The sequence below is a fragment of the Thermodesulfobacteriota bacterium genome (genome assembly GCA_040754335.1).
Taxonomy (GTDB): Bacteria; Desulfobacterota_D; UBA1144; order Nemesobacterales; family UBA2774; genus 2-12-FULL-53-21.
On the sequence record JBFMCV010000003.1, the window covers coordinates 57,672 to 173,014 of the forward strand.

Here is a 115,343-nt window from a genome sequence, read left to right on the forward strand (position 1 = left end):
GAGGGAGGTCCCCCGTCCTCCCCAGTACCCCTTTACCCTTTTTATAGTCGTCCACGAAACCGTTAACCTGGAAACCCCAGAGATAATTGTCTTCCAGGGTCCGAGCGAGCTTCCGGCCCACCCTCCCGGCGCCGACGATGAGGACCCTCCTGAGCCCGTTTCCCTGCTTTATACGCTTTTCAATGACTTTGTATTTCGTATACCTCCATCCTGCAACTGCGATTATGTTGAGACCCCAGCTCGATAACACAACAAAGCGGGATATCTGCTGCTTCGACAAATACATAACCACCATGATCATTAACGTCGCTATCGATACACCCTTAAAAACCAAGATCGCTTCGTCGAGCCATGTCCTCCCTAAACGAGTATGATAAAGCTCGTAGTTTTTAAAGAGGAGGACTATAAGCGCAATGTACAGAACTAGGAATCCCGTGTAATGGGGGAAATATTTATAACCGGTTATCGAAGTCAAGCCTCCTTTCAGGAGTCCCATGTCGTACAGTTCCGAGCCAAAACGTATGGTAAAAACGAGCGACGTGCTAATCAATATGCAAATTACATCGATGAAGAGACAGGCGGTCTCAGCCCACCTCCACTTTTCCTCAGCAGGACCGTAAAAGACCAACTTCGAATATTGCTCATTCGCTTTCAAGTTCAGCAAATTCATGATGCACCATGGGACCGTTTCGACGTCCGGCATAACCGTCCACAATGAACTGCCGGAATGGAGAACAGAACGCGTGAACACCGCCTTTTCGGGAATTCAGACCGCCTGTCCAGGGGTTCCGTTGACGCATTCGGCACAAACATTACTCACTGGCTTCCGACCACGATCGATATACTGATAAAATCGATTTTTAAGAGAGACATCAGGACTGGGCGAATTTGAAACTTCCCTTTCCGCTGTCCTCCGATACATCATAATAGTCATAGACGCTCCCGCTCTTCTTCCCGAATTCGAGCCTGTTTACAACCACGCCTATGATTCTGGCCCCGACTTTGATGAGGTCTTCCATGCTGTTTCTGAGCCCTTCCCTGTCCACTATCCCGACGCTTGCGACAAGGAGGACGCTGTCAACCTGCCGGGACAGGAGCCGTGCGTCTGCAAGCTCCATGACAGGAATACCGTCGAGGATGACATTGTCATACTTCTTCACAAGATGGTCTATCAACTCCTTCATCCTCTTCGAATCAATCAGGTCCGCTGGGTTCGGCATGATCGGTCCCGCCGGGATGATATCGAGGCCGTTTATGCCCGCGTTATAAATAATACTATCCATTCCCGAGCTGCCGTTCAGATATGAGCTTAATCCCGGTCCGCCGTTTAAGTCCTTGAGGAAGACTTTATGAATGCTTGGTCTCCTCAAGTCCGCGTCTACGAGTATTACCTTGAGTCCCGACTGGACCATTGTAAGCGCCAGGTTGGAGGATATGGTCGTTTTGCCCTCAAGAGGTTGAGTGCTCGTCACCATCAATGCTTTTGGCGGCCTGTGGTCGCGGAGGGAGTAAAGCACGGACGTTTTGAGAACTCTGAAGGCCTCCGATATTTTGGACTGGGGACTCGTATAAACTATCATTTCGAGCTGATCGAGATCACTCCGCCTCGCTCTTGGTATTTTGCCCATGAACGGTATGGACAGTCTCTTTTTGAGATCTTCCTCATCACGAATTGTCCTGTCGAAGTGCTCGAACCCGAATGCTACAAGAACACCCCCTACGAATCCCAAAATAGCGGCGACCAGTATGTTCAACAAAATGTTTGGCTTATACGGCTTGAGAGGGGGGAAAGCATAATCGATCACATGGACGTTGGTCGCCCTTATGCCAGAGGTGACTTCGGTTTCCTTCTGCCTCTGGAGGAGGTTCTGATAGATGGTCTTGTTGGTTTCGACTTCCTTCTCAAGCGCCTGATACTTGGCCCCTATCTCGTTCAATTCAGCTGCGCGCGTTTTCTGGATATCGGCTCTCTGCCTCAGCAGGTCTTCCTTCTTCTTCGCAGAGTCGTAGCCCCTCTCTATACTCCGCACGATTCCGCTGAGGAGCGCTCCCATTTCGTGCCGGAGACTCGCGACCTGAGCGCCCGCCTGCTTCATTTCAGGGTAGTTCGCCCCATACCTCGCATCCAGATTGTCATACTGCGTCTTTACCCTCACATAATCCTCCTTCATCTGCTGATACGCCGGATCTTTAACCACTTCGGGCAGGTACTCGGAATTTCCCCTCTTGGTCTCTTCGTATAATGCTTCCTGCGCGAGACGGTCGGTTTCCGCCTTTGCAAGTGCATCGTTCAGCTCGGCAAGCTGTTTGTAAGTCAGGTTAAGGTCTTTATCCAGGGAAACTATATCGTGCTCTTTTGCAAACCGGTTGAGCTCATCCTGGGTCTTTTCGAGCTTTTCCTTGACCTTCGCAAGCTGCGTGTTGAGAGATTCTCCGGCCGATTTCGTCAGGCTGAGTTTCTTTTCAAGCACCCATTCGATATATGCGTCCGCAAGGGTATTTACGGCTTTGGCGGAAAGCCCAGGATCGTTGCTGTTGAAACTCACCTCGACCAGTCTGGATTCCCTGTCGGGCGTGACGTTCACACGAGACAAAAATGCGTCCACTAATTTCTCCTGACGGGTAATGGCATTGCCATCACTTTGAAAATCTTGAGAGCCTTTCTCAGAACCGTTCCCCATGTGAATGTAATTCCCAATGTGAATATACTTTTCCGCCAGAACCTCTAATCTCTCTTTTAATGCAGTCGTATACTGCGCCGCATAGCTGATCAAAAAACCCGGCTTATCATAGTCCTGAGAAAATTCCGGATATGACTCCAGGTTCAATTTTTTGATAACGTCCGCGGCAAGGGATCTGCTTTGCAACAATTTATATTGCGTCTCATAAAACTCATCCTGCTGCTGGACGCTAACCTCATTGAGCTCCTCGAATCCGGTAACCTTGGGGTCTTCCGGCGCTATTTCGACCGTAGCCTTTGCTCTATACACTTTGTCCATCGCCAGGGACGTTATACCGACGATGAGCACCGCGATAATCAGACACGCCAGTACGATTTTTTTTCTCCTCCCGATGACGTTCAGATATTCGTTAAGAGTCGACCCTTCCTCCACATAGACTTCGTAATCGGCGTATTCCCCCTGTAACACGGAAGGGGATTGACCCCTCTTGACGTCCTCCAATTCGGCGCCCTCGTGTCTCGTTATTTGCCTGCCCCTTTTATCATGTAGCTGTTCCATGTTAAACCTCCTCTCCGATATCTCTAATTTCTCGGAGGGTTATATCCCACGCCCCCGAGTCCCCATATATTGAACTGAAGACCGTAAAAGAATTTCTTTATCCCGCTCGCCCCTACAATGACTGCGTCTTTTTCGTTAAGAAGCGGGTCCTCCGCTCCACCCTCGTGAATGCTGTTTAAATCGACTTCCACGATCTCTTTTCGACCGCTATCCGTATGATGAATCAGCTTAATGTCGCTCTTGTCGGCATAGCTTGCAACTCCGCCTGCCATAACGATCGCTTCGCTAAGCGTTGTTTTTCCCTGATTGATAGGGTACGCTCCGGGTTTCGTCACAGCGCCCTCCACAAAGACATTAGCCGCTTCGGGAACATAAACTAAATCACCGGGCTGGATATCGAGATCCATGTCGGCCCCGTTTCCCGACACCACTTTGTCGAGGTCCACGAGATAAGAGCTCTTCCCGCCGTTATTATCCGCTCTCGTTACGAGAACAGTCGTACCTGCCTTATCGCTCAATCCCTCAGCCGACGCAAGTACGTCCAAGAGACTCTGCTTACCTAACAACTCGTAATTTCCTGGCTTGTTTACATAACCCATGACAGCCACAACCTTACTCTTGTGCTCCTTCACGAACACGCTGACATGAGGATTGTCGATGTAGTCACCCGACCTCAAAAGGTTCTCGATCTTTACCTCTGCATCCCTCGCTGTGAGTCCGTCGACGTTGACGTTATTGAGAAGAGGGACCGTTATATCACCCCTCGAGCTCACCCGCACGGTGGTAGTCAGCTCCTTTGACTCGAACACATTGATCTCGAGTAGGTCCGCAGGACCGATAAGATAGTCGTCCGGTGACGTCGCTGCGGCAGGAAGCCCCTTGGATAGAAGCTTTGAGTTTACGTTTCCGATTTCTTCAGGAGGTCCTGCTTCTTCTTCGGATATACTCGTGCTTCTGACGCTGCTCCCGCCCCCGCAACCTGCAGCAAAACTCGTGAGAAGAAATAAAATAAAGAGATATCTTTTAACCATGTTACCCTCCCCATGGGCACGAAAGAACGATAATTCACCTTGGGATTAACTGCTTTTACGGCTGTCCGGAACGCGCGAACACGGGATTTGACACAGCTTCGCCACCTGACTCACATCCCTAAACTCACTACGCCGTTATCCGGGAACCGGTTTATTACAAAGCCGGCAAACAATCAAACTAATTCAATATCAGCCGTGTTTATATCAACAGCCACGGACCGCTTAATGATATCGATCGAAATAACGAGTCTTTTGTTCCCTTTCCCGGAAAGTACCTTTCCCGTAATTCCCGCGAGCGGGCCGTTTATGACTCTTACTTCTTTCCCCTCCTCAAAATACGGGTACGGATCGCTCTCCATTTTCGCTTCCAAGAATTTTCTGACAGAATCTATCTGATCATTCGGGACAGGCTGGAGCCTGCCGTTTGCGCTCAGTATTCTGACCACCCCTCGAGTGTTCAGAACTTGAAAAATCGCGAGTGAATCAAGCGGGTGGATTCGCACAAAAAGGTAGCCGGGGAAAAGCGGGAGCTGAATCCGTTTCTTCCTGTCTATCCACTGACTGACGACATCCCTCAGAGGGAGAAAAGTCTCGATCCCCCTTTTCTCAATAGAGCGGTTGACCGCCTTTTCATGCCTGACGTTGGTGTAAACCGCATACCATTCTTTGTGCTCATTGTGCGCGCCGATGTCGAAGTTACCGGACGAGAGGGTTCTCTCCTTGTGCACAGATTGCGTGATGTCAGTTTCGACGATTTTATTCATAATATTTCCGTCCCGATGCCGGTCTCAGAGCCCCAGGCGGGCCCTCTTGCGCCGATGAACCATGCTTCTTTGCCAGCCTGTTTATAATTCTTGCAACCTCATCGAATTCCGTGGATTTATCCAGGAAATAATCCGCTCCCTCATCTAAACATTTTTTTCTATACTGAGGGTATGGAAAGTTCGTGAGCATTATTATTTTCTGATCGGAACGACTATTCTTAAACTTTTTAAGAAGTTGTATTCCATTCCACTCATCCATGCGTATGTCGAGTATTATGACGTTCGGTTTGAGGTTATTGTTTGCCAGAATCGCGCTTCGTCCGTCTTCAGCCTGCTCCACGATATCCACTCCGTCAATCGAATCAAGTAAACTTACCAACCTGTCACGCACAATCTTGGAATCATCCACTACTAAAACCTTCATGATATTGTTATCCGAACAGTTTTGTACTGAGCATAACGTATAGGCGTTAAATTAGAAATCAGGAAACTTCCCTAATTTATATAGGACTCTGGATAATAGTTTTGTAGGGATTTTCCTACAATTGCATCAAGCAGAAAGACTGCAAAGGTTGAGCAGAGGAATTCTGCTAATTGATCATTTACTCTGACAAGAAGCGTATTAATTGAATTACATGCCGCAAATGTTTCAGAATGTCGGAGTAAATGCCGGAAGGTTACATTGCAAAATACGCCTGAGCTAAACGAGGGCGTGCCTGATGGAATAATTTATGAGCTCGGCGTTCGTTTTCATGTTCATTTTCTGTAGTATGCGCGTGCGGTATGTGCTCACAGTCTTTTCGCTTAAAAATAGCTCATTCGATATCTCTTTTATCGTCTTACCCATCGCAATCATGCACAACACCTGGAACTCGCGGTTCGAGAGGGCCTCATCTGGCGTCGAAGAGGAATTATCATCCAAATCTTGAGCCAACTTTTCAGCGAGAGACGGACTCACGTACTTGCCCCCGGCGACAACCTTCCTCACAGCTCTCACGAGCTCTTCGGGGGCGCTGTCTTTGGTCATATAACCTGCAGCACCGGCTTTAAGAACTCTTACGGCATACAAGCTTTCCGGGTAAATGCTTATTATAAGCACGTTCATTCCGGCATGTTCCCTCTTTAACTGCTCCAGAAGATCGAGCCCGTTCCTATCGGGAAGCGATATATCGAGCAGTATCACATCAAACTTCGTATTGCGGATTAACTCCAGGGCCTCTCTCGCTGTTCTCGCTTCGTCATAAACAGAGATATCGGATTCGTTCTCAAGAATAAATTTCAGCCCCATCCTTACTACAGGGTGGTCATCAGCAATAAGCACCTTAATCATTCGTTTTCCTCCTACTCGGAATGAAGATTGACACCTTGGTCCCCTTCCCGCTCTTGCCTACTATATCTACGTCTCCTCCGAATAAAAGAGCCCTTTCCCTGATACCTAGAAGTCCCAAGGACTGGGGAGCGGAAATATCCACCGTTGAAATACCCTTTCCGTTATCTATGACTTCAAGCTTGTACTTGTTACGGTATTGTTTTAACTTAACCTTGACCGTCGTCGCCCCAGAATGTCGCGCTACATTCGTCAGAGTTTCCTGAAAAATCCGGAATACGGCGGTAGCGTACTCCCTTTCGAGCTCCATGCATTCAAGCTCGGAGACGAAAATACACTTAATTCCCGTCAGCTTCTCGAAGTCCTGCGCCTGCCATTCGATGGCTCCGATTGTCCCGAGGTCATCGAGTATGCCGGGCCTCAGCTCCATCGCAATCCTGCGGACCGATTGAATGTTCGAGTCTATAAGCGCTGACATTTTCCTGATTATTTCGTTCAGCGGCTCCGTCAGGGTCTTGTCAAATTTCTCATCGAGCCGAGCTTTCAACAAACCCAGGTCTATTTTAAGCGCCGTTAGCGACTGGCCGAGCTCATCATGAACCTCACGCGATATTTTTGTCCTCTCTTCTTCGCGTACGGACTCAAGGTGCTTAGTCAGAGCACGTAGCTGTTTATAAGAATTTTTGAGCTCTCTTTCTTTGAACCTTCTCTTGGTGATCTCTTTTCTCAGAGTTTCGTTAGTCTCTTCGAGCTCCGCATTCCTATTATCGACATGCGTGTCAGACTTTGAATTTATCCCTTTCACCTTGCGGACTCCGCACTTCTATCGGATGGTATCCAATACCGTTCGTTTATTTAGACATATAAATATCCGTGCCACCCTGCAATAATCTCGGATATATATATCTAGAAGTTCTGCGGGTTAACAATCCCTGGCATCGTTCCGCATGTTTCCACATCTCGAAGTGTGGAAAACGAGATTTCAATCCAGGATCCATTTAGTAAAGCGACGGGAGCAAATATCGAGTCTTCTTTCTCCGAAACATTCATTCTTGTAAGCCTAACTTATAAAAAATCACAATCAAGCAAAATTTAAATGAAGGTATAGAAGGTATGAACAATCTTTGCAGTTCATAGCCCTAGGTAAAATTCATGGCAGTGATTCCGGTATGATACGATTGAAATTACCGATCAAAAACTAATTAATTAGAACAGCCATGTCGTAAAAACAGGGACACCAAGAATGTGAAATACAACTCACTGTTGTTGGAAGATAATGAGGTGGCGGAGGGCGAGGGATTCGAACCCCCAAGTCCTTGCGGACGCCGGTTTTCAAGTCCTATTCAGTGCGTATTCATAACTCTCCGGAGTCACCGAAATAATTGTAAACACACTTAAAAAAACGATTTCCATCTATTACATCTGGTTCAATTGGTTCTATATGGTGGCAAGAATTATGGATGGTTCTTAGAAAATGCCTAGAAAGAATTGAGCGCTATAGAATGACACCTATTACTATTGTTCGGAATTAAAAATCTTCGGAGAAATGCGCCATTAAATATTATCTAGTTCGCCACACGGCACATTGAATTGCCCGTGAGTACATTCTCTACTTCAAGTTTAAAACAGGCTTTTATAAAATTAGAACCTCAAATATCAATTTCCATCAAATCTTCAGCTAGAATAACATCCACATCCACATACTTCCTGACCTGGCTGATAATATCTATTTCATCACAATCGGAATAAAGGTGTGTCAGAATAATTTTTTTGGCGCCTGAAGCTCTTCCTATCTTTCCGACTTCAGTAGGGGTAAGATGGGCATGAAATTTAAGTTCGTCCGGAAAAGAACATTCGATAACTAACAAATCCGCTTCCCTAGCGAGCTCAATTAATTTTTCTGTATATCCAGTATCCCCGGAATATACTAATGATTTCCCATTGGACTCTATTCTGTACGCAATGCTGTTCTCGGTATGAAATGTATCGCTCGCTACAAGAACAAAATCTTCGAGCGTTACCGGTTCCTCATTTATTTCTTTTACGGTTAGCAAGTCCGGAGCAATCCAGTCGTGGTAAGCTGACTTTAGAGATGTGTATAAATCAATGAAACCTCTTGGGCCCCATATTTCAAGTGGTTTTTCGCGGAATTTTTTTGGGTGAGGATATTTTGTAGCAAATAAAAATGGGATTAAATCCGCAGTATGATCGGGATGAAAGTGGGTTATGAATATATGGTCCACTTTCAGATAATCCACGCCGACCATGCCTAATTTCCATGTAGTGCCATTTCCGCAATCAAGTAAAACAGTTGATTTTGCAAGCTCCAGTGCGTAGCCTGATGAGCCTCTTCTAATGTTGGGGACACAAGTTCCGGAACCTAATATATGTAGTTTCATCTTACAAATTAAAGGGGTTATGAACTAAATCCAGCTATCGGTATCTGAAGCTAAACACCGCCCAATCCTAGATTACTGCAATTTCTATACCTGTCTAAAAGTCGGGCCGAGGATAACATATATGAATAGAGTTCTATATCAAGGGCATTAGTCTCCAAGACAGCCTCTTTGCAATTAACCTTTGATAAGCCGACAATTACATGCTTCATAAGTATCTACAGATACATCATATTAATCACTACTCCGTCCATGCATATTAAATATCCATACTCTCTACAATGCCATTCATACAGAAGAAATCACATATATAATAATTCTCTGGCTATTATAATTAACAGAAATCGTTAAGCATAAATATTAAGCAATGCTGCTTAGTTCATGTGCATTTCCCGCTACGCATTATTTAGAAAAATCATTATCATCAGACGTGTATTTGACAAGAATCTGTGTCTATGCCTTACAGACTGAATAATTATTCAATCTTAGCAGACACTAAGCGAAATTTCGTAATATTGCTTGTCACTCCTTAAAAGATTACATCTCTAATCCTTTTCAGTGGCATTCATCTTGCCACGATATTTTATAGAAAGGGGGATGTATGCCGACAGAACATACGGCGCAAAGAAAAAGCGCCGAGGATTGTCAACGAGTTAAATCTCCGATACAGGCATATCTAGAGCGGCTTCACGCAAAGTGCTCAAAGCTGCAAGATGGACAGATCGCTACCTATATCCCCGAGCTATCCAAGGCGGACCCGAACTGGTTCGGCATCTGCATTGCAACCACAGACGGTCGGGTCTATGAAGTCGGCGATACGCGTCAGCCATTTACGATACAGTCGATCTCCAAACCGTTCGTATACGGCATAGCTCTTGAGGACAGAGGCATCAATACGGTGCTCGGAAAGATAGGTGTTGAGCCTACAGGCGACGCTTTTAACTCGATCAGCCTGGCTCCCGAATCCGGCTGTCCGTTCAACCCTATGATCAATGCCGGCGCAATCGCCGCGACATCCCTTGTGGTTGGCGATTCCAGCGATGACAAGATGCAGCGCATTTTGAGAGTTTTCTCGACCTACGCTGGACGCGAGCTTTCCATTGATACAACTGTCTACAAATCGGAAAAAGAGACGGGCCATCGCAATCGAGCGATTGGTCATATGCTGCGCAACTTTAATATACTGAACGAGGATCCCGATATAGCCCTCGACCTCTACTTTCAGCAGTGCTCAATTTCAGTCGATGCTCGGGATCTTAGCCTTATGGCGGCCACTCTGGCGAACGGCGGGGTTAATCCGCTGACGAAGGATCGAGCAATAAGTGATGAGTTCCTCGAAAACCTTATGACCATCATGACAACTTGCGGAATGTACGACTACGCCGGCGAGTGGATGTATTGGATCGGCATACCCGCCAAGAGCGGTGTCGCAGGGGGAATTATGGCGGTTATGCCAGGTCAGGCCGGGATCGGAGTATTTTCGCCGCCTCTAGATGCACGGGGGAATAGTGTCCGCGGGATCGAGGTTTGCAAGAACCTTTCGAGGGATTTTAACCTCCACTGCCTTCGCGTTCCGCGCTCCTCACGATCTGCCATCCGGGCTCAGTACGATATCTCCAAGATTAGATCCAAACGGCTCCGCGGTGAGCGTGATTCGGAGATTCTCGATAAATCGGGCACCCGGGCAAAAGTTTATGAGCTGCAGGGGGACCTTGTTTTTTCGACCGTCGAAGTAACTGTCCGCAGGATTGTCGATGCAAGCGATACCCTGGATATCGCCGTCATCGATTTCAAGCGAGTCACAAATATAGAGGACTCGTCCGCCCAGATACTGCTCGAATTAATCAGGACTTTGGGAGTTAACGGAAAATTCCTTTTATTAGCGAGCTTACAGCAGAGACACTCGAAGTTCATAAGATTCCTGCAAGAACAGCTTACGAACGACGATCAAGAGAGAACCTGGCTACGCATATTTCCCGATATGGATATCGCAATAGAATGGTGCGAAAACCGTTTGATTGCAGGTCAACGCCTCGATGACGGCTCTCATGAGGTGAAGCTGGCGGAGCATGACCTCTGCCGCGGACTTACGACGGAAGCCGTAGCGTTCTTGGAAACTATACTTAAGAGAAGGCGTTATGAACCCGGAGAGCTCATAGTTCGAAAGGACGATCCGGCTGATGAAATCTACTTGCTCATGAGCGGTGAAGTGAGCGTCAGGATCGACCTTCCCAACGGCCAAATCAAACGGCTTTCGACCCTTTCTCCCGGTATGGCGTTCGGCGAAATTGCCGTCATAAACCGCTCCGTGCGATCAGCAGACGTCCACGCTGATAAACACGTAGAGTGCTATCTACTGTCAACGGCCGCATTCGAGGAGCTTGGCGAGACAAATCCCATGATCAAAATGACGCTTCTCCAAAATCTGTTACGCAATTTCTCTCGGATGCTTACTATGGTTGAGCGGGAAGTCACTACGCTCGCTTGGTGAGTCACGAGTTTGTACCAGAACAATCATTAGGTTTTATCCGTACAGGTCAGTCGCGGTAAAAATAAGAGAGAGGGGTGGAGAATGAAGAGTAGGCGTTCCCATATCCTGTGTTTTGTTATGGGTACAAGTTTTTTGTACGCATATTTGTATTCCCATGCCACTTTCGCGGAAACATGTGAAAAACCGGTTGCAAAAGTGGTCTCAGTTCAAGGAACCGTAGAGGCACAAAGGGCGGGCGAAACGCAGTGGCAAGAAGTAAAATTAAACGACACATACTGCCCGGGAGACAAGATCCGGGTGCAGGAGAAAAGCCGTGCCGACGTAACGCTCCTCGAGAAGTCGGTAATCCGTCTAAATCAAAATACCACGATAACGCTCGAAAATGTGAAGGAAGAACGGACGAGTGTTATAGACATGATCAAGGGAGCCGCTCATTTCTTCAGCAGTGGTCCAGACAGCCTTGAGGTACATACACCGTATACGACTGCAGGTGTCAGGGGAACGGAATTTCTCGTAAGCATTGAAGACGATAAGACCTTGTTGTCGACATTCGAAGGTACAGTCGTGGCATCGAACGATGCCGGCAGCCTGACGCTTACCGGCGGCCAGTCAGCAATTGCCGAGGCGGGGAAGCCCCCGGTGCTCAGTATCGTGGCGCGTCCTCGAGATGCCGTACAATGGACACTCTACTATCCGCCCGTCCTTTATCTCAGTCCCGATGAATTTCAATCCGGGCCGGGCTGGGAAGGCATGGTTCGTAAATCCATCGAGCTTTACATAAGCGGGGATATTCAGGGAGCCTTCGACAGTATTAAGGATGTGCCTGAGGATGTCCGCGATCCGCGTTTTTTTACCTATCGGGCCTCACTGCTCTTGGCGGTGGGCCAGGTTAATGAAGCAGATGCCGATATCGAGCGCGCGCTGAGGCTCGACCCCAAATATAGCGACGCCTTCGCGCTTGAAACAATTATCTATATTGTAGAGAACGAAAAAGACAAAGCCCTTGATGCCGCAGAAAAAGCCGTGGAAACGAATCCCGACTCCGCCACGGCAGAGATCGCCCTTTCTTATGCACAGCAGGCAATGTTTGACCTGAAAGGCGCTCGAACAAGCCTTGAAAAGGCGGTGCAGCTTGATCCTCAAAACGCGCTTGCGTGGGCACGGTTAGCAGAGATCTGGGCGTCATTCGGCGATCTAGGCAAAGCGCTCAATGCGGCACAGGAGGCCGTAGTCCTTGAGCCGAATCTCTCGAGGACGCAGACAGTTCTCGGCTTCGCATATCTGACCCAGGTCGATACAAAACAGGCAAAGGATGCATTTGAAAAAGCGATCGCCCTTGACCAGGCCGATTATCTCCCGAGGTTGGGCCTTGGTCTGGCGAAGATCCGGGATGGCGATCTGCACGGCGGCGGGAGGGAGATTGAGATTGCAGCAAGCCTGGATCCAAACAACTCAATTGTCCGCAGCTATCTGGGCAAGACCTACTTTGAAGAGAAACGCACCAAGCTGGATGTGCGCGAGTACGAAACCGCTAAACAACTGGACCCCCTGGACCCGACACCATGGTTCTATGACGCGATAGCGAAACAAACGACGAATAGGCCGGTTGAGGCTCTCCAAAACATGCAAAAATCCATTGAGTTAAACAACAACAGAGCTGTTTACAGATCGCGTCTGCTGCTCGACTCGGACCTGGCCGCACGCAGTGCCGGCCTGGCACGTATCTATACAGATCTCAGCTTCCAGCAGCTTGCCCTCGTTGAGGGATGGAAATCCGTTAACATTGACCCCTCGAGCTTTTCCGCACACCGGTTCCTGGCTGACTCATATGCTGTTTTACCCCGACACGAAATCGCCAGGGTGAGCGAGCTGCTGCAGTCACAGCTGCTTCAGCCCATCAACATCACGCCGATTCAGCCCCGGCTCGCGGAGAGTAATCTATTTCTGATCTCCTCCCAAGGACCAGGCTCTGTCTCCTTCGATGAGTTCAACCCGCTTTTCAACCGCAACCAGGTAACCCTTCTGACGAGCGGCCTGGTTGCCGAAAATGAGACATGGGCCGGAGAAGGCGTTGTCTCGGCCATATATAATAAGGCCAGCTTCAGCGGGGGTTACTCATACTTCGGCACGGACGGGTTTAGAGAAAACGACGATCAGAAGGATCAGATCGCAACCGCCTATCTCCAATTGGAGCTCACTTACAAAACAAGCATTCAGGCTGAGTACCGCTATAGAAACACAGAACTGGGAGACCTGGCACTCAGATTCTTTCCGGATGACTTCCTCCCAGGCTTGAGAAACAAGCAGGAAAGAAACTACTTCAGGGTCGGTGGACGGCACGCATTTTCCCCGGGTTCGGTCCTCATCGGCAACTTTACATATCAAAATGCAGATTTTAATTTGACGGACAAGCTTAGTTCCTTTGACGCGAAAAGACCGGAAGACGCCTATAGCGCCGAGGCCCAACACCTGTTCCGTTCTCAATACATAAATCTCGTTAGCGGCGCGGGCTACTTCGATGTAAACGGAAGGATCGATACGACTATAACGATTGATATTCCCCCGCCCGACGGGCCAATAATTGCTCAATCCACAACAAGTACGGACCTCCAGCACCTTAATATGTACATATACTCATACTTGAACCCCATGAACAATGTGACGTTCACCCTTGGGGCAAGTGCCGACTTCCTGAGCGGCGACAGTCCCGATGTCGGGGATAAAGACAAGTTCAATCCGAAATTCGGTATAACCTGGAATCCGATCCCGTCTACGACTTTACGCGCTGCGGCGTTCAGGGTGTTAAAGAGAACGCTGATTACGGACCAGACCCTGGAGCCGACCCAGGTCGCCGGCTTCAACCAATTTTTCGATGACGTCAACGGAACTGAATCATGGGTATTCGGCGGGGCTATCGATCAGAAATTCCCGAAGGATTTCTTCGGTGGCGTACAATTTACAAAGAGGGATCTGGAAGTTCCGTTCCTGGATTTTACAGCCGATCCAGAAAATCCTCCGGTCCGGAATGAGGACGTCGACGAATATCTGGGTCTAGCCTACCTCTTCTGGGCTCCGCATCCATGGCTCGCGTTAAGAGCACAGTATTTATTCGAACGATTTGAGACTCAGGGTTTGACCGACCAGCCGAAAGAGCTGACTACAAATCGTGTCCCCCTCGGGGTCAACTTCTTCCACCCTTCCGGATTGGGCTCTAATGTGACAGTGACTTACCTTAATCAGGACGGGGATTTTCTGTCGCCGGACGGTGACGGATTTGTGTCAGGCGAAGATAACTTCTGGATCGTCGATGCAGCGGTCTATTACCGTCTGCCGAAACGGTACGGTTTCATCACGGTAGGAGCGACGAATCTCTTTGACCAAGAGTTCAATTATTTTGAGGTAGACGTCGATAATCCGCGCATACAGCCTGGAAGGGTGTTCTATGCACGGGTTACACTGGCGCTTCCATAATCGGAACAAATGAGCAAAGGCGGGGCGATTTTGTCAATGAGATGCAGAAAGGTAAAACACATAAGGAGGTTGTAATCATGTTGGAGAGATTAACGCTGATTTGCCTGTTAGGTATGGTTCTCTTCCCGGTATTTGGGACTGTAGCCAGTGCGGCGACATGTCCTTCAGGTTATACGTATAAATGTCCGATCATTGGGGGGACAAAATGCTGCGCGTGCTGGAAGACGGGGAGCGAAATTTGTGACGCTGAAGTCACCGGATTGGGCAACATTAAAAACTGCGTCCCCGGTGTGAATTGCCCGGTCGTGACATGTTCTGTCTACGGTACAGTAGATTTAGGAGACGGATCGTGCGACCCCAATACATTAGACCCTGACTGTGGCATCCAGGGCATCGCATATTGTGTAAACCCGGCAGGTAATTCTTCACAATCCCAGGGAAATCCATTTACTCTAGAGACGGTACTTACTGGTGTAGCTGATATCGAGAAATGCGACAAGAATGGCAAATGTCAGAGGTCAGTCGAGGTCAATCCGGAGGATTGCCCGGACTGCTGCATAAATCCAAATTGGCAATTCAAAACTTTTACGGCCACACAATTCAACGGAGAGGTTTGCGTATGCCCCGGCGGGTACTCAACTGGAGGAGTTTGTTGCGCAGATATTGCACGACAACTTGACGGCAGTTGTGCGACAGCGGGCGATGAAGTCTGCCTCGCACAGCAATGTACTGCTGATTTGACAGGATACAAACCTGGGAGGAGCATACCGTATAATTGCACCGACCTGCCGCAATAAGTCGTGGCAGCGTGACACTGTGAGTCGATGCAGTTTGAGCATATACGGATTCCGTCGAGTATAGTCCGCGTAACAGATTCAGACCGCGGGTAACTTCTCTATCGACGGGTGTGCCTATGAGATTATCTCTTAAACCCCTTTTCTCGATCAATCCTGTTTCTCTGACTCTAGGCACAATCCTGGTTGTTATAGTGCTCTTCCTGGCAAGAATAACGATCCTCGACCTTATCGAATTGAAAACTTACGACCTCCGATTTCTAACTCGCGGGCAGTTACCATCCTCCCCGGCGGTCGTTATAGCAGCCATAGACGAAAAAAGCCTAGATAGCGAAGGGCGCTGGCCCTGGCCCAGGTCCAAGATCGCCGCTCTCGTGGATATCCTTTCTCAAGACGGAGCCAAAGTGATCGGTTTTGACATCGGTTTCCTGGAGGCGGATGAGAACTCACAGCTTGCGTTGATCAATCAATTTAGTCAGAAAGTAGATGCTCAATATGGTAAAAACTCACGGCTGGCCAGCTTCATACAAGAAAGCAAAAAGCGAGCCGACAACGACACGGCCCTGGCCGAAGCCATAAAAAAATCGTCCGCGGAAGTAGTTCTTGGATACTTCTTTCATATGAGTGAAGCCGACCTTGATTATAGTATCGAACAGAGCGAGATGGACAAACAGCTTGAACGCATCAGTGATTCAAAATACCCTTTCGTACTTTACGAAGAACAGGGAACAGATTCCGTGCCCTTTATTAAAGCCTATGCGCCCGAGAGCAATCTCGAAATTATCACCGAAGCGGCAGCCTCTTCGGGCTACTTCACCATGCGAAGTGATCAGGACGGTGTCCTCCGCTGGATGCCGCTCACTATACAGTATGGCGAGGATTTGTTTCCTCCTCTGGCGGTCTTGTGTGCCTGGCAGTACCTGGGCAAACCTCAACTGATGGTTAAGGTCGGGCGATACGGAGTGGAAGAGATACAGATGGGAGATCGTTTCATACCGACTGATGAAAGCGGTCAACTGCTCATTAATTACCTAGGCCCTCCAAAAACCTTTCCTCATCACTCTGCCAGCGATATTCTGAGCGGCAAGTTCACTAAGGGAACTTTTAAAGATAAAATCGTGCTTGTTGGGGCCACAGCCACTGGCATCTATGATCTGAGGAACACACCCTTCAGCCCCTCATATCCCGGTGTGGAGGTTCATGCCAGTGTCATCGACAACATATTGACACAAAATTTCATCTCGAAGCCCAGATGGTCGAGGATTTACGACCTGCTCGCCATAATTATTCTGGGAGTTCTCATCGGGATCGCCATACCGCGTATGAGTGCACTTAAAGGGTTTTTGTTTGTCGCCGGACTGATCATCTTATACATCTCCGTGGTACTGTGGCTCTTCGTCAGAGCCGGAGTGTGGCTCAATATCGTCTATCCCCTGCTGACGCTATCAATGAGTTATATGGTCCTTACCGTTTATTATTATGCTACGGAAGAGCGGGAACGTAAGAAAATAAAAAAGGCATTCACTCATTATGTAGCACCCGTGGTAATCGAAGCCATGCTGAAGGACCCGTCCCAGTTAAAACTGGGGGGAGATGAGAAGGTTCTGACAGTCTTGTTCAGCGACCTTCAGGGATTTACTTCCGCATCTGAGCGTTATGCCCCTCATGAGATGATCGTGATTCTGAGCGAATACTATGCCCGGATGACAGAACAGGTATTCGCACATCAGGGGATGCTGAAAGAATACGTGGGTGACGAGATGATGGCTATTTTTGGCGCCCCTATTGATCAGAACGACCATGCGGAAAGAGCGTGCGCCGCAGCCCTGGCCATGCGGGATAATCGAAATACGCTGAACGAAGAGTGGGCCGAGATTGGACGCCCGCCCCTGATCGCCAGGACAGGGATCAACTCGGGCCGCATGCTTGTAGGGAATCTGGGATCCAAATATCGTTTTGCTTACGGCGTTCTAGGGGACCATGTGAACCTGGGCTCCCGTCTTGAGGGTCTAAACAAGGGTTACGGTACTGAAATCCTCATCGGTGAGAACACAGCACAGCTTGTCGGCGATAAGTTTCTCCTGCGGGAAGTCGACATGGTGCAGGTGGTCGGCAGGGTACAGCCCGTGCGTATATATGAGCTCCTGGCCGCACACGGCACGCCACTGCATCATGAGCAGGAGAAAGCATTCGGTTTCTATGCTGCAGGGCTGGAAGCGTATCGAGAACGGCAATGGAACGAAGCTCTTGGTATATTCAACAAATGCCTGGGGCTATGTCCCGATGACGGTCCATCACGAACAATGGCGGAGCGTTGTCAAATCTACCGGAAGACACCGCCCCCTGAAGAGTGGGACGGTGTTTTTGAAGCGATCCACAAATTCAAGTGATATCGTTCCCGTTAGGACACCGGACTATTATCCGGGAATTCTAAAAGTTTTTATATTTGCGAGAATTCCGAAACTTATAACTTAGAGCATCCTCTATATATTATTATCTTCTTAAGCGCCAGATCTCCCGAAGCTCTAATTCGAACTTAGAAAATACTTAGAAAGGCAAATTTGACGTGACATTTATCCTGTTTGTAAAGCAATTGCTATCGGCTATGATCATTCAACAAATCTGGCGGAGGGCGAGGGATTCGAACCCCCAAGTCCTTGCGGACGCCGGTTTTCAAGACCGGTGCATTAGCCGTTCTGCCAGCCCTCCGGGGGAATGAACGCTACTGGATATTAATATATGGTCTGGACGCCAGAAATACTACCGCGACGAAGCCGCTCAGGCAAGGAATGCGGACCATAGCATGAGACAATCGCGTTAAAACCCGGGGCTATCGAGGTCCTCAAACTTTCCGGGGCGGTAGAGATCAAGGGCTTTGGGATTGTAAGGACCGCCGTATCCATCACTCCTGCAATCACACGTGTTCTTGTCACACGGACTGCAGCCGCTCCCGGCCGGGCCGCTGACGGCAGCCCCGCATGCAGTTATGAACAGGAGAAGCAAACAAGGTATGACTAACCTTAACATGGTCACCTTCTGTTATTGTAAAGGTGCCTGAGATCGATCCGGTTGTCGACGGGATATGGACGAATTCGGGGCAAACAGTCCAGGGATATGACCGAACTGACAGGTTTAAGCCTTCTTTGCATATTCCGACATGCCGCTGATGTCGATCACCACCACAGGCTCGCTGCCGACAACCCATGCGTCGTGCCCCGGCGGGAGGTATGATACGTCACCAGGCCCGAATACCGCCTCCGAGCCGTCGTCCATTTTAACAGCCAGGCGCCCGGAGACATGGTACTGCGTATGCGGAGCCTCGCAGCTTTTCGTATTGGCCAAAGGCTTCACGCTGTCGGACCACTTCCACCCCGGCTCTAGGGTCGCACGGCCGAACGTTATGCCCGCGAGAGTAACGAGCTCGAGCTTACCCTTGGGGAAGGAGCGTAATTCGTCGGGAGCGTCCAGGTTCTTCTTTTCCATCTTCGCCATTTTCGGTCATCTCCTTTAATAAAGAGCGCGATTTAATGACTCTTTGTCAGATTCTCTCATATACGATAAAAATTTGCAAGGGATGCGCTTGCTTGAGGTTTGATGTCTTTCGACAGGCTTCCGGCATCGCGTTGCTACGCCGTGACAAGCAGGACGAAAGGGAATAAAACCCTGCCCCTCCCCTTCATGAAGCTGGAAGGAATTGGAAACGAATCGCGGCTGGAAGCCGCTCCTACCGGTGGTTGAGGGCGTAGCTCGATCCTTCAACTCCGCTCAGAATAGGCTTAAACTCAGGGTGGATGTGTTTATGACAATGCACCCCCTCACCCTCTCCCACGCTGGGGAGAGGGAATCAATGAAATCGCAGCTGGCCTGTCCTGAATACTGAATCAAGTTCAGCACAAGCTTGTTTCAGGAAAGCCGCTCCTAAGGACATGATTCAAGATATACGATGAAGGATTCACGAAACAGGAGAAAATGAGATTCCGAATAGATTCCGGTTTAGGGGCCAGAACGGGTTTTCTCCCCCCTTTATATGAGGAAGGAATTAATGGTTCAAAAAAATTCCATACGATATATTAAGCCGCGCCAGGATATTATCCGGGCGCGGCTGTGAGATCAAGCGGCTTTACTTCCAAACGTAAATTTAAAAGAGATCGAACTCGAACTCTATTAAATCATCGTCGTAATCGTCATCATAGTAGTAGTATCTGACGTCATCGTCGGGATCGACATAATAGTAGTATTTGTCTTCATCATAATCGGCGCGATCAACAAAATTAACGCTGGTATCCGGCTGCTCGTAAACATAACGGTGCTCCACTACGCGTCCGGACTGTATAATATAATAATCGTCAGCAAAACTATTAACAGCGGCGCCAAAAATTAACGAACCCAATAATGTCAATGTCACAATGAGTTTTTTCATTTCATTCACCTCCTGGTAAAAATCGACAACAGCCTCATTCATTCGAGTTCAATCAAACGGGCGTCGCCGGTTTAATCGTCATAATAGTAAAAGTATCTGACATCGCCATCAGGCTCGACGATGTAGCGGTATTCGATGTCGTCGTCAGGGGCAACGTAACGGTAGTATTTGACCTCATAATCATCGGGATCTATATAATAAACGTTCCGCTCCCGTTCTATATATACGGGCGGGTCATTTACGTAACGATGCTGCACGTATCCCGGCGGCACGATGTAATAATAGTCGTCGGCCAAGCTAATGGACGCAGCGCCTATAATAAAAACGCTTAACATCATTAAAGTTACTATGAATTTTCTCATTTCATTCACCTCCTGTGAAAATTCAACGATTTAATGTCAAACAACACATATAGGGGGGCAAAGACCATGCCATGCAGCTAAAAATATTCACAATATGCAGTGATTCCGGGGAATTTGTAATCCTATCGGCTTTACATCAGGATTACGAATGCAGGTTCATTGTCCGATCTCATACACAATTTATTGTAGGCGAAGGTACTGAATGATTTATTTATTTCTCCAACAAAGAGATGAGAAAATTTGCCATTTCCCATCCGCCTTACACCCTATAATGGAAGGCGTAATAATCCTCACGAGACCGAAGCGCACTACTTTAATAACTCCCCGACTTCGAGGAGTATGAATTCGTTGTCGTCGTTTTTCCCTAATGTACGCCCGGACGAGAAGCCGTAGTTGTTATCGTTCAATACCACTATGTGCGTCTCATCGTATACGTCGACGCCTTCGGCCGTTTCAAAAGGGAATGTGAACACGGGCCCCTGAGTTACGAGGCGCGAGACGCCGTTAGGGTCTTTTATGTCGAGCAAATCGACGTAGGCGACCTTCTCGACGAATCCGTATTCATCCACATCATCCATGTCGATCTTGTAGACCCGCTTGAATATTGCAGGGTCGTCGAAGCAGTCCCCCGCCGCGGCTTTAGCCTTGTCTCCGTTACACGCGAGCGCAGCATCGCCCTCTCCGGGGTCACGCTCAATGACGAGCCCCGTCGACACGTTTATGAGATTGAAATCGGTTACGGAATGATTCTTGTCTTCGAGCGCGTATTTGAACGACCGCCCCGTAAAAGCGCCTTTCCCCATATCGAACTCATAGATGCGTACGAAATACTTCCCGCCCAGGTTCTCGAAGGATTTCGTCTCCTCGATCCACAAGGGCGCTTCCACTATCGGGTAGAGATATTTCCCGTCGGGCGAAACCGCCATGCTCTCGAAGCCGCGCGACTTCTTCACGTCGAACGTCACCGGTCCCGGCACGGGAAGTGACTGGAACGTGTAGTGGTCGGGGGACCTGAGCACCCGGCCGTTGACGTCGAGCTCTCGGAAACCGGTCAACTTTCCGTCCATATCCGTGCGTATAACGTAAGGCCCGAACTCGTCTCCGATATATACGGAGCCGCCTGCGACCTGTATCGACTCGGGGTCGATGTCGGCCCCAGTCACATAACGCTTATCGGTCGCTTCGTTCGTAATGCGGAAAGGCAGGATACGGTCAGGGTCGTGGAGATATATCGTTTTTATAAGCTTTACCTCGCCCTTGTCCCAGTCGAACTCGACAATGTGGAACATGAGGACCGCGTCGGGGGAGTTTTTGGCGGTGCCGAAACCGTTGTCGGTGATTATGACCGCAGTCCCGTCTTTCAACATCTTGATGCCGGAGAAACCCTGAAAGGGCTGCCCTTTGACAGGGAGAAGAACGTCTTTCACGCGGGGTTTATTCCGATCCCTCCCCGATATTGACCCGAGATCGTCCCTCCTTTTCGAATCTGGGTGAGTGTATTTCCCACTCGTTTGCAAATGTGCCGGAACGTCATCAGGCGTGGTCAGGATAGAATTTAAGGGAACGATCGCGTGGCCGGAAAGGACAGCTTCGACTTTTTCCTGTCCCGATGCGAAAGGAGCAAGATAGAGAGCGACGATAAATAGAATAAACGAGCAGGCGGATGACCGGTCTTTCATTCCCGGTAAAAATACTTCAATTGGAGTTATTTTTCCAGAATTTCCTGAATCTCGGATTTCGCTTCTAGTAAATTATCAGAAGGCCTTGCAGCTTTGAGGGTCTCAAAGAAGTTTTTTCAAATCCTCGTCCGAAAGCTCGATCGGCTCGACGGCTTCATTGATGTTCTTTTTGAAATTGGAGAGGCTCTCCCCGAGGAGATAGCACGTCAGCAGCGACCGAATGTGCTTGTGCATTATCACGAGCACCTTCTCGCCCGGGTATTTAAGCGCGATCTCGCGTATCGTCCTCTTGATGCGCGCCTGAACCTGCTCAAGAGTCTCCGGCCCGCCTGGTATCGGTATGCTCGTATCCCCGCCTATGAACCACCGGCTGAACTCCCCGTCAGGGTCTCGCAACAAGTCTTCGTATTTCTGTCCGTTCCAGTCCCCGTGGTCGAGCTCTCGCAGGTCCTGGTTGACCTCGAGCGGTATCCCCAGATTGTCCGCATAGTACTTCGAGGTCTCAAGCGCGCGCTTGAGGGGGCTGGATACTATCCTGTCGAATCCGTACCTCTCCACGACCGGAAGCGTGTCCTTCGCCTCCTTCCAGCCGACCTCGCACAGAGGCAGGTCGGTCGTGCCTATGAGTCTCCCCTCGAGATTCCACGCGGTCTTGCAGTGGCGTCCGAGGTATATCTTCGCTGTTTTCACGTCTCCGCTCATGATGAATTTACCGGGTTGCTTTTAAAACGCAGCCTATGGCAAAGGCTCCTTTAAGCAAGGCAACAATATACCAAAGAGAGAGAAATTGGCAATATCGGAATTAATGGGCTGAGCCCGCAGCTTTATCCAGGTCGTGTTCTCTCGCATCCGCTCTCAGGTCGCTTTTCCTGAGATAGGGCAGGTACTTGCCCCCGAGCGATATGTGCCCCTGCCCCACGCCTTCGCTGAGCCTCTTAACGAGATAGTCCCTGTCGAGACCGAGTATATTGACGCCGTGGTCGGATTCCACGAGGCAGAGCATCTTGATGCCTTCCCCGTTCTGGTTAGCGACTTCGTAGATAGCGGAGTAATTAAGGAGAGCCGCTTCGACAGTGCCGCATGGGAGCGACGGGTTCCTCGCGCCCGCGAAGTATTCGCTCTCCGCGAACCACGTCGGATCAGGATAGCCGTGGAAGTGAAGGATCGGAAGCCCGTTCTTTATAAGCTCGGGCATATATAGCGCGGCCGCTATGGCCTGAGCGAGTATCACGTACGTGTCGAAAGACGGCCTTATGTCCCGCCTGTGGAGGTCGACTCCCCTCGGCGTCTCGAGGTTGAGCTTGCCCTTGATGAGGCCTATCCTCACGACGTCGGTGTTGGGATCGAGGTCGGTCTTGTTGCTGCCCGAGCGGGAGGTCACTATCCATATATCGGGCACCTGCTGGTATATCTCCTTCCCCCTTATTACAGTTTTAACGTACCATCTGCCTGCGCTGTTCTCCCTTACCTTGTCGTCGTTAATGCTTTCGACGTTTGTGAACGAGTCCCACTCCTCTTTCGTTACCGTGACCGGGCCTTCGTATCTGGGCGCTTCTGCGATGGCGATAAAGCCGTAGGAAACGCCCGTCCTGCCTTCGAGTATCTTTTCGACGACGTCCCTGTGCGAGAGCCTCGTGATCTTTTCGCTGAACTTCGAGCCCTGCGGGAAGAGCGACGTCGGCTCGACGAGCCTGCCCAGGTCAGCGAGCTGCTTCGCGAATACGGAATGCGAAGGGTCGTACTCCCCCTTTTTAAACCTGTTAAGCACGGGGGGCTTGATGGGGGCGTATATCTTCGGTATGAGCGAATTGAGGACGAACTCGTCGAGCTCCTCGTTCCTGTATATGGAATCCGAAAGGTTCATGTTGACGAGCGAGAACCTGTCGGGCGCTATGCCCATGACTATCTCCGACATAGTGGTTATCAGGTTCTTGAGCCCTAGCGCAATCTTCCTGTCGTACGTCGTGCTGCCGTCCGCGAACTCGGGCTCGAGCGGCATGAGAGTGATTATCTGTGTATTGAACGGGTCCTGCACGTACCTCGCCGTAAAGTCGTCGGCCCAGCCGCTTATCTTGAGAATTTCCATTACCGATCGCTCGGGTTTCCTGGTGCGGATATAAATTTTCTCGGCGAGCGCGCTCAGCAGGTTACGGGTCAGCGAATACTCCCTCTTAACGTCAACCACGGCGTGGATACTGCTCTTGACCTTCCTCGTCCGCAATATCTTTGATACGATCCCCGGCGGAACTTCCGCGGCTTCGTCCCAGGGTATAAGCTGCACGCCGTTCTCTCTCAACTTCTGCTCGAGCTTCTCCCTGAAGCGTATGATGATCTGGTTCCCGAAATCCTTCGGCAGGGGTCTGAACGTCACCCTCACTCTCTTCGCCATCTCTGAGGGCATCCTGGGGTTGACGAGCTCCTTCTGAGGGGGCATTCCCGCAAGACTGATTATAGTGCTGAGCTCAAGGTCAGCTAATTTATGGATATCCATTTTTTCTCCTGCTTCCGATACTCCACTACCCGCGGCATCCCTTTCCATGCGCCTGTCCCCATCTACATCCATCATAAAGTCGCAGATTCAAACCGAGTATTGTATCTTTCTTTTTTATTATTTTAATGAACCCCGCCAGACAGCCCATCAATTATAGACTATCGTCCGTCGTTCCTCAATAAAGGGTACTGACAAGCTTAATTATAGACGAGAATACGCATATGACAATCTTTCGAGGCCGTGAGAAAGCCGGAACAATTTTCACGCATGCTTCTCCTCGCTCTCGAGAACTTCCTCCATTTGCGATCTCACGATGCGCATAAGCTCCTCCCTTCCCTCGCTTCCTGGAGGGAGATTCGCGACGTCTACGGGAGGGAGGATCCTTATCTTCATAGTGCCAGGCCTCAGCACCTTCGAGTCCTTGGGCATGATATCGAGACCGCCCGTGATAACCATCGGCACTACCGGGACTCCCGCGAGCATCGCGATGAAGAACCCCCCCTTCTGGAACGGGAGCAGCTTCCCCTCCTTGCCCCTCGTTCCTTCGGGGGCGATCAGGACAGAAGGCCCTTCTTTTATTCTGCCTGCGATCTTCTTGACTTCTCTCATATCCCTCACGGAGCCGTCCCTGGCCACGATATAATGACCGGCTATCTTGGAAACCCACCCGATGAAGGGCATATCACCCACTTCCTTTTTCATTACGGCTTTCCAGTCTATGGGAAGGGCGGCCATGTAAGCGAATATATCGAATACGCTCTGGTGGTTGAACATTATTATGGAAGGCTCCTCCGGGATGTTCTCGAGACCCCGGACGTCGAGCTTCACTCCGGCGGTAAAGAGTATCATGCGCGCCCAGGGCCTTACGGCGTATTTGACCACGGCAGGGGGCGAGATCACGGCCAGAACGACACCGTATAGCCCGAAGAACACAGTGTAAATTATAAAAGTAATCCAGCAGACAATTGTTCTTAACATAAATGCTCAAGCATTAATGCGGCACGAAGCGTCCCTCTCGAATTATATTTATTCCCGTGCCGGTATCTGTCAAGGACCGGTGGCCGCATGAAGCCGGAATGAGATTTTTCAGAGAAGTCCGCTTACGGTCCCTGAGCCGACATTATCCTTAACGCCCCGGGAACGACTTCTATCCTGTGAGCGCCGGCTTCGAGATAAAAAGGCTCTCCGTCCATGTGGGCCGGCTGCGGGCGTTCGATCGCGATCTCCATAGCAGTCCCTGTCCTCAGCATAACCTCGGCCAGACTCGAGTGCGTCCCTTCCAAGACTTTAGGAATCTTGACGAGCCTCTCAAGCGAGCTCATATCCCTTATGATATGAAAGTCGAGGAGCCCGTCGTCCATCTTCGCGAGAGGCGCGAGCCTGAACTTCCCTCCCTGGTACATCCCGTTCGAGGCACCGGTCAGGAGAAGCTTGCCCGAGTACTTCCAGTCCCCTATCGCGATCTCCGTATGGAAGCCCTCGAATGAAAAAGCCTCCTGGACCGCCCCCAGCACATAGCCGAGCTGTCCGCGGAAGCGCTTTAACTTCTTGAACCGGTGAGAGACGGCCCCGTCGAGGCCTATGCCGAGGCCGTTGATGAAATATACGTCTCCGAGCTTGCCCAGATCGACCGTCCGCTCGCGTCCTGAAAACACCGTTTCTAGTGCGCGGGCGGTCTCGAGCGGGATGCCGGCTGACTTTGGGAAATCGTTGCCGCTGCCGGACGGTATCATGCCGAAAATCACCCGAGACCCGAGGATCCCGTTCACGACCTCGTGGGACGTCCCGTCCCCGCCAACGGCGACGATATGAGAAAAGCCCCCCGTGAGGGCGTCCCTCGCGAACGATTCCGCCTCCCCGGGACCTGAAGTGAGCCTGCATTCAAACGGCGTATTTCTTCTGTCTAGGAGAGGTTTTATGGAATCGAACAGACCGGCTGTCCTGCCCTGTCCTGCAGCCGGGTTGATAATGAACAAGTATCGCGCGTCTTCCAAATTCAGGCCTTTCGAGTAAAATCTAAGAAGTATAAAACATAGCACTTTTCGATATCGTTTACAAAGCCGCCGTCATGTATACTTGAAATCGGCTACATTATATGTTAATAAAATTCGTTTTATCCAAACAAAAATAGGTATAAATCAGGAGGCATTTTAATGGCAGAGGAAATTCAGCCTACCGAACAGGTGAATGAGGTAATCAGCATGAAGCAGCTTCTCGAAGCGGGGGTCCATTTCGGCCATCAGATAAGCCACTGGAACCCGAAAATGAAGGAGTACATCTTCGGGAGCAGGAACGGCATACACATCATCGATCTCCAGCAGACAGTGGGTCTTTTCAGAAGGGCCTACAACTTCGTGAGAGACGTAGCCGCTGAAGGGGGGGAGGTTCTGTTCGTTGGGACGAAGAAGCAGGCCCAGGGCATAATCGCGGAGGAAACTTCGCGCTCGGGGATGCCTTACGTCAACACCAGATGGCTAGGGGGGACGCTTACGAACTTCAACACCATCAGGTCCCGCGTCGATTACCTGCTCGAATTGAAAAAGCTCGAAGAAGAAGGTCAGATGGAGATGCTCCCCAAGAAGGAAGCCAAGGGATTAAAGAGGGAGATCCAGAAACTGGAGCTGCTGCTGGGCGGCGTCGTGAATATGAAAAGAATCCCCCAGGCGCTCTACATAGTCGACACGAGGAAAGAGCACATCGCGGTGCATGAAGCGAGGAGGCTCGGCATACCGATCGTAGCGGTGGTGGACACGAATTCGGACCCGGCGGACGCCGATTTCGTAATCCCGAGCAACGACGACGCAATAAGGGCGATCAAGCTCTTCACGTCCAGGATCGCGGACGCCTGCGTCGAAGGAAGGCACGCGTACGAGCAGAAGCTCCAGGCGGGAGAAGTCGTGAGGAAGCCCGTGGAGGAGCAGGTCGTCGTCGAAAGAAAGGTATTCGTGTTCAAGGAATTCGGGGAAGAAGCGGAGAAAGCGGAAACAACTTCCGTTGCGGTATCCGAGAGCGCCCAGCCGGGCGAGCCTCAGCATACCGAATCGAGAGACAAGCAGCCCTCAAGACCCAAGGGGCCTTCCAAAAGCTCGGACGACGAGGAAGACACATACTCCTACAGTCATACCGAAAAATCCGAATAAATCAGGGCTCTATCCCAGAGACAGCGTTCAGGGAAGAAATCAAGGAGGTATCTAACAGGAAATGGCAGATATTACGGCACAAATGGTAAAGGAAATAAGGGACAGGACCGGCGCGCCATTTATCGACTGCAAAAAGGCGCTTGAGGAGGTCTCGGGAGACTTCGATAAAGCCATCGAGATACTGAAAATAAAGGGAGTGGCGAAAGCGGCGAAAAAAGTCGGCAGGGAGACCCCGGAAGGGACTATCACCTCATACATACACGCAGGCGGCAAGATCGGCGTGCTCGTGGAGATCAACTGCGAGACAGACTTCGTCGCGAGGAACGACGAGTTCCAGGCGTTCGCGAAAGAGGTCGCAATGCAGATAGCAGCCGGCAACCCGAAATACGTAAGCCGAGAGTACATTCCCGAAGACGAGCTCGCGAAAGAAAAGGAGATACTGAAGGCCCAGGTAATCGAGTCGGGGAAGCCCGCCAATATAGCGGACAAGATCGCCGAAGGTAAAATCGAGAAGTTTTACGAGGAAGTCTGCCTGCTCGACCAGGTCTACATCAGAGACAGCAAGCTGAAGATCAATGACCTGCTGCAGGCGCTCATCGCGAAAATCGGCGAGAACATAAAGGTCAGAAGGTTCGTAAGGTTCCAGCTAGGCGAATCCCTTGATTAACGATAGAGAAAATGAATTCTCCGAAAACAAAATCCGAACCCAAATACCGCCGGATTCTGCTGAAGCTGAGCGGTGAGGCCCTTCAGGGACCCGAAGGGTACGGAATCAGCTCGAAGTCGCTCGATGCTATCTCGGACGAGATAGTAGAAGTTCACGGCCTCGGCGTAGAGATCGCCATCGTCATCGGGGGCGGGAATATATTCAGGGGCGTATCCGGAGCGGAAACCGGCATAGACAGGTCGACCGGAGACTATATGGGGATGCTGGCCACGGTCATAAACGCACTCGCGCTGCAGGACCTGCTCGAAAAGAGACAATTGAATACAAGGGTGCAGTCGGCGCTCGAGATAAGGCAGGTGGCGGAGCCCTATATACGAAGGAGGGCCATCAGGCACCTCGAGAAAGGAAGGGTAGTCATATTCGCCGCGGGCACCGGGAACCCCTTCTTCACGACCGACACGGCAGCGACGCTGAGGGCGCTGGAGATAGGAGCAGACCTCATTCTGAAAGCGACCAAGGTCGACGGGGTCTACGACAAGGACCCGCTCAAGCACAAGGACGCTGTCAAGTTCAAAGAGCTCAGCTATATGGACGTTATTCAGAAAGAGCTCAAGATCATGGATGCGACAGCCATGTCGCTGTGCATGCAGGGCAATATACCCATTCTCGTTTTCAATCTGTTCGAGCGGGGCAACATAAAGAAAGCCGTGATGGGTATGGATATCGGCACGAAAGTCAGGAGCGAGAAAAATGAGTGAAGAGATCGGTATCGGGGAGATCATCAGAGAAACCGAAGACAGGATGAACAAGTCTTTACACGTATTCGATTCGGAGCTCTCCAAAATAAGGACCGGAAGGGCCTCGACATCGCTGGTCGAGCACATATCGGTTGATTATTACGGCACGCAGACGCCGATAAACCAGCTGGCCACCATATCTACGCCCGAAGCCAGGACTATTCTTATCCAGCCCTGGGATATCAACGCAATCTCCGGCATCGAAAAAGCTATAATGAAATCCGAGCTCGGCGTGAACCCGGCAAACGACGGGAAGGTGATAAGGATTGCCATACCCGTGCTGACCGAGGAGCGGAGGAAGGACCTCGTAAAGCATGTACACAAGCTCGCCGAGGAATACAGGGTCGCGGTGAGGCAGATCAGAAAAGATATGAATAACAAGCTCAAGGAAGCCGAAAAGGAAAAACACGTGCCGGAAGACGCGCAGAAAAAAAATCTCAATAAGATACAAGAGATTACAGACAAATCCATCCAGAAAATCAACGAGCGGCTCGAGAAGAAGGAAAAGGAAATCCTCGAGGTCTAGAGATTCCGCAGAAGCCGTTTTACCTCCTCTCTCAGCTTTATGACCCCGTCCGGGGGTTTCCGACCCGGCCGCGATTGTAGGTTTCCGGGAATTACTCTATAATTAAAGCAAAGAAAAAAGGATACGGAGAAGCGGGGAAGGCAATGAGAGATTCACTATCCAGTGTTTTTTCTTATCTGTTCATGGCGTCTGTTTTCGTTTCCGTTATCTCACTATTCGCAGTTTTGATCATCTTTATGCGGTCATTCATGAAAGATATAGGCGGCATGGAGAAACAGGCCGGATATGCGTTCTTATACGTCTTTATCATATGCGCTGTCGCCGCTCCGGTCTTTCATTACTTGTCGAACAGGCTGGAAAAGCATTCGAGGGGTATGGATGAAATTTGAGGACGACGAGGTCCGTCAAGGCAGGTGTGATTATCAGTAACAGGTATAATTAGCTGCCCCGGATTCAGCATGCGAGCGGCGATAACGGATAGCGCGCATCAGGGGCCGGTTTAAGGCATCAACCTCAAAAGTCTTGGATGATGGGTTCATGATAAATTGCGGGGGATACATACGAGCTGCCGTATCCGGATTCATTTCCGTCCGGGGGCGGGGGTCTGCACTGTCCGTGAGGTCATGCGATGGATAAAAAACACACGCAGAGCATAATCGCGGGGTTGAGCGAGAAATCGTTTTCCGATCTCGAGCGTATCCTGAGCAGCCGTGAAATTCAGGCGGAGAGGGCCCGGAACGCGGAGGATTTCCTCGGGCACCTGAGAGAGAAGACATACGATGCGGCCGTCCTCGACACAACGTATATCGAATGCTCGATCCCCGAAATAATAACGCGCGTAAAATCGATTTCTCAGAATACTGAAATAATAATGATCACCGAGCCGGGACTCGACGGCGGGCCGGCTTCGTCGAACCCGCTCGACAGCCTCGTGTACGGATATCTGGAAACACCCGCGAACATCAAATACGTCGCGACACTCGCCTTGAAAGCCCTCGAAAAACAGAAGCTCGTGAGATCATCGGCGGCGCAGAAAAAATCCGGGCAGAAAAGCGTCATAGAGACCGCGAAAAGCGGCGACGAGTCCGCACAGAACCTCCTCCTTTCCACTTCGGTCAACAGTCTTAACTCCGCCGTTACGATCACCGACATGAACCGCAGCGTCATCTACATCAACAACGCCCACACGAGGACGTTTGGGTACAAGCCCGGGGAGCTAATAGGGAAGAAGAGCGATATCCTGTACCCGCTCGACGACCCCTCCGGCGTGAGCAGCAAGATTTACGAGGCCCTGGTCATGGTCGGCTGGGAGGGTGAAAGGCTCGCGCTCAGAAAGAACGGGGACGCGTTCCCCGTTTACGAAAAGACTTCCGCAATAAAGGACAAGGACGGTCACCAGATAGGCATCGTGTCGGTGACAGACGACATTACGGCGAGAAAAAGGCTCCAGCAGGCGCTCAAAGAATCGGAGGAGCGCTACAGGAGCTTCGTGGAGACAGCCAAGAGCGCAATTATCGCGGTCGACGGAGAGGGAAAGATAATCCTCTTCAATCCAGCCGCGGAGAAAATATTCGGATATCCCAAAGAGGAGATTGTTAACAAGGACTTCAGGCGTCTCTTCCCGGAGCGGTACAAGGATGTAATACGGGCCGATCTCGGCAAGGGCGGAAGCGGCGGGTTCACGAACCTCAAACAATCCACGTCCGAGATTACGGGCCTAAATAAAAGCGGCGATGAGTTTCCGGCCGAGATCTCTCTGTCGGCGTGCAGGGTCGAAGGGAGACCGATCCTGACTGCGATCATATTCGATATTACGGAGAGGAAAAATTTACAGGAGCAGTTACTCCAGTCAGCGAAGCTCGCTGCGCTCGGCGAGCTGATATCGGGCGTGACCCACGAGGTGAACAACCCGCTTGCGGTCGTGATCGGATACTCCGAAATGCTCCTCTCGGAGCCCGACCTCGGCAGCGAATCGAGGGAAGCCATCAAAGCCGTACACGCCGAGGCGGAAAGGGCCAAGAAAGTGATACAGAATATGCTTTCCTTCGCCCGGAAGCACAATCCCGAAAAAGAGGTCATACAGGTAAACGACGTTCTGGAGAAGACGCTCGGCCTTACGGACTATGAACTTAGAAAACACGCCGTGACGGTGGTAAAGGACCTCGACCCGGACCTCCCCGAAACGGTCGGCGACCCGAACCAGCTTCAGCAGGTGTTCCTCAACCTTATAATTAATTCACAGCAGGCCATGTCGGAGGTAAACGATGCGAGACAGCTCACGATAAGGAGCAGGCTCAAGGAAAACGAGGGCGCCGGGAACGGCACGAGGAACGTCATAGAGATCGCATTCGAGGACAACGGCCCCGGAATATCGGCCGCGAGCATCAATAAGATCTTCGACCCTTTCTATACGACAAAACCGAAGGGCAAAGGCACGGGCCTCGGGCTCTCGGTGTCTTTCGGCATAATTAAAGAGCACGGCGGGGAAATCTTCGTCAGGCCGAACGAGGGGAAAGGGGTCACGTTCTTCGTCGAGCTGCCGGCCTGACCGTTATTCCCGGATCTCTTACAAAATATCTATTTTATAAACCAGACTTTTAGGGAGTAATTCTCTCGACGCCGCCCATGTATGGTATGAGCTCTCTCGGTATCGTCACGGAGCCGTCCTCATCCTGGAAATTCTCGAGTATGGCGATGACCGTCCTTCCGACCGCAAGGCCTGAGCCGTTTAAGGTATGTACGAGTCTCGGTTTGCCCCCTCCCGCCTGACGGTACCTGATGGACGCCCTCCTCGCCTGAAAGTCCTCGAAGTTGCTGCATGAGGAAATCTCCCTGTACGTGTTCTCGCTCGGCACCCATACCTCGATGTCGTAAGTCTTCGCAGAAGAGAACCCCGTGTCCCCCGTGCAGAGCACGACCACGCGGTAAGGCAGCCCGAGGAGCTCGAGTATGCGGCACGCGTTCGCTGTGAGAGACTCGAGCTCGTCGTATGAGCTCCCGGGTTCAGCGAACTTCACGAGCTCGACCTTGTTGAACTGGTGCTGCCTGATTATGCCCCTTACGTCCTTTCCGTATGAGCCCGCCTCGCTCCTGAAGCACGGAGTATAGGCGACGTATTTTACAGGCAGCAGGTCCCCGTCCAGTATCTCGTCCCTGTGTATGTTGGTCACGGGGACTTCGGCGGTAGGCACGAGGTAATAATCCGTACCTTCGACCTTGAAGAGGTCGGCTGCGAACTTGGGGAGGTTCCCGGTGCCGATGAAGCTGTCGCTGTTCGCCATGAAAGGCGGGAGCACTTCTTTATATCCGTGCTCCTTCGTATGTATATCGAGCATGAAATTTATTAGAGCCCTTTCGAGCCTCGCCCCCAGGCCCTTATAAAGCGCGAACCGGGCGCCCGTGATCTTTGCCGCCCTGTCGAGGTCGATTATATCGAGAACCTTGCCGATCTCCACATGGTCCCTGGGCTCAAAGCCGAATACCCTGGGTTCCCCCCACCTTCTCACTTCCCTGTTATCGGACGAGTCCCTGCCTACAGGCACCGATTCGTGGGGCAAGTTAGGTACGCCTAGGAGGAAGTCCCTGAGACCGTTATCCGCCTTCGTCCTCTCGGCTCCGAGCTCCTTTATCCTGTCCGAGAGCGCTTTGAGCTCCGCCTGGAGCTTGTTCGCCGCACCCTGATCCCCCTCACGCTTCAGCTCCGCCACCCTCTTCGAGCCCACGTTCCTTTGATGCTCGAGCTCCTCTACTTTTTTTATTACATTCCGCCGTTCCTGATCGAGAGCCCCGAATCTCGCGGAATCGAAATCGAAGCCGCGGTCTTTCAGCCTGGCCGCTACTTTTTCGAGATTTTCTTCTACGTATTTGGAATCGATCATTATCACTATGTCCTTCAGCTTTGTATTTATTATTAAACCCGCCCTTCCGATAAAACCTCAGTCACACCGGGCAAGGCAACTTATTCTCACCGCACTCTTATGCGGGAAGCCCCTCTTATCTCCATCTCTTCGTTATCAAGGCCGGAACATAACTACTTGCGATTCCGCGGGAATTTCATGCTAAATATCGAATATTATTTCGGCCATAAATCTATCATTCACTCTTTGTATTTTCAAATTGTGATAGGTGGCCGCTTTGATGTCGAGCTGGAGCTCGTGCCTTCCGGGGTCGATCTTCTCTCCCTTGAGCTTCGCTTTCAGCCTGTAACCGTCCGCAAGCTTAATATCCGCTTCGCAGAAAACCATCTTCCGGACCTTGTGGAGATAAAGTATCTCGCTCAGCATTTTTATAAGAAGCTCCTCCCCGGTCTCCGCCTCCGCCTCAAACACCGCCTCCTCGGCGGGTCTTACCGACTCCGGCACAGTAATGAGAGACATGAGGGCGAGAGCGGCATTCTTTAATAGTTCCGCCATATCCCCTCCGGAGACCCGGACCCCGATATCGGCCGTATGCTCGAAAACTTCAAAGCTCATTCTCAACTATTCTATCACGGTTTAACGACCCTGATTAACCCTGTTTGCCATCGGAACCCGGTTGCGGTTACTATTATCTGGAGACATCATAAGGAGGTCGGAGGAAAAACATGGCAAAGCTCAACAAAGGCTTCGAACTTACGTACATGGGTCACTCGACATTCACGCTTAAGACCCCTGGGGGGAAGTCGATACTCATGGACCCGTGGGTGGCGAACAACCCCGCCTGCCCGGAGGGGCTCAAGAAAGTGACTAAACTCGACATCATGGCCGTAACGCATGCCCATTTCGATCATATAGGCGACGGGGCCGCAATAGGAAGGGAGCTTCAGCCGAAGGTAGTGGGAATATACGAGACCTGCGCGTGGCTCAATTCCAAGGGCGTGGAAAGAATAATGCCCATGAACAAAGGCGGCACCCAGGAAGTCGACGGTATCAAATTCACGATGGTTCACGCAGACCACAGCTGCGGCATTCAGGACGAGGACGGCTCCATAATCTACGGCGGCGAAGCTGTCGGATACATAATAGAGCTCGAAAACGGGTTCAGGATATATAACGCGGGTGACACGGCCGTGTTCGGCGACATGAAGCTGATCGCGGAGATATACAAGCCGGACCTGGCGATGCTCCCCATAGGGGATCTTTTCACGATGTCTCCGGTCGAAGCCTCCTATGCGTGCAGGTTCTTATCCGCCAAATACGTCGTGCCGATGCACCACGGGACGTTCCCGGCGCTTACAGGCACGCCCGCCATGCTTAAAGAGCTCACTAAAGACATAAAGGGTATGGAGATCATCGCCCCGAAGCCGGGAGAGACGGTAAGTTAGGTTATTTTCGGGTTATTGCTTCTTAAACTTGTCGGATGGATTGATGGGGAGGGGTTATGCGCAGATTACATCGAATTATTCTCCTGGGTTTTTTCATTCCGGTGCTCATCGCATCGTGCGATTCGGCGGGCACGGGAGACGATGACGGGGGAGGAGGAGGCGGTGGCGGCGGCAGGGACGCGACGTTCGTTCTCGCAGATGCGTTCCCGGGCGTGACGTTCGAGAGCCCCGTCGATCTCCAGAACGCGGGCGACGGGACAGGACGGCTGTTCGTCGTCGAGCAGAGGGGGGTCATAATGGCTGTTACTCCGCTGTCAGCAGCATCTGCTGCCGAATTTCCCGAGGAGAACGGCACGAGGCAGGAAGAGGTCAATGTCTTCCTCGACATACGGAACAGGGTCTTGTTCGACGAAGGGGAAAGGGGTCTCCTGGGTCTGGCCTTCCACCCCGACTTTGAAAGCAACGGATTCTTCTACGTAAACTACAACGCAGACAGCCCGAACAGGACCGTAATATCCCGATTCAGCGTGAGGGAGGACGATCCCGGAAGCGCCGATCCCGACAGCGAGCTGATAATACTCGAATTCAATCAGCCTTCCGCAAACCATAAGGGGGGGCAGCTCGCTTTCGGGCCTGAGGACGGGTTTCTCTACATAGCTGTCGGGGACGGCGGCGCCGGGGGGGAGCCGGCGCAGGACCTGACCAGCCTTCTGGGCTCCATTCTCCGTATAGACGTCGACAACCCCAGTGACGGAAAGAATTACGGCATACCGCCCGGAAACCCGTTCGCGGGAAACGGCTCCGGGTTTAGGGAAGAGATTTTCGCCTATGGTTTCCGCAATCCCTGGAGGTTCGGTTTCGACGAATCGAACGGCAGGCTCTTTGTAGGGGACGTGGGACAGGACAGCCGCGAGGAAATCGACGTGGTCGAGAACGGAAAGAATTACGGTTGGGATATTATGGAAGGGAGTCTCTGTTTCAACCCCCCGTTGGGCTGCGATACGTCCGGGCTCGAGCTTCCGATCCACGAATACGGAAGGGACGAGGGCGGCACGATAATAGGGGGGCCGGTTTACAGGGGCGGCATACCCGAGCTCTTCGGGAAGCTGATATACGGCGACTTCCTCTCGGGCACAATCTGGGCCCTCGTATATAACGGCACGAGCGTAACCGAGAACAGGGAGATAGTCGATACCGATGATTTCACGCTATCCGCATTCGGGCGCGACGAGGAGGGGGAGATATACGCCTGCTCACTCGACGGGATAATTTACAGGCTCGTCAAGGAATGAGTCCGGGCCCGAAGGGCGGTCACCGAATTAATTAATAATTATCCTTCAGACCTGATTTACAGCCTGCGCCTTTCCGCTCCATGCGCCGTAGCCCGTTGTCAAATTGTCCGATACACCAAATATTCAAGTAACTAGGTAAGTTACGAAGACGATAAATTGACAAGGACTCCTAAATATGCTATTAATAATGGCTTCCCCTTTTTAACAGCGGAATTGCGTCTTCCGAAAGGTCAAGTTTGTGAAAGGTCATGTTTGAAGGAATATCTGAAAAATTAAATTCCACTCTTAAGCGGGTAAGGGGCTACGGGAAGCTGAGCGAGAGTAATGTTCAGGACGCTCTCCGGGAGGTGCGTCTCAGCCTCCTCGAAGCCGATGTGAATTTCAAGGTGGTAAGGGAATTCGTCGAGTCCGTCAAGAGCCGCTCCTTGGGCCAGGAAGTGATGGGGAGCCTTTCGCCGGGCCAGCAGTTCGTAAAGATCGTGCACGAGGAGCTTATAAAAGTTCTCGGCGATGAGAGCTCGGAGCTCGATCTCAAGTCATCGCCCCCCGTCGCGATAATGCTCGTGGGGCTTCAGGGGTCGGGAAAAACCACCTCCGCTTCGAAGCTCGCCAAGTACCTCAAGGAAACGCTGAAAAGGAACCCCTATCTCGTACCCGCAGACGTTTACAGGCCTGCGGCCATAGACCAGCTGAAGGTGCTCGCAAAGCAGGTAGGAGCGGGCATATACGATACGAAACCGGGCGAGGAGCCTTTGGAAATTTGCAAAAACGCACTGGGGGAAGCCAAGCTCGGAGGCTACGATACATTAATAATCGACACGGCGGGCAGGCTCCACATCGACGAAGAGCTCATGGATGAGCTCAAGACAATAAAACAAGAGCTTAACCCGCACCAGGTGCTCCTCGTCGCCGACGCGATGACGGGGCAGGATGCGGTGAACGTTTCATCGAGCTTCAACGAGGCGCTCGACATCGACGGCGTCGTGCTCACGAAGATGGACGGTGACGCCAGGGGCGGCGCCGCGCTCTCGATAAAGTCGGTAACCGGAAAGCCCATCAAGTTCTTCGGCACGGGCGAGAAGCTGGAAGCGCTCGAGGTATTCCATCCGGACAGGATAGCGTCGCGCATACTGGGGATGGGTGACGTCCTTACTCTTATAGAAAAAGCCCAGGCTGCATTCGAAGACAAGCAAGCCGAAGAAATGGCGAGAAAGCTGCTGAAAAAACAGTTTTCCCTGGCCGATTTCAGGGACGCCATGCTCGCGATGCGAAAGCTCGGCTCTCTCGACAGCATGACTCAGATGATCCCGGGCATGAAACAGATCGCGAATAACCCACGCGCACTGGACATGGCCGAAAAAGAGATAAAAAAAACGATCGCGATAGTAAACTCGATGACCGAATCGGAAAGGTCCGATCATACCCTTTTAAACAGCAGCAGGCGGAAGAGGATCGCGCTCGGGAGCGGAACCAAGGTCGAAGATATTAACCGGATGATAAAGAATTATATGCAGATGAAAAATATGATGAAGAATATGGGGAAAATGGGCAAAATTGCAAAAAGAATGATGAAATTTACGTAGCTACTTAATATTTTGAGTGAATTTTATTACAATAGAGTATATAAGGAGGTAACAGTATTTTGGTTAAGATCAGGCTTATGAGGATCGGGTCGAAGAAAAACCCTTTCTACAGGATCGTGGCGACGGATTCGCGCTCACCTCGTGATGGTAAATTCCTTGAGATACTGGGTCATTACGATCCGCGAAAGAAACCCCATCATGTAGAGATAAACACGGACAGGGTCAGAGACTGGATAAGTAAAGGGGCGAAGCCGACCGTGAGGGTAGAAAAACTAATATCTGAGCTGAACTAGATTGGAGACGGGAATGATATCGGGATAGAAATCGCTTAACGGGTATCGTCATACAACGCAGGGGAGGTGCATGTTATGGAGAAGCTTAATGAGCTTGTGGCTTTCATTGCGAAATCTCTGGTTGATAGTCCTGAAAGGGTTGAGGTTCGTGAAGTAGCCGGGGAACAGACAGCTGTTCTCGAATTGAAGGTGGCGCCTGAAGATCTCGGGAAAATTATAGGGAAACAGGGCAAGACAGCTAAAGCTATAAGGACGATCCTCGGCGCCGCCGCTGCCAAAATGAAAAAAAGGGCGGTACTGGAAATCCTGGAATAATTTTCACCCGTCAGTAGATATGGGGCTTATCTTATATGGCAAGATTACCAAAGCTCACGGTTTATCAGGGCGATTAAAGCTCTTGCCGTTCAGCCGTCAGATCGAAAGTCTCAATTCGATTGAGAGAATCTTCATAGAGACCGCCGGGGGTGAGGAGCCGGCCGGGTTCGGGCTCAAGGACTGGAGGTTCGACAAAGGCTCCGCGATCATCAGGCTCGAGGGTATAGACACGATCGATGATGCGGAGAAGCTTGCGGGGCGGAGCGTATACATCGACAGGTCGGAGCTGCCGGGGCTCGAGGAAGGCGAGTTCTACTGGTTCGAGCTCATAGGGCTCGAAACCTATACCGAAGACGGACGATATGTGGGAAGGGTCGAGAATTTGATAGACAGGGCCCTCCAGAGCGTCCTCGTCGTCAAAGACGGCCGGAAAGAAGCGCTCATACCGCTTTCTGAACCCATAATCAAGGAAATAAACCTGAAGGAATCGAAAATAATAATCTCCCCTGTAGAAGGATTACTCGCGGGGGAGTGACCGGAACACATCACCCGAGAGTCATAAATCATGAAATTCGACATTCTTACAATATTCCCGGAATTCTTCGAATCCCCTTTTTCCCTGGGACTTTTTCAAAAGGCGAGGGAGAGGAATATAGTCGAGCTCAATGCGCACGACATCAGGGATTATACGGAGGACAAGCACAGGACCGTCGACGACGCGCCATACGGAGGCGGAGGCGGAATGCTCATGAAACCCGGACCTATAGGCCGTGCGATAGAGCGCATAAAGAACGCGGACTCGAATTCTCTCGTTATAATGACGACGCCAGGCGGCGAGATATTCTCCGACGAGACCGCGCGCGAGCTCTCGGGCTACGATCAGCTCGTCATCGTTTGCGGGAGATACGAGGGTATCGATGAAAGGGTAAGGGAGCTGTACGTCGACAGGGAGATTTCGATAGGAGATTACGTCCTTTCAGGCGGGGAGCATGCGGCGGCCGTGATCGTGGACAGCGTTTCGAGATTCATTCCCGGGTTCCTCGGGAACGTACAGTCGCCGGAAAGCGACTCGTTTAAGGAATGGCTCCTTGAATACCCCCAGTACACGAGGCCCGAGGATTATATGGGCCGCAAGGTTCCTGACGTGCTCCTCTCGGGCAACCACCAGGAAATCGGGGAGTGGAGGAGAAAGGAAAGCATAAAGAGGACTTACCTCGGGAGACCCGAGCTCCTCGACAGGGCGAGGCTGACACTCCACGATATAAGTACCATCAACGATTTGAAAAAGACCGAACGCCCCAATTTTAAAGCGTATATTGCATTAGTGCATTATCCCGTATACAATAATCGGCTCGCGATCATAACCACGGCGTTCACGAACCTGGACGTCCACGACATTTCCAGGGCAGGTAAAACTTACGGGATCGAGAAATTTTATCTCGTTCAGCCCAACAGCGAGCAGCAGAAGCTGGTCGAGCGGGTGATCAGGCACTGGACAGAGGGCGAGGGGCCCGGGCTCAACAGGTCGAGGACGGAAGCGCTCGAATTCGTGGCAGTGATGGACACGCTCGCGGACGCGGTAAAGGACATAGAGAAAGTCGAGGGCAGGATGCCTAAACTGGTCGTCACGGACGCACGCCCCCGGGACAATATGATTGGTTACGGCGAGCTCAGGGAAATTATGACTGAAAGCAACGATCCGTTTTTGCTTATATTCGGGACCGGCTGGGGACTCTCGGAGGAGATAATGGAAGCAGCCGATTACACGCTCAAGCCCGTCAGCGGATATACCGGGTATAACCACCTTTCCGTGAGATCGGCCGCGGCAATCATCCTCGACAGGCTATTTTCATGTACAATATGAGACAGGAGAAGTAAGATGAACGTAATAATTGAACTCGAAAAATCCATGATGAGGTCGAACCTCCCGGACTTCCGCTCAGGCGACACAATCGCTGTACACTATAAAATCAAAGAGGGCGACAGAGAAAGGATACAGATATTCGAAGGCGTCGTCATAGCCAAAAAGGGCGGAGGCGTCCGCGAGACCTTCATAGTGAGAAAGGTTTCATACGGGGTCGGAGTAGAGAGGATATTCCCGCTTCATTCGCCGCTCATCGACAAGATAGAGGTCAAGAAGAAGGGCAAGGTAAGGAAGGCCAAGCTCTACTACCTGAGGGGGCGCTCCAAGAAAGCGAGCAGGATCAAGGAAAGATCGAGATACGAGCAGATGATTCAGGGGAACGGCGAGGCGCAGCCGCCTGCCGAAACCGGAGTCATGACCGAGTCCGAAACGGCCGCCGCTGAAAACAATACCCCAGCCGAGTAATTACAAGGCCGAGCGAATACAAAAAAGGGCAGGTCCCGAAAAAGGAAGCGAGTCCGGCCGAGGCTCGAGCCCGGCCGGTCATTCAAAGCTTGTTCACTCAAGGTCTCTGAACTTAACCACTATACCGTCCTTAAAATCGAGCGTGAAGCACGTGTGCCAGTAACCGTCCTCGTCGAAGCAGTCGTAAGACCACCTCTCGACGCCCTTGACGTTTTCTTCCTTGTCCGGCTCGCCCATTGCCTGGAGCGCCTCGTCTTTGGTCATCCCGTAGGCGGGGTAATTATTCTTTATTCCCCACCTTATCCTCTTTAAAGCTTTCTCGTCCCTCACGACCTCGACGGTCTTCTCTTCGGTCACTTCGACTTCGTCCTTGACGGAAGCCGTACCGCCGCTGTCGTCTATCGCGATCTTCTCCGTGACGTTCTCGGACTCGCAGCTCCATACCAACACGCCGTTGGCGATGGTCTCGGGGTTATCGGGCATCACGGGCGTTATGTCTTTCACCGTTTCCTTTATATACACCCCCGCCCTTTCGTCCTTCGCGCTGATATATTGGAGCTTCCTGTCCTCGCATTGAGCGGGCGTCCAGTGCTGGAGCACGGTCGCCACGCCGGGGGTTTTTTCGCTGACGCGCTCAGCAAGCAGCTTTCCCGTCTCCTCACCTCCCGTATCCTTAACCGCCCTGACGTTGCCGACGAGAAGTACAACGGGCGTATCGCCGATCATGCCCGCGACCTGCTTTTCCATCCACGCGTCCCTCGTGACAGGCACCGAAGCCGGCGCATCGATAGCACGGACCGACAGACACTTTCCCGCCCTTATCTGTCCGCTCAGGTCGGCAAGCATCTGCCTGTAGGCAGCGCTGTCCACTATGTCGTTGATTTGAATTTGGGAAACTGGCGCCTGCCCCTTCATAATGCCGTCGAGCATCTCCTGCTGATCGGAAGTTATTTCGAGCCCCACTTTGAGGCACCCTCCCCCGTTCAAATATTCGGTTACGGTCCCGGCAAAAAACCGGGCGGATTCGGCCCGCCCGTAGGATTCCCCGATTATAAGCACCTGCTTGCTCCCCATGAGCAAAGGCAGCGAAATGTTATCCTGCTGCGCCTGAGAAGAGATAAGTGACCCGAAGTAAAGCAGCACAGCCGGAATCAAACCGTAAGTTACACGCATAACGTCACCCGTATAAATATATTTCACCGGCTGAGCGCATTAATACCGCCGATGAGGCAGTTTCACTACAATTATATAATCAAAAGAGACTCGAATATAAAAGGATACGACGCCACCGACGCCTTTACCGATCTCAACGACTTTCTTTTCACGAACGCCTTCGCAGCCGGCCCCCCCGAGCTGATAGATTGTACAGGCGGAATGTTAAGGAAATATTAAGAAGGCCCTCAGACGCCCTTCCAGCTGGGCTCCCGCTTCTCCAAAAACGCGTCTATCCCCTCTTCCGCGTCTCTCGCCATCATATTCTCGACCATCACGCGGCTGCAGTATTCATAAGCGGAGCGGAGGTCCTTATCCGCCTGCTCGTAAAAAGCCCTCTTCCCTATCTTGAGCGTGAGGGGCGACTTCGATGAAATCTTCTCCGCGAACGCCATGGCAGCACGGTCAAGGTCTTCAGCCCGCACGACCCGGTTGACGAGCCCGATCTCATAGGCCCTTTGGGCAGATATGAAGTCCCCGGTAAGCAGCATCTCCATAGCGTGCTTTCTCGATACGTTCCGCGATAGGGCGACCATAGGGGTCGAGCAGAAAAGCCCTATATTCACGCCCGGGGTGGCGAACCTCGCGTCCTCGTCGGCGACTGCGAGGTCGCACGTGGCGACGAGCTGGCACCCTGCCGCAGTGGCAACGCCGTGCACCTTGGCGATCACAGGTTTTGTACAATTAACTATCGAGAGCATCATCTTCGCACAGGCATCGAAGGTCTTCTCGTAAAACTCCCTTCCGGGGTTACGTCTAATTTCCTTCAAGTCGTGCCCGGCGCAAAACCCCTTGCCGGCACCCGACAGGATAACGACGCTGACGTCGTTGTCCCGCGATAGGGACTCGAATTCCGAGGTCAGTGCCTCCATGCAATCGATAGAGAGGGAGTTATACGAGGCGGGCCTGTTAATGACAAGCTCGGATACGGCTCCCCTGTCGTTCCTCAAGACGTAGGCTTCGGAACTTTTCTCCGCAATTTCCATAGAGCGGTTTCTCCTAATGAGAGGGTATTAATATCTGTTTTTAGTATATATGGAAAAAAGACGGGAGTTCAAACAGGGGGGGTGATTACGTATTGCTATTTCGCGGGCAGCCGAGCCTCTCAGTCCATCCTGACGCGGTCTGTAAGAACGGTTACTTTATCGTCCCTTACCTCGGCGATCCCGCCCTCGACTATCATCTTCCTCTCGTGAGAACCCTTCTTGTATCGGAGCTCCCCTTCGGTGAGTATGGTGATGAAGGGCACGTGGCCCGGAAGGACGCCGAATTCACCGACCTCGCCGGGGGCGACGACCTCGTCGACCCTCTCGTCGACCACGAGATTCATGGGTGTGATAACTTGAAGAAGAATGTCCGCCAATTTTGTATCTCCTCGGAGTCCCGGACGCTTTCATTATTTACAGGAACCCTAATTATACGGAGGCAGGCCCGGACCTGCCCCGTCCGTCGTATTCACAAGATTATGAAACCAGCTGTTTCGCTTTCTCACGCACCTCGTCGAGGTTCCCGACCATGTAGAACGCCTGCTCGGGTATCTCGTCCATGTTGCCGTCGATGACCTCTTTGAAAGCGGCGATCGTTTCTTTAATGGGCACGTATTTGCCCGGCGTGCCGGTGAACTGCTCGGCGACGTGGAAGGGCTGCGAGAGGAACCTCTGCACCTTCCTCGCCCTCGCGACGACGAGCTTGTCTTCCTCGGACAGTTCGTCCATACCGAGGATCGCGATAATTTCCTGGAGCTGCTTGTAGCGCTGCAGCACCTCCTGCACGCGTCGCGCGACCTGATAGTGCTCCTGACCCACGATAAGGGGGTCGAGGATTCTTGAGGTGGAATCGAGCGGGTCGACCGCGGGGTAAATTCCGAGCTCTGTCAGCTGACGCGAGAGAACTATTGTGCCGTCCAGGTGCGCGAACGTGGTGGCGGGAGCGGGGTCTGTGAGGTCGTCCGCCGGGACGTAAATCGCCTGCACGGAAGTGATCGAGCCCTTAACTGTCGACGTGATCCTCTCCTGAAGCTCTCCCAGGTCGGTCGCGAGCGTCGGCTGATAACCGACCGCCGAAGGGATACGCCCGAGTAGCGCCGACACCTCGGAGCCCGCCTGCGTGAACCTGAATATGTTGTCGATAAATAGTAGAACGTCCTGTCCCTGCTCGTCGCGGAAGTACTCGGCAAGGGTGAGCGCCGTAAGCGCGACCCTCGCTCTTGCGCCCGGGGGCTCGTTCATCTGACCGAATACGAGTCCGGTATTCGCCAGGACGCCCGATTCCTTCATCTCTATCCAGAAGTCGTTGCCTTCACGGGTCCTCTCCCCGACGCCGCCGAATACCGAGACGCCGCCGTATTCCTTGGCGACGTTATGTATTAGCTCCATGAGGAGGACTGTCTTGCCCACGCCGGCGCCGCCGAATAGACCTATTTTTCCGCCCCTCAGGAACGGCGCGATCAGGTCGATGACCTTGATGCCCGTTTCAAACAGTTCCAACTTCGTGCTCTGCTCGACGAAATCAGGCGCCTCGCGGTGTATCGGCCAGCGCATCCCCGTATCGACGGGTCCCATCTCGTCTATAGGCTCGCCCACTACGTTCAGAATCCTGCCGAGCGCCTCCTTACCGACGGGCACCGTGATCCCCTGGCCGGTGTTGATGGCGTCCTCGCCCCTCCTTATGCCTTCAGTCGAGTCCATAGCTATGCAGCGCACGCGGTTGCCGCCGAGCTGCTGCGCGACTTCTACCACGAGGTTCCATTTCTGATCGTTTATCAATGGGTTCGTAAGCTTGAGCGCCGTGTATATAGGGGGCAGTCCGCCCTCCTTGAATTCGACGTCGATTACAGGCCCCATGACCTGCACCACTTTGCCCATGCTGTTTCCGTTACTCGTTTCCATGCTAATCTGCGCCTCCTTTCCTTAGGGCCTCGGTACCGTTCACAATGTCCATAAGCTCGGTCGTAATCATCGCCTGCCTGGTTTTGTTGGCCAAAAGGGTTAATTTTTTTATTACGTCGTCCGCGTTCCCGGTAGCGTTCTCCATCGCCGTCATCCTGGATGCGTGCTCGCTCGTGAGCGATTCCTCGATAGCCCGCTCCACACGGACTTTGACATAATTCGTAAGCAGCTTTTTTAATACGGCTTCTCTCGTAGGCTCGTACAGATAATCGATAGGTCTCGACTCGTCCTTTGCCTCGGCTTCCGACTCAATGGGGAGTATCCTTTCATATACCATGACCTGCGTGAGCGCCGACCTGAAATAATTGTAGACAAGGATTATTTCATCCGTCTCTTCCTTCACGTATTCGGATACGAGCTCGGACGCTACTTTCCCGGCTATCTCCGAGTAGTTCCTCTCGTTGATCCCCGTGAAATCCTGGACTCCGGTGATCTTGTTTCTCGAGAAGTGGTCCCTGCCCCTCCTTCCGAGGAACGTGAACTTTATCTCCTCATACTTCCTGCCGTCCGTTACGATGTAGGTTTCGAGCTTCCTGATGAGGTTGCTGTTGAAGCTGCCGCAGAGCCCGCGGTCAGACGTCATGAACACGAGATGCAGTCTCTTCATCTCCTCGGGCTTCCTCAGGAGGGGATGCTTCTCGGGATCGCACCTCCGGGCGAGGCTCTTCGTAATTTCCGAATAAGCGTCCGAATAGGGCCTGAAGGAGAGGAGCAATTCCTGGGCTCTCCTAAGCTTGACCGCGGATATGAGCTTCATGGCGCTCATGATCCTTCGCGTCCCCTTGACGCTCTTTATTTTCGATCTTATCTGTCTTAGACTCGCCATTTATTTTCGTCTCTGTATTGAGGATTGTAATAGTCTATTTGAACTCACCGAGCTGCTTCTTAAGCTCGTCGAGGGCGCTTACTATCTTCCCCCGTATCTCGTCCGTAAGCTCTCTTTTGGTCCTTATTTCCCCGAGCAGCTCCGGATATTTCGAATCGAGGAACGTGTTCATTTCCTTTTCGTATTTTTTCACGGACTCGGCGGGGTAGTCGTCCAGGTATCCGTTCGTAACCGCGAATATTATCAGAATCTGCTTCTCGACCGGGACGGGCTCGTACTGGCCCTGCTTGAGCGCCTCGACGAGCCTGCTTCCGCGCGCAAGCTGCGCCTGCGTCGCCTTGTCGAGGTCGGAGGCGAACTGCGAGAACGCCTCGACTTCCCTGTACTGAGCGAGCTCCAGTCTGAGCGTGCCCGCGACCTTCTTCATCGCCTTCACCTGAGCCGAGCCCCCTACCCTGGATACCGAAAGACCGACGTTGATTGCGGGTCTCACGCCCGAATAGAAGAGGTCGCTCTCGAGGTATATCTGACCGTCAGTGATCGATATGACGTTGGTCGGGATGTACGCGGAAACGTCACCCGCCTGAGTCTCGATAATCGGGAGCGCGGTCAGCGATCCGCCCCCGTCCTCTTTCCTCATTTTCGCCGCGCGCTCGAGGAGCCTCGAATGGAGATAGAATACGTCTCCCGGATATGCCTCGCGGCCCGGGGGACGCCTGAGAAGAAGCGAGAGCTGGCGGTACGCCCACGCGTGTTTCGTCAAATCGTCGTAGATGATGAGCGCGTGCCTGCCGGAGTCACGGAAGTACTCGCCTAGCGCGCATCCCGCGTATGGCGCGATGAACTGGAAAGGAGCCGGGTCGCTCGCGTTGGCTGCGACCACGGTCGTGTATTCCATGGCGCCGTGTTCTCTCAGCTTGTCAACGACCTGGGCGACCGTAGACTGCTTCTGTCCGATCGCTACATATATACAGTAAACGTCTTCTTTTTTCTGGTTGATTATCGTATCGACCGCGATCGCCGTTTTACCTATCTGGCGGTCGCCGAGAATAAGCTCCCTCTGCCCCCTTCCGATCGGGATCATCGCGTCTATGGCCTTGATACCGGTCTGGAGAGGCTCATGGACCGACTGTCTGTAGACGACGCCAGGGGCCTTGATCTCGATCGGCTTCGTTGCGGAAGCCTTGATCTCGCCCTTGCCGTCTATCGGCTGGCCGAGTGAGTTGACTACCCTCCCCTTCATGTCGTCGCCAACCGGGACTTCGGCTATCCTGCCGGTGCGCTTTACGAGGTCCCCCTCCTGGACTTCCTTGTCCTCGCCGAAGAGCGCGATACCGACGTTGTCTTCTTCGAGGTTGAGAACAAGCCCCATGACCCCGCTCGCGAACTGCACAAGCTCGCCGGACATCGCCTGATCGAGCCCGTATGCGCGCGCGATTCCGTCCCCGACGGATATAACGGTGCCAACTTCGGAGGTTTCGATCTTGGTTTCATAACCCTTGATTCTGTTTCTTAGTATTTCGCCTATTTCCTCGATCTTTAATTCCTGCATATCTCTTCGCTCCTTATTAAATTAGGGGGTTTCAGGACCGCGTGAGGACGTTTCTCATTCTCTCAAGCTGGGTCTTTATACTACCATCGAACACCTTATCTTCAACCTTCGTGATTATTCCGCCTATAATCGACGGGTCGACCTTGGACGTAACCTCTACGTCCTGTCCGACCGCCTTTATCAATGCGCTCTTTATCCGCGCGAGATCGAACTCGGAGGGCTCGGCCGCCATGATTACCTCGGCCCTGAGCCTGCCCGAGGCTTTCCTCAGCTTCTCCACGACAATCTGCTCGGATTTTACGAGCGATTTAAACTTGTCGAGCTCTATCACGACCGTAAGGAAGTTGACCGTCAATCTGTCGTAGCCTTTCTTCTGTCCTATATCCTCGATTATCCCCTTCCTTTCCTGAAAATCGAAAGTGGAGCTCCAGAGTATGTTCCTCACATCTTCAGCACCCGAGAGCAGCTTGAAAAAGTCCTCGATGTCGGAAGTCACGCGGTCGAGCTTGCTCTCCTCTCTCGCGCTCTCGATAAGCGCTTCGGTGAGGTCTCTCAGTGTTGCGATTGATGCCATTTTTCATCCTCGATATTTTTGGTAAATTCCTGTATGAACCTTTCCTTGTCCGCGTCCCGCAGGCCCTCTTTTATGAGCGCCTCCGCGTTCCCGAGGGCAAGATTTACGACCTCTGTCTGTATCTCGCGCCTCGCACGCTCTGTCTGGAGCGCTATGGTCTCCCTTGCTTCCTTCCTTATAGTTTCCGAAGCAGACTCGGCCTGCCTGAGCAACTCCGCCCTCTCCGTCTCTCCCTGCTTGCGGAGGGTTTCCTTGAGCGCATTGATTTCGGATTCTATCGCCTGGAGCTTCTTTGCGTATTCCTCATATTTCGATTTGGCTTCCCCGATGGTCTTCTGCGCAGTGTCGATCTCGTGGCTTATAGACCCGCGCCTTTCCACGAGGAAATTCTTTACAGGGGTCTTGAGGAAGTAGACGAGCACGCCGAGCAGTATTACGAGGTTGACGGCATGCTCCAGAACGAACTGCCAGTTAAAGCCGCCGTTTTCCGAAGCCCCGGCGAGGATCATGTTTATTATTCCGTATCCGGTCATACGCCCGCCTCCCTGCCCAATACCTTGGAGGCGATTTCCCTGGACAGCACCTGAACGTCTCCCTTGAGCTTGTCTTTTATCGCCTCTGTATCCGATTCGAGCTTCTTTTTCGCCTCGTCGAGTAGCGAAGCCGTTTCCTCCCTCGTCTTCGCGATAACCCCGTTCGCCGCCGCCTCCCCTTCGCGTACTATCTTGTTCCGCTCCTCCTGGGCCTGGGCCCTCGCTTCATTGAGCTTGGCTTCGTATTCGAGGATTATCTCCTTCACCTTCTCTTCGAGCTCCCTCGCTTCCTTTATAGCGCCTTTCGTAAGCCTGTCGCGCCTGTCGATTAGCTCGAGAAACGGCTTGAAGACGAGTGCGTTGAGGATTAATATCGCCGCTATGAAAATCACTATCTGTATGAATACGGTTTTGTTAACGCTGAGCAGGTCTTCCGCGGCTGACGCCTGAGAAGCGGCTGTGACGATTAATAGGAAGGAAACCGCTTGAACCAACTTTAATTGTTTCATTGTATCCATATCTCCTGTACAGAATACGGAACCGGCTATGCCCGTACCGCCCTAAGCAGCCGTTTGAGCGGCGGAGACGCGAAAAAGAGCTTATCGAAGGGGCTGTAAAACGCTTCTTCCAGACTCATTTGCGGGCTTAATTCCCTAAGGGCAGAACATTGAAAAAACGAAAGTATTTAACATGAAATGAGGGGAGTGTCAAACAAATTCACCGTATATACACAATAGAAGGGCGAATTCCCGCCCCTCTGATCGTCGAGTGCGTGTGCCATGCAATTCGGGGACAAAAGATGATGCAGAGGACGGGACTAAAAGCTGCGACAGCCACGGATCGTTGCCTGAGCTTTCTTAAGGACTTGAAATGCATAAAGAAAGCTAAAAAACCTCCCGACAGTGCAGAAATGGCTTAAAATCCCTAGTTAACGCTAAAATCTATCAATTCCTCACGCATGCCTAAGGGAATAATACCCGTTCAACCCTTCGATCCTTCGACTTCGCTAAGGACAGGCGTGCAGATTAGGGCTTGCTCCAACATTTGGCCGTAGTTGAAATGCGACATAAGGATCATATACGAGCGCAGGTTCCACGCCTCAGGACGAACGGGTTGGGTTGGATATATGAGTGAAAGGTGACACCCCCACCCAAACCCTCCCCCCTCAAGGGGGAGGGGAATAATATATAAGGCGAACGGGGTGAGTCTCGTGTGTTGGTTTGGGCGGAAGAGGTACAGATGTATCTGCTATGAGCGCAGATTCTGCGCCTCAGGACGAACGGGCGGGGGCACTTGCGAGTCGGACGGAGGAATTTGGAAAGAATCGCGCATGAGGGCACGTTGTGTGCCGCTGGCCGCAGCCGGGAAATGAAAAATAGACGCTGAAGTTTCGGGAGCGGGACGCCGAATAGAACCTCCCGTTCAAGCTATCCCTTTTTCCTTATTGAATTTATCAAGCTCTATGTCGTATTCGGTATAGATACCCAGCGCATGGAGGCATTCGTTCGCCTCCTCGAGACTCCCTGCCTTCGATACGGCTCGGGACATTGCCGATAATTTCTCGTAAAGCACGCCGGGGGTGAAGTAATAAGTGACAGTCGAAGACATGGAAAGGCTTAACTGCCGCCTCCCGCTCCTTATGGCCGTATCCGGATTCTCCCCTTTCGCATATAACGCGGGGGCGCGGCTCGCTTCGGTCGGGACTACGGCGATCAGTTTCTCGAGGAGCGCGAGCGCCTCCCGCGTAATCCCCCAGCTTCCGAGGAGCCCCCCTTCCCTCGCAAGTATGGACATAGACCTCTCGAGCTCGTCCTGGGTGAGCTCCCCGTCGCTGCCGTACCCGAAGAGACCCATCACGGTCGGAATTCTCTTTTCAAGGGTCGCGAAAGCGGCGGTCATTATGGAATCCGCGAGAGGGCTCATTAGTCCGGGCTCGTTCCCGAAGGCGAGGAGGTCCCCTCCTACGTCTATGCCGATTATCAGATCAGCCCCAAGCCCGTCCGCCGCGTTGAGTATGCCCTCGGCGACGGCCCTCGGCCCAGGATGAATGTCTATCAAAAGGGTCTCTTTCCCGAGGACCTCCGCAACGCCCGATTCCGCGAACCTCACCCCGGTGCTCGTGACTGTGTCTTTATTCGCGAACCATACGACGTCATTTAATTTTCGCGCGTTTCTGACTTCTTCGAATTTCCGGGGTCCCGGAACAGGGTCGATGACAGACCTTTCCCAGGAAAGACCTCCAAGCTCGCACTCTATCCCGAACATGCTCAGGAGGTCGGCTGTCGGGATAGTGCCTACGATGTCCCCCCCGCCGCCTATGCCTATGAGTATGGCCTTCCTGGTATTCGCGATAACTTCTCTCAGTGATCTCCTTTCCTGCAAGCGCGGTCTCCCTCAAGGGCGAAATAGTGCAATATGCCCTGAATACTCTACTTTAAGGGACGCAACTTTCAATCAGATTGTTATGTAGGGAGCCGTATAGTCAGTAGTGAAAAATTCAGGACCTGGGTTCTTCAAGAAGGACGAAGAGGACGTTGTCGCTGAAGGCGGGGGATTTGGTAAGCCCCAGGTGGTCGGTGAATAGGAACGTGACGCTCGACCATTCAATCGGCGATACGAGAGCCGGAGTCCAGTAGCCACCCACTCTCTCGTCCATGAGAGCGCTCGCGCGCGTTACCGTCCCGTCGCCGGGGGCGTACGCGGACACCTCTATTTTGCCCGTCGCCCTGTCGACCTTGAGGGCCGAGCCCGTGAGCACCGCGTCCCCGGCTATGAGGTAGAGCTTGAGACTCTGAGGGGGTTCTGCGGGGGTATCTATCGCTTCCTGAAACGCGGCGCCCCGCTTAAGGGATTTTCTCAAATGATCTATGGCTATTTCACGTCTTTTTGCTGGGTCGGAAACGTCGGGGAGCAGCCATCCGAGCACCTCCTCCTGCCCGGGGTCGGTGAGGCCCCAGCCGAGCTCTATCCAGACCTCGGGATCCATGAGGTCGAGCCATTCGCCATTCTCGTCCGCGACGGCCCCGTGCCTGGTCCTCGGGAGCTGCTGATATAGTGAAGGAAAGGTCCCGATGATCGCGGGCTCGTATTTAGGCAGAAATGGCCCTATGTCCCGCCCCATGACGAGAGTCTCGACGGCCCCGATAGCACCCGCGTTGGGTGTACCGACGATTATCACCTTTTCGACGTACTCGGCGCCGGCCCATGTGACTTCAGGCTTGGTGCCGTCCCCGGGCAGGTCTTTGCCGCCGTACATCAGAAAATAACGCGTCAGCAGGCCGCCCATCGAATGGGCGACTATGTCGAACTTGACGTCGTCCTTCTTTATTCCGCGCTTCCTGTACTCACCGAGAATGTATTCCTTTTTCTCTTCGATGAATTTTTTGAGCCTCTTCGCGTTCTCGACGTTATCGAGCCTCCAGTCGTAGTCGAACTGAAAGCAGGTGAAGTGGTCGTCCCCGTAGTCGATCTCGTTTAATTTATTTGAGGCGAGGGACTGGTCGAGGTAGCCGCCCGCGCCGAGCGTGCTCAGTATGTTTATATAAGCGTTCAGCTGTATAGGCAGCCCGAAGAGCTTCACCTTTACCCTGTCGAGAGCGCCGTCCGAACGTACGCTGTCCGTGAGCTCGTCTATGGGGACGCCTTCTTTCATGGGTAAAGCGATGAGTCGCGCCCCCTCAGGGGTTTCGGGATCGGCTTCGCCCCCGTCGAATGCCCCCCACACGAGCTGCCCGGTCTCGCCGTCCCTCAGCTTCGAGCCGAGAATGCCGGGAATGACGATGACAGGATTGCCCTCTTCGTGCGAGCGCATCGCCGCCTGCGTGTATATGCCCCCGAGGTCGGGCGGGTCGTACTCTGCCCTGGCACAGGCAAACATCAGAGCAATCGGCAATAATATAACAAAAAGAATATATCTCATAGCCCCCCAAGCAATAAATACGCGCACTTATCTCTTAGGTCCTGTAAACCTTTGACGACAGACACACCTGATGAGATCCATTTCGGCGTGAAAAACAGGAAGCACTTTACAGATGTGCTTGCTTACATGCGCGGGGATGCCCGAGCTAGCTCATAATGAGACCCTGGACCTGCGATTTAATTTGACTCTATTTTTAAAGGGGCGGAGCCGGATCACTCGGCGAACTGTATGCCGAGCCTCACCTGCACTATCGCCTGGTTGACGAGCTCGAGCGCCCTGACCCTGTGCCCGCCTTTATCCGGCGACGAGACTTCGAGACTGATCCGGGCCTCGTGGAGACTGCCTAGGGCCTGCTCCATGTTCGGCTGATAACCGGGCTGAGCCTGGGCTTCCCTGAAGATATTGAACGTCCCCATCAGAACCGCTGTGAAAAGAACTCCCGCTAAAAACGGCAGTGAAAATTTTAAGATCCTCGACATAACGAGCCTCCTTAGGGATTAGGAATTTAGAACACTATAAAACACCTGATACGCCGCAGCAAACCGAATTCGAAATCCCGCACATCATGCAGCAGTCAGCGCTTCACCTTGTATCCCGATTTTTCCCTGTCCCAGGTGTCCTTCGTTATGCCCGCTTCCCTGAGCTTGTTCTTCTGCACCCTCTCCGTGCCCGTCTTCGGCAGAGAGGTCTCGAACCTCACGAACCTCGGGAGCATGAAGTGGGGCATCCTGGGCTCGAGGTATTCCATAAGACTGTGCGGGTCGATTTTCTTCCCTTTCTTGGAAACGACCACGATCATGACCTCGTCCTCGGCGTACCTTCCGCCTTCCGATTTAATGCCGATCACGCCGCACTCCTCGACTTCGGGATGCGAATTAACGATTTTCTCGACCTCGAACGAGCTTATGTTCTCACCCCTCCTCCTTATATAGTCTTTGACCCTGTCGACGAAATAGATGTATCCGTCCTTGTCCATCATCCCCGCGTCCCCGGTGTGGAACCAGAAGTTCCTGAAATCCTGCACGGTCTTCTCGGGCATCTTGTTGTAGTAGTGGAGCATGATGTTAGGGGTCCTCGGGCGCACGATTATTTCGCCCACGCGGCCCCTCGGCACTTCCTCGTCCGTCTCCGGGTCTCCGATCTTTATCTCGTAGCCGGGAGCTTCCTTTCCGCACGAGCCGACCCTGAAAGGCTCTCCCGGCCTCATCCACGTGCACTGCCCTATCTCGGTGAGCCCGTAGCCCTCCATGAACTTTATATTGAACCTGTCCATGAACTCCTCGATTATGTCGTGGGGCGCGGGGGATCCGAGGACGAGCTTCACCTTGTGCTGCTTTTCCTCGGGCACGGGCGGCGTGTTCCACATGAAGTAGGCCATCGTGCCGACTATGTTGAACTTGGTCACGCCATGATCCTTTATCCATTTCCAGAACTGGCTCGCCGAGTATTTCTCCTCGACGACCGCTTTGGCTCCTTTGATGAGCGCGGGATAGACGGACATTACCATGGCGTTCGAATGATAGAGGGGGAGACAAGTGAAGCAGACGTCCCTCGGGCCTACGTCCATTATCTCGGCGTAGTTCCTTGCGCTCGAGTAATCGGCCGCGCAGGGTCTTACGACGCCTTTAGACCTACCCGTCGTGCCCGAGGTATACATGAGCCTCGCGTAATCCATGAACGTTATCTCCACGCCCGGCTCCGTGCTCTTCTGGGGATTTATGAACTCGGGATATGAAATCATGCTTTCGAAATGAAAGCCCTGTTTGTCGAATTTCTCGCTGCCGCTCCTCGTCCACACTATCACGTGTTCGAGCTGAGGCAGGTCGTTCGCTATGGGCGGCATCCTGTCGAGATACTCCTCGGCTATGAATAGCGCTTTCGAATCGGAGCTGTCGAGAATGTACTGGAGGAAATCCATCTTGTAAGCCGTATTGATAGGCACCATGACCGCGCCCATTTTCAGGATGCCGAACCATGTAATCACGTAGTCGTCGGAATTCGGCATATACACCGCTACCTTCTCGCCTTTTTTTATGCCGAGCCTGAGGAGGCCGTTGGCTATCTTGTTGGCGAGCTGGTTAGTCCTGAAAAAGCTGAGGGGTTTCTTGTAGCCGAACTGCAGGAAGGGCTTCTTGCCGAGCTTCTTAGCCTGCTGCGTGAGTATCCTGGGGAGCACCCAGTTGGTTTTGTCCTGACCCGCGTACCACTCCACGTTGAACCTGCCGTTCTCCCTCTTGTAGGTGACCGTGTGCATGAGGTCGCGGCCTTTCTTCCGCTTGGGTTTTGCTGCCATTTTTATATCCTCTCCCGGGCGGTCCCGAGCCGATAAACGTCTATTTTTATGCATGACCGGTCCACGCATGGCCCGGCCACCGATTTCATTTTCTACTTTATTTTTTTATAGGGAAAAGTCAAGTGTTCCGGCCGGGCCGCGACACGGTCGTGTCGGGTGGTGTAGATGCCTAGTAATTCGCGGACAAAAGTTGTCCCATTCCTTTCACACTCACGCTGGAGCGACACCCGTTCAACCCTTCGATCCCCCTACGGCTTATAGCCTACCGGCGACGTGCCGCAGGCTCCCCCCTTCGCTAGAGCTTCGGGGGACAAGCAGGGCGGACGGGTTAACTTTGATGTATGAATGGAAGGTGTCACCCCCACCTTAATCCTCCCCCCTCAAGGGGGAGGAAATTTATTTGCAGTTGCTCACCCGCCGCGGATTTACCAGTAGAAAATATCGGAGCCGAGAAAGTTGCAATCTGGACATTAGGGGAGAGCGACCGATTCATTTTGTCTTCTGAATCCACAAGGTAAATCATTAACATTGTTGCATTCGACCAGGGGCGTCCGAATTCTCTTATTCATCGAATTCGTTACTCGCTCGGAATCGTTTGTGAATGTCGGGAAATACAAACCCACCTTCATTACATGCTATCCAGAAACATTCCAGCCGCGAATTAGTTAACATCTACAGGGTAGAGATGCAACTCCCGAAACCGTAAAGATAAATCAGGAAACGCCGCCGTCGGCGGGGGTTTCCGCTTCTTCGGCAGGCGCCCTTTTCTTGCCGAACATCCACGCCACCAGGATGCCGAGCTCGTAAAAAACTATTATGGGGAGGAACATGAACATGAACGATATGGCGTCGGTCGTCGGTGTGAGCACGGCTGCAACGACGGCGCTCACGAGTATCGCGTATTTCCTCCGCTTCCTCAGCCATGCGCTCGTTACAATACCGACCCTCGCCAGTACGAAAATCACGAGAGGGAACTCGAATATGAGCCCGAATCCAAGAATAAGGGCCATGAAGAACGAGAGTGCCTCCTTTATCGAAGGGAAAGCCTTCACGTACTCGGAAGAATATTCGTTGAGGAGGAACCTGAATGCCGGGGGCGCCGCGACGTAGTAGCAGAACGAAGCCCCGAACGCGAAGAACAGAGTTCCGAAAAGAATAAACGGGATTATTATCTGCTTTTCATGCTTGTATAGTCCCGGCGCGACGAATTTCCAGGCCTGATAGAGTATAAAAGGCACTGCGGCGGCGATAGCCGTGAATATGGCGACTTTAAGATAGGTCATGAACCCTTCGGCGGGCATAGTGAATATGAGCACGCTCCCCTCGGGAAGGTTATCCCTGATAGGCTCCATAAGAAAATCGAATATCCGGCCGGAGAAATAGTACGCCGGAATGAAGCAGACGAGAACCGCCAGGAGCGACCAGAGGAGCCTCCTCCTTAATTCACCCAGGTGCTCGAGGAACGACATTTTGGATTCTTCCATGGATGCGGCAAAAGATTAACTCAATAGCGGGCGGTTCTCAAACAACGTCTCGCGGCGCGCACACGATCATATTCATCGCGGGAGTCACCCTCCCGGGCGCCCCGGCAGAGCACGGCCGCCCGCGGGCAGCCTCTGAAATTGACAACAAATCATGGCTCGCATATATTGTTATCCCTGTAAAATAATCCCCTAACATCTCTCGGAGGAAGAATTGAAAGTACTGATTACAGACGGTATGACCAAGGAAGGTCTCAGCATTCTGGAATCCGCCGAAGGTCTTGACCTGGACGTAAGAAAGAGCACACCCAAGGAGGAATTGGCTGGAATCATAGGCGGTTACGACGCTATTGTCATAAGGAGCGCGACCAAGCTCACAGCCGATTTAATCGAGGCCGGGAAGAACCTGCGCGTAATAGGCAGGGCGGGGATAGGGGTCGACAACGTCGACGTCGAAGCCGCGACGAAGAAAGGCATCGTCGTGATGAACACACCCGAAGCGAACGCGATTACGACTGCCGAGCACACGATCACCCTGATGCTCTCCCTCGCGAGGCAGATACCGCAGGCGCACGCCTCGATCAAGACGGGCAAATGGGAAAGGAGCAAGTTCAAAGGAATAGAAATCTACGGCAAGACGCTCGGATGCATCGGCCTCGGGAATATAGGCAAGCTCGTCGCCGAGAGGGCGCTCGGGCTCAAGATGAACGTCATCGCCTACGACCCGTTCCTGTCCAAGGAAGCGGCCGAGAGAATAGGCGTAGAGCTCGTCGCGCTCGACGAGCTGCTGAAGAGATCCGACATAATAACGATACACACTCCGCTCACGCCGGAGACGAAAGACCTCATTAATAAAGACACCATCGAGAAGACCAAGAAAGGGGTCGTGTTCATAAACTGCGCGCGAGGCGGAGTGATAAACGAAAAGGACATCGCCGAGGCCATAAAATCGGGGAGGGTCGCCGGCGCCGCTTTCGACGTATACGCAAACGAGCCCCCCGAGGAGGGCAACCCGCTCCTCACGCTCGAAGAAAACGTGGTATTTACCCCTCACCTGGGGGCGTCGACGGAAGAGGCGCAGACCAAAGTGGGAGTCGCGATCGCCGAGCAGATAGTTGACTTCCTTAAAAACGGGGTAGTGAAGAACGCGGTGAACATGCCGTCCGTAAGCCTCGAGCTGCTTAAAACGATGAGGCCTTATCTAAACCTCGCGGAGAAGCTGGGTAGCCTCCAGGGACAGCTCTGCAAGGGCGGGGTCGAGGAAATACACATAGAATACGACGGTGAGGTCTCGGAGCTCGACACCTCGCCCATAACCGTAGCCGCTCTCAAGGGGTTCCTCACGCCCATGATGGATGTGGTCGTGAGCCACGTGAACGCCCCGGTCATAGCCGAGGAGCGCGGCATAAAGGTAATCGAATCCAAGTCCGCGCAGACCAAAGACTACAGGAGCCTGATATCCATTAAAGTGAAGACGGAAGGGGGCGAGAGCCACGTGTCGGGCACTATATTCGGGAAAGAAGAGCCTAGATTCGTCAGGATAAACGGTGTTACAATAGATGTTGTGCCCAAGGGTTACCTCCTAGTCAGCGAGAACTACGACAGGCCGGGGTTCATAGGGGCTATGTGTACGCTCCTCGGGGAAAACGGGGTCAACATCGGCCTCCTGCACCTGGGGAGGGAGGCGATCGGCGGGAGGGCGATAGTCTTTACGAACGTGGACTCCCCGGTGCCGGCCAACGTTATCGAAAAAATATCCAAGCTTCCGGACATCATTTCCGTGACGCAGGTCAATCTTTAGATGATAAACCGCCTCAGTCTTCCACAGGGCGTTAAAGACTACACGCCCGAGAAAGCAGAAGAGCTCAGAAGGATAGAAGACGGTCTGTTAGAAGAGTTCGGCAGGTGGGGCTATAGGAAAGTCATAACCCCGCTTTTCGAATACCTGGAGCCGTTATCGGTAGGACTAGGCGACGAGCTCAAAAGCAAGGTCATGAAATTCGTCGATCCTTCTTCGGGGGACGTCGTGGCCCTGAGACCCGACATAACGCCACAGGTGGGCAGGATAGTAGCGACCCAGATGAAGGACAGGACCGCGCCGCTCAGGCTCTGCTACAACGGCAGGGTCGTGAGGTTCGAGGAAAAGGGCAGCGGCAAGGAGAGGGAGATCTTCCAGGTGGGATGCGAGCTCGTAGGACTCTCCTCTCCCGAAGCCGACGCCGAGATAATAGCCCTAGGGGTCAAGTCGCTCGGGAAATCGGGGATCAAGAACCTTGTGCTCGACATCGGCCACACGGGGATCCTCAGATACCTCCTTGCGAAGACAGGCGAGCTCAGAGAAAGCATCGAAGAGGCGCTTAAAAAAAAAGACCAGGAAGCCTTGTCCCGGGCAATCGCTAAATCACGCGCTCCCAGGAACGTAAAGGACACGATTCTGAAGCTACCCGAGCTTTTCGGCGGAAGACACATACTGGCCGAAGCGAAAAAAATCAAATCCATAAGAAAATACGTGAACGAGCTCGAAAGCGTGCTCGGCGTCATCGACGACTACCAGTCCGAGTGCGACGTCAACATAGACCTCGCGGAGATAAGGGGCTTCAATTATTACACGGGCGTGACGTTCGAGATCGTCTCGCGCGACATCACTGCCCCCCTCGTAAGGGGAGGACGGTACGACGAGCTCATGGGGAAATACGGATTGGACTCGCCCGCGACCGGGTTCGCCGTGGACGTGGAGACGCTCCTCAGCACAAACAGAAAAGACAGGGAAGGGAACCAGATCCATTTCGTCGTAATCCCCAAGAAACCGGCGCTCAGGCGCGAAGCCATACGTCTTGCGGAATGGCTCAGGTCGAGCGGCTTCAAGGTCGTCCTCGACCTCAACCTCGACGCGAAGCAGAGGGAGCTCAGGATAAAGGAGAACCGCGCTTCCAACTTCTACGGAGTCATACTCCTCGAGACCCCGAGGAAGCTGAAGCTTATCGAGTCGAGGAGGGGCGCCTGCAAGGAATTCTCCAACCTCGAGGAGCTCCTAAAAGGGGGTATCTGAGCATGCCTAACATAGTAGTCATCGGCGCTCAATGGGGGGACGAGGGCAAGGGAAGGATCGTCGACCTAATCTCGGAAAACGTCGATATAATAGCCCGCTATCAGGGCGGGAACAACGCCGGGCACACCATCGTTATCGGGAAAGAAAAGGTGGTGCTGCATCACCTGCCCTCCGGCATCCTCCGGGAGGGGAAGATCTCGGTCATAGGGAACGGGGTCGTGATCGACCCCAAGGTGCTTCTCGAGGAGCTCAGTGGACTGAGATCCGCCGGTTACAGAGCCGATGCCGGAAACCTGAAAATAAGCGACAGGGCGCACGTGATAATGCCCTATCACAGGGAGATAGACATCGCGCGCGAATCGTCTTCGCACGGCAACGGAAAAATTGGGACGACGGGAAGGGGCATAGGCCCGGTATACGAAGACAAAGCCGCGAGGCGGGGAATCAAGTTCTCGGATCTCATCGATCCGGAGTCGCTCAGGGAAAGGCTGTCAAACGTACTCGAAGAGAGGAACATGTATCTCGAGCACGTGCTCGGCAGAAAGCCCCTTAAATTCGACGACATATACGATGAATACGTGGAGTACGGAGCTGAGCTGAAGGATTTCTCGTGCGACGTCTCGGGCCTCCTTAATAAAGCCATAACCGAGGGGAAGTGCGTGCTGTTCGAGGGCGCTCAGGGGGCGCTCCTGGACATAGACCTAGGCACTTATCCGTTCGTCACGTCCTCGAGCGCGAGCTCGGGCGGCGCATGCACGGGCACGGGAGTGAGCCCGGTACGCATAGACGTAGTGCTCGGCATCGCGAAAGCCTACACCACGAGGGTAGGCGAAGGGCCTTTCCCTTCGGAGATTCCCGGGGAGCTGGGGGAGAAGCTGAGGGAGGCGGGGGGCGAGTACGGAGCGACCACCGGGAGGTCGAGAAGATGCGGATGGTTCGACTGCGTCGCGCTCAAATACGCAGCCATGACGAACGGAATCTCACGCCTTGCTGTAACGAAGCTCGACGTATTGTCGGGATTCGACAAGATCAAAGTCTGCGTCGGTTACAGGTACAGGGGCGAGAACCTCGCGGACTTCCCCTCAAACATCAATATACTAAAAGACTGCCAGCCGGTATACGAGGAGATTGAGGGCTGGAAGGAAGACATTTCGTCCGCAAGGGAGTTCGGCGAGCTGCCGCCCCAGGCAAGAAATTATGTCAGAAAGATAGAAGAGCTGACCGGAGTTACGATTTACGCCGTATCGCTCGGAGCGTCGAGAGAGAAGATCCTGTTTCTTTCGGAATTATTTGATTGATACCCGGAATTAATCGAATTCGTATTCCCTGACCCAGTATGTCAGGTTGGGACTCCAGCTTTCCAAACGCACCGCATCGATCTTGTTGTAGAAGTAATCGCCTTCCGTCTGGAACTCTTTCTTGAAGAGACCGACGACCCTGATGTAGTCGCCGTCGGCGACAGGCGCTTCGCCGTTGACATACACGTCGATCCCTATCCCCTGCCTGTCGGCGAGAGTGAACACGGTAAAGACCTGCTCCACTCCGTTCACCATCACCCCCGTAGACTCGACCCTCGGGCGCCATATCTTTCCTATGACTATAACTCCCGACATGTCATAGGCGTCGGGGCTGGCCAGTATTGTCGAGATGCTTACGTTTTGCGAGGGGAGCGCAGTGTCGGGATCCCTCCACTCACGGGAACAAGCCGTGAATATGGAGAGGATTATTAAAAGTGTCAGCACGCATGAGAATTGTCGCATCGGGAACGCCTCCGTTGAGGATGCCGGTCAGTAGAGAATTATAACACAATCCTTACGAATTTTTCTCGTACGCTTCTATAATTTTCCTGACGAGCGGGTGCCTCACAACGTCGTTCTTAGAGAAATACACGAAGGAGATGCCTTCGATCCTTTTCATCAGCATCTCGGCCTCCAGCAGGCCCGATCTCTCGCTCGCCGCCAGGTCCACCTGCGTGGTATCCCCGGTAATCACGGCCTTCGAATTATAGCCGAGCCGCGTAAGGAACATCTTCATCTGCATCGACGTGGTGTTCTGGGCCTCGTCCAATATTATGAATGCATCGTTCAGCGTCCTTCCCCTCATGAATGCGAGCGGGGCTATCTCTATGGCTCCCTTCTCGAGTAGACGCGAGGCCTTTTCATAGTCCATCATGTCGTATAGCGCGTCGAGGAGCGGCCTGAGATAAGGGTCGACCTTCTGCGAGAGATCGCCCGGAAGGAACCCGAGCTTCTCCCCGGCCTCCACGGCGGGCCTCGTGAGCACTATCCGGTTTACCTCCTTATTGACGAAGGCCGAGACCGCCATGGCCATCGCGAGGTACGTCTTTCCAGTCCCCGCGGGGCCGATCCCGAACACTATGTCGTGCCTCCTGATCGATTCTATATATATCTTCTGCGCGATGCTCTTGGGAGCGATTATCCGTTTCCTCGTCGATACGCAGACCGTGTCGAGGAACACATCCGCGAGCCTTATCTTCCCCTCGTCCACTATCCTTGCCGCAAGCTCGATATCCGCCGGGTCGAGCGTATAGCCCTTCTCGAGGAGACCGTACATCTCCCTCAAGAACCTGTTGGCGGACTCGACTCCTTCCTCCTCGCCCTCGAGGTTGAGCTTCCCGCCCCTCGAATGGATCTTTATCCCGTAATGGCCCTCGATTTCCTTAAGGTTGTCGTTATTCTCCCCGTAAAGCTCCTTGACCAGGTTGTTGTCGCCGAATTCGAGCTCTTTCGCGCTCCCGTTTTCGATTCTAATAGTTTCCTGCATAGTTATTCAGTCTTTCCTCCTCCCGGATTCATACCGGGATTTATATATAAAATATATGCATTGCCTGGGGATTTTACAGACCGGGAAAACGGGCATAAAGGTTCCGCCGTCCGGAACGAAGCGTGAGATTGACGGACCAACGTAGGGAGGTTGAGGGTTTCCTTTATTTTATTTCCCAACTATGAAGTAATGTGGTGCCGGGGATTTCCTTCATTTTTAACAGTGATTAGTATAACAGAACGCCCGCCAAATCCAACCCCGCGCCGCAGCCCCTTCAGCCGTGAAAGCGCACGCTCACTTGTCTATGAGAGAGGGGTCCGGGTGCTTGAACCGGTAACCGAGCAGCATCTTCAGCTTCTCGCTCTTTATTATCTTAAATCCCCTTCCCCCTCCGTCTGCGAAATCAGGCGGTTTAAGCCCCAGCTTGCGGGCCTGGGCTGTGTAATATTCCTTTCTTAGCGGGTGCTTATCCGCGCAGGCGTTGAGCGTCTCCCCCCAAAGATTCCGCTCGATGATCCTGTGGATTATCGCCACGCAATCGTCCCTGTGTATGAGGTTCACGGGGGCGTTCCCCCCCGTAATACCGCTTTTCCCCGCAAGGAACCTGCCGGGCATCCGGTCGTAGCCTATGAGCCCGCCTAACCTGAGTATCGTCGTCTCGAAACGGGCGCATTCGCGTAGGAGCCTCTCGGCCTCGAGAAGGGCTATGCCCGAGGGCTTTTCAGGCGGCTCCCGATCATCCTCCGTGACTTCACGGTTAAGATCCGGATAAACGGATGTCGAGCTTACGAAGAGCACTTTTTTGACGGGGGAGGATTCGATACGGGCGATCAAGGACCTGATCTGGGCCGGGTGATACTCGGCGATGTCGTCCCTCCTCCCGGGCGGGAAGTTGACTACCAGCACGCCGCAATTGAAAAAATCATTGAGTCCCTCGCCCCTGAGGCCGGGATCGAGGACCAGATAAAAAGGCTCGATGCCGCGGGCCCCTATCACTTCGAGCTCGCTACGGGTCCTGGTCGACCCCTTCACGGCATAGCCCTTCCCTATCAGGTATTCACCCAGAGGCAGCCCCAGCCAGCCGCATCCCAGTATGCTTATCGTTTCCATATGAATTCAATGGTAAGCGGTAATTTGCGGACGTTCAATCCCCGGCCGGGGGCTCACCCGTTAACGCATCTCGATATCGTTCATTTCGTAAGACGTTCGAGCGCTTCTTTATATTTCTCGGAGGTTTTGCGGACGATCTCGGGGGGAAGGGCCGGCGCGGGCGGGCGCTTGTCCCAATCGAGCGACTCGAGATAGTCCCTGACGAACTGTTTATCGAAGCTCTTCTGGGGGCCTCCGGGTTTATATTCGTCCCGGGGCCAGAACCGGGACGAGTCGGGCGTGAGCGCCTCGTCTATGAGTATGAGCTCCCCCGTTTTTTCGTCTATACCGAATTCGAATTTCGTGTCGGCGATTATTATCCCTTTCTTCTCCGCTATATCCCTCGCCCTCGAATAAAGCGCTATGCTCACGTCCCTGACCCTTTCAGTAAGCTCTCTACCGAGAAGTTCCGCTGCGCGCTCGAAGCTGATGTTTTCGTCGTGTGTGCCTTCCTCGGCCTTCGTCGAAGGTGTGAATATGGGCGTTTCGAGCTTCGAAGATTCCGGGAGCCCGGGAGGAAGCGGGATTCCGCATATTGAATTTTTCTTCTTGTATTCTTTCCAGCCCGAGCCCGCGACGTACCCCCTTACTATGCATTCGACAGGAAGGGGCTTCGTCTTCCTTACGAGCATGCTCCTCCCCCGGAGCACTTCCCTGTATTTCCGGAACTCTTCGGGATAGTCGTCCACGTCCGTCGATATCAAGTGGTTCTGTACGATGTCTTCGGTTTGTCCGAACCAGTATTTAGATATCGTATTCAGCACCTTCCCCTTTCCCGGTATGCCTTCGGGGAGCACCACGTCGAACGCCGAAATACGGTCTGAAGCGACGAGGAGGAGCTTATCGCCGAGGTCGTAGATGTCCCTCACCTTACCCCTCCTGGGAGGTCCCACACCCTCGAAATCGGTGCGCATCACGATCATGTTTTCTTTTGTTGCCATAAGTCGCACGAGACAGCCAAGAAATCAGCGGAGAGAATTCTATTAAAGAAAAAAAGGTATGTCAAAGGATTATTATATACGGAGACGCATACGTTCCTCCGTGCAGGCTTCAATACTTTCGATGATCGAGCGGGCCTTCGATCCCTATCCGCAGAAGCTCCTTTATGCGGTGCTCAACTCCGGGGAACCTGCCTCTTAACTCCCCTTCGATCATGAGAAGGCCGTCGAGCTCAGGTCCTGCAAGCGTCTCGTCGAGGAGCTTGAACGCGCGAGCCCGGACGGTCTCATAACCGAGCGGATTGCCCCTCTTTTCGAGCGCATCCGAGAGACCTTTGAGAAAATCGGTATAATAACCGAGTATAGAGTTTATTTTGTTGCGCCTTTCGAGAGGGTTTTCCTTAACTGTCATTTAGCCCCGCCTGACGTCCTGCCTCTCAACCTCGAGGCGTCTAAGATGTCTTTCAGGAACCACATGAGGAGGAACGGGAGATAATAAAAAAGAGTAACGTAGAATGACGTAGCGGGATTGTGGTAGAGGGCCCAGATGCCCGTGAAATCGAGAAGCGCGACTGAGCCCAAAACAATATACGCCCTCTTGTAAGGGTCTGTAACCCATCGCCTGAGCAAGAGATTGGCGCCTCTCGAAAGTATGGTCACGTTTATAAAAGCTCCCGCGAGCCGCCACAGCATGAGCGTGTCCATATCTATTCAGCCCCTCCTTAAAGTCCGCCGCTCAACTTTTTTACTTGAAAATCTGCGATGAACCATTATTTTCATTATATCACCCGAAGGTAAAGGTGTATAACTTTGCGAACCCGCCGTCAGAGACGGAACGGACTGTAAATTAACTGTTTTTTTATTGGGAGACATAAAAATGAACACACTCAAAAGCCTTATACTTCTCGTAGCCCTCTCCGCGATCCTGATGTGGATAGGCGGAGCCATAGGAGGGAAGCAGGGCCTTATAATCGCTTTCGGCTTCGCGATGGTTATGAATTTCGCGAGCTATTGGTGGAGCGACAAGATCGTCCTTTCCCTTTACGGGGCTAAGGAGGTTAAATACGAAGACGCGCCCGAGCTTTACGGGGACATACAGGACCTCGCACAGAGGGCGGGGCTCCCAATGCCGAGGGTGTATATCACCCCGCAGGAGCAGCCGAACGCCTTCGCCACAGGGAGGAACCCCGAGCACGCGGCAGTAGCGGTCACGCAGGGCATACTGAGGCTGCTCAGCCGCGAGGAATTGCGCGGAGTGCTCGCCCACGAGCTCGCGCACGTGAAGCACAGGGACATACCGATAGGGTCTATCGCCGCGACGATAGCGACTGCAATTACCTACCTCGCCTACATGGCGCAGTTCGCCGCAATATTCGGAGGAGGAGGCGGAGGCGACAGGGAGAGGGGCGGGAACCCGCTCGGACTCCTCGTAATGGCCATAGTTGCCCCGCTTGCGGCCACGATAATAAGGCTCGCTATCTCGAGGACGAGGGAATACGGAGCCGATCAGGGCGGAGCCGAGATCAGCGGAAACCCTCTCTCGCTTGCGAACGCTCTCAGGAAACTGGGGGCGGCTTCAGGGAGAATCCCTCTCAGGGTGAGCGAGCAGGTAGCCGACAGCACCTCTCACATGCTTATTGCCAACCCTCTCTCCGGACACGGGCTGTCCTCTCTGTTCAGCACGCACCCGCCTATGGAAGAGAGGATAAGAAGGCTCGAAGAGATGGCAGCCGGTATCTCCAGGTAAACACAAGGGTCATGTCGAACAGTTAGTAACGCTTCAGAATATGCTGCCGCCCGAGGGTCTCAATCGGAGACGTGTCTCTCCAGATGGGATGAGACTGCCTCCCACCTTTCGTATAATTTCCTGAGCTCGCCGTGAAGCCGGCTGAATTCGTCAGAGGCTTCGGCCGAGCGCCTGCCGTCCCTGAAATTGTCGGGGTTGGCGAGGAAAGCCTCCACTTCCGATATATTTTCCTCGATACCGTGGATCCTCTGCTCGAGCTCCGTGAGAGCCGTGCGTAACTGCTTCGAGGAGAGCTCGTCCCAGTTTTCCATGTTCTCGATACCCCGCTCCCGGAGCTCCCTGTAAAGACGGTTCCGCTTTTCGGCCTGGAGCCTTCTTGACTCTTCGGGTTCGGACGGCTTATTCCGAGACTCGTCAGGTCCGGTCTTTCTTCCGTTGCTTCCCGCGGCGCCCGTTTCCGCCCCGCTTACGGTGTCGACGGTCTCCCTGAGACTCTGATGGTATCTGAACTCGGAATAAGTGCCGGGATACGTGACGATCCTGCCGCCCGATGCGTACCATATCTTGTTCGTCACACGGTCGAGGAAATGCCTGTCGTGGCTCACGACGAGGAAGGTCCCCTTATACTGCCTGAGCGCCTCGATGAGCACGTTTCTCGACTGTATGTCCAGATGGTTCGTCGGCTCGTCGAGGACGAGGAAGTTCTTTGGAGACACGAGTGTCTTGGCGAGGGCGACGCGGCTCTTTTCCCCGCCCGAGAGCACCGAAACTTTCTTGTACACGTCCCCTTCCGAGAACAGGAACGCGCCGAGGAGGGACCTGATATCGGTCTCGTTACGAGCCTCAGCAACGGACTCTATCTCTTCGATTATCGTCCTCGTGGGATCGAGAGATTCGGCAAGGTGCTGGGCGAAGAAGGTGACGTGTACGTTGTGTCCTTCCTTCCTCTCGCCGCGGAAGGGCTCGGTCCCGATCACAATCCTCGCGAGCGTGCTCTTGCCCGCTCCGTTTTTTCCGATGAGCGCGATCTTGTCCCCTCTCGAGACTATGAGCGGCCCCGCGTCCTCGAATACATGAACTACGCTACCGCCCCCGCTTTCGTACGACTTGGAAAACTCGGACAGCTCCAGCACCGCCTTTCCCGAGCGCTCGGGCTCGGGGAACTTGAAATGTATGGCGGGATCGTCAGCTGGAGGCGGGGGTATCCTATCGAGTTTCTCGAGCGTTTTTATGCGGCTCTGCACCTGTTTCGCCTTGGTATTCTTGTACCTGAACCTCTCGATGAACCGCTCAGTGTCTTTTATTTTCCTCTGCTGGTTCTCGTACGCCGCCTTGTGGATATCGAGACGGGACTTCCTCTCGCGAAGGTAGTACGAGTAGTTCCCCGCATACTCAGTAATGCGTCCCGTGCCGAGCTCGGCTATCGTATCGACCATGCGATCGAGGAAATACTGGTCGTGTGAAACGAGTATCACGGTCCCCTTGAACTCCCGGAGATATTCCTCAAGCCAGTCTATGCTCTCTATGTCGAGGTGGTTGGTGGGCTCGTCAAGAAGGAGTATGTCGGGCTTCACGAGCAGCAGCTTGGCGAGGGCAACCCTCATCCTCCATCCGCCCGAGAACGCGGAGAGGGGCTTATAGAGCTCTCCGGTCTCGAACCCGAGGCCCTGGAGCAGCTTCTCGGTCTGATAACGGAGAGTATGGAACCCCCTCGCATTGAGCTCGATCTGGACGGCGTCGAGCCTGCGGAGGAGCCTTTCCCTCTCAGCCGGGGTTTCGCCGCTAACCCGCCCGAGCGCTTCCCTGACCGATTCCATCTCCCGCTCGAGCTCCTGTACCTCGCGGAAGGCGGTCATGGCCTCTTCGACGACGGAACCGGCCGGCACGGAATCGCCCACCTCCTGCGGGAGGTAGCCCACAGTAACGGCCGGGGGAACGATCACGGCCCCCGAGTCCGGCTGCGCGCGACCCGCGATTATATTTAAAAGCGTGGTTTTCCCGACGCCGTTCGGTCCGAATAGACCTATCCGCCTGCCGTCTTTTATGTGCCAGTCAAGATTCTTAAAAATCTCCCTCGACCCGTAAGAGAGGGAAATATCATCGAGCTGAATCATGGTGTGTTAGCTCAGGAGGAATATCCGGAACCTTTTATTCTTCTTTCGTAAAATCGAGCCTTGTCCTGATATAGTCGAAATCGGTCTCGGGGACCAATGTGAGCGTTTTCTTATCCGCGCTGAATTCGTATGAGAAAGCGACCTCGCTCCCGCCGTCTAATTTCAGAACCAGGGTTTTATCATCATAACTGTACTCTCCGCGGAGATTGACAGAGATCGTGCTCCCGACGATTAATTCGAACGACCGGCCGCTCCCGAACTCGAGCTCGAGCATCCCCGCCCTCCATTTGCCTGCAAAGGGATTGAATAATCCCTTTATCGCTTCACAGCCCGAGACCGTGAGCGAGACTGCAAGCAATAACGCCGCCGATGTCAAAAACCTGCGCATAACCATATAATTTCCTTCCTCCGCCGGAGTCACAAGTTTACCCGACCGGCAGGAGCCCGAACACGTATACTGTCATATAAGATATACCAAGGGATATCAGCACCGCAAATGTGAATACGTATTGATTAAGCAGGGACAGGTATATTCCATTCCTCGAAAGGTAGAGCGCCCCCGAGAGGCTCACCGCCCCGAGAGACATGCCCGCGTAGAAGAGTATGAGGAGGTGGAAAACAGCCATCTGGACGGGATAGAGACCGACTATGGCGCTCGCCGGGAAGAGAGCAGACAATATAAGCGCGGAGACTAGGATGCATACTGTCCTCCTGACCCTCGAGGCCATGCCCGCCCTCATTTTCCTCGATTCGCCGCGCAGCGAAACCGCATAGACCGCAATGCTGAGAATCACGTGAGCCCCAAGAAAAACCGGAAGGAGGCGGAGCATGAAAAACGGGTGCTCGTATCTGAACGCGATCCCGAAAAAAACGTAAAACAGGGACGCGGCGAGAGTGGAGATCAATATGAAATATAAGCCTTTCAGCATCAGAGCGACCGATCCGGATATTGAGATAAGAATAATGCAGAATAGAATTTCCCATAGGCAAATTTTCGGGAGCCCCGCGGGCGGCCTTGCTTTTTCAGCAGGGGCAAATATCTTTAGCTCGAAGGACGATCCGTCATATCCGGGGAAGGAATGGACATTAAAAGGCCGTTAATAGGGATAACGACAGACATCAAAGACGGCAGCTGCGTTATCGAGGACGCGTACGCCCGCGCGGTGGCTAGGTCCGGCGGGATCCCTCTGCTCATACCATCGATACCGGAAAACACGGAGCTCCTGAAGGAAACGGTATCCCGCATTGACGGGCTCCTTCTTCCCGGCTCGAGGGACATGGACCCACGATTCTATAACGAAGAGCCCCATCCGAAGCTGAGACCGATGAGCATAGAAAGGACGGAGACCGAGCTCGTCGTGCTGGGGGAATCGTGCGAGAGAAATATCCCCGTACTCGGCATATGCGGCGGCATGCAGCTACTTAACGTCTTTTTCGGCGGGTCTCTCTATCAGGACATCTCCGCATTCCTCCCCGACGCGCTTCAGCACGAGAAGGGAGCCGTTCACGAAATCCTTGTAGAAGACGGCTCACTGCTCGAGAACGTGTTCGGGTTGAGGAGCTTCCCGGTAAAGAGTTATCACCACCAGGCGGTGAAAAAGATGGGGACGGGGTTAAGGGCCTCCGCGGTTGCGCCTGACGGGATAGTGGAAGGCATAGAGTCCCAGGAGTGCCCCTACATCCTGGGCATACAATGGCACCCGGAGCGCGAAGAGTCGGAGCTTTCAGGCCTTATATTCAAATCGTTTATAGAAGAGTGCGTCAAGAAAAAAGAGAAGATCAGAGGATGACGGCCGTTATTTCGGGTCGCTCTCTTTGAGGAGCGTAAGGAATTCCGTCAATGTCTTAGGCGCATCGTCCGACGAGCCGACGATGAATCCCGCAATGGCTGCAGTAAGACCCGATTCGAGGGGATATCGCTGAACGAGCTCCATAGGGTCGCACGATTCTCCCGCGCGCGCCCGCGCGGGTTTCGGTTTCACTCTCCCGCCTCTCTTTAAGTAGCCGGTCGCGAGAAGCGCGATCAGCACGATTACAACAGCGAGAGCGATAGCCCCGGCACCGCTAATGAGCGCGGCCCAATAGGGGCTGAACAGGGTTTCCAGGTAAAGATAAAGAGACCATACAAAAAATCCGAGCCCGATCAAAACAATAACGGACGATACGACGAGCACGAGCAGCACGGCAGCGAGCCTGAATAAAACGGCTCTTACGGCCCTGTAGTCGGGCTTGACCGAGCTCAAAATTATATTAATCAAGTCCTTCAACCGGTGGACCTACCTCTTGTCGAAAAGCTTTCCCAGGACGAGCCCGACGAGGAAAGCGATAAGGAGGCTCATCAAAGGCTTTTCCTGTATCCTGTGCTCGACCGACTCGACCGTGTCACCGCCCTTTTCGCGCGCCGACCGGAGGTTGGACATAAGCTCATCAATAACCCTGTCCTTCGCCGTGTCAGTCTCGCTCTTCCCTCTTTCGAGGAGTGACTTGGCAAGCTGAGACAGATCCGACCTCAGCCTAGTGACGTCTTCCCGGAGCGCTTCCAAATCCTGCCCGAGGTTTTCCTGACCCATTCGAATCACCTTCCCCAAATATATTTACTAATAATAATAACATCTTTCGGCGCAAATCTAAACTAATATTTTCCCGAGGACGGGTCACAAAAAGCGACTAGAGGGAGTTTCGTAATAAGTTAGACAGGTTAAACCTAGAACTTGCCGTCGTATCCGGAGATCGCGGAAAGCTGCTCGAGCGGCATCGCGCCCTCGTAGAACCTGCCGTCTATCTCCCAGGTCGGATAGTTCATAATGCCTTTGGCCAGGCAGAGGGAAGGATTGGCGTTTTCCCCCTTCGGGTTGCATTCGACGTATTTGATATATTTGAACGCGCCGCCGAACATCTGTTTTTGCTGACTGCAGTGGGGACACTTGTAGGAGCCGTACATCACGGCCCCGTGCTCTGCCATGTACATAGCGAGGCCGGTCTGGAAGGAATCGGCAGGCTCCGACAACTCCGCCGGAGGAGAGCCGGACACGCCGAACTTTTCGGCCTGCACGAGCGCGGCGCCGAGTATAACGGTCGCGGCGACGGCTAGGCTCAGCACCACTATATAGGACGCGGACAGCTTGGGGTGGTATACGGATTTAGCGGCAACCAGGGCGATAAAAATACCCGTCATGAGGACAGCCGAGAAAATGCAGTACATGCATATCGCTTTTATAACGAAGAGCTCAAGATAAGTGAGGTACGCGGAAAATATGAATCCGGCGAGCGCGAGTATATAAAGAAGGAGCCACTTCGTCCGTTTTTTTACGGCTATCAGGGATAAAATCAATATGACCGAATAACCCAGAACGCCTATAGCGGCCACCGGAACGCCCAGGATCGTGGAAAAGCCGCTCTGCCTTACGGTATCGCAGTCCGTCCCCGCGGCGCAGAACGCGGCGCGGCTCTCCGAAAAGTGGATATAAGTGAGGTAGAGGGACAGTATGACCCCGAGCGCCGAGAGGGCCAGTATCACAGGTTTCAAATAATTCCCTTTGCTTTTCCTATCCGAACTCATAAGAGTTAAATTATAACTACCGGGCGATCGATTTCACACCGGGAAATCCTTCCATGCCGGAAGACTGAAAAGATAACCTGCGTATCAGTTTTCGTAAAATTTATTTCCGCCCACTGCCGTGTTTTTCAATATGACCGGAGGAGTGTAACGGGTGCCGTACCTCACGCTCAGGTTATGGAGCTTCTTAAGTATCTCCCCGGCGCCGGCGGAGTCCACGTACCTGAACGGGCCTCCCCTGTATGTCGGGAAACCGAGACCCAGGAGCGCGCCCACGTCCCCGTCCCTGGCGCTCCCGATGACCTCGTCCTGCAGACACAGCATCGCCTCGTTCACCATCGCGAGCACGAGACGGTCCTGAATATATTCCTGTGAAATACCGTCGGAATCCTCTTCTTCGAGCGCGAGCAGCTTGTTGAGAGACCTGTCGAGCCTTTTTTCGTCCCGCCCGTATCTGTAGAAACCCCTGCCGCCCCTGACTCCGGTCCTGCCGTCCTCTATCATCCTGTCGAGCATCGAGAGAGGCTTCATCCTCTCGGCCGATTGTTTGAACGCGATCCGGGAGCCCGTCTGAACGAGGTCGAGGCCTATTTCGTCCATCGCGCTCAGGGGCCCTTCGGGAAATCCGAACTGGATCATCGCGTCCTCAATGTCCTGAGCGCCTATTCCCTCGCCTAAGAGGTGAAGGGCTTCGTTGAAATAAGCGAGCTGGATGCGGGTCGTATAAAACCCGGCCTTGTTTTTTACCACGAGCGGAATCTTCCCCAGGCTCTTCCCGAACTCGATCAGCTCGGCGACCGTTTCCTGTGAAGTATCTTCCGTGACCGCGACCTCCATGAGCTCCGTCTCCTGAACGGGGCCGGGGATGCGCATCCCCACGACCCTTTCGGGCCTCTTCGATGCGCCCGAGATAAGCGCTACAGGAAGGGCGAACGAATTCGAAACGTAGATGCATTCTCCGCTCATGAGCGGCTCGACGTCTTTCAGTATCCCGCGTTTTACATCCGGGTCCTCTCCCGCAGACTCTATAACGATGTCAGCCCTTTTGAAGCCGGTGTAGTCAGGCGCCGCGCTTATGAGGTCGAGGCTTTTCTCCGCACCGAGCTCGTCAGTTTCGTGATTTGCGAGCTTTTCCATGAAGAAATCGAAACACGCTTTCAGGTTTTTCGCCGCGCCGCCCGCATCCCTGCTCTTTATCCTCACCCTGACTCCCTTTTCGGCCGCGAGGCAGGCTATTCCCGCGCCGTGCGTCTCTTCGCCCACGAGCGCGATCTTCTCCGTCTTCTTCCTCGCCGTCTTATGGCCGGCTTTCGAAAACCCGGCGTCGTTCCTGACCTCGTCTATCGCTATGCCCGATCTGATCAGCTGCCGGGAATAGCCCGTCACCGCGAGCTCGCCGAAATAGACAGATTCGACGTGGAGCCCCCTGTTGAAGCTCGCCACTCCGATCTCGAGCGCCTCGATCGCCATTCTCGAAGCCGTGAGGTAGAGCTCGCGGCTCTCCTTTATTTCCTTCTTAGCTTTGTCGAAATACATTTTTCTGGATACGGGATTCTCTTTTATCAGCGCGTTCGCCACTCCGCCGAAGCGAAGACGCCTCGGCTTGAACTCCTTGCCCGACAGATCGAGCGCGCGCTTCCTGGCGATGCTCATGAGATATTCCTCGGGGACGACTTCATCGAGTATCCCGATCTGCCTCGAATGATGGGAATCGTGAGCTTCGCCACTCAATATCATATCGAGCGTTTCTTTGGTACCAATGAGCTTCGCGAGCCTCAGGATGCCGCCTGCGCAAGGGATGAGGCCGAAGTCTATCTGGTCGAGACCGAGCGCCGTTTTCCTGTTATCCGCTCCGACCCTGTATTTGCAGGCGATCGCCAGCTCGAGACCAAGACCGAGACACTCGCCGTTTATAGCCGCGACGAAGGGGGCCCTCGAGTTCTCTATCTTCTCGGCTAATTCCTGCGCCTTGAGACTATACGACCTGCCTTCGTCTGCGAGCGTGAAACCGAGGAATTCACCGGGGTCCGCTCCGCTGATAAAACTCCCGTCCTTGGCGCTTGTGATAACGACGGCCCTTATCTCGTCGCTGCTCTCGAGCATATCGAGCTCACGCTCGACCTTGTTGAGGAACTCTTCGAGGGAAAGGAAGCTCTCGTGACCGAGCCTGTTCACGGTGCTGCCGGGCGTATTTATCGTTAATACTGCTATTCCTGCATCATCTATGGTGTAGGATACGCTGCTCATATCTATTATTCCTTCTCGAGCACGATCGTGACCCCGAGACCGCCTGCAGAGGCCAGGCTCACGAGCCCGAAATTCCCCTTCCTTTTCGACATCCTGTATGCGAGCGTCATTATTATCCTCGCTCCCGTGGCTCCGAGCGTGTGTCCGATCGCGATCGAGCCGCCTGAAACGTTCAGCTTCTCCATATCTACCTCCCCGACGGGCTGGCTTCTCCCCAGTTTTTCCTTGGCGAAGCTCTTGGAGCCGAGCGCTCTCACGTAAGAAATCACCTGCGAGGAGAACGCTTCGTGTATCTCGACCAGGTCGATTTCGTCAAGCCCTATGCCGGCGCGCTCCAGTGCGGCAGGGGTCGAGTACGCGGGGGCCATCAGCGATTCGTCAGAAGGGTCGAGCGCCGCGTACGCGTATGACCTTACAAACGCTATGGGCTTATAACCGAGCGCCTTTGCCTTGTCCTCGGACATGAGGAGGATCACCGAGGCTCCGTCCGCGAGCGGCGCTGAGTTTCCCTCAGTCACGGTCCCGAACTCTTTGTCGAAAATCGGAGGAAGGGCCGAAAGCGCTTCCACGCTCATGTCGTATCTGACCGAGTTATCCCCTGAAACGATTTCCGTAAAATCGGGCGGCACGAAAGTATGGATTACCTCATCCTCGAATATTCCCTCCGCCTGGGCCCTCGAGGCGAGCGTATGGCTCCTTGCCGCAAAAGAGTCCTGCTCGACCCTGCTTATCTGATATGTCCGGGCGAGCTTCTCGGCCGATTCTCCGAGGGTATGTCCCGTGGAGCGCTCGGGCAGGAGCGGCAGCGAAAAAGAAGACTCGCCGCTTCCCATTTTGAGCAGCGGCATCGCCTTCTCGATCAGATTGATCCCTTTCGCCGAATCGTAGAGCCTCGACCGCGGACCCCTTCCCGCAAGATAAGGCGAGTCGTGTATCGAATCGGCCCCGCCGGTCAGCACGACCTCGGAGTCTCCGGACATTATGCTGTCGACCGCGCTCGTGAAAGCCTGGCTCGCGGACGCGCATGCGCTCGTGACGGTGAAAGCCGGCACTGTAGGCGGGACGCCCGAGCCTAACGCGATTTCCCTGGCGAGGTTGGGGGTCCTTACGGAAGGTATAACGCTGCCGATGAAAACCTTGTCTATTTCCCCTGGGGATATCTCGGTCCTGTTTATCAGCTCGACGGCCACCGCCTTTCCCAGATCGAGGGACGTGAGGTTCCTGAAGAGCGTCCCAGATTTCACGAACGGCGTCCTTAAACAGTGGACAATCGCCACACGTCTTCCGTTGTCAGCTCGATTCACAGCAGGCTCCGAAAAAATGATTCATCATCTATTTTATCCGTGTCTTGAAGGTTAAGGAAGCGGATTAAGCCGAACGGACTAAAATGAGAGGCCCGGCCGGAGCAGATTCAGAAGAATGCAGTGCTCGCACTTCCCGCACGCGTGCTTACGCGCCCCGGATCTCGTTCCTGACTTTCAGCTTGAGCTCGATGAATTTTGAATGGTCTATATTGAGCATGCGGTAGAGCTTCTGCGCTACGTAGTTTTCAAACTCGCCCAGAGTCCCGTCCGAATAGATGACCTCCCAGACCTCTTCCATCAAATCGTATTTTTCATCGTTAGTGAGGTTTTGGTTAATGAGATTGGTAAAATGCCAGATGTCGGCCTCGCTCTCCCTCGCCCTCCTGGATTCTTCGACGAGCTCGCTGACGGCTTCGTCGGTCATGCCGAACCTGGATTTCAATATTTCGACGACCTTCTTCTGCTCGGTGTCCGAGAAGGCCTCGTCGGCAGTCGCAGCCTCGAGCAGCAGGACGCAGGTCGCTGTCCTGAGCTTCGCCTCTTTATCCCCTTCCACCCGGCCGTCGCCCTGTCCTTCAAAGAATTTTTTAAATACGCTGAGCATCGATTTGCCTCCCGGTCACCCGCGGTGGTATATCCGCATTCGGATCAAGGACTTTAATTTAACCAAAACGCGCCGAATTTCCACACGCGGATCGAGTGCGACACCGCCCGATGCAGATTTATCTTGCGAAGGGGCCTAAACCATGTAAGATTATCGGAGCTAATTCGGAGCAGCAAAAGACATGCCTTTTCCGGAAACTCTCAGAGAAAGAATCAATGCGATAGTATCAGGGTCAGAAACCAGGCAATCCGCCCTCATACCGGTGCTGAGGGAGATACAGAACGAATTCGGTTACCTTTCGAACGAATCGATGGAAGAGGCGGCAGGGATATTGGGCCTTCCGCCTTCTAGCGTGCAGAACGTAGCCACGTTCTACACCATGTTCTTCAGAAAGCCTGTGGGGGAGCACGTGATATGGCTCTGCCGCACGCTGTCCTGCGCGCTGAGGGGGGCGGAGCATGTCGAGCACCACATGTGCGAGAGGCTCGGCGTGAGGACAGGCGAGACGACGCCCGACGGCAAGATCACCCTTATGGAAGCCGAGTGCCTGGCATCGTGCGGATCGGCGCCAGTGATGCTGGTCGACGACAAACTCGAAGAGAACCTGACGAAAGAAAAGGTCGACAGGCTGATCGAAGAGCTGAGGAAAGGCTGAATCCGGACGGGACAGCCCGTCACGGAAAAATCCCTCAGCCCGATACTGAAGCAGAATGGATTTCAAGAAATCGCGCGATAACGCCCTCAAGATATACTGGGAGGCTGTGGAAGCCGCAAACCCTTATAAATGCGTGCTCGACCACATGAGCCGCAAATCGGACGTCCTTACTGTGGACAGCAGGCACTATAACCTGAACGATTTCGGGTCGATTTACGTAGTCGCCTTCGGCAAGGCCGCGACATCCATGGCCGAAGCCGTCGAGGAAGTGCTCGAGGACAGGCTCACGGGGGGGATAGTAGTATCGAATTCCCAGCCGCAGAACCCGTACAAGAAACTCGGGTTTTATATTTCGAGCCATCCCGTGCCGGACGACAGGAGCCTCACAGCCGCAAAGGAGGTCGTATCGGTCCTCGAGAAAGCCGGGGAGAACGACCTCGTCATTTTCCTCATATCGGGAGGCGGGAGCGCGCTCTTGGCGATGCCTTCGCCCGGCATCTCGCTCGACGACAAGCGGAAAGCGACCGAAACGCTCCTGAGGTCGGGCGTCGATAAATACGGGCTCAACGCCGTGAGGAAGCATATCTCTCAGATAAAGGGAGGGGGGCTCCTCAAGAAGGCCCTCCCGGCAAAGGTAATAACGCTCATTCTTTCGAACGTGGTGAGCGACAAGCTCGACGCCATAGCCTCGGGCCACACCGTGCCCGACCCGACAACTTATGAAGACGCCTGGCGCGTGATAGAGGCCCTCGGCATAGAGCACAAGCTCCCTCCAAACGTGGTAGTGCACCTCGAGGAGGGAAGGAGCGGCAATTCGCCCGAAACCCTCAAAGAGGGCGAATACGACCCTAAGGACGTACAGACCATTATTGTGGGAAACAACTTCAAATCGCTTAAAGCGGCCGAGAAGAGAGCAGAGGAGCTCGGGTACAACACGTTCCTCCTCTCGTCCCAGATAAGCGGCGAGGCGAGGGAGGTCGCCAAGGTAGCGGCGGCGGTCGCGTTCGACATAGAGAAATTCGGCAACCCCGTCAAGAAACCTGCCTGCGTAATATTCGGTGGCGAGACCACGGTTACAGTCCATGGTGGCCCCGGTACGGGAAAAGGGGGGAGGAGCACGGAGACCGCGCTGTCTTTCTGCATGGAGATAATAGGCCACGACATAGTGGGGCTCTTCTGCGACACGGACGGCATAGACGGCCCGATAGACGCGGCGGGGGCGATATGCGACGGACAGAGCAGGCTCCAGGCACGGACAATAAACGTGAGCGCGAGAGAGCACCTGGCGCAGAACGACTCGTACGGCTTCTTCGACAAGCTGGGCGACCTCATAATAACCGGCCCCACGGGCACGAACGTGATGGACATAGGGATCGTGCTCGTCGAATAACCCCTACCGGCGCGGGTGAGGGATTGAGATACGCAATCATCTCCGACATACATGCAAACCTGGAAGCGCTCCAGGCCGTCCTCAGGGAAATCGACTGGTGCAGCGCGGACAGGATCATCTGTCTGGGAGACATCGTAGGGTACGGGGCGAGTCCTAACGAGTGCGTCGAAACAATAATGAGCCTGAATATAACTTCACTTATCGGCAACCACGATAAGGCCGCGTGCGGTCTTGCGGAGCCAGTAGGGTTCAACCCGGCCGCGAGGCAGGCGGCGCTCTGGACCAGAATGGAGCTCACCGGAGAAAACAAGGATTATCTGAAGAGCCTGCCTGACGAGGACGAGGTTGACGGATTCATGATCGTACACGGCGCGCCGTCCGACCCGGACAAGTACATATTATCTACGTACGACGCCGCCCCCGAATTTCCGCTCATGGGCAAAATGAGCCTCTGCTTCTTTGGCCACACTCACGTGAGCTGCGTATTCACCTTTGCTGACGGTGTAGTCCGCTTTTCGAGGGACGATAGGCTGCAATTGAGAAGCGGTTGGAGTTATCTCGTCAATCCCGGGAGCGTGGGACAGCCGCGCGACAGGGACCCGCGTGCGTCGTTCCTGATATACGACGAACGCGGGGGCGCAGAGTTCAGGAGGGTCGGATATCCGGTAGAAATCGCGCAGAAAAAGATAATAGACAGCGGGCTCGACCCTTTCCTCGCCGAAAGGCTCTCTTACGGATACTGAAGACGTTCCGTAACCCGCCCCCGTGCTTTCTTTTTAACCCCCACTTTAAACCCCCGTGTTGAAAACATCCGAACAAGTGATTTAATATAGATAACTATGGAGATGCTCACACGTCAGCTTCCCCAGAATCTGGAAGCGGAGCAGGCCGTTTTAGGCGCGATACTCATAGAGAGCTCGGCGATAAACCAGGTGATGGAGATACTCACCGCCGACGATTTCTATAAAGAGGCGCACAGGAAGATATACAACGCGATGATCGACCTCGACCGGGACAACAAGCCTATAGACCTGCTTACGCTCTTCGATTATCTCAAGGGGAACGGGAACCTGCTCGAGGAGGTGGGCGAGAGCAGCTACCTCACATACCTGACGGAGATCGTGCCCGCGACCGAGAACGTGAGCTACTACGCGAAGCTGGTAAAGGAAAAGTCGATAATCAGGAACCTCGTAATGGCCGCGAGCGACATAGCGCACCAGGGGAACGAAGGTGTGGCGGACATCGACGAATTCATAGACAGGGCCGAGCACAAGATACTCGACATCGCGCAGAACAAGATCAAGCCGAGCTTTTACGACTCGAGGGAGCTTGCGGCGAAGGCGCTCGATATAATTGAGATGCTCCATGCGAGGAAAGAGCTCGTCACGGGCATACCCACGGGGTTCGAGAAGCTCGACTACATGACCTCCGGGCTTCAGCAGGCGGACCTCATCATCGTTGCGGCGAGGCCGGGGCTCGGGAAGACGTCCCTCTGCCTCGACATTGCCGCGCACGCGGCGTTAGAGTGCGGTACGTCGGTCGGCATATTCTCGCTCGAAATGACGAAGGAGCAGCTCATGCTGAGGATGCTCTCCATGAAAGCCATTGTCAGCTATTCGAACATCAGGAGCGGGTATATCAAGGACGAAGACTTGGAGAGGCTCGTAAAGGCAGCGGGGGAGTTCAGCAGGGCGAAGCTGTATATAGACGATACGCCCGCCATAAGCGTCCTCGAGATACGCGCCAAGGCGAGGAGGCAGAAGAGGGAAAAGGGTCTCGACCTTATCATCGTCGATTACCTCCAGCTCATGCGCGGCACGAGGAGGACCGAGACGAGGGAGAGGGAGATAGCCGAAATCTCGGGATCCCTTAAAGCGCTCGCGAAAGAGCTTAGCGTGCCCGTGATCGCCGTATCGCAGCTGAGCAGGCAGACTGAGTCGCGCTCAGACAGGCGCCCGCAGCTGGCAGATCTCAGGGAGAGCGGCGCGATAGAGCAGGACGCGGACCTGGTGATGTTCATACACAGGGCCGACGCCTACAGGAAAACGCCCGAGGAGAAGGACGGCCTTGCCGAGCTCATAATCGGCAAGCAGAGAAACGGCCCTACAGGGACGGTGAAGCTCACCTTCCTCGACAGCTCGAGGGGCGTTCCGACCTTTCAAAACCTGTCTGATTACGACGACTTCGAGTGATAGTTAAACCGGAGTACTTTTAAGTGCGCGGAAACCCCGGCGGAACCGGGCGGTATGGTTATATTCAAACCAGCATGGGTACGACGACGGCCTTAGGCTTCACTTCACTGCGGAAGAGCTCTTCGTCTTCCTGCCAGGCCCTGAACCTGCCGAGTATATCCTTAAGCCTTTCCCTGACGGACGTCCAGTAGAAATCCCAGCTGTAATCCTTCTTCCTGCCCTTAAAGAACATATTGAAGAATATCTCCCTCTCGACGGGGAATCCCTTTTCAGCGACCCATCCCGTACGGACGCTCCCGTAACCGGCGCCGAACGCCATGGCGAAAGTACCCGTGAGACCGAGCCTCTCGGAAGCTTTCGTCGCGAGCTCTATGAATACGTAGAGCGCCTCTGAAGTCGAATAGCCGCGCTCACCGTACGCTTCTTCCATAGCTAGGAGGTTGTTTATGAAATACATCGGATAAAACGTGGGGGCGTATACAGAGACTGATTTCGTAGGGCTCAGGAAGGGCTGCCTTATAATTACGTCCTCCTCGATCACCCCTATCATGAAGTCCTTTTTATCGAAGCCGCCTATATCGCCGCACTCAGATAAGGACGTCCTCACCTTCTCCCATTCCCGCTCGGCTATGGCCAAAGCCCTCTCGATCCTCTTCTCGCCTTCTTCGTATTCCCTGTCTTTAAGGAGCTCTTCCAGATCCATATTCCCCTCCTGCAATACGTGGAGTCTCCAAAAATATACCCCGATTAAAACTGTTCTCAATTTTTCTTTTGCTGGATTGGCCGGAAAGACTCAGTTGACTGTGCAAATTACATTGTTTTTAGACGTCGGGTGTAGTAATATGAGTTTCTCTAAGTAATGGGAGGCTCTCAAATGTCTACATTGGTTACAGGGGGGAACGGTCTTGTAGGCTCTCAGATCGTGCGAAAACTGGTAGAGAGAGGGGACAAGGTAAAGGTACTATTGAGAAAGACCAGTAATACGATAAACATCGACAACTTAAATGTCGAAAGGGTTTACGGAGACGTGACGGATATAGACTCCGTGAGGAAAGCACTCGAGGGCTGCGACACCCTCTACCACGCGGCGGGCATCGTTTCGTTCAAGCAGGCCGATTATAATAAGATGGAGGAAATCAACGTAAAAGGGACGCAGAACGTATTCAAGGCCGCGATGGAGGCGGGCGTAAAGAAAGCCGTCTATACGAGCAGCGTCGCGGCTATAGGATTGAAACCCGGCATGGAGCCCGCAACCGAGGAGACTCCTTTTGACCCGGCAGGCACCGACATACAGTATGTGAAATCGAAATACTACGCAGAGCAGGAGGCCCTTAAATTTTTCGGAAAAGGCCTTCCGCTCGTAATCGTGAACCCTTCCATAGTCATAGGAGCGGGAGACGTCTACGTCTCGACCTCAGGGTTTATCCTCTGGTACTGCAAGAGAAAGCTTCCGGGATATACCGACGGGGGCATAAACGTGGTCGACGCCGAAGACGTAGCTATCGGACATCTGCTCGCGGCCGAGAAGGGCAGATTGGGGGAGCGCTACATACTGAGTAACCGCAATATCACTATAAAAGAGCTCTTCGAGGTCCTGGAGAGAGTGACGGGAATCCCGCGGCCGAAAATGAAAATACCCTACCCTCTCGCTTACATGGGCGCCTTCATCGTCGAGCGCATACTCGGCATCTCCGCCCCAAACTACGTCGCCATGGACATAGACTCCGTAAAGGGATCGAAGCACTTCTGGTATTTCGATAATTCGAAGGCGGTGCGGGAGCTCGGGTTCTCGCCGAGGCCGCTAGAAGAAACCATTCAAAGCACGGTGAATTGGTTCAGGGGGCACGGCTATCTCTGAATTTGCTCTCTCGCCCTTGTTTGCGGCGATTATCCCGTTAATATAAACTCTTAACATGCCAGGAAATTCGTTCGGACAGCTCTTCCGTATAACCACCTGGGGCGAATCGCACGGCCTTGCGCTCGGGGTGGTAATCGACGGCTGCCCGGCAGGGCTCGAGATAACGAGCGAAGAGATACAGTCGGAGCTCGACCGCAGGCGCCCGGGCCAGAGCAGGATAACCACGCAGAGAAAAGAGTCAGACAGCGTCGAGATACTCTCGGGGGTTTTCGAGGGAAAAACGCTCGGCACGCCCATATCTCTCATGGTCAGGAACGAAGACGTCATATCCAAGTCCTACGAGGACATAAAAGACACCTACCGTCCCGGACACGCCGATTACACCTACGATGCGAAGTACGGGATAAGGGACTACAGGGGCGGGGGCAGGTCCTCGGCCAGGGAGACGGTCGGAAGGGTCGCAGCAGGAGCGGTCGCGAAAAAGATACTCAACCGGAACGGTATCGAGACTTTCGGGTTCGTGAGGCAGGTCGGTAGAATAGTCGCCCGGAAAATAGACCGGGACGAGATAGAGAGGAATATCGTAAGGTGCCCTGACGCGGAGAAGGCGGCCGAGATGATAGAGCTCATTGAGAAGGTGAGGAAGGAAGGGGACTCGGTCGGGGGGACGGTGGAGGTAATATCGAGAGGGCTGCCGCCGGGGCTCGGGAGCCCTGTCTTCAACAAGCTCGACGCCGACCTTGCGGCTGCGCTCATGAGTCTAGGCGGGATCAGGGGGTTCGAGGTGGGAATGGGGTTCGAAGCGTCCAGGAAGAAAGGCTCTCAGGTAAACGACGTAATGTATAAGGACAAGAACGGCAAGCTGAGGTTCAAGACGAATAACGCCGGAGGTCTTCTCGGTGGGATAACGAACGGCGAGGACCTCGTGGTGAGAATAGCAATAAAGCCCACCTCTTCCATTTCGAAGGTCCAGCACACGGTGGATAAATACGGGAACCCCAAGGAGCTCAGGGTGAAGGGCAGGCACGACCCGTGTCTCTGCCCGAGAGCGGTGCCGATCGCGGAAGCAATGGTCAACCTCGTTCTCGCCGACCACCTTCTCATATCGAGAGCAGCAAGGATATAGCACGGTATACAACAGCAGCTTCTGAAATCATTTCCAACTTAACACTACGGTTGTATTGAAACTGCAGCGCTAAGCGCGGAGCCGTCAGCACTACTGTAGATGTCAAGTAATCCGGGGACAAAGTCGTCCCATCGGAATACATAATAAAGCGATATATATTTTTCTTCTTTTCCTGAAACAACCCTGAAACGAGCAAGGAAATCGCGGCAGGATGCCGCTCCTACGGGTGTGATGCAGCATGAGATTGCCGCGGCTCATTCTGAGCCTCGCAAAGACAGATAAAAGTTCCATCGCGGCTGGAAGCCGCTCCTACGGGGAGGATGGAGGATGCATTATACAGAAAAATTCCAGCCGCGAATTATTTAACATCTACAAATACGACCGTTTCTTTTAATGTGAATTTAATTTTTTATCAGACACGAATATTCGGGTAAAATATTTTCTGGGTCTAGAAGGTTCATCAGTTTCATTAATCAGATTTAAGCGGATCAGGCCGGCCCGTAATTACGGATAGCGTATTCCGGCGCCGGAAGCCATGCTCCCGGTATTCGATCACTCGTTTCTTTCTGATTCCGCTAATTTGATATAACCTATTGAAACAAAAAACAAATTGCACTAAACTTGCGAAAAGGGGTAGTATCCTTCCGAAATGGCAAACTATCCGAAAGGGTAGGACGCAAAGCCGCAAGCCTAAGGGACGTGTCGACACGGCCTATGGCGGTTGGGTTGCCGAAGAAAGCATACTTGCAATAATTCTAATATTCGAGGATTATTATGGCAAGGCTATAAAGAATTATATTAACTATGTTAAAGAAAAATGCTAGAATAATTTCGTAGAGGGGGTTCGAGAATGGGGATAATAATCAGGGAATCGAAGGACCGAAGAAGGCATGAAAGGGTGCCGGTGAATTTTCATGTCTATTCCAAAAATTCCGGAAAGATGATCGGGCTCGCAAAAGACCTCTCGCCGAAAGGACTATTCATACATACCGAAGACGAGTACGAGCCGGGAACAAAACTCCTTCTCGAGTGCGACCTGTCGGGCGCGTTCCCGGTCAAAGCCTACTGTGAAGTAAAGAGGTACGAAACGAACGGTACAGGAGAGCACGGTATCGGGGTCGAATTCATAAACATATACGAATCCGATAGGGCGAAACTGGAAAGTTATATCGAGAAGAGCAAACATACTCTCAATTCCGACGACTATTATCTCTCCGACTTCAACGACATACCCGACGAAGACCTGTTTAAAAAAGCCGAGGTGTTCTGGCAATACGGCGTGGACATGGCGTCTAAGGGGTATATACGGTACAGAAGACCCCTTGCCTCGCCCTCCGCGCACAGGGTGATCATCGACGACGATTTCACCGGAAAGAAAAAAGAGATGATCATGATGGGCAGCAACAACTACCTCGGCATCACCGCGCATCCGAGGGTCATGAAAATAGCCAAGGAGAATATCGACAAATACGGTGCGGGCGCGGGTTCGGTGCCGCTTCTGGCAGGGACGTTCGATATACATAGGCGGCTCGAGATGAAGCTCGCCGAGCTCAAGGGGGCGGAGGACGCGATAATTTTCCCGAGCGGCTACGTAACCAACCTCGGATGCATACAGGCCCTCGTCAAGAACGAGGACCTCGCAGTCATAGACAGGCTCGCCCACGCGAGCATCATAGACGGCTGCATGCTGTCCTCTGGGACTTTCAGGACGTTCAAGCATTCGGACGTCGACAGCCTCGAGAGCGTATTGAAAAGGAATAAGGACAATTTTAAGGGAAAGATCGTTATCGTCGACGGCGTATACAGCATGGACGGGGACATCGCGCCTCTGCGACAGATAGCCGAAACGGCGCACAGGTACGGCGCCAAGGTCATGGTGGACGAGGCTCACGCCACGGGGGTCATAGGAGAGAGGGGAAAAGGCACTCCGAGTCATTTCAAAATGAAGCCGGGCGAGGTGGATATAGTCATGGGGACGCTCAGCAAATCGCTCGGCGGCATCGGAGGCTTCATCGCCTCGACCAAAGAGGTGGTGACCTATCTCAGATACTACACGAGGTCGTTCTTCTTCTCGTCGAATTTCCCGCCTTCGGTCGCGGCTTCCGTGCTCGCGGCGATAGAAGTCATGGAATCCGACAAATCTCTCCATGAAAACCTGTGGAGGAACATCAAGCACATGAAGGAGAGCCTTAAATCCATGGGCTTTAACACCGGACAGACCGAGTCGGCGATCATCCCTGTAATGATCGGAGACGAGCTGACTCAGAAAAAGATGAACAAGAGGTTCCACGAGGAGGGAATATACGTAAACGCCATTCCCCACCCCGCCGTGCCCAAGGGTCAGGAGAGGTTCAGGTTCAGCGTCATGGCCACGCACACGCGGGAAGACATCGACAAGACGCTCGAAGTGGTCGAGAAGCTGGGGAGGGAATTCGGAATAATAGGCAGGCCGGTTTCTCCAGGCGCCCCCGAAAGCGAAAAATACTCGGTGAGAGAAATATCCTCCAGGGAAGATATCGAAAAATCGGTCAGGTTCTCATGGAAGGTTTACAAGGACTACCCGGCATGGGTGCCGTACTTCCTGATAAAAGACCACGTCAAGCTCATTTCGAACGATTATTTCTACTTCAGAAAGGTTTACGGCAAGAGGTTCGTCGTCGAGGAGAACGGGGAGATAGTAGGCACGGTAAGCGCGTTCATTGACCACTACTATAACCGCTATCACGATACGAACGCCGGGTTCCTCGGTTTCTTCGAAGCCCTCCCGGATAAGGAAGAGGCGGTCGGGCTTATGCTGGCGAGAGCCGAGGAGTTTCTTGCAAGTGAAGGGTGCAGGGAGGTGCTCGGACCCGTGAACGGTATCTTCGGGCTTTTCGGCGGGGGGCTGCTCTCGAGCAACTACGGGAAGATACCTTCGTTCCTCCAGGTCTACACGCAGCCCTACTACCACGAATATTTCACCGGAGCCGGGTTCGGGCCTGTCAAAAAATTGCTCCACTACACGATAGACCTGAAATCCCCGGATAACGTCAAGGCGATAATGAAATACTCACGGGAGTTGGCCCTCCCGGATATTAAGATAAGGCAGATGAACAAGTCCGACTGGGAGAACGAGGTCAGGAGCGTGGTCAGGATATTCAACAATTCTCTCGCCCAGCTCTGGGGAAACGTCCCGTTCGATCCCGATGAATTCATGGAGATCGCGGACGAGTTCAAGAGCCTTATCGCTCCCGAATACTGGCTCATAGCGGAGTCGGGAGGGGAAGCGGTGGGCTTCATAGGCGGGTTCCCGCAGTACGCATCGGTGTTCAGGGGCCTCGACGGGGAACTCAGGCCCCACAAGCTGGTTACGCTGCCTCTCAAGCTGAGAGGAATAAAGGAAGGCGTTTTAATGATCATGGGACTCCTCGACGAGTACAAGGGAAAGAGGATAGGCTCGGTCCTCCTAAGCAGGGTCTGCGAGGCGATGATCGGGAACGGCTATGAAAAAGTGGCGGGCACGTGGGTCCTCGAGGACAACCTGGGCTCGCGGCGCATAGTGGAGAGCCTGGGCGGAAAGGTCGACCTCCACTGGGAGATGTATTCGAAAACCCCGGCGATAAGCGAACAGGCAAATGACTGACAGACACTACTCCATGTCGGAAGGGAACGGAACGAACATCCAGAAATCGGTATTCAGCATAGTTGCGTTCGTTCTGCTGCTCTTCTGCATAGGGAACCTACTCCTGGGATTGAACAGGGTGAACAAGCCCTACCCGGGATTTTTCTTCTACAGGAACCTCGTCGTAACCGACATATCGCCCAAGACGATCAACGGAGAGACGCTCAAGAGGTTCAAGGACAAGATCAGGGAAGTAAACGGCATTGCTGTAAGGACGCCCGAGGAAGTCTTCAGCATTACAGACACATACCCTGTAGGCACCGGCGTCGAATACACGATAGAAAGAAACAGCGGCACGTTCAGGGTCACGATACCGATCGAGAAACTGACGCTCAAGGAAATGCTCCTCATGTTCGGGATCATATACGTGATAGGCGTCGTGTTCCTCATCATCGGGGTCATGGTCCTTCAGATGAAGCCCGGTCTTAAGGCGAGCAAGGCGTTTTTCCTCTTTTGCGCATCTATATGCGTCTGGTTCGTCGGGTCTTTCGACGCGCAGGCCGTCTATCTATTCGACCAGCTGAGCTTCTTTGCCTGGATATTCTGCCCGCTGTTCGGAATATACCTGATGTTTATTTTCCCCTCCGACACCAAGTTGAGGGGAATGACCCACAACCTGGTCTCGATACTGTTTCTGTTTATTTCCGCCATGCTCTTCGTGCTCCAGTTCATCTTCTTCCACAGGTATGAAGTATGGAAATACATCAATACCGCGAGCTGGATCTACGTGGTCCTGAGCACCATGATATTCCCCATCTCCTCGTTCGTGACCTACATGAATCCTGCGTCTGCGCTGGAGAAGCAGCGAGCGCAGATAATACTGCTCGGCTGCGTTTTCGGCCTGCTCGCCCCGGCTTCGGTCGTAGCCTGCATCACGGTCTTTAAAATAAGCCTGCCCTACAACCTGATGGCGCTGCCCGTGATAATATTCCCGGTTTCTATCGCCTACGCCATAGTAAAGCACAAGCTCTTCGACATTGACGTCATCATCGAAAAGGCCCTCACGTACGGCCTCCTCACGGGAGCCGTTGGCGGAATATTCGCACTCACCGTGCTCGGGTTCAACGTCGCATTCGCGAAGTACGGCGGCTGGAAGAACCCCGCTTTCTTCGTGATCCTGAGCGGATTCCTCGTCATAGCGCTCAACCCGCTCAAAAACCGTATACAGGACCTTGTGGACCTGACGTTTTTCAGGAAGAAATACGACTACAGGGGGACAGTGGAGGAAGTGAGCTACGCCATGACCTCGCTCCTCAGCCTCGAGAAGATAATCGACAAGATCATCGAAATCGTGGAGAGCACGATGTTCTCGAGCCCGGTTTCGGTATTCATATACAACCAGGACCTCGGCTCTTACGAGCGGTATTTTAAAGACGGCGAGGTCAGGAGCTCGCCCGACGCGGCGCTCGAAGAAGACAACGTCCTCATTCAGCAGCTCAATTTCCACGGGAGCGAGATATTCAAGGAAGACCTCATAGCGGACGAGAGGTACATTCACAACTCTCAAAAGCTAATGCTCGAGTTCGAGAGGTTCAGCGCGTCGCTCATAATTCCGCTCTTTTTCAAAAAGCAGCTCATCGGGTTCATAGCGCTCGGGGAGAAGAAGTCGGGGCTTTCGTATACCTCGCGCGACGTGAAGCTGCTCAAGCTGCTCGCTAACCAGAGCGCGATAGCGATCGAGAACGCGCTTGCTTTCAAGCTCGTCGAGGACTACGCGAAGAAGCTCGAAAAAACGAACAAGGAGCTCAAGGACACCCAGGCGCAGCTCGTGCACGCCGAAAAGATGTCCGCGATCGGGCAGCTCGCTGCGGGTGTCGCCCACGAGATAAGGAACCCGCTCAACATCATCGAAGGCGCAAGGTACTACATATCCACATATATGATGGACAAGGAAAACACGGAGGTCGTCGGAGAATATCTCGATTATATAAAGCACGAGATCGACAGGACGAACCGACTGATAGACAGCCTGCTCAAGTTCTCGAAAGCCGAGCCGCCGTATTTCGAGAGGGTGAACATAAACAGCGTGATCGAGAACGTAGTCATCCTCGTACGGAAGCAGCTCTCTGACAACAGGATAAATCTCACGCTCAAGCTCGACGGGAACCTGCCGCAGATAATGGCCGATCCGAACCAGCTCTGGCAGGTATTCATCAATATCATATTGAATGCCGTTCAGGCGATGCCGAAGGGCGGGGATTTCACTATTGAGACCACGACCAGCTGGGACGAATTCGCGAGCGGGAACTCGAACCACGTCTACATACACTTCAGGGACACGGGCGTGGGGATAGACAGGGAAGACATAACGAAGATATTCGACCCGTTCTTCACGAAAAAGGATATGGGGACCGGGCTCGGTCTCTCGATAGCGTATAAGATAATCGAAAAGCACAAAGGCAGGATAATAGTGGAAAGCGAAAAGGGCGTCGGTACGACGTTCACGATTGAACTTCCATCAAATAACCATAATATTACTGCGGGAGAGGCAGATGAACAACTCGAAGAAACGGGTGCTGGTAGTTGACGACGAGCAGCTCATATTAAAGATCATATCCGACATACTGACCAAGGAAGGTTACGAAGTCGTAATCGCCAACAACTGCGAGAAGGCGGCCGATTACCTGAGGTCATCGAACTTTAACGTCGTGCTCTCGGACATAAAAATGCCAGTTAAGAGCGGCATCGACCTCCTCGAGGAAATCAAGAAGAAAGACCCGAACATTCCGGTAATACTGATGACGGGATTCGCCTCGCTTGAAACAGCCGTAGAGGCGGTCCAGAACGGAGCCTTCGACTACCTGATCAAGCCGCTCGATTACGGGAAGCTGAGGAGCGTCATCGAGCACGCCGCCGACAGGTACGAGCTCTACAGGGAGAACACCCGTCTCCTCAGCGATCTCAAGGAGCTGAACACCAATCTCGAACTGAAGGTCCAGGAAAGGAACAGACAGCTCGAGAACACGCTCAACAGCACGATCGAGAGCATCATAACGACCGACAGGGACCTCGTCATAGAAACCACGAACCCGAAGACCTCCGAGATATTCGGCAGGAACTGTGTGGGTGAAAAACTGAGCTCGTTATTCCAGGGAATCAATTTCGACACCATAGTACCCAAAATATTGAGCGACCCGGCGTACTCGACGAAACACGAAGTGAGACACGACAGCAAGTTCCTCGAAGTGACGCTCTCGCCGCTTATAGACTTCGAGACTAGGGAGATTTTCGGCGTGATAGCAGCGACTGAGGATATAACCGAGAAGAAGAAGCTCGAAGCGCAGCTCATACACTCGGCCAAGATGTCGGGCGTGGGGCAGCTCGCGGCCGGGGTCGCGCACGAATTCAACAACATCCTCTCGGGAATCATAGGGTACACGAGCCTCGCGCTCACGCGGCAGGACCTCGACAGCGTCAGGAAAGACCTCAAGGTCATAGAGAAAGCCTCCGACAGGGCCGTCGAGATAGTGAACAAGCTCCTCTCCTTCTCGAGACAGAAGGGAGAGAAGTTCCAGGTCGCCCAGATAGAGAGCATCATAGACGACGCGCTGGGGCTCGTGGAGCACACGTTCGAGACGGAAGGAATAAGGATACTGAGGAGCTACGAGAAGGTCCCGGCCATAAGGATGAACCTGGGAGAGATACAGCAGGTGTTCCTCAACCTCGCCATAAACTCGAAACACGCCATGCCCAATGGCGGCGCTATAGCCATAAGCACGAAGCTCGCAGGGAATTACGTTAGGATAGACTTTTCGGATACGGGCGTTGGCATTCCGCCCGAGAACCTGCCCAGGATATTCGAGCCCTTCTTCACCACGAAGCTGAGCGAAGGCGCAAAAACGGGAACCGGCCTCGGCCTCTCCGTCATATACGCGATCATCGAGAGGCACGGCGGGCGGATCGAAGTCTCGAGCGAGGTCAACAAAGGGACTACCTTCACGATCCACCTCCCGAATATCCAGACCGTCGCGAAAGCCCCGGAACCGGAGCAGGCGAAGAAGAGCCAGAACGGCAAGGTAATCGAGCTCAGGAGAAAGGGGAACGTGCTGATAATCGACGACGAGGAGTTCATAAGGGACATAGTGAGCGAATGCCTTTCGAGCACCGGGCACAACGTAATGACCGCCGAGAGCGCGGAGGAAGCGATAGAGCTTATAAAAAAGAACCATTTCGACATCACGTTCCTCGACTTCTCCCTGCCTAATAAAAACGGCCTCGATCTTCTGAGAGAGATAAAGCTCATCGACCCCAGCTCGACCGTGGTCATCATAAGCTCAAGGCCCGGAGAGCAGCTCCCGGACGAGCTCTCGGACGAAGGCGCTTACAACATCATAAAGAAACCTTTCTCCGTGGACCAGATACAAAACGCAGTATCCAGGGTGCTTGGAGCGGAGGCCGTGAGCAGATAAAATAACACCCGGACATGGAAGAGCTTTCCACCCACAGCTTCAGAATCTTCGTCAACGAAAAAGAGATTTATTCGGGCAGCCTCGAGGAAGTGCCGGAAAGGTTCAGGGCGCGCATGATACGCGACCTTGCCGAGTGGGCGGACTCTCTCGGCAAGAGGGGCCTCAACGAGCTCATATACTCCCATCTCGCCTGGTATGAAGAGAAGGGCATGCACTGTGCGGAATGCGGGACTTGGGACACGGGAGGGGGCTCGGGGGAATGTGCGGAATGCGGGAGCAAGCTCGGGGAGCGGTACATATACGAGCGGGACAAAGGGCTCGATATGATCATTACGTGCGTGGGAATGATATCGAAAGTGCAGGTTTCAAAAATATAAAAAACTCGAGAGGTCGGAGATGAAGCTAACAGTCAAGGGTCAGATATTTCCAAAGGTCTGGGAGATCGCGGAGAGCGTAAGGAAGCTGAGGGACGACAGGAAGCCCGTGAACATCGGAGCGGGCACGGTGGGCTTTCCGGTCTACGAAGTGGATCTGCCGGATGACACGAGAAAGGAGGGTCTTTATTTCGTGACTCCACAGGGGATAAAGCTCTATTTTTACCCGGGCGACCAGTACCAGATAGCATATCTGATCTCGGAGATAGACACCGACCCGCTGAGGGAGAAGCATTTTAAAGAGGCGGCAAAGAACGCACTGTCTTGAAGCGGTCGCCGGGGCGGAGTACTTTGACTCCCGCGCGGGGTGTATGTATTTTTAATTCCGATGGATAACCACGAGCGCGCTCACGACATAAAAAACACCAAAGAAAAAAAATCTCTCACGATCGTGCTCGCACTCACCGCCTGCTTCATGGTGGTGGAGGCCGCCTCCGGGTTCTATACGGGCAGTCTCGCGCTCCTGTCCGACGCGGCGCACATGCTGACCGACGTATTCGCCCTCTCCCTTGCCTATTTCGCCCTCTGGTTCTCCGTCAAGCCGCCGACCCTCACCAAGACCTACGGATTCTACAGGGCGGAGATACTCGCTGCCCTCATCAACGGAATCCTCCTCTTCGTGATCTCCGGGGGCATTATCGTAGAAGCGTACGAGAGGTTCAAGGTCCCGCGGGAGGTAAAAAGCCTCGAGATGACCGTCGTCGCAATCACGGGGCTCGTGTTAAACCTGGGCTCGGCATACGCGCTGTCCAGGTACAGGAGCGCGAATCTGAACATCAGGGGCGCGCTCTACCACGTCATAAGCGACGCGCTCGGCTCGGCAGGGGCGGTCATCGCGGGCGTGGTGATGCTTCTGACGGGCTGGTACTACGCCGACAGCATTATAAGCGTACTCGTATCGGTACTCATATTGAGGAGCGCATGGGTCATCCTTAGGGAGTCGGTGCACATACTCCTAGAAGGCACGCCGCGGGGGATGGACCTCAAGGCCGTACAAAACACGCTCTGCTCCCACGAGGGCGTCCTCAGCGTGCACGACCTCCACGCGTGGACGCTCACACAGGGGTTCGACGCGCTGAGCGCGCACCTCGTCGTGGACGACATGCGGAAGAGCGAAGAGCTCATAAGCGACATAAAGAGCCAGCTCTCGGGTAAATTCCACATCACCCACGTTACGCTCCAGCTCGAAACGAAGGAGTGCGGGACGGCGAACGGGACGTGCTACGAGGACTCTGCGGGCGGGAAGTGAGCCTTCCTAGCCTCTCTTCTTTTTTTCTCCGAAGTGATATAAAATGAATTATATGAATGTAGTTAACATTTGGAAAAGGATTGATTCGTAGCTTTTTTCTCATCCGGGGGAGTTTTGTATCTATTATTTTATTGTTTTACCGTAGTCAGTTTAGTGCTGTTAGCCGTCGTGCTAGTGCTACTGAGTTTCAAGAGCGAAGATTTGAATAATTGGAATCAGGAATATAAAAGAACGAAGTAGCCTCAATTTCTTTATTTCCGTCTTGAAATGGATTTGCAGCATGGATTAAACGTGTGCAGGTGAAAGTGAATCTGGTGATCGGCCACACGGTTTTTGAATAGTCACTCATCTTCCCTTACAAGCTTCTCGGCTGCGGACTTCATGTCGGAGGCTATCTTTTTCAACTCGGGCTTCGACTGTATGTACTTGTCGAGCGCGTCGAGCACGCTCATCGTCTTCGAGAGCTCCGACTGCCTCATGGTTTTCCTGGGCTTGGAGAAGACCCTCTCAATCCTGAGCGTCTGCGCGTCTCCGAGGGCAGACCTTATCTCCCTCTCATCCACCTCCTCTCCGGGGCTGCCGACCTCGTACCTCACCCTGACCACGGCTCCCCCGGTATCCCTGTGAGATAACAGGTCGGGTAGAGGGAGCTCCCTCCGGTCGGCATCTATCTCTCCGAGATCTATCGTGATGAACCTCCTCGCCGGGGTCTCCCTGAATTCGTAGGCGCAGCGCCACCCCTTTTCCGACTCCGAGATTTCCCCGAGCACGAAGCCCTTTTTTTCCTTCTCCTCGGAGAAATCTATCCTCTCGATGCTGCCCGAATAAACCACCGGGGGCGCGTTTCCGCCGTTCAGGTCCTGAAACCCGTGGATGTGCCCGAGGGCGACATACTGGAACGCGGGGTCGGCGAGCGAAGTAACCGGAACGACGGGATCCGAGGTCGAAAGAGTGTCCGTCTCTGTGCCGGACAGCCTGGCCCCCCTCGCCGCCACGTGCGCGAGGAGTACCGCAGGGTCTTTCGGGTCGGTCTTCCCGGCAAGGCTATGGATTATCCCGATGAGCCTCCTCTCGATCTCGGCCTGGATCTCGCCCGAGGAAAGGGACCTGTACTCCTCCCTCGTCAGAAGCGCACCCCTTCCCGCCCACGGGAGGCAGGCGACCTGAACCGTACCGCTCTTCGTTTCTACCCTGATCACTTCGGGTTTTCTGGCTATTGTCACGCCCCCGATGTCAAGCGCGGGGAAGATCTCAACGGCGGACGCGCCTGAGGCTGAAGACGAGTAGTCATGGTTCCCGAGCACTATCACGACGCGGGCCCCGTCCCTGCCGGCTGCCTTCCCTATCCTGCGGGCGAATTCTATCTCTTCCGCCGGGAGCGGGTTCTCCCTGTGGAACACGTCGCCGGCGATGAGTATCAGGTCGGCAGATTCCCGTGCCGCCGTCTCCAGCACATGATCTAGACAAGCGAGTATGTCCTCGAGCCTGGTGTTATACCCCGTGGACGGGTTCAGCCTGCCGTGCGTCTGAAGGCCGATATGGATATCGGAAAGGTGTATGAACCTTATCTTTCTCAACAGCTGCCGGGCGGCTCAGCCAGCCAGGGGCCTCTGAGCGCGCTCCCTCTATTGATCTCCGAACAGTATCTCGGACGCCTTTTTCGTCCCGGCCCCGTAATTGAATTTATAGCCGAGCTTGTGGAGAACGCTTTCTATCGCCGACACGAAGAAGAGGGTGTCCGTCTTGTCGATGTCGCCTATGTGGGAAACGCGGAATATCACTCCCTTGGCCTGATCCTGCCCGTCGGCTACAGTGATGCCGAACTCGCCGGCAAGCGCCTTGATGACCTTGGAGGAGCCTATCTCCGGCGGGGCCACGACCGTCGTGAGCGCGGGGCTCGGAACGTCCTTCACGTATATATCGAGGCCTATCGCCTTCATACCTTCCCTCATGGCGAGAGAGAGCTTCGCATGTCGCTTGTACATGCTCTCCCTACCCTCTTCCCTGAACCTCCTGAGCACGGCGGCAAGCCCTATGATAAGCGTGACGGCCGGGGTATAAGGGGTAGTGTTTTTCTCCGCATTCTTTAGCGCGGCTTTGAAATCGAAATAATATTTCGGGAGGTCTGAAGTCTTGTTGAACTTCCAGGCCTTTTCGCTCATTGCCGCGAACGAGAGACCCGGAGGCAGCATGAACGCCTTCTGCGATCCGCCCACCATCACGTCTATGCCGATCTCATCGAAGGGGAGCGGGAACACGCCCACGCCGGTGATGCCGTCGACTATGAGTATCACGTCGTCCCTGTGTCTCGTAATATCGGCGATCTCTTTGGTCGGGTGCATGACGCCTGTCGAGGTTTCGCTCGCCTGTACAAGAACCGCGCGTATCGACGGGTCCTTCTCGAGCGCTTTCTCTATATCGGCGGGATTTACGGAATGTCCCCATTCGACCATAAGCTCCTGCGTGTCGAGGCCGAAAGCCTTGCATATCTTCCCCCACCTCTCGCCGAACTTGCCGCCGTTCACGACGAGCACCCTATCGCCGCGGGAGAGCGTATTCACTACAGCGGCCTCCATCGCGCCCGTGCCTGAGGCGGCGAGAACGAATACCTCCTGCTTCGTATCGTATATGTATTTGAGACCCTCTCTCACCTCTGCGAATATGGCCTCGAACTCCTTCGTTCTGTGGTGCATGATGGGCTTCGCCATCTCTATCAGGACTTCGCTTGGGACGGCCACCGGCCCCGGAGTAAATATGTAATTTTTCACTTTATGATTCTCCTCTTTAATGATTTGCTTTCAGTATTTGAAAAACCGGAACACGAACCAAGCTGTCATCCGGCAGGCGTTTTCGGCAGTCTGCCGGGGGCGGTCAATGCCCCCCAGGCTTATCCCGAAGCAGAATCCACCGATACAAGCCGCGTTAAAACCATAAGAATCTACCCAAAACTGCGGATAATTCAACCTTCCTTGCTTTTGAATATCCAAACCATATATTATTTACATACCACGAAAGGGAGAAAGATATGTTTGGAGAAAATAAAGAGCAAATACAAGAGCTTAAGAAGAGACTAGTAGTCCTGGGAGAGTTTCTTTGACCTGCCGGGAAAGAACCTGCGCTTAAAGGAGCTGGAAGAGATAACGGGAAGGGAGGGTTTCTGGAACAATGCCGAAAAGGCGCAGGAAATCCTGAGGGAGCAGGCCCGCATCAAGAGCACGCTCGAGAGCCTTAAGAGGCTCAACCGCGACCTCGAGGACGTGGAGGTGCTGGAGGAGCTTTCCATAGAGGAGGAAGACGAGGCGGCGGCAAGGGAGGCCGGCGAGAAGCTTTCGGAAATAAAGAGCCGGGTCGAAACGCTGGAATTCAAACGCATACTCGGCGAGCCCGACGACGAGAGGAACGCGATCGTCTCGATCAATGCGGGAGCCGGGGGCACGGAGGCCCAGGACTGGGCGGAGATGCTCCTCAGGATGTATCTCAGATACGCCGAGCTTAACGGATATACGACCGAATTCATAGAATACCAGGAGGGGGACGAAGCAGGCATGAAGAGCGCCACGTTCCTCGTAAAAGGCGATTACGCATTCGGCTACCTTAAGGGGGAAAGCGGGGTGCACAGACTGGTCAGGATATCGCCGTTCGACGCGAACAAGAGGAGGCATACGTCGTTCGCCTCGGTGTTCGTATCCCCAGAGATAGACGAGAGCATAGAGGTAGAGATAGAGGAGAAGGACCTGAGGGTGGATACATACAGGGCGAGCGGAGCGGGCGGACAGCATGTCAACAAGACCGATTCCGCGATAAGGATAACCCATTTCCCGACGGGCATAGTCGTGAGCTGCCAGAACGAGCGCTCCCAGCACCAGAACCGGGCTACAGCCATGAAAATCCTGAAGGCGAGGCTGTACGAGCTGGAGAAAGAGAAGCAGAGGGAAAAGATTGACGAGCTTCACGCTACTAAAAAGGAGATCGGCTGGGGCAGCCAGATACGCTCCTATGTGCTCCACCCGTACAGGATGATCAAGGACCACAGGACCGGGTACGAGACCGGGAACGTGGAGCCCGTTCTCGACGGGGACCTGAGCGAGTTTATAAAAGCCTATCTCCTCATGCAGGCGGGGGAGAAACAGAACTGACGCCTTGACAGTGACCGCCATGCCTGAGAGCACAATTCCATCCTTTGATCGCATACGCCCGGTGTTATATTTATCCGTCGATACCGCCTTTAACCAGGAGGAGTCCGCACACCACGCGGGAGGAAAGGGATCTTGAGAATCGGAATAATAGGGAAGACGAATATAGAAAAGACCTACGATATCGTCAGGGACCTCTGCAGATGGTTCAGGGAGAGGGGGGTCGAGGTGATACTCGAAAGCGGGATCGCGGACAAGCTCCGCAGAAAGAACTCCGCGCCCGCCCCAGAGATACCGGGGCTCGTCGACATAATACTCGTGTTCGGAGGGGACGGGACGTTCCTCGGAGTGGCGAGGCTCGCGTGCGAGCACGGGACGCCGATCCTGGGAGTAAACCTCGGCGGACTCGGGTTTCTCACGGAGATCACTGTCGACGAAATATATCCGATGATGGAGAGGATACTGAGCGGCGACTACGAGATAGAGGACCGCTGCATGCTCAGGACTACCGTCAGGAGGGGCAAAACAAGAGCGAAGCACTATGAGGTGCTGAACGATGTTGTAATCAACAAAGAGGCCGAAGCGCGGATCATAGACCTCGAAATTTATATCGAGGGCTCGCACGTGACGACGTATAAAGCGGACGGCATAATCCTCTCTACTCCTACAGGCTCGACCGCCTATTCCCTCTCGGCGGGAGGGCCGATAGTGCATCCGGCGCTGCCCGTCACCATAATCACCCCGATCTGTCCCCATACGCTCACAAACAGGCCGCTCGTGGTCTCGAACGAAATGAAGGTCGAGATAAAGATCACCACACAGCAGCCTGACACGTATCTCACGCTCGACGGCCAGATCGGCATGAGACTCAGGACCGGAGACGTAATAGAAGTAAGGAGATCCGATACACTCGTCAAGCTGATCAAGTCCCCTTTCAGGGACTACTTTACGATCCTGAAGACCAAGCTCATGTGGGGAGAGAGATATGGCAAGATCAACGGATGAACAGTTCCTGCACGACTGGGTCATCAGGAAAGTGCAGGAGAAGTATTCGAGGCTCTACAGCGAAGTGCGGATCAATCCCGGCGAGGAAAAGAACTTCGATTACAAGGGGAAGTACCCGGACATCGTGCTCGTGAACTACGGGCAGGTCGTTCAGATAGTAGAGGTCGAAACGAGAGAAACGATAACCGCAGAGAGGGTCGCCAAGTGGAAGGAGATGTCCGAGCTCGGCGTGAAATTCACGCTTATGGTTCCAAAAGAGCTGCAGGGGACGGCGAGGGATATCTGCTGGAAGAACGGGCTCGCCGCCAAAGTAAATCTCGGAAGCTTCGACGTCCAGTTAAACACGTGAAGGACGTTTTTATTCATGACTCCCGGTCTTCTTCGCGGATATTGGGAAAACGATGTTGAACGCAGTACCGGAGTCATTCCGCAGCTCCATCGTCCCTTTCAGCTGATCCGTAAGAGTACAGACGAGCTGAAGGCCCAGAGTATCCGTGTTCCTGAAGTCTATACCCTCGGGAAATCCGACGCCGTTGTCCTTTACGGAGAGAATCAGGACCCCGTCGGAATCGGAATATATCTCCACCGATACCTTGTTCCTTGCCTTACGGTACAATTTTTCGCTCTCGGAAAAACGGAAGGCGTGTTTGAGGCAATTCGAGAATAGCTCGTTGATGATAAGCCCGCAGGGGATAGCACGGTCGATGTCTATTGAGATATCGTAAGCATTTATCTGAACGTCTATGTTCCCGCCGAGGTCTTTATAGACCCTTAGCAGGTTCCTCGTCAGGTCCGTAATGTAGTCGAGCATCTTTATCTCGTCTATGTTCCTCGATTGGTAGAGCTTCTCGTGTATAAGCGCTATCGTGGATATCCTGTTCTGGCTCTCATAGAATTGAGAAAGCGACTCCTCGTCTTTCGCATAATCGGACTGGAGGCTCAGCAGGCTCGATATCACCTGGAGACTGTTTTTTACCCTGTGATGTATTTCCCTGAGAAGGGACTCCTTCTGCCGGAGCGATTCCTGTATCCGCTCTTCCGCTTTCTTCCGTTCCGTGATCTCGCGCGTGTCGATTATAGCCCTGATCTCACCCGTCCTAGTCCTGAACGGTTTCCCCGTGGCCTCGAACCAGCGCCACTCTCCGTCCTTGTGCATGTACCTGTAAACGCCCCTTCCGGCCGCGCCCCTCCCGAAGCCCTGAATAAATGCGGACATGATGGCTGAGCGGTCTTCGGGATGCATCAATTCGAACGCGTTCTTTCCCAGGAGCTCTCCCGGCTCGTATCCCAGTATCTCTTTGTGGTTGGAGCTCGCGTACATAATGCGCCCGTCGTACAATATCTCGAGTATAAGGTCATGAGCGTTCTCGACGAGGGTGCGGTATAGCTCCTCCTTCTCCTTCAGCATGTCCTCCGCTTCCTTGCGCTCTATCTTGGTGCTGATCCAGCGCCCCATGAGCCTGACAAAATCCTTGTCAGGCTCTGTAAAAGGCTCCTTACGTGGATCGGGACTCGCGAAATTCAGAGTCCCGAATACCCTGCCGTTAATGCGCAGAGGCACGCCGATATAGGACTCGAAACCGAAGACCCTGTAGAACTCTTCATTTTTGTATTCCGACTCTCCGACATTGTCCACGGCAAAGACGTCGTCGTTGGCAAGCGTAATCTTGCAGAATGTTTTTACCAGATCGCATTCGAGACCCTGCGTCAACCTGCCCGTTTCATCGTAGCAGTATACGGCGGTGCAAATCCCGCCTGTAATCCGTCCGACCCCCGCAATTTCCATGGACAGCATCTCGGCGCCCTTCTTGAGCGTCTCCACGATCTGTGTATCGATCCCTACGCCGGGCTCAGCCGATATCTCGTAGAGTGACCTGATGCGTTTCTCCCGGAGCGCGCGCTCCTCGTCGGACAGACTCCTCCCGGCGTTGTCCCTCATGGAGCCGACCACGCCCGTTACTTTATCCCCCTTCATCCGAAAAGATAGGGACACCTCGGCGCTCAGGGAGCCGCCGCCGTTTACGAGCACATAAGAATCAAAAACCTTTTTTCGGTCCCCATTTTCAAAGCCGAGGGTGTTATGAGACAATTTAGCTCCGTCGGCATCAACGAGCAGGTCCGAGAACGGCCTCCCTATCCATATGTCACGCTCCCAACCTGTCAGCGTTTCGAAAGCGGGGTTGATATAGGTGAATATGCCTTCCGGGGTCAGGCTGAAAATGACATCGGGCGCGTTCTCCAGAAGGCCGAACAAGAATTGCACTGTACCGCCGTTTTTCTCATTATCGGCGGCTGACGGTAAAACATCGCCCGGGCTCGGATCAACGGACTCAACGAAACCCTGAAGCGCCATCGCTGCATCCGCGTCGCGAGAGGTCTCATGCCTGAATTTGCCCTTCATAGAAAAAGCCTCGTCGGGCCGCCCGGTGCGGAATAGGGCCCCTACCGGAGCCTCCCGTGCCCGGCCACAGTCGCTATTTTTATTTTTTCCTGAATCGCTGGGCGCCTACATTTATTTTAATAAAAACTGCAGGTACATGCAATCCGGCTCGGAATGGATGATTATTCTATTAAAAACGCGCGCGACGCCGTACCCACCGGCAGGCATTCGTCCCGGCCGGTCCTGGGACCCCTTCCGGCTTGCCAATGAGACTAATCTTGGATAGGCTTTTCATGAATTGAGGGGGTATGCATCAGATGTCCAAGCTAGAAACTGTCGATCCTGAAATTTACCGCGCAATCAAGGCCGAAGTCGAACGCCAGGAGTACAAACTGGAGCTGATAGCTTCGGAAAATTACGTGAGCGAAGCGGTTCTGGAGGCCCTGGGCTCGGTTCTCACGAACAAGTACGCGGAAGGACTTCCGGGAAAGAGGTACTACGGCGGATGCGAATTCGTGGATATAGCCGAGAACCTGGCAAGGGACAGGGCGAAGGCGCTTTTCGGCTGCGATGCCGTGAACGTACAGCCCCATTCGGGCGCCCAGGCCAATATGTCGGTCTACTTTGCGTGCCTCAATCCGGGGGACACCATGCTGGGAATGAACCTCGCCCACGGCGGCCACCTGACACACGGGAGCCCGGTCAATTTCTCGGGGAGGCTCTATAACGTAATCCCGTACGGGGTCACCGAGGACACGAACCTCATCGACTACAGCGAAGTAAGGAGGCTTGCCCTCGAGCACAAGCCGAAGCTCATCGTCGCCGGGTGGAGCGCGTACCCGAGGGACATCGATTTCGCGAAATTCAGGGAGATAGCTGACGAAACGGGCGCACTCCTCATGGCGGATATAGCGCACCCGGCGGGACTCGTGGTCGCGGGACTCTATTCGAACCCCGTGCCCCATTGCGATTTCGTAACGACGACGACGCACAAGACACTTCGGGGGCCGAGGGGCGGCATGGTGATGATGAAGGAGAGCCAGGAGAAGCAGGTAAACAGCAGGGTGTTCCCCGGGGTGCAGGGGGGGCCTCTCATGCACGTAATCGCCGCAAAGGCGGTTGCATTCAAGGAGGCGCTCGAGCCCGGTTTCAAGGATTATCAGAAGCAGATCGTCAGGAACTCGAAAAAGCTCGGCGAATGCCTCACCGAAATGGGGCTCAGGCTCGTCTCAGGAGGCACAGACACGCACCTCGTTCTCGTAGACCTGAGAGAGACCGAGCTCACCGGGAAGATAGCCGAGGAGACCCTCGAGAGCGCCGGCATTACCGTAAACAAGAACGCCATTCCGTTTGACCCGCGTCCGCCGGCCGTAACGAGCGGTATCAGGATAGGCACGCCCGCCGTCACCACGCGAGGGATGAAAGAAAAAGAGATAGAAATAATCGCCGATTTTATAAAAGAGGCTTTAAACAACCCGGGCAACGAGAAAGTGCTTTCGAGAATCAGGGACGACGTCCGGGGGCTTTGCAGCCAATTCCCCGTTTACAGACACAGGCTCATTTAGATGAAATGCCCATTCTGCTCAAGCCTGGAAAGTAAGGTAATAGACTCGCGTCTCGCGAAGGAAGATACGTCTATCAGGAGGAGGCGGGAGTGCCTCAACTGCAAGAGCAGGTTCACGACGTATGAAAGGGTGGAGGAGATGGAGCTCCTGGTCATCAAGAAAGGCGGGGTGAGGGAACCCTTTGACCGCAGCAAGATAATCGCCGGAATGATCAAGGCGTGCGAGAAGAGGCCCATAAGCATGGAGGTTATCGAGAATTTCGTCTCCGACCTCGAAAGGGAGTTTCAGGAGAGGGGGGACAGGGAAGTCGAAAGCAGCGAGATCGGCGAAAGGGTAATAAACAAGCTGTACGAGATAGACGAAGTCGCTTATGTCAGATTCGCTTCCGTTTACAGGTCCTTCAAAGACGTGAACCAGTTTCTTAACGAATTGACAGACCTACTCAAGGAGAAGGGCGAGCAGATAAAATTGGGCCGCAAAGCCGATTCTCCGATCCACGCGCTCACGATCATAAAGGACAAGACCAAGAAGTAATGCTCATCGATACACACGCCCACCTGGATTCCCTCGACGACGTTCCAGGTATCCTCGCGAGGGCCCGTGAGAACGGGATAGAGAAGATAATAGCCATATCGTCCGACCTGGCATCCTCACGCGATACGGTATCCATTTCGGAGGAATACGAGAACGTTTTCGCCGCAGTGGGCGTTCACCCTCATGCGGCGAAGACAGCCGACGGAGGCGTACTCGCCGAGATCGAGAAACTGGCGGGCGCCGACAAGGTCGTGGCCGTGGGCGAGACGGGACTCGACTATCACTACATGAACTCCGGAAAAGAAGCACAGATAAGCTCGCTTACCGCGCACATAGGCATCTCTCGCCGGGCCAACCTCCCTATAGTAATCCACGTAAGGGACGCAGACCCCGATCTTCTGGACATACTGAGGACAGAAAAGGTATCCGAAAGGACTGGGGTAATCCACTGCTTCACAGGAAATTACGAGACGGCTAGAAAGTATCTCGACCTGGGATTTTACATTTCGTTTTCCGGTATAGCGACGTTCAGGAAATCGGAAGAGATAAGGGACGCGGCAAAAAAAATCCCCGGAGACAGGCTGCTTATCGAAACGGACTCGCCGTACCTGGCGCCTGTGCCGCTAAGGGGCAAGCCGAACGAGCCCGCGTACGTGAAATACGTTGCCGAGGCTATCGCCGATACGAGAGGGGTATCGGTCGAGGAGATAGCCGAGCTGACGTCAGAGAATGCAGTGAGGCTCTTTGGGCTCGGACGCTGACAGCCGGGGGCAAACCTGTTTCTATACACAACGGAATCGCTAATTTAAAATAGTCCGGGTATGAGCAACAAGCCTAAAATAGGTATCACGATGGGAGACCCGAACGGGATAAGCCCCGAGATCGTCGTAAAAGCCGCGGGGTCGAGCGAAGTGTCGGACGTCTGCTCCCCCGTAATATACGGGAGCCGTGAGATCCTGGAATCCGCGGAGAAGCTCACGGGCATGAAACTGGACTGCCGGATTGTCGATCCGTCCGGGTTCGGATCAGGAGACCTCAAGCCCTGCAGGGTCGACAGGAAAGCGGGAGAGGCGAGCCTCACTTACATCAGGGACGCGGTGAAGGCGGCGATGTCGGGGAGGATCGACGCCATAGTAACGGCGCCGATCAGTAAGGAGTCCACTCACCTTGCGGGATCGAAATTCCCCGGGCACACCGAAATGCTGAAAGAGCTCACCGGCGCGGACGAGGCCGTGATGATGTTCGAAGGGGGGAGATTCAGGGTCGTACTCGTCACCATCCACACGGCTCTCAGGGAAGTCCCGAAGCTGATAACCAGAGAAAGCGTGCTCTCCGTGATTAAAATCACGCACCACGCTCTAGTCAAACAATTCAAGATAAAGGACCCGAAGCTCGTCGTCTGCGGCCTGAACCCCCACGCCGGGGAGTCGGGAGCATTCGGCGACGAGGAGATAGTCCACATCACGCCCGCAGTGGCGGAAGCCAGAAAGCAGGGGATCGGCGTTACCGGCCCACTTCCGGCGGACACTCTTTTTTACTACGCCAATCAAGGGAAATGGGACGCCGTGGTCGCGATGTACCATGACCAGGGACTTATACCCTTTAAGATGGTCTCGTTCAACGTCGGAGTGAACATGACTCTCGGCCTGCCCATAATAAGGACTTCCCCCGACCACGGGACCGCTTTTAATATCGCCTGGCAGGGGGTCGCCGACCCCTCGAGCATGACCGCCGCGGTCAAGCTGGCCGCGAGACTCGCTGCGGAGCCTAAAATGAGCGGGAAATAAACTCAGCTGTGTATCTCCCGGGACTTAAAAAGGAGCGGGAGTATTTCACCCGACTTCCCGAGTATGGTCATGTCGAAGAGCGCTGAGTTCGGAGTGTACTCGATGTTTATTTCGATTACGGTCTTGCCGGTCTGCTTCGCGACAAGTCCCATCGACGCCGCTGGCTCCACTATCCCTGAAGTGCCTACTATGAGCATTACCTCGCACTCCTCTATAGCCTTGAGCGACCTGTCTATCACCTGCATGGGTATTATCTCACCGAACCATACGACGTTGGGGCGCCCGATCTCGCCGCAAAGAACGCACCTGGGCGGCAACTCCGCGAGGGGGACCTTGTGGTTCTCCTGAATATCCCCGCATTTCGTACACCTTATCTGCCAGATATTGCCGTGCATCTCGATGATGTTCCTGCTGCCGGCCAGTTGATGAAGGCCGTCGATGTTCTGCGTGATCAGCGTGAATTTCTGCTTCTGGTTCTCGAGCTCGGCGAGGGCGAAATGGCCGGGGTTGGGTCTCGCGTCCTTCACGGCGCTCCTTCTCCAGTCATACCATTCCCATACGAGCTTCGGGTTATTCCAGAATGCTTCGGCTGTCGCGAGGTCTTCGGACCTGAAATTCCTCCAGAGGCCTTCTTTGCCCCTGAACGTCGGAACGCCGCTCTCGGCGGAAATCCCCGCGCCCGTGAGTACCGTGAGCGAGGAGCAATTTTCCACGATGTCCCGTGCGGCGGATATCTTTTCATGCATGTCATTCATACACTAAGTGTACAGCATATACTCAGCGAGCGGGCCGCATGGGATATATAAAACGGGCTTCCGAGAACCTCTCCGGAGAAACTATCACCTTTTTACCGCCCTGCCACTGAACGACTACCATTTCATGCGCGGTCTGGAAACCGCTCTCGTCCGTGCCGAACTGCCCGTAGAACGTCGTTAACTTCTGAAGACGAGCATTTTCCCTGAGGGCCTTGTCATCGAGCGCGCCGGTATCCTCAATACACTTACTTACTATAAGCCCGATGTTGTAGCCCTGGGCGGCCGTATAATCGGGCCACTTTCCGTAAGCCTCTTTAAAGCGCCGGGTAAACTCTTCAGGCGAAGGCCCCGCATCGGGCGTTATCCTGATCCCGCTCTCCCATTGACTCGACGACAAGAAGCCTTCCGCGTTTCCGCCGAACGTATCCCTGAACAGCTTTATCGAGGCGGCAATGAAAGCAGCCGCATTTACGTTGGTTTTCCTTTCTATGAATTGTCTTGCGAGAGCGATGTCGTCGTGCGCGCGTCCCATGCCCAGGATCAGATCGGGTGAAGAATCGAGAGCTTCGTCCAAAAGCCGGGAAAAGTCTTCACACCCGGAGGCGAATGTAAACTCCCTGACGAGGAAACCGTTCTCGCGGCCGCAGTTGCGCGCGCCCCGCGCGACGTTCCTCGAAAAGCCGCTGTCGCTCGCGCTGAAGGCCGCGATCTTTCCGGCCGCAGGGTCTTCCGTTCTCACTAGCTTTATTATCCCTTCCGCGTATCTGCCGGCCGGAGTTATCGCATTCACGAGACATGTAAAACCCCTCTCCTCCATATCGTCCGTCGACCCTCCGTGGTTCCAGAGGGTTACGTCTTTCTCCTGGGCGACCTCGGCAGATGCGAGAGCGAGGGAGCTCGAATAGGGGCCGAGAAGGATGTCGGCATTCTCCTCCCCGATCAGACGCTCGGTATTGGAGCGGCATTTGTCAGAAGAGCTTTCATCGTCGAGGAAGACAAGTTCGACCGGAATTTTTCTTCCGGATTCCTTTACAAAAATACCCCCTTCTTTATTTACGTCGGAGACCCAGAGGCTCACGCCTTCGAAGCTCTCCCTGCCCTGGACGGAATAGGTTCCGGTGAGAGAAATCGACATGCCGACTTTTAATTTACGCATGACAGGAATCCGCCCCGGCCGCTCCGGACGTAGCGGTGCCTCCGCATATATAATACGCGCAATTCATTTCCCGATATACAGGAGATATGCGGGCGTCTTCTTGGCCGTCGTGTCAGCTGAGCTTCTTGACGGCTTCCTCTATCCTGTCCATTCCCTTAACGATATTCTCCATCGAGGTCGCGAAGGAAATCCTGACATGGTCGTCCGAGCCGAAGGAGTCTCCGGGAACGACCGCTACCTTGGCTTCATCGAGCAGGAACTCGGTGAATGTCATGGAGCTGTTTATTTCCTTTCCGTCATAGCGCTTCCCGTAGAAGCCTGAGACGTTGGGGAACGCGTAGAATGCGCCTTGTGGGCTGAAGCATTTAATGCCCGGAATCGAATTGAGCCTCTCGACTATATAATTCTTTCTCTTTTCGAACTCCTTCGTCCTCGCCTCGATCAATTCGTGAGGTCCTCTGTAGGCCTCGAGCGCCGCCCATTGCGATATGGACGTCGGATTAGACGTGGACTGTCCCTGGAGCTTGCCCATCGCGTTTATCACTTCCTTGTCCCCGGCGGCGTAGCCTATCCTCCAGCCTGTCATCGCGTATGTCTTGGAGACGCCGTTCACGAGAATAGTCGCCTTCTTCACGTCCTCGCCGAGCGTGGCCACGGGCGTGTGCCTGATGCCGTCGTATATAATCTTGTCGTATATCTCGTCCGATATGATCGTCAGTCCCGCTTCCATCGCAACGTCCACTATACGTCTGAGCTCGACTTCGTTGTACGTGGCGCCTGTCGGGTTCGAAGGATAATTGAGGATGAGAGCCCTCGTCTTGGGTGTTATAAGCTTCTTCAGCTCGTCAGGGTCTATCTTGAACCCCTCCTCTTCCTTCGTGTTGAGGATCACGGGGTCTGCCCCGGCGAGGGTTATCTGCTCAGGGTACGAAACCCAGTAAGGCGCGGGCACTATCACCTCGTCGCCTTCTTCGAACAACGCCTGTGTGAGGTTGTAGAGCGTATGCTTTGCGCCGTTAGAAACTATTATTTCCGGCTTCTGGTATTCGAGCCCGTAGTCGAGCTTCATCCTATTGATTATCGCTTCCTTGAGCTCGTCTATGCCGCCGACAGCCGTATATTTCGTGAACCCGGCCTTGATAGCCCTTATCGCTTCTTCCTTCACATTTTCGGGGCTGTCGAAATCAGGTTCTCCCGCCCCGAACCCTATTACGTCGACGCCTTGAGCCTTGAGGGCCTTCTCTTTCGCAGTGATGGCGAGCGTAGCGGAAGGCTGCAGTTTTTTCGCGCGGGCTGAGAGTTTCATCTAATCTAATTCCTCCTGCCTTGTAAAAGTTTTTCTCTGAGTTTTGTTTCTACGATCTGGGGGACCATGTGTACCGCAGACCCGCCGAGAGACACCACCTCTCTGATTACGGACGAGCTTATGTGCGAATACTCGCTGTCGGTAACCATGAATACGGTTTCGAGCTCGGGGCTGAGCGTCTTATTTGCGAGCGCCATCTGGAGCTCGTACTCGAAATCGGAGACGGTCCTCATACCACGGAGAACCACGTTCGTGCCCATTTTTTTTGCGTAATCCACCAGGAGACCCTCGAAATAATCCACCCTTACGTCTTCACGCCCGCGAAAGATCTCGTTTAAGAGCTCGACCCTTTCCTCGAGCGTAAATATCGTTTTCTTCGACGTATTATGCGCTACCGCCACGACGACCTGACCGAACACACGCACTCCCCGCTCGATTATATTCTGGTGGCCCTTCGTAAACGGATCGAACGAACCGGGGTAGATCGCTACTTTACACATTCGTCGCTCCTTCTGAAAAAGCTGAGATGTGTACCGCCGAAAGGTTTTGTAAACCTTTTGAAGCCGGGCGGCGCGTCGTTTATTTTGTGGTCATGCTCGATCACTATAAGCCCCCCGCCGCTTAAAACCGGGGCAGCGCTTTCTATGAAATCCCCGACTTTGAGAACCTCGTAGAGCTTGTATGGAGGGTCTATGAATATTATATCGAAACTCTCCCCGCCCCTGCAGAGGTTCCTGAGCGCCTGCTCGTAGCCGGCGCAAATTAAATCGGCTTTGTCCCTGAACCCGCAGTCCGTGACGTTCTGAAGAAGTATTTTAAACACCGACGGGTCTTTCTCGATGAAAGTCGCGTGCGAGGCCCCTCTGCTGAGAGACTCTATACCCAGCCCACCCGACCCGGCGAAAATATCCAATATCCTTAGACCGGAAATGTCGCCCAGTCTGTCGAATATCGATTTCTTCACCCTGCTCGTCGTGGGACGGACCTTCTGTCCCTTAGGCACCTTGAGCTTCCTGCCCTTGTGAGAGCCTGTTAGCACATGCAACATGAGGGTTGATATAGTACCATAGGGGCTTTTTTTCGCAAAATACATGATTGCTTAATATAATTTATTCAATATAGTATCACACCGTGTAAAGTGTACGGATTCGCACGTCGCAATGCGTACCGATCAGAACACTTCTACGCATTCTGCTTCCACCCTTAAAAGTTAATCTTCCGCAAATACAAAATATTCATAGTCAGCAAAACTATGGCCTCGTAATTGCCGAGCAACACGGGCAATCATCGATGATTAAATCCAAAAAATTCAGGAGGATTTATTCATGAAGAAGTTAAAAAACATATTACTCCTTCTGGGAGTTGCTGTGGTTGCCTCACTGAACCTTATCGGCTGTGACGATGGAGGAGGCGGAGGGGATCAAGGCGGACAGTCCACGACCGTTAACGGTAAGGTCTCGAACATAATCGCAATGAAAGCGGATGGCGATGAGACGATTAAGTTCGCAGAGCTTATGGAGCTATTGAATTTCATCGAAGAAGCAAAGGCCCAGAGCGGCATCACCGTGTCCGCGTTGATTGACGGGGAAGTGGTAAGCACCGACACTACGGACCCCGACGGCAGCTTTTCTCTGACCTTTATGCTGGAATCGGACCAGGAAGTAACATTGAATTTCGGAATCGACGGCACGACGGTGTCGGTGACGATTTTCGTCGAGCAGGGCTCCATACTTGATATTATCGTTGTTATAGACCTGAGCGCGCCTCCCGGTGATGAAGTCGATGTAGTGGAGGAAATTCACGATCCTATAATCTGCGAGACAGGCAACCTCGATATAACTAAAACAATCGATGAAGACATCGTAATCGACGGCGGAGGCGAAGCCTGTATTATGACTATGGGGAACTGCAACCTGACCATCGACCCGGAGAACATCATACTCACGAACTGTGATGAATGTATCGACGCGAGAGGAACCTCCAAGGTAACATTGACGTCACCCGACGGCCACATTGCATGTGATGCGACAGGGGACGGAATCCAGACATCCGGCGACGCAAACGTAATGCTGAATGCGAGCGGGAAAATAGACATATTAGCCGGTGAAAACGGAGTGGAAGCGGTCGGGAATTCAATTGTGGCTTTCACGGCCGATACGTGCGTATTCGAGTCGGGAGACGATCCTTTCAACGAAGTCGGGAACGCAACAATAGACACGAGCGGATGCGGCGAGGTTATTGTAGGACCTTCTCCCACACCGGGACCGACCCCGAGCCCGCCGCCGTCACCGACACCGACATCGACACCATAGAGTATCTGTACGACTGTCCTAGATACGGGCCGGTAAGATCCGGCCCGTATATTACCCCGGTTGTAATTAACCAACCCTATCCTTACAGAATTGTGCAGTATCGCATTGTACGATATCACACAGTACACGGTGTTCATATAAATACAACAGATGCCTCAGTCGTCCGGATTAAAAAATACATCCCCCTGTAAACATTAAAAATTACAGGATTAACAATTCTGGCCTTCTAATTGCAAATTTTGAACAACATACACAATTATTACTGACAATTGATCAATCATAATAAGGAGGATCGGACCCATGAAAAAAGTGAAATTTATATTGCTCCTGCTGTTCATCATTCCAGTGCCTCTAGCCCTGCTCGCATGCGACGGAGGGGGAGACGGTGGCGGAGGGAACGGACAAGCTACGACCATCAATGGAAGGATCGCGAATGTCGTGGCAATGAACGGTAATGAAAATGATTCATTTAAATTTGCGGAGCTCATGAAGATACTGAGCATTATAAAGGAGGCAAAGGCGCAGGGCGGCATCACAGTAACCGCCATCATCGACAATGAGGTTGTGGATGATGACACTACGGACCCTGACGGTTTTTTCTCCCTGACCTTATTTCTGGATTCGGCTGAGAACGTGACTCTCACTTTCGACATAGACGGGACCATAGTATCGGTCACCATAATTGTTCAGGAGGGCTCAATACTGAACATAGTAATAACGATAGACCTCAACGCTCCGCCAGGGGATGAGGTGGATATAATCGACGAGGACGAAGTGTTAGGCCCGATCGTGTGCGAAAACGGACCCCTCGAAATCACGAAGAATCCGGATGAGGACCTGATAATCGACGGCGGCGGCGATGACTGTATACGCACCGCGGGGAATTGCAACCTTATAATCGACCCCGAAGACATCATACTTACCAATTGCGAGAACTGCATCGACGCAAGGGGAACATCCGACGTCACGCTCGGGACGTTCGACGGAAATATTTTCTGCGACGCGTCGGGCGACGGGATAAAAACCGTAGGGGACGCGACTGTTTTTCTCGATGTCAACGGCGATCTCGATGTATCGGCGGGGGAGAACGGAGCAAAGGCGGACGGGAACTCGGTCATTTCATTTGCGGCGAATGCCTGCATATTCGAGTCCGGAGAAGATACATTCGAAACGAACGGGAACGCAGTTATAAATGACGAGGGATGCGGAGAAATTATTGTAGGGCCTGTGCCTTCTCCAGTACCGACGCTCGAGCCGACTCCGCTTCCATCACCGGAGCCTTCCCCCGAGCCGTCACCGGAACCCTCACCGGAGCCGTCTCCGGAGCCCTAGATTCCGGGGATCACGGGAACTTTGCATAAACGGGATACGGGTTAGGAATTACTCCGACCCGTATCTCCATTATCTGGAAGGACCGATTATTACTCCACTCCGGGAGACTCAAAATATTACTTTGCTCAGAGATATAATAAGATAAAATGTTAATCGTCCGAGCTATATTCGTATTTAAGGAGGAGTATCCATGAACCGTCTATCAGGAAAATTCCGCTTGCCCATTCTTATAATAATCCTGGCCGCATTCATGCCGGCATCGCTCACAGCCACAGTCGCAAAGGCCGCCACGGTCGATTCACAGATGATATCTCCGGGTAAAGACACGCCCACAATGAGAGATATAGACGAGCTCAAGGTCAGGAGGGCGCTCGAGAACAAGATAGTCGCCGGGAAGCTATTGGGGCACGGCTTAACGAGCGAGGAGGTATCCGCGAAGCTTAACCGGATGAGCGACGAGCAGGTGCACCAAATGGCCGCGCTCGCAGATAAAGTGCCGGCGGGCGGAGACGCAGGGCTGGGGATCGTCGTCGCGCTGCTGGTGATAGTCGCCCTCGTGTTGCTAATCGTATTCCTGTACAAAAGGGTATAAACCGGCGGGAAAAAGCAGATTCAGAATGTCCAGAATTTTATCGTTGACGATTGTTTTGGCCGCTACCCAGGTATTCCTCACGGGTTGCGCGCAGAATAACACCATAGCCGGGAAAAACCCCACGGCCGCAGAGGTTATCCGGGGGGTGCCCTTCGTGAAACAGAAGAACAAATTCTGCGGCCCGGCAGCGATGGCCTCGGTGCTCAAATATTACGGTGACGAGGTTACACAGGAAGAGATTGCCGAGGCGGTATATACCCCGAAACTGGACGGAGCCCTGATATCGGACATGGAAAACTTCGCCCGCGATAGCGGCTACCGGGCGGAAACGATAAACGGGAATATAGACTCGCTCGAAGCGGAGATAGACAAAGGCATTCCGGTAATCGTTCTCGTCGAGAAAGGGAAATGGATGCTCAGCGTCCCGCATTATTACGTTGCTTACGGCTACGACGCAGAGGAAAAGGTTTTCATAGTCCACACGGGGTACGAGAGCGGGGAGAGGATCCCGTTCGACAGGCTCGACAGAGAATGGGAGAAAATGAACCGCCTCATGCTCATCGTAACAAAGTGAAAGCACCCTGCCCCGCCATATTCGCTGCGATATTAATACTGTCCCTGATCGCATCAGGCTGCGCATCGGTATACGGCCCGTATTTCGCGGAAGACCCCCTCACCGCTGAGGAGCACAACAACCTGGGCGTAATATACGAGCGGGAGGGCAAATACGACCTTGCCGTAAGGGAGTATAAAAGAGCCGCATCCGCAGACCGGGAACTCGTGGTGCCGCTCGTTAATCTTGGCAATGTCTATCAGAAGAAAGGGGAAACCGAAGAAGCGGAGAAGTATTACAAAAAGGCGCTCAAGAAAGACAGGCGGAACATTGAGGCAGCTAACAACCTGGCGTCCCTTTACATAGAGACCGGGGAGAATTACGAAGAGGGGCTCGAGGTCCTTCTCGCCGCAACCGAAACGAAGAACCCGGTGCCCGCGTACGCCCTCGACACGCTCGGTGTCCTGTACTTTAAAACCGGGAATGTGGAAAAAGCGAAAGAATATCTGATTGAAGCCTGCGCGAAGGCGTCAGGCGATGAAAAGCTGAAGAGCGAGATAAATACCCATCTCGCGGAGATGGGCGACACCGCCGGATGCCGATGAGGAGCGCGCTCCCGTAAAATGCTCTCTAACCGAGCACAGCACCCGGCACGATCTTCCTTCCCAAAAGAAATTCCCTGGAGCCGAGCCTCTTCCCGCCCTCTATCTGGAGCTCCTGAATATCGAGCGCACCCCGTCCAGTCACGACGCGCAATATTCCCTGCGGGGCGCTTATCACCACTCCGGGACTCCCCTCCCCCTCCGATGAAGACGCTTTATAAATCTTGAGCATCTTCCCGTCGAGTGACGTGTACGCCCCGGGCCAGGGCAGCATGCCCCTTATCAGGTCCCTTATCTCGCCGGCAGGCTTCGTCCAATCTATCCTGCCGTCCTCCTTTCTGAGCATCGGGGCGTATGTGGCCGCTGAACCGTCCTGCCTGACAGGATGCAGATCTCCTCTCTTCAGCGAGGCGATTGCCTCAAGAAGGAGCTCCGCCCCTAAGAGCGAGAGCTTTTCGGACAACGTCTCCCCGGTATCGTCGTAATCTATCGGCATCTCGCGCGCAAGCAGTATGTCCCCCGTGTCCATCCCCTCGTCCATCCGCATGATAGTGATGCCCGTGACCTTTTCGCCGCGCACTATCGCCCAGTTAACAGGCGCTGCGCCCCTGTATTTAGGGAGTAGAGAGGCGTGAACGTTGATACAGCCGTGCCCCGGGAGATCGAGCAACGCTTTAGGGAGGATCTTCCCGTAAGCAGCTACGCAGATGAGGTCCGGCTTCAGCCGAGAGAGCTCCCGCAGGAACTCCCCGGTCCTTATGCTATGCGGCTGAAGCACGGGGATGCCGCGCTCTTCGGCAGCTATCTTCGTCGGCGGCGGAGACGGCTTGAGCCCCCTGCCACGCGGCTTGTCGGGCTGCGCCACGAGAGCGGCGACTTCTTCCCCGGACTCGATCAACGCTTTGAGCGAGGGCACCGCGAACCCGGGCGTCCCCATGAACACAATTCTCATGCACGTGGATTATATTCAGAAGACAGGACGTATTCAAACAGTTATTACGGGGTACGGCAATAAGGCGCCGGATATTGCGGAACGTACGCGTATGGAATTCGCGCGCTTGAGGGTTTACTGCCCGTTCTCGTCAGGCCTTTCGGAAACTGCTCTCGTGAACTCTTCCGTTATCCATTTTTTTATACCTTCCTGAGAGCCTTTGCCTATGAGCTTCCTGACTTTCTTTAACGAAATGACCGCCTTCGCGGCAGACCTGTGTCCTCCGGCGCTCCCGATGTCCTTGAACAATTCCCTCACGAGCCTTCCTGCGCTCTTTACATACCCGACGTTTCTTACCGATATGATGAGATGCGAGTTCGCCAGTATGCCGAAAGCGACCGACCATTCGATGCCCTTTACCTGGATGCCGAAGTCGGCCATTTTAGGAATGAGGTACTCCCTGTCCACCCTGCCGACGTTGACGAAGAACACCTGGTTTACTATCCAATGGTCGGCAAGCGCCTGCCCGAACGACTTTATCTCGTCGGGAGGGACCTCGGCGCGCTCTATACGCCTCAGGAGACCGAGGTTAGCCAGCGGGTAGAGGAACGTGAAAGCCTCTACGTCGTCGGGATCGGCGTCCCTGTTGAGCATGACCGTATCCGTCTTTATCCCGTAGAGAAGCGCCGTCGCGAGCCTCTCGGATATATCCGTCTGGGAGGCTCTCAGGTACTTAGTGAGAATCGTGGAAGTCGCTCCCTCCTCTGTCCTGATCTCCTTGAACTTCGCTTCGTACGAACCGACGAGGGGGTGATGGTCTATGACGGTATCGACATCCGGGAGCTCCGGCCCGAAGAACGGCGGCTGCACGTCGAGGAGCGCTATGGAGTCGAAGTCCTTGAGGTCCTCGACACCCAGCTCCTGGAGGTCTATTTCGAGGAGCTCTATCATGGCTACGTTTTCTGGGCGCGATATCTTGTCGCCGAGGTGCCCTATTATAGCGGTCTGTTTGTTCCTCTTGAGGAGCGCCCTCAGCGCAAGCGCGCTCGCTATGGAATCGGGATCGGGGTGGTCATGGAGCAGGATGAGCATCTTCTTGGCGTTAGCGTGTACTTTCCTTAGCTCGTCGACCCTGAGGTCCGTCCTTGCGAGCTTTTCCTCGCGGGCTATCTCTTCAGACAGCAATTTATGAAACGCCACGAACCTCACGGAAGGGGGAGGCTCCTCTTTCTGCTCCCCGTTGCTGACTATCATCGGGGTCTGGGGATAATGCGTGGAGAGCTCCTTCGTAATCTCTGGGGTGAAAGACCTGCTCTCGATCATGATTATTGAAAAGTTGCCGGTCTGGTTGAGGGCTTCCTCAAGCGAGCTGACCCAGATGACCTCGCCTCTTTTAGAGAAAAGCCCGAGGAGGAAGGAATCGAAATCCCCGATAAAAAGATAACGTCTCAGTTCCTTCTGCATTATTGTTCAGCCCTGCTCAGGGACCTTTCGCCTTTACCGCCACATGCCCTGCTCAAGCCGCTCACAAACCCGGAGAGCTCGTCGAATAGCTCTTCTTTCCTTTCACCGTGCTTTTCTATTATCCGGACGATCGCGCTCCCGACTATAACCGCGTCGGCATAGACCGCGATCCTCGCTACCTGCTCCGGCGTGGATATGCCGAACCCGACGCCGACCGGGAGCTTCGTATACTGTTTTATCTCCGACGTAAGTTCCTCGAGCGAATAATCCATGTCGGGCCTGACCCCGGTAATACCTGTCAAGGAAACGAGATACACGAAACCGCTCGCATTCTTGGTAACGAGTCCTATCCTGTCCCCCGTGCTCGTAGGAGCCAGCAGGAAGATGAGATCGAGTCCCGCCTTGTCGGTGTGCACCTTGAAT

103 protein-coding genes, 1 tRNA gene, 2 pseudogenes and 1 riboswitch (2 of these 107 cut by a window edge) are annotated in these 115,343 nt (G+C 53.5%); of the genes and pseudogenes, 46 read left to right on the forward strand and 60 right to left on the reverse strand.

Going from position 1 to position 115,343, the window contains the following annotated elements; all coding sequences use genetic code 11:
- The 8 genes from AB1598_06605 to AB1598_06640 form a co-directional block, all read right to left on the reverse strand.
- A protein-coding gene (locus AB1598_06605) for a sugar transferase (GenBank protein ID MEW6144676.1) crosses the window boundary here: on the reverse strand, positions 1-496 show its 5' end (the start). It extends 818 nt beyond the left edge of the window; the window shows 496 of its 1,314 coding nt (coding positions 1-496); its start codon is at positions 494-496; the stop codon falls past the left edge of the window.
- Positions 497-872: 376 nt separating this feature from the next.
- A complete protein-coding gene (locus AB1598_06610; protein ID MEW6144677.1) occupies positions 873-3,239 on the reverse strand; it encodes a polysaccharide biosynthesis tyrosine autokinase in 2,367 nt (788 codons plus the stop codon).
- 23 nt (positions 3,240-3,262) lie between these two features.
- Positions 3,263-4,270, reverse strand: coding sequence for a polysaccharide biosynthesis/export family protein (locus tag AB1598_06615; GenBank protein ID MEW6144678.1), 1,008 nt, complete (start codon positions 4,268-4,270; stop codon positions 3,263-3,265).
- Positions 4,271-4,443: 173 nt separating this feature from the next.
- Positions 4,444-5,034: a UpxY family transcription antiterminator gene (locus tag AB1598_06620; protein MEW6144679.1), complete on the reverse strand. Its 591-nt coding sequence runs from the start codon at positions 5,032-5,034 to the stop codon at positions 4,444-4,446.
- Positions 5,027-5,458, reverse strand: coding sequence for a response regulator transcription factor (locus AB1598_06625; protein MEW6144680.1), 432 nt, complete (start codon positions 5,456-5,458; stop codon positions 5,027-5,029). The genes AB1598_06620 and AB1598_06625 overlap by 8 nt, the downstream gene beginning before the upstream one ends.
- A gap of 276 nt (positions 5,459-5,734) precedes the next feature.
- Positions 5,735-6,364: a response regulator transcription factor gene (locus AB1598_06630; GenBank protein MEW6144681.1), complete on the reverse strand. Its 630-nt coding sequence runs from the start codon at positions 6,362-6,364 to the stop codon at positions 5,735-5,737.
- Positions 6,357-7,166: a sensor histidine kinase gene (locus AB1598_06635; GenBank protein ID MEW6144682.1), complete on the reverse strand. Its 810-nt coding sequence runs from the start codon at positions 7,164-7,166 to the stop codon at positions 6,357-6,359. Before AB1598_06635 ends, AB1598_06630 begins: the two co-directional genes overlap by 8 nt.
- 844 nt (positions 7,167-8,010) lie before the next feature.
- The gene (locus AB1598_06640) at positions 8,011-8,760 is read right to left on the reverse strand and encodes a ribonuclease Z (GenBank protein MEW6144683.1); all 750 of its coding nucleotides are present in this window, start codon (positions 8,758-8,760) and stop codon (positions 8,011-8,013) included.
- Between the two features lie 598 nt (positions 8,761-9,358).
- On the opposite strand from AB1598_06640, the gene glsA reads away from it, so the two are divergent.
- The 3 genes from glsA to AB1598_06655 all read left to right on the forward strand — a co-directional run bounded on the left by glsA (position 9,359) and on the right by AB1598_06655 (position 17,903).
- Positions 9,359-11,248: a glutaminase A gene (gene glsA, locus AB1598_06645; protein ID MEW6144684.1), complete on the forward strand. Its 1,890-nt coding sequence runs from the start codon at positions 9,359-9,361 to the stop codon at positions 11,246-11,248.
- A gap of 297 nt (positions 11,249-11,545) precedes the next feature.
- Positions 11,546-14,719, forward strand: a complete 3,174-nt coding sequence (locus AB1598_06650; GenBank protein MEW6144685.1) for a FecR domain-containing protein — start codon at positions 11,546-11,548, stop codon at positions 14,717-14,719.
- Positions 14,720-15,632: 913 nt separating this feature from the next.
- On the forward strand, positions 15,633-17,903 hold the full coding sequence (locus AB1598_06655) for an adenylate/guanylate cyclase domain-containing protein (protein MEW6144686.1): 2,271 nt from the start codon (positions 15,633-15,635) through the stop codon (positions 17,901-17,903).
- A gap of 233 nt (positions 17,904-18,136) precedes the next feature.
- Here the strand turns inward: AB1598_06655 and AB1598_06660 are convergent.
- The 9 genes from AB1598_06660 to AB1598_06700 form a co-directional block, all read right to left on the reverse strand.
- Positions 18,137-18,222: transfer RNA gene (locus tag AB1598_06660), tRNA-Ser, on the reverse strand.
- Positions 18,223-18,645: 423 nt separating this feature from the next.
- Positions 18,646-19,005 carry a cupin domain-containing protein gene (locus AB1598_06665; GenBank protein MEW6144687.1) on the reverse strand — a complete coding sequence of 120 codons (360 nt, stop codon included), beginning with the start codon at positions 19,003-19,005 and terminating at the stop codon, positions 18,646-18,648.
- Positions 19,006-19,651: 646 nt separating this feature from the next.
- On the reverse strand, positions 19,652-19,828 hold the full coding sequence (locus AB1598_06670; protein MEW6144688.1) for a hypothetical protein: 177 nt from the start codon (positions 19,826-19,828) through the stop codon (positions 19,652-19,654).
- A gap of 176 nt (positions 19,829-20,004) precedes the next feature.
- Complete coding sequence (locus AB1598_06675) at positions 20,005-20,295, reverse strand: hypothetical protein (protein MEW6144689.1); 291 nt, start codon at positions 20,293-20,295, stop codon at positions 20,005-20,007.
- A gap of 308 nt (positions 20,296-20,603) precedes the next feature.
- Positions 20,604-21,722, reverse strand: coding sequence for an esterase-like activity of phytase family protein (locus AB1598_06680; protein ID MEW6144690.1), 1,119 nt, complete (start codon positions 21,720-21,722; stop codon positions 20,604-20,606).
- 354 nt (positions 21,723-22,076) lie between these two features.
- The gene (locus tag AB1598_06685; protein MEW6144691.1) at positions 22,077-22,676 is read right to left on the reverse strand and encodes a histidine phosphatase family protein; all 600 of its coding nucleotides are present in this window, start codon (positions 22,674-22,676) and stop codon (positions 22,077-22,079) included.
- Positions 22,677-22,776: 100 nt separating this feature from the next.
- The gene (locus AB1598_06690; protein MEW6144692.1) at positions 22,777-24,465 is read right to left on the reverse strand and encodes a hypothetical protein; all 1,689 of its coding nucleotides are present in this window, start codon (positions 24,463-24,465) and stop codon (positions 22,777-22,779) included.
- Positions 24,466-24,726: 261 nt separating this feature from the next.
- On the reverse strand, positions 24,727-25,443 hold the full coding sequence (locus AB1598_06695) for a lysophospholipid acyltransferase family protein (GenBank protein ID MEW6144693.1): 717 nt from the start codon (positions 25,441-25,443) through the stop codon (positions 24,727-24,729).
- A gap of 122 nt (positions 25,444-25,565) precedes the next feature.
- Entirely contained in the window at positions 25,566-26,459 is an 894-nt protein-coding gene (locus AB1598_06700; GenBank protein MEW6144694.1) for a diacylglycerol kinase family protein, read from the reverse strand.
- Positions 26,460-26,618: 159 nt separating this feature from the next.
- Here AB1598_06700 and rpsB point away from each other — a divergent pair.
- From rpsB to AB1598_06730, 6 genes and pseudogenes are all read left to right on the forward strand, one after another.
- Positions 26,619-27,326: pseudogene (gene rpsB, locus AB1598_06705) on the forward strand (30S ribosomal protein S2).
- Between the two features lie 340 nt (positions 27,327-27,666).
- Positions 27,667-28,272, forward strand: a complete 606-nt coding sequence (gene tsf, locus AB1598_06710) for a translation elongation factor Ts (GenBank protein MEW6144695.1) — start codon at positions 27,667-27,669, stop codon at positions 28,270-28,272.
- An 11-nt stretch (positions 28,273-28,283) separates the two neighbouring features.
- On the forward strand, positions 28,284-29,030 hold the full coding sequence (gene pyrH, locus AB1598_06715; protein ID MEW6144696.1) for a UMP kinase: 747 nt from the start codon (positions 28,284-28,286) through the stop codon (positions 29,028-29,030).
- Between the two features lie 10 nt (positions 29,031-29,040).
- Positions 29,041-29,595, forward strand: a complete 555-nt coding sequence (gene frr / locus AB1598_06720; protein ID MEW6144697.1) for a ribosome recycling factor — start codon at positions 29,041-29,043, stop codon at positions 29,593-29,595.
- Between the two features lie 248 nt (positions 29,596-29,843).
- Complete coding sequence (locus AB1598_06725) at positions 29,844-29,984, forward strand: hypothetical protein (GenBank protein ID MEW6144698.1); 141 nt, start codon at positions 29,844-29,846, stop codon at positions 29,982-29,984.
- A 239-nt stretch (positions 29,985-30,223) separates the two neighbouring features.
- A complete protein-coding gene (locus AB1598_06730) occupies positions 30,224-32,143 on the forward strand; it encodes a PAS domain S-box protein (GenBank protein MEW6144699.1) in 1,920 nt (639 codons plus the stop codon).
- Between the two features lie 49 nt (positions 32,144-32,192).
- Here the strand turns inward: AB1598_06730 and serS are convergent, their stop codons facing one another.
- A complete protein-coding gene (serS, locus tag AB1598_06735) occupies positions 32,193-33,473 on the reverse strand; it encodes a serine--tRNA ligase (GenBank protein MEW6144700.1) in 1,281 nt (426 codons plus the stop codon).
- A 180-nt stretch (positions 33,474-33,653) separates the two neighbouring features.
- Positions 33,654-34,067: an archease gene (locus AB1598_06740; GenBank protein MEW6144701.1), complete on the reverse strand. Its 414-nt coding sequence runs from the start codon at positions 34,065-34,067 to the stop codon at positions 33,654-33,656.
- A 110-nt stretch (positions 34,068-34,177) separates the two neighbouring features.
- Between AB1598_06740 and AB1598_06745 the strand changes: the two genes are divergently transcribed.
- The 8 genes from AB1598_06745 (at position 34,178) to rplS (ending at position 40,709) form a co-directional block, all read left to right on the forward strand.
- Positions 34,178-34,897 carry a metal-dependent hydrolase gene (locus AB1598_06745; GenBank protein MEW6144702.1) on the forward strand — a complete coding sequence of 240 codons (720 nt, stop codon included), beginning with the start codon at positions 34,178-34,180 and terminating at the stop codon, positions 34,895-34,897.
- A gap of 56 nt (positions 34,898-34,953) precedes the next feature.
- The gene (locus tag AB1598_06750; protein ID MEW6144703.1) at positions 34,954-36,189 is read left to right on the forward strand and encodes a PQQ-dependent sugar dehydrogenase; all 1,236 of its coding nucleotides are present in this window, start codon (positions 34,954-34,956) and stop codon (positions 36,187-36,189) included.
- Positions 36,190-36,437: 248 nt separating this feature from the next.
- The gene (ffh, locus tag AB1598_06755) at positions 36,438-37,772 is read left to right on the forward strand and encodes a signal recognition particle protein (protein ID MEW6144704.1); all 1,335 of its coding nucleotides are present in this window, start codon (positions 36,438-36,440) and stop codon (positions 37,770-37,772) included.
- Between the two features lie 59 nt (positions 37,773-37,831).
- On the forward strand, positions 37,832-38,065 hold the full coding sequence (gene rpsP, locus AB1598_06760) for a 30S ribosomal protein S16 (GenBank protein ID MEW6144705.1): 234 nt from the start codon (positions 37,832-37,834) through the stop codon (positions 38,063-38,065).
- A gap of 75 nt (positions 38,066-38,140) precedes the next feature.
- Positions 38,141-38,380, forward strand: coding sequence for a KH domain-containing protein (locus tag AB1598_06765; protein MEW6144706.1), 240 nt, complete (start codon positions 38,141-38,143; stop codon positions 38,378-38,380).
- Between the two features lie 19 nt (positions 38,381-38,399).
- Positions 38,400-38,915 carry a ribosome maturation factor RimM gene (gene rimM, locus AB1598_06770; GenBank protein MEW6144707.1) on the forward strand — a complete coding sequence of 172 codons (516 nt, stop codon included), beginning with the start codon at positions 38,400-38,402 and terminating at the stop codon, positions 38,913-38,915.
- A gap of 30 nt (positions 38,916-38,945) precedes the next feature.
- Positions 38,946-40,244 carry a tRNA (guanosine(37)-N1)-methyltransferase TrmD gene (gene trmD, locus AB1598_06775; GenBank protein ID MEW6144708.1) on the forward strand — a complete coding sequence of 433 codons (1,299 nt, stop codon included), beginning with the start codon at positions 38,946-38,948 and terminating at the stop codon, positions 40,242-40,244.
- Between the two features lie 15 nt (positions 40,245-40,259).
- Positions 40,260-40,709 carry a 50S ribosomal protein L19 gene (gene rplS / locus AB1598_06780; protein MEW6144709.1) on the forward strand — a complete coding sequence of 150 codons (450 nt, stop codon included), beginning with the start codon at positions 40,260-40,262 and terminating at the stop codon, positions 40,707-40,709.
- A 93-nt stretch (positions 40,710-40,802) separates the two neighbouring features.
- Here the strand turns inward: rplS and AB1598_06785 are convergent, their stop codons facing one another.
- The 14 genes from AB1598_06785 to tatC form a co-directional block, all read right to left on the reverse strand.
- On the reverse strand, positions 40,803-41,882 hold the full coding sequence (locus AB1598_06785; protein ID MEW6144710.1) for a hypothetical protein: 1,080 nt from the start codon (positions 41,880-41,882) through the stop codon (positions 40,803-40,805).
- Between the two features lie 227 nt (positions 41,883-42,109).
- Positions 42,110-42,907: an enoyl-CoA hydratase gene (locus AB1598_06790; protein ID MEW6144711.1), complete on the reverse strand. Its 798-nt coding sequence runs from the start codon at positions 42,905-42,907 to the stop codon at positions 42,110-42,112.
- A 119-nt stretch (positions 42,908-43,026) separates the two neighbouring features.
- On the reverse strand, positions 43,027-43,284 hold the full coding sequence (gene atpC / locus AB1598_06795) for an ATP synthase F1 subunit epsilon (protein MEW6144712.1): 258 nt from the start codon (positions 43,282-43,284) through the stop codon (positions 43,027-43,029).
- Between the two features lie 100 nt (positions 43,285-43,384).
- Positions 43,385-44,809, reverse strand: coding sequence for a F0F1 ATP synthase subunit beta (gene atpD, locus AB1598_06800; protein MEW6144713.1), 1,425 nt, complete (start codon positions 44,807-44,809; stop codon positions 43,385-43,387).
- A 1-nt stretch (position 44,810) separates the two neighbouring features.
- A complete protein-coding gene (atpG, locus tag AB1598_06805; GenBank protein MEW6144714.1) occupies positions 44,811-45,695 on the reverse strand; it encodes an ATP synthase F1 subunit gamma in 885 nt (294 codons plus the stop codon).
- Positions 45,696-45,729: 34 nt separating this feature from the next.
- Positions 45,730-47,247: a F0F1 ATP synthase subunit alpha gene (gene atpA / locus AB1598_06810; GenBank protein MEW6144715.1), complete on the reverse strand. Its 1,518-nt coding sequence runs from the start codon at positions 47,245-47,247 to the stop codon at positions 45,730-45,732.
- A gap of 31 nt (positions 47,248-47,278) precedes the next feature.
- On the reverse strand, positions 47,279-47,821 hold the full coding sequence (gene atpH, locus AB1598_06815) for an ATP synthase F1 subunit delta (protein MEW6144716.1): 543 nt from the start codon (positions 47,819-47,821) through the stop codon (positions 47,279-47,281).
- Positions 47,800-48,354: an ATP synthase F0 subunit B gene (locus AB1598_06820; GenBank protein MEW6144717.1), complete on the reverse strand. Its 555-nt coding sequence runs from the start codon at positions 48,352-48,354 to the stop codon at positions 47,800-47,802. The genes atpH and AB1598_06820 overlap by 22 nt, the downstream gene beginning before the upstream one ends.
- On the reverse strand, positions 48,351-48,863 hold the full coding sequence (locus tag AB1598_06825) for an ATP synthase F0 subunit B (protein MEW6144718.1): 513 nt from the start codon (positions 48,861-48,863) through the stop codon (positions 48,351-48,353). The genes AB1598_06820 and AB1598_06825 overlap by 4 nt, the downstream gene beginning before the upstream one ends.
- Before the next feature lie 913 nt (positions 48,864-49,776).
- Positions 49,777-50,736, reverse strand: coding sequence for a DUF1152 domain-containing protein (locus tag AB1598_06830; GenBank protein ID MEW6144719.1), 960 nt, complete (start codon positions 50,734-50,736; stop codon positions 49,777-49,779).
- Positions 50,737-50,851: 115 nt separating this feature from the next.
- On the reverse strand, positions 50,852-52,231 hold the full coding sequence (locus tag AB1598_06835) for a hypothetical protein (GenBank protein MEW6144720.1): 1,380 nt from the start codon (positions 52,229-52,231) through the stop codon (positions 50,852-50,854).
- Between the two features lie 254 nt (positions 52,232-52,485).
- Positions 52,486-52,752, reverse strand: coding sequence for a hypothetical protein (locus tag AB1598_06840; protein MEW6144721.1), 267 nt, complete (start codon positions 52,750-52,752; stop codon positions 52,486-52,488).
- Positions 52,753-52,847: 95 nt separating this feature from the next.
- Positions 52,848-54,566 carry an AMP-binding protein gene (locus AB1598_06845; GenBank protein MEW6144722.1) on the reverse strand — a complete coding sequence of 573 codons (1,719 nt, stop codon included), beginning with the start codon at positions 54,564-54,566 and terminating at the stop codon, positions 52,848-52,850.
- A 713-nt stretch (positions 54,567-55,279) separates the two neighbouring features.
- Positions 55,280-56,050 (reverse strand): twin-arginine translocase subunit TatC, encoded by a 771-nt coding sequence (tatC, locus tag AB1598_06850; GenBank protein ID MEW6144723.1) that lies wholly within the window; start codon positions 56,048-56,050, stop codon positions 55,280-55,282.
- Between the two features lie 211 nt (positions 56,051-56,261).
- On the opposite strand from tatC, the gene serA reads away from it, so the two are divergent.
- From serA to AB1598_06865, 3 genes are read left to right on the forward strand one after another with little or no spacing between them, the layout of a single operon-like run.
- Positions 56,262-57,848 (forward strand): phosphoglycerate dehydrogenase, encoded by a 1,587-nt coding sequence (gene serA, locus AB1598_06855; GenBank protein ID MEW6144724.1) that lies wholly within the window; start codon positions 56,262-56,264, stop codon positions 57,846-57,848.
- Positions 57,849-59,096: an ATP phosphoribosyltransferase regulatory subunit gene (gene hisZ, locus AB1598_06860; GenBank protein MEW6144725.1), complete on the forward strand. Its 1,248-nt coding sequence runs from the start codon at positions 57,849-57,851 to the stop codon at positions 59,094-59,096. It abuts the gene before it with no gap.
- Positions 59,097-59,098: 2 nt separating this feature from the next.
- Complete coding sequence (locus AB1598_06865; protein MEW6144726.1) at positions 59,099-60,394, forward strand: adenylosuccinate synthase; 1,296 nt, start codon at positions 59,099-59,101, stop codon at positions 60,392-60,394.
- Positions 60,395-60,403: 9 nt separating this feature from the next.
- On the opposite strand, the gene AB1598_06870 is transcribed toward AB1598_06865, so the two are convergent.
- The 6 genes from AB1598_06870 to AB1598_06895 form a co-directional block, all read right to left on the reverse strand.
- Complete coding sequence (locus AB1598_06870; GenBank protein ID MEW6144727.1) at positions 60,404-60,856, reverse strand: hypothetical protein; 453 nt, start codon at positions 60,854-60,856, stop codon at positions 60,404-60,406.
- 52 nt (positions 60,857-60,908) lie between these two features.
- Positions 60,909-61,880: a PhoH family protein gene (locus tag AB1598_06875; protein ID MEW6144728.1), complete on the reverse strand. Its 972-nt coding sequence runs from the start codon at positions 61,878-61,880 to the stop codon at positions 60,909-60,911.
- 294 nt (positions 61,881-62,174) lie between these two features.
- Positions 62,175-62,990, reverse strand: coding sequence for an SDR family oxidoreductase (locus AB1598_06880; GenBank protein ID MEW6144729.1), 816 nt, complete (start codon positions 62,988-62,990; stop codon positions 62,175-62,177).
- 80 nt (positions 62,991-63,070) lie between these two features.
- Positions 63,071-63,970: a phosphoribosylaminoimidazolesuccinocarboxamide synthase gene (locus AB1598_06885; protein ID MEW6144730.1), complete on the reverse strand. Its 900-nt coding sequence runs from the start codon at positions 63,968-63,970 to the stop codon at positions 63,071-63,073.
- Between the two features lie 109 nt (positions 63,971-64,079).
- On the reverse strand, positions 64,080-64,379 hold the full coding sequence (locus AB1598_06890; GenBank protein MEW6144731.1) for a hypothetical protein: 300 nt from the start codon (positions 64,377-64,379) through the stop codon (positions 64,080-64,082).
- The gene (locus tag AB1598_06895; GenBank protein ID MEW6144732.1) at positions 64,376-64,672 is read right to left on the reverse strand and encodes a hypothetical protein; all 297 of its coding nucleotides are present in this window, start codon (positions 64,670-64,672) and stop codon (positions 64,376-64,378) included. The genes AB1598_06890 and AB1598_06895 overlap by 4 nt, the downstream gene beginning before the upstream one ends.
- A 172-nt stretch (positions 64,673-64,844) precedes the next feature.
- Here AB1598_06895 and htpX point away from each other — a divergent pair, with 172 nt between their 5' ends.
- A complete protein-coding gene (htpX, locus tag AB1598_06900; GenBank protein ID MEW6144733.1) occupies positions 64,845-65,714 on the forward strand; it encodes a zinc metalloprotease HtpX in 870 nt (289 codons plus the stop codon).
- Positions 65,715-65,773: 59 nt separating this feature from the next.
- Here the strand turns inward: htpX and AB1598_06905 are convergent, their stop codons facing one another.
- Genes AB1598_06905 through AB1598_06915 form a run of 3 tightly spaced genes read right to left on the reverse strand, consistent with a single transcriptional unit; the run spans position 65,774 to position 68,757 of the window.
- Positions 65,774-67,828, reverse strand: coding sequence for an ABC-F family ATP-binding cassette domain-containing protein (locus AB1598_06905; GenBank protein MEW6144734.1), 2,055 nt, complete (start codon positions 67,826-67,828; stop codon positions 65,774-65,776).
- Positions 67,829-67,862: 34 nt separating this feature from the next.
- Positions 67,863-68,216 (reverse strand): hypothetical protein, encoded by a 354-nt coding sequence (locus AB1598_06910; protein MEW6144735.1) that lies wholly within the window; start codon positions 68,214-68,216, stop codon positions 67,863-67,865.
- Positions 68,217-68,253: 37 nt separating this feature from the next.
- Complete coding sequence (locus AB1598_06915) at positions 68,254-68,757, reverse strand: hypothetical protein (protein MEW6144736.1); 504 nt, start codon at positions 68,755-68,757, stop codon at positions 68,254-68,256.
- A 150-nt stretch (positions 68,758-68,907) separates the two neighbouring features.
- Here AB1598_06915 and AB1598_06920 point away from each other — a divergent pair, with 150 nt between their 5' ends.
- The gene (locus AB1598_06920; protein MEW6144737.1) at positions 68,908-69,618 is read left to right on the forward strand and encodes a gamma-glutamyl-gamma-aminobutyrate hydrolase family protein; all 711 of its coding nucleotides are present in this window, start codon (positions 68,908-68,910) and stop codon (positions 69,616-69,618) included.
- Positions 69,619-69,624: 6 nt separating this feature from the next.
- Here AB1598_06920 and AB1598_06925 read toward each other — a convergent pair whose 3' ends face one another.
- The 6 genes from AB1598_06925 to AB1598_06950 all read right to left on the reverse strand — a co-directional run bounded on the left by AB1598_06925 (position 69,625) and on the right by AB1598_06950 (position 75,539).
- Positions 69,625-70,086 carry a hypothetical protein gene (locus AB1598_06925; GenBank protein MEW6144738.1) on the reverse strand — a complete coding sequence of 154 codons (462 nt, stop codon included), beginning with the start codon at positions 70,084-70,086 and terminating at the stop codon, positions 69,625-69,627.
- Between the two features lie 18 nt (positions 70,087-70,104).
- Entirely contained in the window at positions 70,105-70,398 is a 294-nt protein-coding gene (locus tag AB1598_06930) for a DUF883 domain-containing protein (protein ID MEW6144739.1), read from the reverse strand.
- Positions 70,399-70,532: 134 nt separating this feature from the next.
- Positions 70,533-71,345 (reverse strand): vitamin K epoxide reductase family protein, encoded by an 813-nt coding sequence (locus tag AB1598_06935; GenBank protein ID MEW6144740.1) that lies wholly within the window; start codon positions 71,343-71,345, stop codon positions 70,533-70,535.
- Between the two features lie 126 nt (positions 71,346-71,471).
- Positions 71,472-73,631, reverse strand: coding sequence for a 3-hydroxyacyl-CoA dehydrogenase NAD-binding domain-containing protein (locus tag AB1598_06940; GenBank protein ID MEW6144741.1), 2,160 nt, complete (start codon positions 73,629-73,631; stop codon positions 71,472-71,474).
- A 5-nt stretch (positions 73,632-73,636) separates the two neighbouring features.
- A complete protein-coding gene (locus tag AB1598_06945; GenBank protein MEW6144742.1) occupies positions 73,637-74,935 on the reverse strand; it encodes an acetyl-CoA C-acyltransferase in 1,299 nt (432 codons plus the stop codon).
- A gap of 145 nt (positions 74,936-75,080) precedes the next feature.
- Positions 75,081-75,539: a TerB family tellurite resistance protein gene (locus AB1598_06950; protein ID MEW6144743.1), complete on the reverse strand. Its 459-nt coding sequence runs from the start codon at positions 75,537-75,539 to the stop codon at positions 75,081-75,083.
- 181 nt (positions 75,540-75,720) lie between these two features.
- Here AB1598_06950 and nuoE point away from each other — a divergent pair, with 181 nt between their 5' ends.
- The 4 genes from nuoE to dnaB all read left to right on the forward strand — a co-directional run bounded on the left by nuoE (position 75,721) and on the right by dnaB (position 79,776).
- Positions 75,721-76,194, forward strand: coding sequence for an NADH-quinone oxidoreductase subunit NuoE (nuoE, locus tag AB1598_06955; protein ID MEW6144744.1), 474 nt, complete (start codon positions 75,721-75,723; stop codon positions 76,192-76,194).
- 55 nt (positions 76,195-76,249) lie between these two features.
- Positions 76,250-77,584 (forward strand): glycerate kinase, encoded by a 1,335-nt coding sequence (locus tag AB1598_06960; protein ID MEW6144745.1) that lies wholly within the window; start codon positions 76,250-76,252, stop codon positions 77,582-77,584.
- A gap of 23 nt (positions 77,585-77,607) precedes the next feature.
- Positions 77,608-78,327 carry a metallophosphoesterase family protein gene (locus tag AB1598_06965; GenBank protein MEW6144746.1) on the forward strand — a complete coding sequence of 240 codons (720 nt, stop codon included), beginning with the start codon at positions 77,608-77,610 and terminating at the stop codon, positions 78,325-78,327.
- Between the two features lie 96 nt (positions 78,328-78,423).
- Positions 78,424-79,776 (forward strand): replicative DNA helicase, encoded by a 1,353-nt coding sequence (gene dnaB / locus AB1598_06970; GenBank protein MEW6144747.1) that lies wholly within the window; start codon positions 78,424-78,426, stop codon positions 79,774-79,776.
- Positions 79,777-79,840: 64 nt separating this feature from the next.
- Here dnaB and AB1598_06975 read toward each other — a convergent pair whose 3' ends face one another.
- Positions 79,841-80,479: a hypothetical protein gene (locus AB1598_06975; protein ID MEW6144748.1), complete on the reverse strand. Its 639-nt coding sequence runs from the start codon at positions 80,477-80,479 to the stop codon at positions 79,841-79,843.
- A 171-nt stretch (positions 80,480-80,650) separates the two neighbouring features.
- Here AB1598_06975 and AB1598_06980 point away from each other — a divergent pair, with 171 nt between their 5' ends.
- The 8 genes from AB1598_06980 to AB1598_07015 all read left to right on the forward strand — a co-directional run bounded on the left by AB1598_06980 (position 80,651) and on the right by AB1598_07015 (position 92,513).
- A complete protein-coding gene (locus tag AB1598_06980) occupies positions 80,651-81,634 on the forward strand; it encodes an SDR family oxidoreductase (protein MEW6144749.1) in 984 nt (327 codons plus the stop codon).
- 55 nt (positions 81,635-81,689) lie between these two features.
- Positions 81,690-82,760 carry a chorismate synthase gene (aroC, locus tag AB1598_06985; GenBank protein MEW6144750.1) on the forward strand — a complete coding sequence of 357 codons (1,071 nt, stop codon included), beginning with the start codon at positions 81,690-81,692 and terminating at the stop codon, positions 82,758-82,760.
- A gap of 641 nt (positions 82,761-83,401) precedes the next feature.
- Positions 83,402-83,494: riboswitch (cyclic di-GMP riboswitch) on the forward strand.
- 116 nt (positions 83,495-83,610) lie between these two features.
- The gene (locus tag AB1598_06990; protein MEW6144751.1) at positions 83,611-86,382 is read left to right on the forward strand and encodes an aminotransferase class I/II-fold pyridoxal phosphate-dependent enzyme; all 2,772 of its coding nucleotides are present in this window, start codon (positions 83,611-83,613) and stop codon (positions 86,380-86,382) included.
- Complete coding sequence (locus AB1598_06995; protein ID MEW6144752.1) at positions 86,375-88,948, forward strand: ATP-binding protein; 2,574 nt, start codon at positions 86,375-86,377, stop codon at positions 88,946-88,948. The genes AB1598_06990 and AB1598_06995 overlap by 8 nt, the downstream gene beginning before the upstream one ends.
- The gene (locus AB1598_07000) at positions 88,914-90,830 is read left to right on the forward strand and encodes a response regulator (GenBank protein MEW6144753.1); all 1,917 of its coding nucleotides are present in this window, start codon (positions 88,914-88,916) and stop codon (positions 90,828-90,830) included. Before AB1598_06995 ends, AB1598_07000 begins: the two co-directional genes overlap by 35 nt.
- A 14-nt stretch (positions 90,831-90,844) precedes the next feature.
- Positions 90,845-91,207 (forward strand): hypothetical protein, encoded by a 363-nt coding sequence (locus tag AB1598_07005; GenBank protein ID MEW6144754.1) that lies wholly within the window; start codon positions 90,845-90,847, stop codon positions 91,205-91,207.
- 19 nt (positions 91,208-91,226) lie between these two features.
- Positions 91,227-91,532, forward strand: a complete 306-nt coding sequence (locus AB1598_07010) for a hypothetical protein (protein MEW6144755.1) — start codon at positions 91,227-91,229, stop codon at positions 91,530-91,532.
- Between the two features lie 60 nt (positions 91,533-91,592).
- Positions 91,593-92,513: a cation diffusion facilitator family transporter gene (locus AB1598_07015; protein MEW6144756.1), complete on the forward strand. Its 921-nt coding sequence runs from the start codon at positions 91,593-91,595 to the stop codon at positions 92,511-92,513.
- A gap of 341 nt (positions 92,514-92,854) precedes the next feature.
- Here AB1598_07015 and AB1598_07020 read toward each other — a convergent pair whose 3' ends face one another.
- Together AB1598_07020 and AB1598_07025 are read right to left on the reverse strand one after the other, a co-directional pair.
- Entirely contained in the window at positions 92,855-94,090 is a 1,236-nt protein-coding gene (locus AB1598_07020; GenBank protein MEW6144757.1) for an exonuclease SbcCD subunit D, read from the reverse strand.
- 48 nt (positions 94,091-94,138) lie between these two features.
- A complete protein-coding gene (locus AB1598_07025; protein ID MEW6144758.1) occupies positions 94,139-95,281 on the reverse strand; it encodes an alanine--glyoxylate aminotransferase family protein in 1,143 nt (380 codons plus the stop codon).
- Between the two features lie 257 nt (positions 95,282-95,538).
- Between AB1598_07025 and prfB the strand changes: the two genes are divergently transcribed.
- The 3 genes from prfB (at position 95,539) to AB1598_07040 (ending at position 98,000) form a co-directional block, all read left to right on the forward strand.
- A protein-coding gene (prfB, locus tag AB1598_07030; protein MEW6144759.1) for a peptide chain release factor 2 occupies positions 95,539-96,649 on the forward strand; the annotation gives its coding sequence in 2 pieces (ribosomal slippage) (positions 95,539-95,607 and positions 95,609-96,649; 1,110 coding nt in all).
- Between the two features lie 132 nt (positions 96,650-96,781).
- Positions 96,782-97,651, forward strand: a complete 870-nt coding sequence (locus tag AB1598_07035) for an NAD(+)/NADH kinase (protein MEW6144760.1) — start codon at positions 96,782-96,784, stop codon at positions 97,649-97,651.
- On the forward strand, positions 97,632-98,000 hold the full coding sequence (locus AB1598_07040) for a hypothetical protein (protein ID MEW6144761.1): 369 nt from the start codon (positions 97,632-97,634) through the stop codon (positions 97,998-98,000). The genes AB1598_07035 and AB1598_07040 overlap by 20 nt, the downstream gene beginning before the upstream one ends.
- A 9-nt stretch (positions 98,001-98,009) precedes the next feature.
- Here AB1598_07040 and AB1598_07045 read toward each other — a convergent pair whose 3' ends face one another.
- The gene (locus AB1598_07045; GenBank protein ID MEW6144762.1) at positions 98,010-100,052 is read right to left on the reverse strand and encodes a PAS domain S-box protein; all 2,043 of its coding nucleotides are present in this window, start codon (positions 100,050-100,052) and stop codon (positions 98,010-98,012) included.
- A 296-nt stretch (positions 100,053-100,348) separates the two neighbouring features.
- Between AB1598_07045 and glyA the strand changes: the two genes are divergently transcribed.
- The 4 genes and pseudogenes from glyA to pdxA all read left to right on the forward strand — a co-directional run bounded on the left by glyA (position 100,349) and on the right by pdxA (position 103,917).
- Positions 100,349-101,596 (forward strand): serine hydroxymethyltransferase, encoded by a 1,248-nt coding sequence (gene glyA, locus AB1598_07050; protein MEW6144763.1) that lies wholly within the window; start codon positions 100,349-100,351, stop codon positions 101,594-101,596.
- Positions 101,597-102,046: pseudogene (nrdR, locus tag AB1598_07055) on the forward strand (transcriptional regulator NrdR). It abuts the gene before it with no gap.
- Between the two features lie 83 nt (positions 102,047-102,129).
- On the forward strand, positions 102,130-102,891 hold the full coding sequence (locus AB1598_07060; protein ID MEW6144764.1) for a TatD family hydrolase: 762 nt from the start codon (positions 102,130-102,132) through the stop codon (positions 102,889-102,891).
- Between the two features lie 60 nt (positions 102,892-102,951).
- Positions 102,952-103,917 (forward strand): 4-hydroxythreonine-4-phosphate dehydrogenase PdxA, encoded by a 966-nt coding sequence (gene pdxA, locus AB1598_07065; GenBank protein ID MEW6144765.1) that lies wholly within the window; start codon positions 102,952-102,954, stop codon positions 103,915-103,917.
- A 2-nt stretch (positions 103,918-103,919) separates the two neighbouring features.
- On the opposite strand, the gene AB1598_07070 is transcribed toward pdxA, so the two are convergent.
- From AB1598_07070 to rsmD, 5 genes are all read right to left on the reverse strand, one after another.
- Positions 103,920-104,663, reverse strand: a complete 744-nt coding sequence (locus AB1598_07070; GenBank protein ID MEW6144766.1) for an NAD-dependent deacylase — start codon at positions 104,661-104,663, stop codon at positions 103,920-103,922.
- Positions 104,664-104,694: 31 nt separating this feature from the next.
- Positions 104,695-105,828, reverse strand: coding sequence for an amino acid ABC transporter substrate-binding protein (locus AB1598_07075; GenBank protein ID MEW6144767.1), 1,134 nt, complete (start codon positions 105,826-105,828; stop codon positions 104,695-104,697).
- Between the two features lie 112 nt (positions 105,829-105,940).
- On the reverse strand, positions 105,941-107,134 hold the full coding sequence (locus AB1598_07080) for a pyridoxal phosphate-dependent aminotransferase (GenBank protein MEW6144768.1): 1,194 nt from the start codon (positions 107,132-107,134) through the stop codon (positions 105,941-105,943).
- Between the two features lie 5 nt (positions 107,135-107,139).
- Positions 107,140-107,634, reverse strand: a complete 495-nt coding sequence (gene coaD / locus AB1598_07085) for a pantetheine-phosphate adenylyltransferase (protein MEW6144769.1) — start codon at positions 107,632-107,634, stop codon at positions 107,140-107,142.
- A complete protein-coding gene (gene rsmD, locus AB1598_07090; protein ID MEW6144770.1) occupies positions 107,622-108,182 on the reverse strand; it encodes a 16S rRNA (guanine(966)-N(2))-methyltransferase RsmD in 561 nt (186 codons plus the stop codon). The genes coaD and rsmD overlap by 13 nt, the downstream gene beginning before the upstream one ends.
- A gap of 277 nt (positions 108,183-108,459) precedes the next feature.
- Between rsmD and AB1598_07095 the strand changes: the two genes are divergently transcribed.
- The 5 genes from AB1598_07095 to AB1598_07115 all read left to right on the forward strand — a co-directional run bounded on the left by AB1598_07095 (position 108,460) and on the right by AB1598_07115 (position 112,528).
- A complete protein-coding gene (locus AB1598_07095; protein MEW6144771.1) occupies positions 108,460-109,446 on the forward strand; it encodes a hypothetical protein in 987 nt (328 codons plus the stop codon).
- A gap of 300 nt (positions 109,447-109,746) precedes the next feature.
- Positions 109,747-110,778, forward strand: a complete 1,032-nt coding sequence (locus tag AB1598_07100; GenBank protein ID MEW6144772.1) for a hypothetical protein — start codon at positions 109,747-109,749, stop codon at positions 110,776-110,778.
- A 217-nt stretch (positions 110,779-110,995) separates the two neighbouring features.
- Positions 110,996-111,370: a PA2779 family protein gene (locus AB1598_07105; protein MEW6144773.1), complete on the forward strand. Its 375-nt coding sequence runs from the start codon at positions 110,996-110,998 to the stop codon at positions 111,368-111,370.
- Between the two features lie 25 nt (positions 111,371-111,395).
- The gene (locus tag AB1598_07110; protein ID MEW6144774.1) at positions 111,396-111,944 is read left to right on the forward strand and encodes a C39 family peptidase; all 549 of its coding nucleotides are present in this window, start codon (positions 111,396-111,398) and stop codon (positions 111,942-111,944) included.
- Positions 111,941-112,528, forward strand: coding sequence for a tetratricopeptide repeat protein (locus AB1598_07115; protein ID MEW6144775.1), 588 nt, complete (start codon positions 111,941-111,943; stop codon positions 112,526-112,528). The genes AB1598_07110 and AB1598_07115 overlap by 4 nt, the downstream gene beginning before the upstream one ends.
- Before the next feature lie 25 nt (positions 112,529-112,553).
- On the opposite strand, the gene fmt is transcribed toward AB1598_07115, so the two are convergent.
- The 3 genes from fmt to trpA all read right to left on the reverse strand — a co-directional run.
- On the reverse strand, positions 112,554-113,477 hold the full coding sequence (gene fmt, locus AB1598_07120; protein ID MEW6144776.1) for a methionyl-tRNA formyltransferase: 924 nt from the start codon (positions 113,475-113,477) through the stop codon (positions 112,554-112,556).
- Positions 113,478-113,591: 114 nt separating this feature from the next.
- Positions 113,592-114,920, reverse strand: coding sequence for a DHH family phosphoesterase (locus tag AB1598_07125; GenBank protein ID MEW6144777.1), 1,329 nt, complete (start codon positions 114,918-114,920; stop codon positions 113,592-113,594).
- Positions 114,920-115,343, reverse strand: partial view of a tryptophan synthase subunit alpha gene (gene trpA / locus AB1598_07130; protein ID MEW6144778.1) — the 3' portion only. The gene runs 410 nt beyond the window's last position; the window shows 424 of its 834 coding nt (coding positions 411-834); the start codon falls outside the window, past its right edge; the stop codon is at positions 114,920-114,922. Before trpA ends, AB1598_07125 begins: the two co-directional genes overlap by 1 nt.

Bases quoted from the DNA above. Each gene is read 5' to 3' on its own strand.
- AB1598_06610 (MEW6144677.1), bottom strand. From the start codon at position 3,239: ATGGAACAGCTACATGATAAAAGGGGCAGGCAAATAACGAGACACGAG.
- AB1598_06615 (MEW6144678.1), bottom strand. From the start codon at position 4,270: ATGGTTAAAAGATATCTCTTTATTTTATTTCTTCTCACGAGTTTTGCT.
- AB1598_06620 (MEW6144679.1), bottom strand. From the start codon at position 5,034: ATGAATAAAATCGTCGAAACTGACATCACGCAATCTGTGCACAAGGAG.
- AB1598_06625 (MEW6144680.1), bottom strand. From the start codon at position 5,458: ATGAAGGTTTTAGTAGTGGATGATTCCAAGATTGTGCGTGACAGGTTG.
- AB1598_06630 (MEW6144681.1), bottom strand. From the start codon at position 6,364: ATGATTAAGGTGCTTATTGCTGATGACCACCCTGTAGTAAGGATGGGG.
- AB1598_06640 (MEW6144683.1), bottom strand. From the start codon at position 8,760: ATGAAACTACATATATTAGGTTCCGGAACTTGTGTCCCCAACATTAGA.
- glsA (MEW6144684.1), top strand. From the start codon at position 9,359: ATGCCGACAGAACATACGGCGCAAAGAAAAAGCGCCGAGGATTGTCAA.
- AB1598_06655 (MEW6144686.1), top strand. From the start codon at position 15,633: ATGAGATTATCTCTTAAACCCCTTTTCTCGATCAATCCTGTTTCTCTG.
- AB1598_06665 (MEW6144687.1), bottom strand. From the start codon at position 19,005: ATGGCGAAGATGGAAAAGAAGAACCTGGACGCTCCCGACGAATTACGC.
- AB1598_06675 (MEW6144689.1), bottom strand. From the start codon at position 20,295: ATGAGAAAATTCATAGTAACTTTAATGATGTTAAGCGTTTTTATTATA.
- AB1598_06685 (MEW6144691.1), bottom strand. From the start codon at position 22,676: ATGAGCGGAGACGTGAAAACAGCGAAGATATACCTCGGACGCCACTGC.
- AB1598_06690 (MEW6144692.1), bottom strand. From the start codon at position 24,465: ATGGATATCCATAAATTAGCTGACCTTGAGCTCAGCACTATAATCAGT.
- AB1598_06695 (MEW6144693.1), bottom strand. From the start codon at position 25,443: ATGTTAAGAACAATTGTCTGCTGGATTACTTTTATAATTTACACTGTG.
- tsf (MEW6144695.1), top strand. From the start codon at position 27,667: ATGGCAGATATTACGGCACAAATGGTAAAGGAAATAAGGGACAGGACC.
- pyrH (MEW6144696.1), top strand. From the start codon at position 28,284: ATGAATTCTCCGAAAACAAAATCCGAACCCAAATACCGCCGGATTCTG.
- AB1598_06725 (MEW6144698.1), top strand. From the start codon at position 29,844: ATGAAAGATATAGGCGGCATGGAGAAACAGGCCGGATATGCGTTCTTA.
- AB1598_06730 (MEW6144699.1), top strand. From the start codon at position 30,224: ATGGATAAAAAACACACGCAGAGCATAATCGCGGGGTTGAGCGAGAAA.
- serS (MEW6144700.1), bottom strand. From the start codon at position 33,473: ATGATCGATTCCAAATACGTAGAAGAAAATCTCGAAAAAGTAGCGGCC.
- AB1598_06740 (MEW6144701.1), bottom strand. From the start codon at position 34,067: ATGAGCTTTGAAGTTTTCGAGCATACGGCCGATATCGGGGTCCGGGTC.
- AB1598_06745 (MEW6144702.1), top strand. From the start codon at position 34,178: ATGGCAAAGCTCAACAAAGGCTTCGAACTTACGTACATGGGTCACTCG.
- AB1598_06750 (MEW6144703.1), top strand. From the start codon at position 34,954: ATGCGCAGATTACATCGAATTATTCTCCTGGGTTTTTTCATTCCGGTG.
- ffh (MEW6144704.1), top strand. From the start codon at position 36,438: ATGTTTGAAGGAATATCTGAAAAATTAAATTCCACTCTTAAGCGGGTA.
- AB1598_06765 (MEW6144706.1), top strand. From the start codon at position 38,141: ATGGAGAAGCTTAATGAGCTTGTGGCTTTCATTGCGAAATCTCTGGTT.
- rimM (MEW6144707.1), top strand. From the start codon at position 38,400: ATGGGGCTTATCTTATATGGCAAGATTACCAAAGCTCACGGTTTATCA.
- trmD (MEW6144708.1), top strand. From the start codon at position 38,946: ATGAAATTCGACATTCTTACAATATTCCCGGAATTCTTCGAATCCCCT.
- rplS (MEW6144709.1), top strand. From the start codon at position 40,260: ATGAACGTAATAATTGAACTCGAAAAATCCATGATGAGGTCGAACCTC.
- AB1598_06785 (MEW6144710.1), bottom strand. From the start codon at position 41,882: ATGCGTGTAACTTACGGTTTGATTCCGGCTGTGCTGCTTTACTTCGGG.
- AB1598_06790 (MEW6144711.1), bottom strand. From the start codon at position 42,907: ATGGAAATTGCGGAGAAAAGTTCCGAAGCCTACGTCTTGAGGAACGAC.
- atpD (MEW6144713.1), bottom strand. From the start codon at position 44,809: ATGGAAACGAGTAACGGAAACAGCATGGGCAAAGTGGTGCAGGTCATG.
- atpG (MEW6144714.1), bottom strand. From the start codon at position 45,695: ATGGCGAGTCTAAGACAGATAAGATCGAAAATAAAGAGCGTCAAGGGG.
- atpA (MEW6144715.1), bottom strand. From the start codon at position 47,247: ATGCAGGAATTAAAGATCGAGGAAATAGGCGAAATACTAAGAAACAGA.
- atpH (MEW6144716.1), bottom strand. From the start codon at position 47,821: ATGGCATCAATCGCAACACTGAGAGACCTCACCGAAGCGCTTATCGAG.
- AB1598_06820 (MEW6144717.1), bottom strand. From the start codon at position 48,354: ATGACCGGATACGGAATAATAAACATGATCCTCGCCGGGGCTTCGGAA.
- AB1598_06825 (MEW6144718.1), bottom strand. From the start codon at position 48,863: ATGAAACAATTAAAGTTGGTTCAAGCGGTTTCCTTCCTATTAATCGTC.
- AB1598_06835 (MEW6144720.1), bottom strand. From the start codon at position 52,231: ATGTTTGCCTGTGCCAGGGCAGAGTACGACCCGCCCGACCTCGGGGGC.
- AB1598_06840 (MEW6144721.1), bottom strand. From the start codon at position 52,752: ATGTCGAGGATCTTAAAATTTTCACTGCCGTTTTTAGCGGGAGTTCTT.
- AB1598_06845 (MEW6144722.1), bottom strand. From the start codon at position 54,566: ATGGCAGCAAAACCCAAGCGGAAGAAAGGCCGCGACCTCATGCACACG.
- tatC (MEW6144723.1), bottom strand. From the start codon at position 56,050: ATGGAAGAATCCAAAATGTCGTTCCTCGAGCACCTGGGTGAATTAAGG.
- hisZ (MEW6144725.1), top strand. From the start codon at position 57,849: ATGATAAACCGCCTCAGTCTTCCACAGGGCGTTAAAGACTACACGCCC.
- AB1598_06865 (MEW6144726.1), top strand. From the start codon at position 59,099: ATGCCTAACATAGTAGTCATCGGCGCTCAATGGGGGGACGAGGGCAAG.
- AB1598_06870 (MEW6144727.1), bottom strand. From the start codon at position 60,856: ATGCGACAATTCTCATGCGTGCTGACACTTTTAATAATCCTCTCCATA.
- AB1598_06875 (MEW6144728.1), bottom strand. From the start codon at position 61,880: ATGCAGGAAACTATTAGAATCGAAAACGGGAGCGCGAAAGAGCTCGAA.
- AB1598_06880 (MEW6144729.1), bottom strand. From the start codon at position 62,990: ATGGAAACGATAAGCATACTGGGATGCGGCTGGCTGGGGCTGCCTCTG.
- AB1598_06885 (MEW6144730.1), bottom strand. From the start codon at position 63,970: ATGGCAACAAAAGAAAACATGATCGTGATGCGCACCGATTTCGAGGGT.
- AB1598_06890 (MEW6144731.1), bottom strand. From the start codon at position 64,379: ATGACAGTTAAGGAAAACCCTCTCGAAAGGCGCAACAAAATAAACTCT.
- AB1598_06895 (MEW6144732.1), bottom strand. From the start codon at position 64,672: ATGGACACGCTCATGCTGTGGCGGCTCGCGGGAGCTTTTATAAACGTG.
- htpX (MEW6144733.1), top strand. From the start codon at position 64,845: ATGAACACACTCAAAAGCCTTATACTTCTCGTAGCCCTCTCCGCGATC.
- AB1598_06905 (MEW6144734.1), bottom strand. From the start codon at position 67,828: ATGATTCAGCTCGATGATATTTCCCTCTCTTACGGGTCGAGGGAGATT.
- AB1598_06910 (MEW6144735.1), bottom strand. From the start codon at position 68,216: ATGCGCAGGTTTTTGACATCGGCGGCGTTATTGCTTGCAGTCTCGCTC.
- AB1598_06915 (MEW6144736.1), bottom strand. From the start codon at position 68,757: ATGCTGAAAGGCTTATATTTCATATTGATCTCCACTCTCGCCGCGTCC.
- AB1598_06920 (MEW6144737.1), top strand. From the start codon at position 68,908: ATGGACATTAAAAGGCCGTTAATAGGGATAACGACAGACATCAAAGAC.
- AB1598_06930 (MEW6144739.1), bottom strand. From the start codon at position 70,398: ATGGGTCAGGAAAACCTCGGGCAGGATTTGGAAGCGCTCCGGGAAGAC.
- AB1598_06940 (MEW6144741.1), bottom strand. From the start codon at position 73,631: ATGAGCAGCGTATCCTACACCATAGATGATGCAGGAATAGCAGTATTA.
- AB1598_06950 (MEW6144743.1), bottom strand. From the start codon at position 75,539: ATGCTCAGCGTATTTAAAAAATTCTTTGAAGGACAGGGCGACGGCCGG.
- nuoE (MEW6144744.1), top strand. From the start codon at position 75,721: ATGCCTTTTCCGGAAACTCTCAGAGAAAGAATCAATGCGATAGTATCA.
- AB1598_06960 (MEW6144745.1), top strand. From the start codon at position 76,250: ATGGATTTCAAGAAATCGCGCGATAACGCCCTCAAGATATACTGGGAG.
- dnaB (MEW6144747.1), top strand. From the start codon at position 78,424: ATGGAGATGCTCACACGTCAGCTTCCCCAGAATCTGGAAGCGGAGCAG.
- AB1598_06975 (MEW6144748.1), bottom strand. From the start codon at position 80,479: ATGGATCTGGAAGAGCTCCTTAAAGACAGGGAATACGAAGAAGGCGAG.
- AB1598_06980 (MEW6144749.1), top strand. From the start codon at position 80,651: ATGTCTACATTGGTTACAGGGGGGAACGGTCTTGTAGGCTCTCAGATC.
- aroC (MEW6144750.1), top strand. From the start codon at position 81,690: ATGCCAGGAAATTCGTTCGGACAGCTCTTCCGTATAACCACCTGGGGC.
- AB1598_06990 (MEW6144751.1), top strand. From the start codon at position 83,611: ATGGGGATAATAATCAGGGAATCGAAGGACCGAAGAAGGCATGAAAGG.
- AB1598_06995 (MEW6144752.1), top strand. From the start codon at position 86,375: ATGACTGACAGACACTACTCCATGTCGGAAGGGAACGGAACGAACATC.
- AB1598_07000 (MEW6144753.1), top strand. From the start codon at position 88,914: ATGAACAACTCGAAGAAACGGGTGCTGGTAGTTGACGACGAGCAGCTC.
- AB1598_07005 (MEW6144754.1), top strand. From the start codon at position 90,845: ATGGAAGAGCTTTCCACCCACAGCTTCAGAATCTTCGTCAACGAAAAA.
- AB1598_07010 (MEW6144755.1), top strand. From the start codon at position 91,227: ATGAAGCTAACAGTCAAGGGTCAGATATTTCCAAAGGTCTGGGAGATC.
- AB1598_07015 (MEW6144756.1), top strand. From the start codon at position 91,593: ATGGATAACCACGAGCGCGCTCACGACATAAAAAACACCAAAGAAAAA.
- AB1598_07040 (MEW6144761.1), top strand. From the start codon at position 97,632: ATGGCAAGATCAACGGATGAACAGTTCCTGCACGACTGGGTCATCAGG.
- AB1598_07045 (MEW6144762.1), bottom strand. From the start codon at position 100,052: ATGAAGGGCAAATTCAGGCATGAGACCTCTCGCGACGCGGATGCAGCG.
- glyA (MEW6144763.1), top strand. From the start codon at position 100,349: ATGTCCAAGCTAGAAACTGTCGATCCTGAAATTTACCGCGCAATCAAG.
- AB1598_07060 (MEW6144764.1), top strand. From the start codon at position 102,130: ATGCTCATCGATACACACGCCCACCTGGATTCCCTCGACGACGTTCCA.
- pdxA (MEW6144765.1), top strand. From the start codon at position 102,952: ATGAGCAACAAGCCTAAAATAGGTATCACGATGGGAGACCCGAACGGG.
- AB1598_07070 (MEW6144766.1), bottom strand. From the start codon at position 104,663: ATGCATGAAAAGATATCCGCCGCACGGGACATCGTGGAAAATTGCTCC.
- AB1598_07075 (MEW6144767.1), bottom strand. From the start codon at position 105,828: ATGCGTAAATTAAAAGTCGGCATGTCGATTTCTCTCACCGGAACCTAT.
- AB1598_07080 (MEW6144768.1), bottom strand. From the start codon at position 107,134: ATGAAACTCTCAGCCCGCGCGAAAAAACTGCAGCCTTCCGCTACGCTC.
- coaD (MEW6144769.1), bottom strand. From the start codon at position 107,634: ATGTGTAAAGTAGCGATCTACCCCGGTTCGTTCGATCCGTTTACGAAG.
- rsmD (MEW6144770.1), bottom strand. From the start codon at position 108,182: ATGTTGCATGTGCTAACAGGCTCTCACAAGGGCAGGAAGCTCAAGGTG.
- AB1598_07095 (MEW6144771.1), top strand. From the start codon at position 108,460: ATGAAGAAGTTAAAAAACATATTACTCCTTCTGGGAGTTGCTGTGGTT.
- AB1598_07100 (MEW6144772.1), top strand. From the start codon at position 109,747: ATGAAAAAAGTGAAATTTATATTGCTCCTGCTGTTCATCATTCCAGTG.
- AB1598_07110 (MEW6144774.1), top strand. From the start codon at position 111,396: ATGTCCAGAATTTTATCGTTGACGATTGTTTTGGCCGCTACCCAGGTA.
- fmt (MEW6144776.1), bottom strand. From the start codon at position 113,477: ATGAGAATTGTGTTCATGGGGACGCCCGGGTTCGCGGTGCCCTCGCTC.
- AB1598_07125 (MEW6144777.1), bottom strand. From the start codon at position 114,920: ATGCAGAAGGAACTGAGACGTTATCTTTTTATCGGGGATTTCGATTCC.